The organism is Streptomyces sp. NPDC001100 (assembly GCF_053598575.1).
In genome coordinates, this window is record NZ_JBSFKO010000024.1 from 57,672 (window position 1) to 154,182 (window position 96,511).

At 70.3% G+C, this 96,511-nt stretch carries 93 protein-coding genes and 2 pseudogenes; 55 read left to right on the forward strand and 40 right to left on the reverse strand.

The features are described from left to right. Window positions 1-682: 682 nt before the first annotated feature. Window positions 683-1,585 (reverse strand): helix-turn-helix domain-containing protein, encoded by a 903-nt coding sequence (locus tag ACWDEW_RS30470; protein ID WP_450516850.1) that lies wholly within the window; start codon window positions 1,583-1,585, stop codon window positions 683-685. 212 nt (window positions 1,586-1,797) lie between these two features. Here ACWDEW_RS30470 and ACWDEW_RS30475 point away from each other — a divergent pair, with 212 nt between their 5' ends. Together ACWDEW_RS30475 and arr are read left to right on the forward strand one after the other, a co-directional pair. Beyond that, window positions 1,798-2,442: an NAD(P)-dependent oxidoreductase gene (locus ACWDEW_RS30475; RefSeq protein ID WP_450516852.1), complete on the forward strand. Its 645-nt coding sequence runs from the start codon at window positions 1,798-1,800 to the stop codon at window positions 2,440-2,442. Window positions 2,443-2,998: 556 nt separating this feature from the next. Beyond that, entirely contained in the window at window positions 2,999-3,409 is a 411-nt protein-coding gene (arr, locus tag ACWDEW_RS30480; protein WP_019071834.1) for an NAD(+)--rifampin ADP-ribosyltransferase, read from the forward strand. Window positions 3,410-3,470: 61 nt separating this feature from the next. On the opposite strand, the pseudogene ACWDEW_RS30485 reads toward arr, so the two are convergent. From ACWDEW_RS30485 to ACWDEW_RS30495, 3 genes and pseudogenes are all read right to left on the reverse strand, one after another. Then, window positions 3,471-3,616, reverse strand: a pseudogene (locus ACWDEW_RS30485) (glycosyl transferase); the annotation flags it as partial. A 503-nt stretch (window positions 3,617-4,119) separates the two neighbouring features. Beyond that, window positions 4,120-4,716, reverse strand: coding sequence for an NADPH-dependent F420 reductase (locus tag ACWDEW_RS30490; protein ID WP_450516854.1), 597 nt, complete (start codon window positions 4,714-4,716; stop codon window positions 4,120-4,122). A gap of 42 nt (window positions 4,717-4,758) precedes the next feature. Beyond that, a complete protein-coding gene (locus tag ACWDEW_RS30495) occupies window positions 4,759-5,580 on the reverse strand; it encodes an inositol monophosphatase family protein (RefSeq protein ID WP_450516856.1) in 822 nt (273 codons plus the stop codon). Between the two features lie 135 nt (window positions 5,581-5,715). Between ACWDEW_RS30495 and ACWDEW_RS30500 the strand changes: the two genes are divergently transcribed. Both ACWDEW_RS30500 and ACWDEW_RS30505 read left to right on the forward strand, forming a co-directional pair. Continuing rightward, window positions 5,716-6,639 carry a LysR family transcriptional regulator gene (locus tag ACWDEW_RS30500; RefSeq protein ID WP_450516858.1) on the forward strand — a complete coding sequence of 308 codons (924 nt, stop codon included), beginning with the start codon at window positions 5,716-5,718 and terminating at the stop codon, window positions 6,637-6,639. 357 nt (window positions 6,640-6,996) lie between these two features. Further along, window positions 6,997-7,674, forward strand: a complete 678-nt coding sequence (locus ACWDEW_RS30505) for a class I SAM-dependent methyltransferase (protein WP_450516860.1) — start codon at window positions 6,997-6,999, stop codon at window positions 7,672-7,674. Between the two features lie 60 nt (window positions 7,675-7,734). Here ACWDEW_RS30505 and ACWDEW_RS30510 read toward each other — a convergent pair whose 3' ends face one another. The 5 genes and pseudogenes from ACWDEW_RS30510 to ACWDEW_RS30530 form a co-directional block, all read right to left on the reverse strand. Next, window positions 7,735-8,046, reverse strand: a complete 312-nt coding sequence (locus tag ACWDEW_RS30510) for a type II toxin-antitoxin system PemK/MazF family toxin (protein ID WP_427917331.1) — start codon at window positions 8,044-8,046, stop codon at window positions 7,735-7,737. Continuing rightward, a complete protein-coding gene (locus ACWDEW_RS30515) occupies window positions 8,043-8,228 on the reverse strand; it encodes a hypothetical protein (protein ID WP_450516862.1) in 186 nt (61 codons plus the stop codon). The genes ACWDEW_RS30510 and ACWDEW_RS30515 overlap by 4 nt, the downstream gene beginning before the upstream one ends. A 152-nt stretch (window positions 8,229-8,380) precedes the next feature. Continuing rightward, window positions 8,381-9,457, reverse strand: coding sequence for a glycoside hydrolase family 19 protein (locus tag ACWDEW_RS30520; RefSeq protein ID WP_450517009.1), 1,077 nt, complete (start codon window positions 9,455-9,457; stop codon window positions 8,381-8,383). 136 nt (window positions 9,458-9,593) lie between these two features. Further along, window positions 9,594-9,869, reverse strand: a complete 276-nt coding sequence (locus ACWDEW_RS30525; protein WP_450517011.1) for a septal ring lytic transglycosylase RlpA family protein — start codon at window positions 9,867-9,869, stop codon at window positions 9,594-9,596. A 50-nt stretch (window positions 9,870-9,919) separates the two neighbouring features. Further along, a pseudogene (locus tag ACWDEW_RS30530) lies at window positions 9,920-10,412 on the reverse strand (lectin); the annotation flags it as partial. 346 nt (window positions 10,413-10,758) lie between these two features. Here ACWDEW_RS30530 and ACWDEW_RS30535 point away from each other — a divergent pair. After that, complete coding sequence (locus ACWDEW_RS30535; protein WP_450516864.1) at window positions 10,759-11,910, forward strand: acyl-CoA dehydrogenase family protein; 1,152 nt, start codon at window positions 10,759-10,761, stop codon at window positions 11,908-11,910. On the opposite strand, the gene ACWDEW_RS30540 is transcribed toward ACWDEW_RS30535, so the two are convergent. The 6 genes from ACWDEW_RS30540 to ACWDEW_RS30565 all read right to left on the reverse strand — a co-directional run bounded on the left by ACWDEW_RS30540 (window position 11,904) and on the right by ACWDEW_RS30565 (window position 18,885). Then, window positions 11,904-12,491 carry a PaaI family thioesterase gene (locus ACWDEW_RS30540; RefSeq protein ID WP_450516865.1) on the reverse strand — a complete coding sequence of 196 codons (588 nt, stop codon included), beginning with the start codon at window positions 12,489-12,491 and terminating at the stop codon, window positions 11,904-11,906. The genes ACWDEW_RS30535 and ACWDEW_RS30540 overlap by 7 nt on opposite strands. A 16-nt stretch (window positions 12,492-12,507) precedes the next feature. Then, on the reverse strand, window positions 12,508-13,482 hold the full coding sequence (locus tag ACWDEW_RS30545) for an LLM class flavin-dependent oxidoreductase (protein WP_450516867.1): 975 nt from the start codon (window positions 13,480-13,482) through the stop codon (window positions 12,508-12,510). After that, window positions 13,479-15,896 (reverse strand): bifunctional acetate--CoA ligase family protein/GNAT family N-acetyltransferase, encoded by a 2,418-nt coding sequence (locus tag ACWDEW_RS30550; RefSeq protein ID WP_450516869.1) that lies wholly within the window; start codon window positions 15,894-15,896, stop codon window positions 13,479-13,481. Before ACWDEW_RS30550 ends, ACWDEW_RS30545 begins: the two co-directional genes overlap by 4 nt. 14 nt (window positions 15,897-15,910) lie before the next feature. Then, window positions 15,911-16,990 carry an amidohydrolase family protein gene (locus ACWDEW_RS30555; RefSeq protein ID WP_450516871.1) on the reverse strand — a complete coding sequence of 360 codons (1,080 nt, stop codon included), beginning with the start codon at window positions 16,988-16,990 and terminating at the stop codon, window positions 15,911-15,913. A gap of 111 nt (window positions 16,991-17,101) precedes the next feature. Then, window positions 17,102-18,067: an electron transfer flavoprotein subunit alpha/FixB family protein gene (locus tag ACWDEW_RS30560; RefSeq protein ID WP_450516872.1), complete on the reverse strand. Its 966-nt coding sequence runs from the start codon at window positions 18,065-18,067 to the stop codon at window positions 17,102-17,104. Between the two features lie 56 nt (window positions 18,068-18,123). Beyond that, window positions 18,124-18,885: an electron transfer flavoprotein subunit beta/FixA family protein gene (locus tag ACWDEW_RS30565; protein ID WP_450516874.1), complete on the reverse strand. Its 762-nt coding sequence runs from the start codon at window positions 18,883-18,885 to the stop codon at window positions 18,124-18,126. Between the two features lie 163 nt (window positions 18,886-19,048). On the opposite strand from ACWDEW_RS30565, the gene ACWDEW_RS30570 reads away from it, so the two are divergent. The 7 genes from ACWDEW_RS30570 to ACWDEW_RS30600 are packed head-to-tail and all read left to right on the forward strand — an operon-like array spanning window position 19,049 to window position 25,955. After that, complete coding sequence (locus tag ACWDEW_RS30570; protein ID WP_450516876.1) at window positions 19,049-20,371, forward strand: phenylacetate--CoA ligase family protein; 1,323 nt, start codon at window positions 19,049-19,051, stop codon at window positions 20,369-20,371. Next, window positions 20,371-21,102 (forward strand): hypothetical protein, encoded by a 732-nt coding sequence (locus ACWDEW_RS30575; RefSeq protein WP_450516877.1) that lies wholly within the window; start codon window positions 20,371-20,373, stop codon window positions 21,100-21,102. Before ACWDEW_RS30570 ends, ACWDEW_RS30575 begins: the two co-directional genes overlap by 1 nt. A 2-nt stretch (window positions 21,103-21,104) precedes the next feature. Then, entirely contained in the window at window positions 21,105-22,016 is a 912-nt protein-coding gene (locus ACWDEW_RS30580) for an SDR family oxidoreductase (RefSeq protein ID WP_450516879.1), read from the forward strand. Between the two features lie 4 nt (window positions 22,017-22,020). Then, complete coding sequence (locus tag ACWDEW_RS30585; RefSeq protein ID WP_450516881.1) at window positions 22,021-22,464, forward strand: Zn-ribbon domain-containing OB-fold protein; 444 nt, start codon at window positions 22,021-22,023, stop codon at window positions 22,462-22,464. Continuing rightward, a complete protein-coding gene (locus ACWDEW_RS30590) occupies window positions 22,461-23,609 on the forward strand; it encodes a thiolase family protein (protein ID WP_450516883.1) in 1,149 nt (382 codons plus the stop codon). Before ACWDEW_RS30585 ends, ACWDEW_RS30590 begins: the two co-directional genes overlap by 4 nt. A 13-nt stretch (window positions 23,610-23,622) precedes the next feature. Further along, a complete protein-coding gene (locus ACWDEW_RS30595; protein WP_450516884.1) occupies window positions 23,623-24,843 on the forward strand; it encodes an acyl-CoA dehydrogenase family protein in 1,221 nt (406 codons plus the stop codon). Further along, the gene (locus ACWDEW_RS30600; RefSeq protein WP_450516886.1) at window positions 24,840-25,955 is read left to right on the forward strand and encodes an acyl-CoA dehydrogenase family protein; all 1,116 of its coding nucleotides are present in this window, start codon (window positions 24,840-24,842) and stop codon (window positions 25,953-25,955) included. Before ACWDEW_RS30595 ends, ACWDEW_RS30600 begins: the two co-directional genes overlap by 4 nt. A 58-nt stretch (window positions 25,956-26,013) precedes the next feature. On the opposite strand, the gene ACWDEW_RS30605 is transcribed toward ACWDEW_RS30600, so the two are convergent. From ACWDEW_RS30605 to ACWDEW_RS30630, 6 genes are read right to left on the reverse strand one after another with little or no spacing between them, the layout of a single operon-like run. Beyond that, window positions 26,014-27,171 carry an acyl-CoA dehydrogenase family protein gene (locus ACWDEW_RS30605; protein WP_450516888.1) on the reverse strand — a complete coding sequence of 386 codons (1,158 nt, stop codon included), beginning with the start codon at window positions 27,169-27,171 and terminating at the stop codon, window positions 26,014-26,016. A gap of 9 nt (window positions 27,172-27,180) precedes the next feature. Then, window positions 27,181-27,714: a DoxX family protein gene (locus tag ACWDEW_RS30610; RefSeq protein ID WP_381241046.1), complete on the reverse strand. Its 534-nt coding sequence runs from the start codon at window positions 27,712-27,714 to the stop codon at window positions 27,181-27,183. Then, a complete protein-coding gene (locus tag ACWDEW_RS30615; RefSeq protein WP_093631373.1) occupies window positions 27,711-28,622 on the reverse strand; it encodes an SDR family NAD(P)-dependent oxidoreductase in 912 nt (303 codons plus the stop codon). The genes ACWDEW_RS30610 and ACWDEW_RS30615 overlap by 4 nt, the downstream gene beginning before the upstream one ends. Window positions 28,623-28,625: 3 nt before the next feature. Further along, window positions 28,626-29,792: a CaiB/BaiF CoA transferase family protein gene (locus ACWDEW_RS30620; protein WP_450516891.1), complete on the reverse strand. Its 1,167-nt coding sequence runs from the start codon at window positions 29,790-29,792 to the stop codon at window positions 28,626-28,628. 30 nt (window positions 29,793-29,822) lie between these two features. Next, on the reverse strand, window positions 29,823-30,602 hold the full coding sequence (locus ACWDEW_RS30625) for an enoyl-CoA hydratase/isomerase family protein (RefSeq protein WP_450516892.1): 780 nt from the start codon (window positions 30,600-30,602) through the stop codon (window positions 29,823-29,825). 1 nt (window position 30,603) lies between these two features. After that, a complete protein-coding gene (locus ACWDEW_RS30630) occupies window positions 30,604-31,359 on the reverse strand; it encodes an SDR family NAD(P)-dependent oxidoreductase (RefSeq protein WP_450516894.1) in 756 nt (251 codons plus the stop codon). An 85-nt stretch (window positions 31,360-31,444) separates the two neighbouring features. On the opposite strand from ACWDEW_RS30630, the gene ACWDEW_RS30635 reads away from it, so the two are divergent. From ACWDEW_RS30635 to ACWDEW_RS30660, 6 genes are all read left to right on the forward strand, one after another. Then, a complete protein-coding gene (locus ACWDEW_RS30635) occupies window positions 31,445-32,587 on the forward strand; it encodes an acyl-CoA dehydrogenase family protein (RefSeq protein ID WP_450516896.1) in 1,143 nt (380 codons plus the stop codon). 91 nt (window positions 32,588-32,678) lie between these two features. Next, on the forward strand, window positions 32,679-34,169 hold the full coding sequence (locus tag ACWDEW_RS30640) for an aldehyde dehydrogenase family protein (RefSeq protein ID WP_450516898.1): 1,491 nt from the start codon (window positions 32,679-32,681) through the stop codon (window positions 34,167-34,169). 34 nt (window positions 34,170-34,203) lie between these two features. Further along, a complete protein-coding gene (locus tag ACWDEW_RS30645; RefSeq protein ID WP_450516900.1) occupies window positions 34,204-35,778 on the forward strand; it encodes an AMP-binding protein in 1,575 nt (524 codons plus the stop codon). A 4-nt stretch (window positions 35,779-35,782) separates the two neighbouring features. Next, on the forward strand, window positions 35,783-36,934 hold the full coding sequence (locus ACWDEW_RS30650) for a thiolase family protein (RefSeq protein WP_450516901.1): 1,152 nt from the start codon (window positions 35,783-35,785) through the stop codon (window positions 36,932-36,934). Continuing rightward, window positions 36,931-37,332 (forward strand): Zn-ribbon domain-containing OB-fold protein, encoded by a 402-nt coding sequence (locus tag ACWDEW_RS30655; protein WP_450516903.1) that lies wholly within the window; start codon window positions 36,931-36,933, stop codon window positions 37,330-37,332. The genes ACWDEW_RS30650 and ACWDEW_RS30655 overlap by 4 nt, the downstream gene beginning before the upstream one ends. Before the next feature lie 5 nt (window positions 37,333-37,337). Further along, on the forward strand, window positions 37,338-38,096 hold the full coding sequence (locus tag ACWDEW_RS30660; RefSeq protein WP_401728396.1) for a FadR/GntR family transcriptional regulator: 759 nt from the start codon (window positions 37,338-37,340) through the stop codon (window positions 38,094-38,096). A 7-nt stretch (window positions 38,097-38,103) separates the two neighbouring features. Here the strand turns inward: ACWDEW_RS30660 and ACWDEW_RS30665 are convergent, their stop codons facing one another. The 3 genes from ACWDEW_RS30665 to ACWDEW_RS30675 are packed head-to-tail and all read right to left on the reverse strand — an operon-like array spanning window position 38,104 to window position 41,071. Then, complete coding sequence (locus ACWDEW_RS30665; protein WP_450516905.1) at window positions 38,104-39,126, reverse strand: TIGR03617 family F420-dependent LLM class oxidoreductase; 1,023 nt, start codon at window positions 39,124-39,126, stop codon at window positions 38,104-38,106. Beyond that, window positions 39,123-40,265 carry an acyl-CoA dehydrogenase family protein gene (locus ACWDEW_RS30670; protein WP_450516907.1) on the reverse strand — a complete coding sequence of 381 codons (1,143 nt, stop codon included), beginning with the start codon at window positions 40,263-40,265 and terminating at the stop codon, window positions 39,123-39,125. The genes ACWDEW_RS30665 and ACWDEW_RS30670 overlap by 4 nt, the downstream gene beginning before the upstream one ends. Window positions 40,266-40,270: 5 nt before the next feature. After that, window positions 40,271-41,071: an enoyl-CoA hydratase/isomerase family protein gene (locus ACWDEW_RS30675; RefSeq protein WP_450516909.1), complete on the reverse strand. Its 801-nt coding sequence runs from the start codon at window positions 41,069-41,071 to the stop codon at window positions 40,271-40,273. Between the two features lie 88 nt (window positions 41,072-41,159). Here ACWDEW_RS30675 and ACWDEW_RS30680 point away from each other — a divergent pair, with 88 nt between their 5' ends. The 3 genes from ACWDEW_RS30680 to ACWDEW_RS30690 all read left to right on the forward strand — a co-directional run bounded on the left by ACWDEW_RS30680 (window position 41,160) and on the right by ACWDEW_RS30690 (window position 43,939). Further along, entirely contained in the window at window positions 41,160-42,026 is an 867-nt protein-coding gene (locus ACWDEW_RS30680) for a crotonase/enoyl-CoA hydratase family protein (RefSeq protein WP_450516911.1), read from the forward strand. 39 nt (window positions 42,027-42,065) lie between these two features. Beyond that, window positions 42,066-42,419, forward strand: a complete 354-nt coding sequence (locus tag ACWDEW_RS30685) for a GMC oxidoreductase (protein WP_450516913.1) — start codon at window positions 42,066-42,068, stop codon at window positions 42,417-42,419. Between the two features lie 110 nt (window positions 42,420-42,529). Continuing rightward, a complete protein-coding gene (locus ACWDEW_RS30690) occupies window positions 42,530-43,939 on the forward strand; it encodes a glycoside hydrolase family 1 protein (RefSeq protein ID WP_450516915.1) in 1,410 nt (469 codons plus the stop codon). Here ACWDEW_RS30690 and ACWDEW_RS30695 read toward each other — a convergent pair. Both ACWDEW_RS30695 and ACWDEW_RS30700 read right to left on the reverse strand, forming a co-directional pair. Further along, complete coding sequence (locus tag ACWDEW_RS30695; RefSeq protein WP_450516917.1) at window positions 43,918-44,418, reverse strand: MaoC/PaaZ C-terminal domain-containing protein; 501 nt, start codon at window positions 44,416-44,418, stop codon at window positions 43,918-43,920. The genes ACWDEW_RS30690 and ACWDEW_RS30695 overlap by 22 nt on opposite strands. A 32-nt stretch (window positions 44,419-44,450) precedes the next feature. After that, a complete protein-coding gene (locus ACWDEW_RS30700; protein WP_450516919.1) occupies window positions 44,451-45,272 on the reverse strand; it encodes an enoyl-CoA hydratase/isomerase family protein in 822 nt (273 codons plus the stop codon). A 107-nt stretch (window positions 45,273-45,379) separates the two neighbouring features. Here ACWDEW_RS30700 and ACWDEW_RS30705 point away from each other — a divergent pair, with 107 nt between their 5' ends. Genes ACWDEW_RS30705 through ACWDEW_RS30720 form a run of 4 tightly spaced genes read left to right on the forward strand, consistent with a single transcriptional unit; the run spans window position 45,380 to window position 48,962 of the window. Continuing rightward, window positions 45,380-46,501, forward strand: a complete 1,122-nt coding sequence (locus ACWDEW_RS30705; protein ID WP_450516921.1) for an acyl-CoA dehydrogenase family protein — start codon at window positions 45,380-45,382, stop codon at window positions 46,499-46,501. Window positions 46,502-46,519: 18 nt separating this feature from the next. After that, the gene (locus ACWDEW_RS30710; protein ID WP_450516922.1) at window positions 46,520-47,698 is read left to right on the forward strand and encodes an acyl-CoA dehydrogenase family protein; all 1,179 of its coding nucleotides are present in this window, start codon (window positions 46,520-46,522) and stop codon (window positions 47,696-47,698) included. Then, complete coding sequence (locus ACWDEW_RS30715; RefSeq protein ID WP_450516924.1) at window positions 47,695-48,207, forward strand: nuclear transport factor 2 family protein; 513 nt, start codon at window positions 47,695-47,697, stop codon at window positions 48,205-48,207. Before ACWDEW_RS30710 ends, ACWDEW_RS30715 begins: the two co-directional genes overlap by 4 nt. Beyond that, the gene (locus tag ACWDEW_RS30720; protein ID WP_450516926.1) at window positions 48,207-48,962 is read left to right on the forward strand and encodes an SDR family NAD(P)-dependent oxidoreductase; all 756 of its coding nucleotides are present in this window, start codon (window positions 48,207-48,209) and stop codon (window positions 48,960-48,962) included. Before ACWDEW_RS30715 ends, ACWDEW_RS30720 begins: the two co-directional genes overlap by 1 nt. A 5-nt stretch (window positions 48,963-48,967) precedes the next feature. Here the strand turns inward: ACWDEW_RS30720 and ACWDEW_RS30725 are convergent, their stop codons facing one another. Beyond that, window positions 48,968-50,164: a CaiB/BaiF CoA transferase family protein gene (locus tag ACWDEW_RS30725; RefSeq protein WP_450516928.1), complete on the reverse strand. Its 1,197-nt coding sequence runs from the start codon at window positions 50,162-50,164 to the stop codon at window positions 48,968-48,970. A 145-nt stretch (window positions 50,165-50,309) separates the two neighbouring features. Between ACWDEW_RS30725 and ACWDEW_RS30730 the strand changes: the two genes are divergently transcribed. From ACWDEW_RS30730 to ACWDEW_RS30755, 6 genes are read left to right on the forward strand one after another with little or no spacing between them, the layout of a single operon-like run. Then, window positions 50,310-50,828 (forward strand): PaaI family thioesterase, encoded by a 519-nt coding sequence (locus ACWDEW_RS30730; protein ID WP_450516930.1) that lies wholly within the window; start codon window positions 50,310-50,312, stop codon window positions 50,826-50,828. 4 nt (window positions 50,829-50,832) lie between these two features. Then, on the forward strand, window positions 50,833-51,678 hold the full coding sequence (locus ACWDEW_RS30735; protein WP_450516932.1) for an enoyl-CoA hydratase-related protein: 846 nt from the start codon (window positions 50,833-50,835) through the stop codon (window positions 51,676-51,678). A gap of 47 nt (window positions 51,679-51,725) precedes the next feature. After that, window positions 51,726-52,178 carry an FAS1-like dehydratase domain-containing protein gene (locus ACWDEW_RS30740; protein ID WP_450516934.1) on the forward strand — a complete coding sequence of 151 codons (453 nt, stop codon included), beginning with the start codon at window positions 51,726-51,728 and terminating at the stop codon, window positions 52,176-52,178. Further along, window positions 52,175-52,597 (forward strand): MaoC/PaaZ C-terminal domain-containing protein, encoded by a 423-nt coding sequence (locus ACWDEW_RS30745; protein WP_450516936.1) that lies wholly within the window; start codon window positions 52,175-52,177, stop codon window positions 52,595-52,597. The genes ACWDEW_RS30740 and ACWDEW_RS30745 overlap by 4 nt, the downstream gene beginning before the upstream one ends. 4 nt (window positions 52,598-52,601) lie before the next feature. Next, window positions 52,602-54,053: a class I adenylate-forming enzyme family protein gene (locus tag ACWDEW_RS30750; protein ID WP_450516938.1), complete on the forward strand. Its 1,452-nt coding sequence runs from the start codon at window positions 52,602-52,604 to the stop codon at window positions 54,051-54,053. Beyond that, on the forward strand, window positions 54,046-55,167 hold the full coding sequence (locus ACWDEW_RS30755) for a serine hydrolase domain-containing protein (RefSeq protein WP_450516940.1): 1,122 nt from the start codon (window positions 54,046-54,048) through the stop codon (window positions 55,165-55,167). The genes ACWDEW_RS30750 and ACWDEW_RS30755 overlap by 8 nt, the downstream gene beginning before the upstream one ends. Window positions 55,168-55,238: 71 nt before the next feature. Here the strand turns inward: ACWDEW_RS30755 and ACWDEW_RS30760 are convergent, their stop codons facing one another. Then, the gene (locus ACWDEW_RS30760; RefSeq protein ID WP_019071890.1) at window positions 55,239-56,420 is read right to left on the reverse strand and encodes an amidohydrolase family protein; all 1,182 of its coding nucleotides are present in this window, start codon (window positions 56,418-56,420) and stop codon (window positions 55,239-55,241) included. Window positions 56,421-56,557: 137 nt separating this feature from the next. After that, window positions 56,558-57,376 carry a FadR/GntR family transcriptional regulator gene (locus ACWDEW_RS30765; protein ID WP_450516942.1) on the reverse strand — a complete coding sequence of 273 codons (819 nt, stop codon included), beginning with the start codon at window positions 57,374-57,376 and terminating at the stop codon, window positions 56,558-56,560. A 155-nt stretch (window positions 57,377-57,531) separates the two neighbouring features. Here ACWDEW_RS30765 and ACWDEW_RS30770 point away from each other — a divergent pair, with 155 nt between their 5' ends. Together ACWDEW_RS30770 and ACWDEW_RS30775 are read left to right on the forward strand one after the other, a co-directional pair. Further along, a complete protein-coding gene (locus tag ACWDEW_RS30770; protein ID WP_450516944.1) occupies window positions 57,532-58,359 on the forward strand; it encodes an enoyl-CoA hydratase-related protein in 828 nt (275 codons plus the stop codon). Continuing rightward, window positions 58,356-58,931 carry a DUF2889 domain-containing protein gene (locus ACWDEW_RS30775; RefSeq protein WP_450516946.1) on the forward strand — a complete coding sequence of 192 codons (576 nt, stop codon included), beginning with the start codon at window positions 58,356-58,358 and terminating at the stop codon, window positions 58,929-58,931. Before ACWDEW_RS30770 ends, ACWDEW_RS30775 begins: the two co-directional genes overlap by 4 nt. A gap of 351 nt (window positions 58,932-59,282) precedes the next feature. Here the strand turns inward: ACWDEW_RS30775 and ACWDEW_RS30780 are convergent, their stop codons facing one another. After that, window positions 59,283-60,509, reverse strand: coding sequence for an acyl-CoA dehydrogenase family protein (locus ACWDEW_RS30780; protein ID WP_450516947.1), 1,227 nt, complete (start codon window positions 60,507-60,509; stop codon window positions 59,283-59,285). 112 nt (window positions 60,510-60,621) lie between these two features. Between ACWDEW_RS30780 and fabG the strand changes: the two genes are divergently transcribed. Genes fabG through ACWDEW_RS30805 form a run of 5 tightly spaced genes read left to right on the forward strand, consistent with a single transcriptional unit; the run spans window position 60,622 to window position 66,096 of the window. Further along, a complete protein-coding gene (gene fabG / locus ACWDEW_RS30785) occupies window positions 60,622-61,368 on the forward strand; it encodes a 3-oxoacyl-ACP reductase FabG (RefSeq protein ID WP_450516948.1) in 747 nt (248 codons plus the stop codon). Window positions 61,369-61,390: 22 nt separating this feature from the next. Then, entirely contained in the window at window positions 61,391-62,641 is a 1,251-nt protein-coding gene (locus ACWDEW_RS30790; RefSeq protein ID WP_450516950.1) for an acetyl-CoA C-acetyltransferase, read from the forward strand. Further along, the gene (locus ACWDEW_RS30795) at window positions 62,641-64,080 is read left to right on the forward strand and encodes an OB-fold domain-containing protein (protein WP_450516952.1); all 1,440 of its coding nucleotides are present in this window, start codon (window positions 62,641-62,643) and stop codon (window positions 64,078-64,080) included. The genes ACWDEW_RS30790 and ACWDEW_RS30795 overlap by 1 nt, the downstream gene beginning before the upstream one ends. Then, complete coding sequence (locus ACWDEW_RS30800) at window positions 64,077-65,285, forward strand: acetyl-CoA acetyltransferase (RefSeq protein WP_450516954.1); 1,209 nt, start codon at window positions 64,077-64,079, stop codon at window positions 65,283-65,285. The genes ACWDEW_RS30795 and ACWDEW_RS30800 overlap by 4 nt, the downstream gene beginning before the upstream one ends. Window positions 65,286-65,301: 16 nt before the next feature. Then, complete coding sequence (locus tag ACWDEW_RS30805) at window positions 65,302-66,096, forward strand: SDR family NAD(P)-dependent oxidoreductase (RefSeq protein WP_450516956.1); 795 nt, start codon at window positions 65,302-65,304, stop codon at window positions 66,094-66,096. 227 nt (window positions 66,097-66,323) lie between these two features. Here ACWDEW_RS30805 and ACWDEW_RS30810 read toward each other — a convergent pair whose 3' ends face one another. Next, window positions 66,324-69,020, reverse strand: a complete 2,697-nt coding sequence (locus tag ACWDEW_RS30810; RefSeq protein ID WP_450516958.1) for an ABC transporter permease subunit — start codon at window positions 69,018-69,020, stop codon at window positions 66,324-66,326. A 155-nt stretch (window positions 69,021-69,175) separates the two neighbouring features. Here ACWDEW_RS30810 and ACWDEW_RS30815 point away from each other — a divergent pair, with 155 nt between their 5' ends. The 4 genes from ACWDEW_RS30815 to ACWDEW_RS30830 all read left to right on the forward strand — a co-directional run bounded on the left by ACWDEW_RS30815 (window position 69,176) and on the right by ACWDEW_RS30830 (window position 73,935). Continuing rightward, window positions 69,176-70,411 carry an ABC transporter substrate-binding protein gene (locus ACWDEW_RS30815; protein ID WP_450516960.1) on the forward strand — a complete coding sequence of 412 codons (1,236 nt, stop codon included), beginning with the start codon at window positions 69,176-69,178 and terminating at the stop codon, window positions 70,409-70,411. A gap of 81 nt (window positions 70,412-70,492) precedes the next feature. Next, entirely contained in the window at window positions 70,493-71,197 is a 705-nt protein-coding gene (locus tag ACWDEW_RS30820) for an ABC transporter ATP-binding protein (protein WP_450516962.1), read from the forward strand. Between the two features lie 18 nt (window positions 71,198-71,215). After that, a complete protein-coding gene (locus ACWDEW_RS30825) occupies window positions 71,216-72,559 on the forward strand; it encodes a hypothetical protein (protein WP_450516964.1) in 1,344 nt (447 codons plus the stop codon). Then, on the forward strand, window positions 72,556-73,935 hold the full coding sequence (locus ACWDEW_RS30830; protein WP_450516965.1) for an acyl-CoA reductase: 1,380 nt from the start codon (window positions 72,556-72,558) through the stop codon (window positions 73,933-73,935). Before ACWDEW_RS30825 ends, ACWDEW_RS30830 begins: the two co-directional genes overlap by 4 nt. A gap of 461 nt (window positions 73,936-74,396) precedes the next feature. Here ACWDEW_RS30830 and ACWDEW_RS30835 read toward each other — a convergent pair whose 3' ends face one another. Further along, the gene (locus ACWDEW_RS30835; RefSeq protein WP_450516967.1) at window positions 74,397-74,843 is read right to left on the reverse strand and encodes an RICIN domain-containing protein; all 447 of its coding nucleotides are present in this window, start codon (window positions 74,841-74,843) and stop codon (window positions 74,397-74,399) included. Between the two features lie 83 nt (window positions 74,844-74,926). Next, window positions 74,927-75,697, reverse strand: coding sequence for a peptidoglycan DD-metalloendopeptidase family protein (locus ACWDEW_RS30840; protein ID WP_450516969.1), 771 nt, complete (start codon window positions 75,695-75,697; stop codon window positions 74,927-74,929). Window positions 75,698-75,860: 163 nt separating this feature from the next. Here ACWDEW_RS30840 and ACWDEW_RS30845 point away from each other — a divergent pair, with 163 nt between their 5' ends. Next, window positions 75,861-77,138 (forward strand): SH3 domain-containing protein, encoded by a 1,278-nt coding sequence (locus tag ACWDEW_RS30845; RefSeq protein ID WP_450516971.1) that lies wholly within the window; start codon window positions 75,861-75,863, stop codon window positions 77,136-77,138. A gap of 104 nt (window positions 77,139-77,242) precedes the next feature. Continuing rightward, entirely contained in the window at window positions 77,243-78,136 is an 894-nt protein-coding gene (locus ACWDEW_RS30850) for a M23 family metallopeptidase (protein WP_450516973.1), read from the forward strand. 26 nt (window positions 78,137-78,162) lie between these two features. Here the strand turns inward: ACWDEW_RS30850 and ACWDEW_RS30855 are convergent, their stop codons facing one another. After that, window positions 78,163-79,521 (reverse strand): serine/threonine-protein kinase, encoded by a 1,359-nt coding sequence (locus tag ACWDEW_RS30855; protein ID WP_450516974.1) that lies wholly within the window; start codon window positions 79,519-79,521, stop codon window positions 78,163-78,165. A gap of 56 nt (window positions 79,522-79,577) precedes the next feature. Then, window positions 79,578-80,363, reverse strand: coding sequence for a serine/threonine protein kinase (locus ACWDEW_RS30860; protein ID WP_450516976.1), 786 nt, complete (start codon window positions 80,361-80,363; stop codon window positions 79,578-79,580). A gap of 653 nt (window positions 80,364-81,016) precedes the next feature. Here ACWDEW_RS30860 and ACWDEW_RS30865 point away from each other — a divergent pair. The 3 genes from ACWDEW_RS30865 (at window position 81,017) to ACWDEW_RS30875 (ending at window position 82,220) form a co-directional block, all read left to right on the forward strand. After that, on the forward strand, window positions 81,017-81,157 hold the full coding sequence (locus ACWDEW_RS30865; RefSeq protein ID WP_450516978.1) for a hypothetical protein: 141 nt from the start codon (window positions 81,017-81,019) through the stop codon (window positions 81,155-81,157). A gap of 108 nt (window positions 81,158-81,265) precedes the next feature. Further along, complete coding sequence (locus ACWDEW_RS30870; RefSeq protein ID WP_450516979.1) at window positions 81,266-81,529, forward strand: hypothetical protein; 264 nt, start codon at window positions 81,266-81,268, stop codon at window positions 81,527-81,529. Between the two features lie 112 nt (window positions 81,530-81,641). After that, window positions 81,642-82,220, forward strand: a complete 579-nt coding sequence (locus tag ACWDEW_RS30875; RefSeq protein ID WP_450516981.1) for a transposase — start codon at window positions 81,642-81,644, stop codon at window positions 82,218-82,220. 554 nt (window positions 82,221-82,774) lie between these two features. Here the strand turns inward: ACWDEW_RS30875 and ACWDEW_RS30880 are convergent. Then, window positions 82,775-83,311, reverse strand: a complete 537-nt coding sequence (locus tag ACWDEW_RS30880) for a TetR/AcrR family transcriptional regulator (protein WP_450516983.1) — start codon at window positions 83,309-83,311, stop codon at window positions 82,775-82,777. 75 nt (window positions 83,312-83,386) lie between these two features. Here ACWDEW_RS30880 and ACWDEW_RS30885 point away from each other — a divergent pair, with 75 nt between their 5' ends. Together ACWDEW_RS30885 and ACWDEW_RS30890 are read left to right on the forward strand one after the other, a co-directional pair. Beyond that, window positions 83,387-84,436 carry an aldo/keto reductase gene (locus tag ACWDEW_RS30885; RefSeq protein ID WP_450516985.1) on the forward strand — a complete coding sequence of 350 codons (1,050 nt, stop codon included), beginning with the start codon at window positions 83,387-83,389 and terminating at the stop codon, window positions 84,434-84,436. A 96-nt stretch (window positions 84,437-84,532) separates the two neighbouring features. Next, window positions 84,533-85,567, forward strand: coding sequence for an NAD-dependent epimerase/dehydratase family protein (locus tag ACWDEW_RS30890; protein WP_450516986.1), 1,035 nt, complete (start codon window positions 84,533-84,535; stop codon window positions 85,565-85,567). Between the two features lie 152 nt (window positions 85,568-85,719). On the opposite strand, the gene ACWDEW_RS30895 is transcribed toward ACWDEW_RS30890, so the two are convergent. Further along, the gene (locus tag ACWDEW_RS30895; protein WP_450516987.1) at window positions 85,720-86,844 is read right to left on the reverse strand and encodes a fatty acid desaturase family protein; all 1,125 of its coding nucleotides are present in this window, start codon (window positions 86,842-86,844) and stop codon (window positions 85,720-85,722) included. A gap of 7 nt (window positions 86,845-86,851) precedes the next feature. Next, complete coding sequence (locus ACWDEW_RS30900) at window positions 86,852-87,907, reverse strand: ferredoxin reductase (protein ID WP_450516989.1); 1,056 nt, start codon at window positions 87,905-87,907, stop codon at window positions 86,852-86,854. 87 nt (window positions 87,908-87,994) lie between these two features. Between ACWDEW_RS30900 and ACWDEW_RS30905 the strand changes: the two genes are divergently transcribed. From ACWDEW_RS30905 to ACWDEW_RS30920, 4 genes are all read left to right on the forward strand, one after another. Beyond that, the gene (locus ACWDEW_RS30905) at window positions 87,995-89,134 is read left to right on the forward strand and encodes a PucR family transcriptional regulator (protein WP_450516991.1); all 1,140 of its coding nucleotides are present in this window, start codon (window positions 87,995-87,997) and stop codon (window positions 89,132-89,134) included. A 102-nt stretch (window positions 89,135-89,236) separates the two neighbouring features. After that, complete coding sequence (locus ACWDEW_RS30910; RefSeq protein WP_450516993.1) at window positions 89,237-89,575, forward strand: thioredoxin family protein; 339 nt, start codon at window positions 89,237-89,239, stop codon at window positions 89,573-89,575. 108 nt (window positions 89,576-89,683) lie between these two features. Further along, a complete protein-coding gene (locus tag ACWDEW_RS30915; protein WP_450516995.1) occupies window positions 89,684-91,093 on the forward strand; it encodes a diacylglycerol/lipid kinase family protein in 1,410 nt (469 codons plus the stop codon). Further along, window positions 91,086-91,712: a phosphatase PAP2 family protein gene (locus tag ACWDEW_RS30920; protein WP_450516997.1), complete on the forward strand. Its 627-nt coding sequence runs from the start codon at window positions 91,086-91,088 to the stop codon at window positions 91,710-91,712. Before ACWDEW_RS30915 ends, ACWDEW_RS30920 begins: the two co-directional genes overlap by 8 nt. A 108-nt stretch (window positions 91,713-91,820) precedes the next feature. Here the strand turns inward: ACWDEW_RS30920 and ACWDEW_RS30925 are convergent, their stop codons facing one another. Continuing rightward, on the reverse strand, window positions 91,821-92,198 hold the full coding sequence (locus tag ACWDEW_RS30925) for a hypothetical protein (RefSeq protein WP_450516999.1): 378 nt from the start codon (window positions 92,196-92,198) through the stop codon (window positions 91,821-91,823). A gap of 484 nt (window positions 92,199-92,682) precedes the next feature. On the opposite strand from ACWDEW_RS30925, the gene ACWDEW_RS30930 reads away from it, so the two are divergent. Together ACWDEW_RS30930 and ACWDEW_RS30935 are read left to right on the forward strand one after the other, a co-directional pair. Next, complete coding sequence (locus tag ACWDEW_RS30930; protein ID WP_450517001.1) at window positions 92,683-93,237, forward strand: GNAT family N-acetyltransferase; 555 nt, start codon at window positions 92,683-92,685, stop codon at window positions 93,235-93,237. A 682-nt stretch (window positions 93,238-93,919) separates the two neighbouring features. Next, a complete protein-coding gene (locus ACWDEW_RS30935; protein WP_450517003.1) occupies window positions 93,920-94,924 on the forward strand; it encodes a chitinase in 1,005 nt (334 codons plus the stop codon). A gap of 151 nt (window positions 94,925-95,075) precedes the next feature. Here the strand turns inward: ACWDEW_RS30935 and ACWDEW_RS30940 are convergent. Then, window positions 95,076-96,511, reverse strand: a 1,436-nt coding sequence (locus ACWDEW_RS30940) for a cellulose binding domain-containing protein (RefSeq protein WP_450517004.1), incomplete at its 5' end; no start/stop codon positions are given.

The window sequence follows — 96,511 nt, forward strand, 5'->3', positions numbered from 1 at the left end:
CCATGTGGTTCGAGGGGAGGATCGGCTCTCCGGGGGAGTGGTGCAGTGTCTGGGCCGACGAGGGGTACGTGCCTGCTGCCGGCGGGGAGGGGGAGCGGCGGTGACGGATGGCCTGATGGCCGTTCCCCGTGTTCTGCGGCATCCAGATATTGATCGAGTCATGACAAGCACCTCGTTCTGGCTGGTGCACTGCGATCGGGTGTGTACCGATGGGCTGCCTTGCCGGGCTCGCGCGGTGTGCGTGACTCCACCGACTGGTGGCATTCGTCATGTCGAACACTCATCGGGGGTTCGGACGTTGTGGATAGTAGATGGCCCATGAAGGGCGTCAATACCTCTCGCATCATTCGGTTCAGACGCAGAAAGTTTTCGAAGAGTCGATGGGGCCGCCCGGAGGCTCACCGACGCTTTGGGCGACGGGCTGTTGGCCTCTTCTCGCAGCTTGTTCGGCAGGTCTAGCGGGTCGGCGCGGTGCTCCGAAACTGGACCTACGCCTGCGAGCTACCTGGAAAGCCGCCGTGCCCAGGCGTGCTGTCCAGAAGTCGGCCATCGACCGACTCGAAACAATCGCTCAGCATCCCGACTGAATGGGCCGTGGTTGTGAAGGCCCGGCGGTCAGGGTTCATGACGGCAGTGAAGGCCCCAGGTTCGGGAAGCCCTGCACAGGCCCGGTAGCCCGGACTCACCGCGGGCTTCGTTGCGTACGGCGGAAATCGCCAGGGGTGGTGCCCGTATGGCGGACGAAGAACTTTCCGAAGTTGGTGGGTTCGGAGAAACCCAGCCGGCGGGCGATCCTCGCGACCGGTTCGTCGGTGTGGGAGAGCAGGCGTTGCGCCTCCAGGGCGACACGGGCGTCGATGACCTGCTTGACGGGCTGACCGGCCGCGGCCAGGCAGACGCGGGTGAGGGTCTTGACGCTGTACCCGAGGCGTCGGGCGTAGTCCTCGGCCTTGTGGGTGTCGGTGTAGGAGCGCTCCAGTTCGGCGCGGAACCGGGCGTAGATCTCGCCGCCCGCCTGCGAGCCTTCCCGCTCGCCATGGCGCGGCAGCCGGTCGATCTGCAACAGCAGTGTGGCGAGCTGGAGTTGGAGGATCTCCTGCGACACCGTGCCGTCGGGGCGGGTGAACTCGGTGCGGATCTGGTTCATCAGGGCGGACAGGACGGCGTAGTCCCGGCCGGTGGCCAGTTGCCGGCAGGTGGGTCCGGACCACTCGTCGAGCAGACGCTCGGCGCTCGTCACGTGCGGTGGGAATGCGGGCGTGAACAGGAGATGGGTGCCGTTCATGATGCCGCGGCGGCCGAAGCGCTGGACCTGGCCCGGGCGGATCCACAGCAGGGTGCCCGGGCGGCAGGGGTAGGTGACGAAGTCGACGGTGTGCTCGCCGCTGCCCTCGGTGATCAGCGTGAGGGTGTGGAAAGCGACCCGGTGCACGCGCTCCAAGCCGCCGTCAGGCATTCGGTCGTGCAGGGAGGCAAGGTCGGTGATCTCCATGCCGAGGACGGGAGCCGTCGGCGGATTGAAACCGAAGCCCGGGATCGGGTCGGCGTTCGTACGGTCCGGGACGGCAGCGTGCGCGGTCGGCACCTCGATCTCACTCCTGTCCGTTTTCGACCACAGGAGGTCCCCAGCTTATCTCGCTGGCCAAGGGGTGAGGGGAGAGAGTGGAGACGGGCGCGGGCTGTGACGAGTCGCCGTCCGACCATGGCAGCCGCCGTTGGACCGCATGATCGTCACCGGCCCCGCGCATCCGCCCGGTCCTGGGCCACACACGTTTGAGCAACAGGAAGAGGAGCCCCATGAGCAGGATCGTCGTGTTCGGAGCGGCCGGGAAGGCCGGCTCCCGAGTCGTGGCCGAGGCCGCCGCACGCGGTCACGAAGTCACCGCCGTCGCCCGGGACCTCTCCCGCGTCGGCCAACTCCCCACCGGTGTAAGGGCGGTGACCGGTGACGTGACCGACCCCGACTCCGTCGCCGGCCTCGCCGCGAACGCGGACGCGCTGGTGCTGACGGTGGGCGGACCGGAGGCCCGGCTGTACACCGACGCCGTGGCCACGGTCGCCGCTGCGGTCCGGGACCTGGGTGCCAAAGGACCGCGTGTCGTGCACATGGGTGGCGGCGCCGGCCTGCTCAACCAGGACGGCGTGCGCTTCTTCGACGCCCCCGGTTTTCCGGAGGAGTACAAGCCGTATGCCGTCGGCCAGATCCAGGCCCTCGACGCCTATCTCCGCCTCGGCGAGGAAGTGACCTGGACCTACCTCTCCCCGCCGCCGGTCCACTTCGCGCCCGGTGAGCGCACCGGCCGCTACCGCGCCGACCTCGACCACCCCGTCGTCGGGGACGACGGCCAGGCTCGCATCTCCTACGAGGACTACGCCGTCGCCCTCGTCGACGAGATCGAGAATCCCCGGTACCTCAACCGGCGTTTCACTGTGGGCAACTGAGCCTGCGGCGGTCGGTCCCACCGTCGGACTCACCCTCCCGGCGGCATGAGGGACACCGGCTGTTCCGTCGGACGACGCGGTTCCCATGTCGTGGTCGTTGGTTCCGGTGTCCAGGCCGGAGACGTCTGCGTCCGGCCATTCGATCAGTGCCGTCGCCCCGGTGGGCACCGTCGTGTGCACCGTGATGCCCGAGGCGTGCTGCTCCCAGCGGATGGCCACGCGGCCGTAGGGGACTCGTGGACGGCGACGGCCCAGGTGATGCCGCCACTCGGTCTGGAGCGGAAGACGATGTCGCCGTAACCGGGTGATGAGGTGGTCAGGCCGGCGACGGTGGTGTTGTGCAGCCACTGGCGATCGTGCCGAGGGCGTAGTGGTTGAAGGAAGTCATCTCGGCGGGGGCGCGTGCCGGAGGCTGAGGAGGCGGGGGCGGCGCTGACGGAGAGTGGTAGCCGTGACCATGCCGTCGAGGTCACGTGCTGGTGGCCGGCGTGATGTGGCGGCTGAGCCGTCCTGGATGACTCGCCGTCACGAGAGCTTGGGTTGATAGCCTGGCGCGATGGACGAGGTGTTGGACGAGGGGCCCTTTTTCCACGGCACGAAGGCGGAGCTGGAGGTCGGAGATCACCTCACCGCCGGCTTCCGTTCCAACTATCGGCCCGAAGTCGTGATGAATCACGTCTACTTCACCGCGTTGCGTGACGGCGCGGGACTTGCCGCCGAACTCGCCGCCGGTGACGGGGTTCCGCGCGTGTATGCCGTCGAACCGACCGGGGAGTTCGAGAACGACCCGAACGTCACCGACAAGAAGTTCCCCGGCAATCCCACCCGCTCCTATCGCAGCAGGGAACCCCTTCGGATCGTCGGCGAGGTCACCGACTGGACGCGACTGACGCCCGAGGCTCTCCAGATGTGGCGGGACCGGCTGGCCGCGATCCGTGTGGATGATCGCGCCGAAATCATCAACTGAAGGGTGTCACGCAAGACCGTGAGGCTTTTCCAGCCCGACGTCGAGCAGGCGGCTCCGGCTACCGGTCGGCGTTCGTGAACTGCTCGGCTCCCCGCAGTGCGGGTTCATCGCCACCCCGGCGAGAACCCCGTCGCCGCACCCGCCCGTGTCGGCGTGGGTGACGAAGGCGTCGGTCTGTTCGAGGATCGCCCGCTGCGGGACCCAGGTGACGCTCAGAGGGAGGGTGCGGCAGATGTCGGTGGGGACAAACCGCTGGGCGGCGGCTACCCGGTGATGTCGAGGTGACGGCGCCGGGCTTCGGTCAAGGAGTGTCACCGTTCGCGGGTGGCGTGATCGCTGTCCAGCCACTGCTGTGCGGTGTGCTGTACCGCGACCTCATCCGTACCGGCTACGAGAACGTCGCCATCGTCCCCGCCGACCCGATCCCCGACTACATCAAGCGGGGCCAGTACGAGATCGGCGGCATCGTCAGGACCAGGCCCGGGACCGATGAACGGACACGCGGCATCCGGAATGCCGCGCCCCTGCGGCTCGACGGTACCCGGGGCCAATGGGGCGAGATCGAGGAACTCTGGCTCGCCGGTGAACCCACCGACGGACGGGAGTTCCCCGGAGCCTCGTACTCCGTTGAGCGGCGGAAGTTTCCACTGATCGCCACGTACGCGGAGATGGCCGCGAACGCCGGCTGTGCGGTATCTGCCCGTTCTGCGTCAGCGGGCGATGGAGAGCGCGAAGGGTGTGAATCCGCTGGACCGGATCACGTGGGGTACGAACAGGATCGCGGCCTCCGTTGCGCGGGCGGTCCGGATTCCGCCGAGATCGGTGATCCACTCCATGCGCCACCCCAGGTCGGTGAGAAGTTCGCGCACGGTCTGCTTGGCCTGTTGGTCCTCGCCGGAGAGGAAGGCGCTGGGCGCCTGGGTGAGTGCGGCGGGCGCGGTCATCACCGTGAAGAGCATGGTGTTGAGTGTTTTGACGACTCGGGTCTCGGGGAGCGACTCCTGGAGTTGTTCGGCGAGGCTTGAGCCGGGATAGAGCAGGTCGGCGGGGAGTCCGTCCGGTCCGTCGACGGTGGCGTTGGAGACATCGACGAGGATCTTGCCCCGCAGTTCCTCGCGCAGTGCGACGAGCCGGTCCAGGGAGGTGTCGCCCGGCGTGGCGTTGATGACGACCCGCGCGGTCCGGGCGGCGTTCGCGGCGGCACCCGGCGAGCGGTCCGCCACGGTCACGTCGTGCCCGGCCCGGGTGAGTGCTGTGGCCAGGCTGCCGCCGACGCGGCCGTTTCCGAGAACTGCGATCGTGGTCATGATGTTCTGGTCCTTTCCGTGCTTGCGGGGCGGGTTGTGCGATCAGCGCGAGAGCGTGGCGGCGGCCCCGGCGTGCACGCCGGGCGCGGCTGCCAGGAAGCTCTCGCTCGCCGGAGTCCAGGGGCGGCCCTCGACGTCGGTGATCCGTCCTCCGGCCTCGGTGACCAGCAGCGCCCCGGGAAGCAGGTCCGCGCGGGCTCCGGCGAACTGCCAGAAGGCGTCGATCCGGCCGGCCGCCACGTTCAGCAGATGCAGGGTGGCGGGTACGGCGGACCGCACCACGAGCGCGTCGAGGAGCATCTCGGTGATCGAGGAGCCGACGCGCCGTACGACCTTCTCGTCCTCGTCCGGCCGGGCCTGACTCGTGGCCACGATGCCGAGACCGAGGTCGACGGTGTCGGAGACGTGCAGGGGCCGGCCGTCGAGGTGAGCGCCGGCGCCCGCGAGCGCGGTGTACGTCTCGCCGGTCAGCGGCAGATGGACGACGGTGAGGACCGGCAGGTTGTCGCGCACGAGGGTGGCGGTCACCGCCCACTCCGGCAGCCCGTGCAGGTGGTTGACGTTCCCTTCGGCAGGGTCCACCACCCACCATTCGCCCGCCGGGAGGGGGCCGCCCGCCAATTCCTCCTCCACCCAACCGGCGCCTGGGCGCAGGACGGTGAGGCGGGGACGCAGGACATCGAGAACCGCGTCGTCGTTGACGGCGAGCGCGTGCATCAGCTCGTCGAGGGTCCGGTAGGGCACCACGTCACCGAAGAGCTGATGCAGAGCCGCGCCGGCCGTGCGTACGGCGAGTGCGGTCTGCGCGAGCAGGTCGGCGTCGGAGGTGACGGCCGGGTCGGGGATCGGCATGGATTCGGGCATGGCAGTGCTCCCATCTGAGCAGCGGGGATCGGGATCGACCGGGCGAGAACCTGTTGTGTCGGCGCCCGTGCTTCGAAGGTAGGAGAGGGCATGATTAACATCAAGTGCATGTAAAGCACGGCTAGCATGACTCCCATGCAATTGGATCTGAATCTGCTCGCCGCGCTCGACGCCCTCCTGGAGGAGGGCAGCGTGGCCGGTGCCGCCGACCGCCTGCACGTCACGGCCCCCGCGATGAGCCGCAGCCTCGGCCGGATCCGGCGTTCGACAGGGGATCAGATCCTGGTGCGCACGGGGCGCACGATGACCCCGACGCCGTACGCGATCGCCGTACGGGAACAGGTGCACGACCTGCTGCAACAGGTCCGGGGGGTGTTGGCGCCGAGCCGTGAGCTTGATCTCGCGACCCTGGAACGCACCTTCACGCTCCGCTGGCACGACGCGCTCGTCGCCCTCGGTGGGCCCACGCTGCTGGCCGCCGTGCGCGAGCAGGCGCCTGGAGTGCGGCTGCGCTTCATCGCGGAATCGAGCGTCGACACACCGGAGTTGCGGCGCGGCGAAGTCGACCTCGCCGCGAACGCCGACGGCTCGACCGCACCGGAGATCCGTGCCGATCGGGTGGCCGAGACCCGGCAGACCCTCGTCGTACGGCGGGGGCACCCGTTCACCCGCCTCAAGACTGTCACCGCCGCGCGGTACGCCGCGGCGGAGCACATCACCGTCTCGCGGCGCGGCCGGCTCGGAAACATCCTCGACGACGCTCTCGCGCGACTGGACCTCACCCGGCGCGTGGTGGCGACCGCGCCCACGGAAAGGGCCGCTTTCGAGTTCGTGCGGGGCTCCGATCTCGTTGTCACCGCCCCCGAATCAACGGCGCGTCCGGCCGCCGCGGATCTCGGCCTGGTCCTGCTCCCGCTCCCCCTCGACCTTCCGCCGGCCCCGGTGTACCTGTCATGGCACCAGCGCTACGACACCGACCCCGCGCACATCTGGCTACGGGACCTGGCCCGGACCGCGCTGGCCGGCGCGATGAACGGGCAGGACCCGATGGCACCGTGACACCTGGCGAAGCCGTCGAAGGGCAGGGCTCCGTACTCGCCGCACAGCCGCGAACGAACCCCTGCCCCGCGCCGATGTCGACCTCGCGAACCTCGACGACTTCACCGACGGCGTGACCCCTTCCGGCTCGTCAACCTCGAAGAGGTCGACGACGACCAGATCAAGAAGCGCGCCTCCGGACTTCCTGTGTGGAGAGCGGGACTTCGAGCACTACGTCCTGCTCCCGGTCGTCGCCGGCAACGGGACCACCCGGCACACCATCACCTGGAGGTGACGCTCGCGTGAGACGGGGCCGACGTTTTGCCGGAGCAGCAACAAGACTGGCGTGAGCAGGACTTCGTGGGTGACCGTGGGCGGGTGACAGACAACATCGCAGAATCGTCCGCGCCCGACACCTCCTTGCCTGCCGACGGATACGTCGGAGACCCCGAGGTCCGGGCGGAGTGGGACACCCGATACGCCGACCGCCGACAACTGTGGAGCGGCCGGCCCAACGGCGCGCTCGTGGCCGAGGTCGCAGGGCTCACGCCCGGACGAGTGCTCGACGTCGGCTGCGGCGAGGGCGCGGATGCCGTGTGGCTCGCGCGCGGCGGCTGGGACGTGACCGCGCTCGAAGTCTCGGGCGTAGCGCTGGAGCGGGCCGCGGAGCATGCACAGGACGCCGGTGTCACCGTCCGCTGGGTGCACGCCGGACTGGCGGAAGCGGCGCTTCCCCCGGCCTCCTTCGACCTGGTCTCCGCGCAGTATCCGGCCTTGCTGCGGACACCCGATGCCGCAGCCGAGCGAGCGCTGCTCGCGGCCGTCGCGCCCGGAGGCGTGCTGCTGCTCGTGCACCACGCGGGGATGGACACCCGGCACGAACACGACGGCGGGTTCGACCCGGCCGACTATGTCTGGCCCTCCATGGTCGCCGCGCTGCTCGGCGACGACTGGACGGTGGAGGTGGACGAGCAGCGGCCACGGGTGTCACCCGACGGCGGCGCCGGTGCGCACCACACCGATGACGTGGTGCTGCGGGCGCGTCGACTGCGCTGACGGCCCGCTGAAAGCAGGAGCCCTCGCCGTACGCCGGCTGCTGTCCCGGTCGAGTAGGGCTTACAGGTCGAGGACCGCGCGGAGGGCGTTGTCGACGAGTTCCTGCTGTTCGGGGCCGATGTTCCCGTGCGGGGTGCCGGTCTCGAAGCGGAGCGTGGAGAGCTGGAGGAGATTGACGGCGACGACGGAGGCGTCCACCGGGGTGGTCAGGTGCACGCTCATCGCTGTGTCGGGGTGCTGGGCCGGGGCGTGCAGGACCAGGACGACGACCGCGCCGTAGGCGTCGGCGAGTCCGTCGAGGCTGACGACAAGGACGGTGCGGGTGCCTTTGCCGGTGTCGACGTCCCAGACGTCGCCCTTGCGGATGGTCACAGGGTGTCGCCTTCGCCCGTCAGGTCGAGGGGGGCGGCGGAGGCGAGTTTGCGCGCGGCGTCGAGGGTCATCTGACGTCGTACGGCTCGCACGATGTAGTCGTTCAGGGACGAGGCGCCCGCGGCGGCGTCGCGGAGTTGTTTGTCCATGGCGTCGGGGATGCGCAGGGTGATGGCAGTCATGACACCAATTCTAGTGGCAAGGGTGCCGTCATGGGTGCTGTTGGGATTTTCCGGGGCGGGCGCCGCCGAACGGGCCGCTGGTTGCAGGTGTGGTGCGAGGGCCGGTTCACGGATGAACCGGCCCTCGCGTCAAGCGGGCCCGAGGGCGAGCGTCAGCAGTAGAGGTTGCTGCCGGGGCTGACCCCGAGGATGGAGGTGAAGCGGTTGTAGGCGTCGACGCGGCTCTGGACCTGCGCGGGGTTGCGCCCGTCGCATTCCAGGGAGCCGTTGATGGAACGGATGGTCTGGCCGAAACCGGCGCCGTTGACCATCGCGTTGTGCGGGGTCATCGTGCCCGGGCCGGACTGCGTGTTCCAGTACCACAGGCCGGTCTTCCAGGCGACGGCCGAGTCGTTCTGCACCAGCCAGGGGTTGTTGAGGAGGTCGATGCCCAACGCGTCGCCCGCGGCCTTGTAGTTGAAGTTCCAGGACAGCTGGATGGGACCGCGGCCGTAGTAGGCGGCCTGACCGGCCGGGCAGCCGTAGGACTGGCTCCAGTCGCAGTACGTCGGGTAGTTGGCGGTGTTCTGCTCGACGACGTAGACCAGTCCGCCGGTCTCGTGACTGACGTTGGCGAGGAAGGCGGCGGCCTCCTGCTTCTTGACCGTGTCGGATCCGGTGTTGGCGAAGCCGGGGTAGGCGGACAGGGCGGCGGTGAGACCGCTGTACGTGTAGAAGTCGTTCCGGCTCGGGAACATCTGGTTGAACTGGGCCTCACTGACGACGAAGCCGGACGGGGTGGTGCCGCCGCCGCTCGCGGGGGCGTTCCACTTCTGGTTGGCGCCGCCGGAGCAGGTCCAGATCTGGAGCCGGGTGCCGTTGGCCGAGTTGTTGCCGGTGACGTCCAGGCACTTGTTGGCCTGTGGGTTGACGATGTCGTTCGCCGAGCTGACGGCCCACTTCTGGGCGGCGCTGCCGTTGCAGTCGTAGAGCTGGACCGTCGTGCCGTCCGCCGTGCCGCCGGAGGTCACGTCGAGACACTTGCCGAGCGCGCGCAGGGTGCCGTCACCGGGGTTGGACCAGGTCTGGGCGCTGGTGCCGTTGCAGTCGTAGAGCTGTACGGCGGTCCCGTTGGCGGTGTTCGCCCCGGCGACGTCGACGCACTTGCCGGCCAGACCGGTGATCCGGCCGTCCGCCGCGCGGGCGGGGGAGACGGTGAACAGGGCGGACAGGGCCGCGGCGAGCAGCATGACGAGCGTCAGTCTGCTCAGAACCGTGAGTCTGCGGAGACTTGGTACGGAGTGGGGGGTGGCCATGGGGCTTTACTCCTGTGGTTGAGAGGTGCCGAGGGCGATGGGTTCGTGTCGGCCGGGCGTGCCGCGGCCGTCAGCCCAGAACCGTCTGGGTGACGACGATGTGTCCGGCGTCCGGGTCGAGGACGCCGCCGAGGCGGCTGAAGGCGCCGTCCGTCAGATCGAGGCACTTCGGTTCCTGCGGGGTCTGGGCGAACGTCCCGCGGTCGTTGATCCGTACGGTCAGGGAACGGCCGTTGGCGACATTGGTGACCTGGACCCGTGTACCGAAAGGCAGTTGGGGCTGGCGCGAGAGCGACGTGGCCGCCGTGTCCGCGTTGTTGTCTAAGACCTCGCCGCTGGCCGTCAGCGCGCCGGCGGGCTGGGGTCCGTAGTGCGTGGCCCAGCACTGCTCTCCCGACTGCTGCGCGGGAGCGTTCCACTTCTGGTTGGCGCCTCCCGTGCAGGTCCAGATCTGGACGCGCGCCCCGTTGGCGGAGGAGTTGTCGGAGACGTCGAGGCACTTGTTCGCGGCCGGGTCGACGATGTCGTTCGCGGCGGTGACCGTCCAGCGCTGGTTCGCGCCGCCGGTGCAGGTCCACAGCTGGACCTTGGCGCCGTCGGCAGTCGAACCGCCGGTGACGTCAAGGCACTTGCCCAGCGCGCGGACGGTGTTGTCCGTACCGACCGTCCACTGTTGGGCGGCGGTGCCGTTGCAGTCGTAGAGCTGGACCGGTGTGCCGTCGGCGGAGGCGGCTCCGGCGACGTCGAGGCACTTGCCGGCGAGACCGGTGATCGCCCCGGTTGCCGCAGTTGGCGGCGCCGCGGTGAGGAGGCCGATCAGGAGGGCCAGCAGGGCCAGGGCGGGGGAGCCGCGTAACGCGATGCGAGGGAGGGAGGAGCGAGTGGTCATGGGGGTGTCGGGGCCCTTTCGAGCGGGTCGGCGCACGCGGAAGAGGGCGCACGTCTCAACTGGGCGTGAGCCGAAGGCAGTTGACCACTTGAAAGTAAAAGTCTAGACCAATTTGGTCAAGGTGTGTGCATGACATCGTTTGGCGGTGCTGTGCCTGTGGTGCCGCATGGCCTTTGTGGCACGAGCTGTGTGTCCACGCACTGAACCAATCCCCCACCCGTGCGGGCCGAGCCGAGTCGCTGATGTCGAACCGGGAGAGGGTGAGGTGCATTCCGGCTGGGCCGTCCTATCCGCTAACATAGAATAATTAGCTAGATGAATAGCCTAGTGTGGGCGAGGAGTGGCCGTGGACTTCGGGCTGACCGACGAGCAGGACCTGTTGCGCGCGACGGCACGGCAGTTCGTCGCCGATGTGTGCCCCGCCGAGAGAGCCAAGCGGTGGGACGAGGAGGGCGTCGTGCCGCCCGAGCTGTTCCGCGGCATGGCCGATCTGGGGTGGTTCTCCCTCCCGTTCAGCGAGGAGGAGGGCGGCGACGGCGGCAGTCCGCTCGAACTCATCCTGATCGCGGAGGAGTTGGGGCGGGCCAGCTTCGACGTCGCCATGTGCTACATCGGCGTGCTCATCCCGGGGATCACCGTGTTCCGGTGGGGCAACGAGGCGCAGCGCGACTTCATCCGCCGGCAGGTGATGACGGGGCGCCACCGGCTCGCCGTCGGCCTCAGCGAACCCGACAGCGGGTCCGACGCCGCTGCCTTGCGCACCACCGCCGAGGACTACGGCGACCAGTTCCTCGTCCGCGGGCAGAAGGCGTGGTGCACGGGCGGCGGTCTGCCCGACACGACCATCGCGACCTACGTGCGGACCGGGCCCCGCGAGCCCAAGCACGGCGGGATCAGCCTGCTGCTCGTCGACCCCGCGACGGAAGGCGTCGAGGTGCGCCGGACGCCGACGCTGGCCCGGCACATCCTCGGCACCAACGAGGTCTTCTTCAACGACGCCCTCGTCCCGAAGGAGAACCTCGTCGGACCGCGCGACGAGGGCTGGAAGGTCATGCTCTCCAACATCGAACTGGAGAAGGTGATCATCACCGGGGGGTATCTCGGCGCCGCGCAGGCCACATTGGACGAGATGCTGGAGTACTCCCGCACGCGGCACGCCTTCGGCCGTCCGATCGGGAACTTCCAGGCCCTCGCCCACGACATGGCCGACCTCCAGACCGAGATCGACTCCGCTCGGCTGCTCGCGTACCGCGCCGCCTGGCTGCTCGCCCAGGGCAAGCCCTGCACCCGGGAGGGCTCGATGGCCAAGCTGAAGGGGTCGGAGACGTATGTGGCGGCCGCCCGGCTCGGGATGCAGGTCTGTGCCGGGCACGGCTTCTCGACCGAGAGCGTGATGAGCTTCCGTTACCGGGAGTCGATCGTGGCGACGATCTCCGGGGGCACCAGCCAGATCCAGCGCAACGGGATCGCCCGGAGCATGGGGCTGCGGTCCTACTGACCCTCGCCGTTGCCGTTGCCCGCACTGTCGCTCTTGGCCTCCTGGGCGGCCAGCCACTCCTCGTGCCGCGCGAAGTGGCCCCGGTCGCGGGACACCCAGATCCCGGAGGCCCGGGCCACCACGGCGCGGGTCGGCAGCAGCACCATCTCGCCCGCGATGTACCAGCGCCGGCCCTCGCGCCGCTCGACCCAGGCCCGGACCTCCAGCGGCCGTTCCACCGGCACCGGCTTCACGAAGCTCACGCTCAACTCCGCCGTCACGCTCAATACCCGGTGCAGCAGCGGGAGATGACCGAGGCAGTCATCCAGCACGGCCGCCGTCCAACCGCCGTGCGCGACATTCGGGCCACCCTCCTGGTCGCGGGGACAGGTGAGCTCGAAGACCGCCACGCCGTCGCCGTCGAGCCGTTCACCTTCGACACCCAGACGGCAGGAACCGGCGGCACGGCACGCGCCGCACAGCGCCACGCCGTCGGCGGTCCGGGGCGGCTCCTGGAAGTCCGCGCCCGCCCAGAGCCCGGTCGGCGTCGCGGCTCCACCAGCTTCACCAACTCCACGAACTCCACCGGTCGTTCTCGTCACGCCGCTTCTCCTCGGGTCAGACATCGGCAAGCAGCGGGCGCAACTTCCCGGCGATCAACTGGACTTGGCGTGCCACCATCTCCTCGGGCATCCCCGCCAGCGAGGCCCACAGGAACACCCCTTCCACCGGCAACCCCGCCACGTACGCCTTGACGGCGTCGGCGATGTCCTGCGGGGTGCCGTACAGGAACTGGCCGACACCGGTCGCTTGCAGCCCCGTCGCCCGCCACTTCTCGGGGTCGATGGGGCGGGGGGCCGGCTGGTCGGTCCCCTCGACCATGTACCGGCGATAGCTGTCCCACTGGTACGCCAGGTGTTTGCGCACCACCGGCCAGTCGCCGTCGGGGTCCTCGGTGACGAACGTCGTGAACGAACCCTGCATCCGCGCCGCCGACACGTCGTACCCGCTCTCGGCGAGCCCGTCCCGGTACGGCGCCAGCAGGGCCGGGTTGAGGGACAGCAGCCCGGCGCCCAGCCGTCCGGTCCGGCGCGCACCCTGCGGTCCCTGGTAGCCGAGCCAGATCGGCAGCGGGTCCTGGACCGGACCCGGGGTGACCAGGGACTCGGACCACAGGCCGCGGATCTCCCGCACCCGCTGGTCCGTCGTGGAGTAGCGCCGGGCGAGATCGGCGCCGTAGAGCCGGTACTCGGGTACGCGGTAGCCGGTGCCGAGTCCGAGGTCCAGGCGGCCCTCGCTGATGATGTCGACGATCGCGGCCTGTTCGGCGAGCTCCGGGGCCGCGTGCAGGGGTGCGGGGATGACCGCGGTGCCCAGCCGGATCCTGCTCGTGCGGGCGGCGACCGCGGCGGCCATGGTGAGCGGCTGCGGGAGGTATCCGTCCTCGAAGCCGTGGTGTTCGGAGAACCAGACGGAATCGAGGCCGAGCCGCTCCGCCTCCTCGCACATCTCCAGGGCGAATCCGTAGACGCGTGACCAACTCTGTTGCCAGGGCGGGGGGTTGCGCATGTCGAAGTAGATGCCGACCTTCATGAGGGGCCACCTCTCCTTGTGTTGTCGGCGAGTTGGATCGTGGCGCGGGCGACGGCGATGCCGTCCCCGGGCGGCAGCAGCCGTACCGGACGCAGTTCCATCGACTCGATCTCGGGCAGGTCCTCGACCATCGCGGAGATCCGCAGCACGGCTTCTTCGAGGGCTGTCAGGTCCACACCCGGGCCGCCCATCCGGCCGTCCAGCAGTGGGGCGGCCCGCAGCGAGCGGATCATCTCGCGGGCGTCGCGATCGCTGAGCGGGGTGATCCGGTGGGCGACGTCGGACATGAGGTCGGCGTAGTCCCCGGTCAGGCCGAACGCGATCACGGGGCCGAAGACCGGGTCCGCGCGCACGGAGAGGAACGCGTCCGGGCCCGGCGAGTGCGTGTCCCGGACCGAGATGCCGTACGCGTCCAGCAACTCGGCGGCGACCTGCGGCGGTACGGCTCCCGGAGCGCACCCGGCGATCAGCGAGCGGGCCTGGTCCGTGTCGACCCCCGGAAGGTCCGGGATGACCCCGGCAGGTGTGCTGCGCCACGCCTGATACGCCGCCGCGTGGCCGAGCGAGATCGCCGCGGACTCGGGGAACGCGTAGGTCGGTACGACGAGTTCGCCCCGGTGCAGGAGATCGGCGACGCCCGCGCCGCCCAGGAAGCTCGCCACCACCGGCTTGCCGGGTGCGGCCTCGGCCGCGTCGAGGATCGCCGCCGCGACCTCGTCGGGCTTGTCCGCGAGTGGGGGCATGAAGAGGACCACGGCCGCGTCGATGTCGTCGTCGGCCAGGACGGCGTCCAGCGCCTGCCGGTAGTGGGCGGCGGTGGCCATGGGCGTGAGGTCGATCGGGTTGGCGGCGTCCGCGCGGGGCGAGAGCGCCGTACGGAGGGAGTGTCGTAGACGCTCATTCAGTGCGGGCACCCGCAGGCCGCTCGCCTCGCACGCGCCGACGGTCAGCGCGGCGGGGCCGCCCGCGTTGGTGATCACGGCGACCCGGTTGCCCGGCGGGGGCGGCTGGTGCGCCAACAGGAGCGCTACGTCGAAGAGTTCCTGGAGACTGCGGGTACGGATGACGCCCGACTGGGCGAAGAGCGAGTCGACCGCCGCGTCCGCGTGCCCCGGGTGCACCGCGACGATCGGTTTGCGCGGCGCGACCCGGCGCGCGACGCGGGCGAACCGGCGTGGATTGCCGAAGGTCTCGACGTGCAGCAGGACCACCGAGGTCTCGGGGTCCTCCTCCCACCACTGGAGCAGGTCGTTGGTGGAGACGTCCACGGCGTGGCCCACCGACACGAACCCGGAGAAGCCGAGCCGCAGCCGCCGCGCGAAGTCGAGCACCGCGAGCCCGAGCGGCCCGGACTGGCTGGACATCGCCACCCGGCCCGGCGTCGGCAGCGCGGGGGAGAAGGTCGCGGCCAGTCGGGCCGCGGGTGTCGTGTTGACCACGCCCATGCAGTTCGGGCCCACCAGCCGCATCCCGGAGGCGCGGGCGAAGCGGGCCAGCTCCAGCTCGGTCGCCCGACCTTCGACTCCCGTCTCCCCGAAGCCCGTCGATACGACGACCACCGCTTTGACGCCGGCCGTCGCACACTCTCGTACGACATCGGGCACCGCCTCGGCCCGTACGGCGACCAGCGCCAGGTCCGGCACCTCCGGAAGCTCCTGGACGTTCGGATACGCCCGTGCCCCCGCGATCTGCTCGGCCTGGGGGTTGACCGGGAACACGGGACCGCGGAAACCGCCCCGCAGCAGGTTGGCCACGATCTCGTGCCCGATGGTCAGGGGGCTGCGGTTCGCGCCGATCACCGCGACCGAGCGGGGTTCGAGCAGCGGGCGCAGGGAGCGCCGTACAGCCGTGTGCTCGCGGCGTTCGGCCCGGGCGACGGCCTGGGCCTGCGGGTCGACGGCGATCTCGAAGTGGACGATCTGACCGGGTGGCCCGAACTCGACCCGGAAGCCCGAGCCGAGGAACACGTTGATCATGCGGGTGTTGTCGGCGAGGACGTCGGCCTCCAGGACCCGGATGCCCCGGGTGCGCGCGGCGGCGGCGATGTGCTCCAGGAGCAGCCTGCCGAACCCCTCGCTCTGGTGGTCGTCGCGGATGGTGAAGGTGACCTCCGCGTGTTCCGGTTCCTCGGGATCGCGGACGTAGCGCACCAGGCCCGCGATCTCGTCGCCGGCCAGGGCGACGAGCGCCAGTTCGTTCAGGTAGTCCACGTGGGCGCCACGTCGGATGACGTCGTCGCGGGCGCGGACCACCGGGCCGAGCGAGCGGTAGGCCAGGGTCGCCCGGGACAGTCCGCCGACGAACGCGACCAGGCGGTCGGCGTCTTCCGGCCGGACGGGCCGGACGAAGGTCGACCGGCCGGTGCGCACGAGGCCCGGTCGTTCCAGATCCTCGGGATACGGCGGACTGCTCATCGGGGTGTCGCCGCTCAGACGGCCGCCTCCTGGGGAGTCTGCTCGGGCAGATTGAACAGTTCGTCGAAGGTGCCGCGGGTGACCCGCTCGCGGATGTCCGCGGGCACGCCGTCGAACAGCTCGTGCAGCGTTGACTGGGTGTGGCCGTAAGTGCCTTCCAGGTGGGGGTAGTCGTCGCCCCACATCACGTTGCGGTACCCCGTCGACTCGACGATCTCCACCGAGCTCTTGTCGTGCTGGAAGGAGGCGTACACCTGCTGCCTGATGATCTCGCTGGGCAGCCGGCTGAGCTTCGGCCGGACGAACATGCCGTGCTGTCGGTAGGCCTCGTCCATCCGGTCGCCGATGGCCGGCACCCAGCCCGCGCCGCCCTCCGCGATCAGGATCTTCAGATCGGGGTGCCGGTCCAGAGCGCCGCCCGCGACCATGTGGGACACGACCCGCATGCCCGGGTAGGTCGTCTCCATGTAGTTGACGACCGCGCCGCCGGGCCCGCGGAAGACGACGTTCTCGCCGCCGGTGCCGATGTGGAAACCCAGCACCAGACCGGCCCGCTCGGCCGCCGTCCACAGCGGTTCCCACCGGTCGAGGGCGTACTCCTCGCCGGGCCGGGTCTGGCACGGCAGGAACACCGACTGGAAGCCCATCTCCGCCACCCGCTCCACCTCGGCGACCGCGTCCTCGACGTCGGCGGTCGACACACAGGCGGGAGTGATGATGCGCTTCTGCTTCCCGAGGACCTCGGAGTGCGCCCAGTCGTTCCAGGCCCGTACGGTCTCCCGGGCCAGCTCCCGCTCGGTGATCGACACCAGCCAGAACCCCATGGAGGGGAAGGCCAGTTGACCCCAGACGCCCTCCTGGTCCAGGTCCTTCAGCCGTACGTCGAGGTCCCGGGCGCCCGGCGGCCGCATGGCGTCCATGAAGTCGTTGAGCTGGCGGTCGATGCGCTCGCCGTCGATGTAGAGCACCTCGTACTTGTCGCCGCGCTCACTGCGCGGCGCCCGGTCGGCGAGGCGCGGCGGCAGCGCCCGGATCCACAGGTCGTCGGGCTCCATCACATGGGAGTCCCCGGAGTTGACCCAGATCTTGGTCATGGCGCTCCTTCGGGTCAATGGATGTAATCAGTTAGCGATTTTAATCGTATCGGCCGCCAGGTGGAAGGCCGGGTGGAAGTTCGGGGGAGCGGAGATCGGGAGAGGCGGAGATCAGCTCCGTCGCCGCTCGATCTCCTCCACCAGCTGCGGGAGCACCTGGAAGAGATCCCCTACGACGCCGTAGTCGGCGAGTTCGAAGATCGGGGCGTCCGCGTCCTTGTTGACGGCGACGATGGTCTTGGAGGTCTGCATGCCCGCCCGGTGCTGGATCGCCCCGGAGATGCCGGCCGCGAGATAGAGCTGCGGGGAGACCTGCGTGCCGGTCTGGCCCACCTGGTGGCTGTGCGGGTACCAGCCCGCGTCGACGGCCGCGCGGGACGCGCCGACGGCCGCGCCCAGGGCGTCGGCGACGCGCTCGATCACGGCGAAGTTCTCGGCGCCGTTCACGCCCCGGCCGCCGGAGACGACGATGTCCGCCTCGCTCAGTTCGGGCCGGTCACCGCGCTCGCGGGGCGTGCGGGACAGGATCTGCACGGCGCCGGAGGCCGGGCCGAAAGCGACGTCCCACTTCTCCAACTCGGCTGTGACGGGGGCCGGTTCGGGTGCGGTCGCGTTCGGCTTCACCGTGATCACCGGAATGCCGTGGCTGACGTGCGCCGTCACCTGGTACGTCGCCGCGAACGCGGACTGCTCGGTGACCGGGCGGCCGTCGGCGCCCGCCGTGATGTCGACGGCGTCCGTGATCAGCCCCGACCCCAGCCGGAGCGCGACCCGGGCGGCGGTCTCCTTGCCGTCCGGGCCCGACGGCAGCAGGATCGCCGCCGGGTCGGTGCTCTCCGCGATCTGTACGAGGGCGTCAACGACCGGAGTGACCAGGAACTCCTCGACCTCGGGTGCGTCCACGACGTAGACCTTGTGCGCGCCGTACCGGCCGAGGGTCTCGGCCGCGGAGTCCGCACCGGGGCCGAGGAAGACGGCCGACGGTTCGCCCAACCGGCGTGCCAGGGTGAGGAGTTCGAGGGTCGGCTTGCGGACGACGCCGTCCAGGTGATCGACGAGTACGAGTATCTCGGCCACGGTGACGGGCTCCTTGGGTCGGTCAGGCGAACTTGTCGCACAGGCGAACCTGTCGGTCAGACGAACTTCTTGGCGGTGAGGAACGCGGCCAGCCCGATGCCGCCCGTCCCGTCGTCGGAGACGAGTTCTCCCTTGGTGCGCGGCGGACGCCTGGTCGCGGTGTCCACCGCCGACCGCGCCGCCGTACGGCCGACCTGCCCGGCGTCGATCCCGAGATCGGCGAGGCCGAGGGCCTCCAAGGGCTTCTTCTTCGCGGCCATGATTCCTTTGAAGGAGGGATAACGGGCGTCGCCGGAACGGTCGGTCACCGACACGACGGCCGGCAGCCCGCTCCGGACCCGCACGGTCGCGGTGTCGCCCTCGCGCCGACCGGTCACCGCCCCGTCCGCGACGGTCAGTTCCTCGATGTGGGTGACGGCCGGGACGCCGAGCCGTTCCGCGAGTAGCGCCGGTATGACGCCCCCGCCGCCGTCCGTCGAGGCCATCCCGCACAGCACGAGATCGAAGCCGTGTCGTTGGATCGCCCCGGCCAGGACGAGCGAGGTGGCGAACACGTCGCTGCCCTCGATGTCCTCGTCGGCCACGTGTACCGCCGAGTCGCCGCCCATGGCGAGCGCCTTGCGCAGGGCGTCCTTCGCGTCGTCCGGACCGACGGTGAGGTAGCAGATCTCGACGTCCGGGCCCGACTCCGCGATGCGGAGGGCCTGTTCGACGGCGTACTCGTCGAGTTCGGACAGCAGTGAGTCGACCGACGCGCGGTCGGTGGTGCCGTCCTCGGTGAAGGTGCGGTCCGCCGTGGCGTCGGGCACGTGCTTCACGCAGACAACGATCTTCACATCGCTCTCCCGAGGCTCTAATGAGTGCTAATAGTTAACTATATGGATCGAGTGAGCGCGAGAGTTCCCCGGGATTCAGTCAAATTAGTTGACTGATTGCGCTGATGGCTGGAAGATCTGGGCAGCTGAGCCGCGAGGAGGCGTCATGGCCGGGGACAGGGACACCGCTGACAGGTACTTCGAGCCACAGGTGGAGACCATGGCCCGGGACCAGTTGCGGGCACGCCAGGAAGAACGGGTGGTGGAACTCGTCGAGTACGCCTACGCCAACTCCGCCTTCTACCGCGCACTTTGGGACGAGCACGGGGTGCACCCGCGTGACATCCGCACCCTCGATGACTTCCGGGCACGCATCCCGTTCATCACCAAGGACATGGTGCGCGCCCACCGGTCCCGCACCGGCGACCCCTTCGGCGGGCTGCTCTGTGTCCCGACCGAGGAACTGACCTCCGTCTCCTCCAGCTCGGGCACCACCGGCGACCCGGAGTTCTTCGCCGAGATCTGGGAGGACGCGCCGCCCCTGGTCACCGCACAGGTGCGTGACCTCTGGGAACTCGGTCTCAGGCCCGGTGACCGGGTGCTGAGCCCGCCCGGCACCTTCCGCAACCTCATGGACCCCGGCTACCAGGCGCTCGGCGCGGTCGTCATCGAGGTGGACACCTGGCTCGGGAAGATGGACGAGGTCGTCGAGGCCCTGCGCACCTACCGCCCGGCCTACCTCCAGATGATGTATCCGCAGATGGTGGAGCTGGAGCACCTGGCCGGCCGGACCGACCTCAAGGAGGCGTTCTCCTCCCTCAAGGGCGCCTCCTGCGCCGGACAGCCCCTCAGTCGGAAGATGCGTGAGCGGATCCGCGAGGACTGGGGCATCGACGTCTACGAGTACACCAGCGCCGCCGACACCGGCACCGCCTGGGAGTGCCGCGAACACGATGGCTTCCACCTCTGGGAGGACACCGTCTTCGCGGAGTGCGTCGAGGTGGACGAGCACGGCTGGCGCGACGCGGCGGAGGGCGACCTCGGCGAACTGGTCGCCACCGACCTCGACAACCGGGCCGCGCCGCTGATCCGTTACCGCAGCGAGGACCTCGTCCGCCTCTCCCGCGACCGCTGTGGCTGCGGGCGCACCCACGCTCGGATGTGGGTGGCCGGCAGGCGCGGCGACGAGACCCTGGTCCAGGGGCGCTCCGTGGTCCTGCGGGACATCTGGCAGGCCGTCGAGGATCAGCCCGAGACCGTGGCCGGCGTCTTCCAGATCGTCCGCGCCGGACGCGAGGTCGACGAACTGCGCCTGCGCGTCGGCTACGACCCCCGTCTCACCGGCGATGTCGACGCCCTGGCCGGACGCCTGGGCGAGGCCGTGCGGGAGCGGACCGGCGTCAAGCCGGTGCTCGACATGCGCACCGAGGAGGACCTGTTGAAGACCATGACCAGCGTCGCCAAGTTCCCCCGGGTGGTGAAGAGTTGATGGCCCGCGCCGACACTCTGGCCAGGGCCCGTACCCTCGACCGGCCCGAACTCGCCTACCTCGTACGCTTCCCCACTTCCGACGGCATCCGGGACATGGAACTGACCTGGGCCGAACTCGCCCGCGACACCGAGTGGGTGACCGCCCGCCTCCGGGACCACGGACTGACCGCAGGACAGCGGGCGTTGCTGACCACCTCCGGCTTCGAGGGCTTCTGGGGCCATGCGGTGATCGGCGCCCTGCGCGCGCTGAAGGTGCCGTACGGCATCGCCGAGGCGATGGGCTGGGACCACCGCAGGACGGCGGTCTTCCACCGCGAACTGGACCCGCACGCGGTCATCGGCCTGTCGGCCGAGACCCTTGAGGGGCTGGCCGGTGCGGCCGACGTCGGTGAGATGTTCCGGACGACGCCGGTCGTACTGGCCCGGCCCGCCGCCGTACCGGTGCTGCGCGGGGTGGGCGTGTCCGCCGCCGTGATCGCGACCGCGGGACCTGCTCTCGCCCTGGAGTGCCCTGAGCGGGGCGGAGCGCACGTCAACGCGGCCGAGTGGCGGATCGGCGCGCGGGACGGACAGCTGTCCGTGGCGGCGGGGGAGGAGCGCACCTCACTGCTTCCCGAGACCACGCTCGGCATCGCCGGACACGTGCTCACCGGCCGCTGCGCCTGTGGCAGCGAGGACCCACGGGTCGTCTTCGCCGAGGCCAACCAGCCCACATCATCAAGGAGTTGAGGATGTCCGAAGGAGTGGTCGACGGCCGGGTCGTGGTCGTCACCGGCGCCGGCAACGGGATCGGCCGGGCACACGCCCTGGCGTTCGCCGCGCACGGCGCGAAGGTCGTGGTCAACGACCTGGGCGGCGCGCGCGACGGCGGAGGCGCCTCGGCCGGACCCGCCCAGACCGTGGTCGACGAGATCGTCGCGGCCGGCGGCGAGGCGGTGGCCAACACGGACGACATCTCCGCCTGGGACGGCGCCGGCCGGCTCGTCCGACAGGCCGTCGACACCTACGGCGGCCTGGACGTGCTGGTCAACAACGCCGGCATCCTGCGGGACCGGATGATCGTGTCGATGACCGAGCGGGACTGGGACAGCGTGATCGCCGTCCACCTCAAGGGCAGCTTCGCCACCCTGCACCACGCCGCCGCGTACTGGCGCGAGCGCGCCAAGTCCGGTCACGACAACGACGCCCGGGTCATCAACACGACCTCCCCGTCCGGCATCTTCGGCAACCCCGGCCAGTCGAACTACGGCTCGGCCAAGGCCGGCATCGCGAGTCTCACCGTCATCGCCGCGGCCGAACTCGCCCGCTACGGCGTGACGGTGAACGCCATCGCGCCCACCGCGCTGACCCGGCTCACCGAGGACATCGAGATGATGAGACAGGCCGCCGAGGCCCAGGACCTCACCCCCGAAGCCATCTCCCCGCTCGTCGTCTGGCTCGGCTCGGCCGCCTCCCGCGAGGTCACCGGCCGGGTCTTCGGTGTCGTCGGCAATCGGATCACGGTGCTGGAGGGCTGGGTCAACGGCCCTGGCGCCAGCGCGGAGTCGCGCTGGACACCGGAGGAACTGACCTCGGTCGTCCCGAACCTGGTGGCCAAGGCGGCTCCCAACGCCGACGCCTTGGGCAACCGGAACGGGGCATGAAGACATGACGACCAATCAAAAACCCGTCGCTGCAGGCCTGTTCACCTGGCCACCCGACGAGGGCACACCCCTTCGTCTCATCGGCTCCGAGTGCACGGACTGCGGACTGGTGAGCTTCCCCGCCGCCTCGGACTGCGTCCGGTGTGCGAGCACGGAGTCCAAGGAACGGCTCCTGGCGGAGCGCGGGACGCTCTGGACGTACACCACCCAGGACTTCCGGCCGCCGTCCCCGCCGTACGACGGCCCCGAGGCCTTCGAGCCGTACGCGGTCGGGTACATCGAACTCCCCGGCGAACTGCTGGTCGAGGCCCGCCTCACCGAACCCGACACGGACAAGCTGCGGATCGGGCAGGAGATGCGGCTGACGCTCGTGCCGTACCGCGTGCAGGACGACGGCACCGAGGTCATGACGTTCGCGTTCGCCCCGGCCGAGGAGGAGACACCGTGACCGAGGCCGTCATCATCGGCGTGGGACTCCACCCCTTCGGCCGCTTCCCCGGGAAGCCGACACTGGACATGGGCGCGGACGCGGTACGCCTCGCGCTCGCCGACGCGGGCGTCAACTGGCCGCAGATCCAGGGAGGGTACATCGGCAGCTACGAGGTCGCCAACCCGGACGCGATCGTCGCCCGGCTCGGCCTGACCGGCGTACCGCTGCGCGGGGTGTTCAACGGCTGCGCCACGGCCGGTACTTCGGTGGCGCTGGCCGCCCGCGCCATCGAGACCGGCGAGCACGACCTGACCATCGCGATCGGCCTGGACAAGCACCCGCGCGGCGCGTTCGCCGCCGACCCGTCCGTGGCGGGCATCCCCTCCTGGTACGGGCAGACCGGCCTCTTCCTCACCACGCACTTCTTCGGCATGAAGATCAACCGCTATATGCACGACCACGGCATCTCCCACGAGACCCTCGCGCGGGTGGCGGCCAAGAACTTCGGCAACGCGGCCCGCAACGAGAAGGCCTGGCGCCGAACTCCCTTGTCGGTGGAGGAGATTCTGGCCTCGCCCGTGCTCAACTACCCCCTCCGCCAGTACATGTACTGCGGCCCTGACGAAGGTGCGGCGGCCCTCGTGCTGTGCCGGGCCGACCAGGCCCACAAGTACACCGGGAAGCCGGTACGGATCCGGTCAACAGCCCTGCGCAGTCGTCGGCTCGGCGCCTTCGAGGTGCAGAGCCCGTCGTTCCCGGTCGGGGAGGTCGTCGCGAGCCCGACCGTGGACGCCTCGCGGGAAGCCTACGAACGCGCGGGCATCGGCCCCGAGGACGTCGACATCGCACAACTCCAGGACACCGACGCCGGATCGGAGGTCATCCACATGGCCGAGAACGGCCTCTGCAAGGACGGTGAGCAGGAACGCCTCATCGTCGAGGGCGCCACCGAGATCGGCGGCAGACTCCCGGTCAACACCGATGGCGGACTCCTCGGCAACGGCGAACCGATCGGCGCTTCCGGACTGCGGCAGATCCACGAGATCGTCCTCCAACTGCGCGGCACGGCGGGCGACCGACAGATCCCCGGCACACCACACGTCGGCTACACCCACCTGTACGGCGCGCCGGGCGTCTCGGCGGTCACCATCCTGAGCACCTGAGGGCAGAGCGGACATGGCAGACGACATGCAGGACTTCGCGGCCGAGGCACGCGCCTTCCTAGACGCCCACGCGCCGAAGGCCCCCGACCGCACCGCCCCCACCTGGGGCGAGGGCGACGACTCGATGGCGTACTTCAGCAGCCTCCCGCCCGAGGCGGAACGCGAGCACGTACAGCGGGCGCGCGACTGGCAGCGCGTCCGCCACGAGCACGGCTTCGGCTGGATCACCGGCCCGGTCGAGTACGGCGGCCGGGGCCTGACCCCCGTCCACGACCTGCTCTACGACGCCGTCGAATCTGAGTACGACGTCGCCGACACCGGAGTGCTCAGCGTGATCGGCCTCGGCATGATCGGACCGACGATCCTCGCCCACGCCCAACCGCACATCAAGGAACGGTGGTTGCCCGCGATGTACCGCGGGGACGCCATCGCCTGCCAGCTGTTCAGCGAACCCGGCGCCGGCTCCGACCTGGCGAGCGTGACCACCCGCGCGGTCCGGGAGAGCGACCACTGGGTGCTGAACGGCCAGAAAGTGTGGACCTCGGTCGCCCAGCACAGCCAGATCGGCCTCGCCCTCACCCGCACGAACCCGGACGCCCCCAAACACCGAGGGATCACGGCCTTCCTGGTCCCCATGGACGCCCCCGGCGTAGAGGTGAGGCCGCTGCGGCAGATGACCGGCGGCGCGGACTTCAACGAGGTCTTCCTCACCGACGTCCGCATCCCCGACGACCACCGGCTCGGCGAGGTCGACGGCGGCTGGACGGTCGCCCTGACCACCCTGATGAACGAACGCGCGACCGTCGGCAGCGAAGGCGTGGGCCCAGTGGCCGCCGCGCTGTCCCCGGACCACCTCTCGGCGTTGATGCGCGCCACCTGGACCTGGGACGACCGCGCCCTGCGCGCCCGGCTGGCAGAACTCCTCGTGGACACCCTCGCCACCCGGCACCTCAACACCCGCGCCCTGCGCACCCTGCGCGCCGGCGGCACACCGGGCCCCGAGATGTCCGTCTCGAAGCTGATGTACGGCCAGAACCTCACCCGCGCTGCCCACTTCGTGTCCGACGTTCTCGGACCCCGGATCATCGCCGACACCGGGCAGTGGGGTACCTACGCCTGGTCCGAACTCCTTCTCGCCACCCCGGCGTTGCGCATCCTCGGCGGCACTGAGGAGATCATGAAGAACATCCTCGCGGAACGTGTCCTCGGACTGCCCAAGGAGGTGCGGTCATGACCGCCGACGAGAGTGAATTGCGCGAACTACGGTTCTCCGTACGGGAGTTCCTTGAAGCCAAGTCGCCCGAGGAAGCCGTCCGCAAGCTCATGGAGAGCGAGCCGCGCTTCGACCCGGCGGTGTGGGCGCAGGCGGCCGACCAACTGCGGCTGCCGGGCCTGGTGATCCCGGAGGAGTACGGCGGTGACGGCTTCGGCCTCGTCGAACTCGGCGTCGTACTGGAGGAGATGGGCCGCGCTCTGCTGTGCGCCCCTTTCTTCGCGACGGTCGTGCTCGCTACCCAGGCACTGCTCGCCTCGGGTGACCGGGAGGCCTGCGCACGTCACCTCCCCGGCATCGCGGCCGGCCGGACGACGGCCGCCCTGGCGGTATCTGAGGACAGCGGGTCCTGGGATCCCGCCCTGATCTCTGCGCGCGCTGTGCCGGACGGGCAGGGCGGCTGGAAGCTGAGCGGACGTAAGTCATTCGTCATTGACGGTACGACCGCGGATCTGCTCCTTGTTGTCGCCCGCACCGTGGCTGGCCCCTCGCTCTTCGCCGTGGACCGGGAAGCCCTGGGACTGGCGGCCGTTCCGATGGAGACTCTAGACGCCACCCGGGCGATGGCCCGGCTGACGTTCGACGCGGTGCCCGCGACGCTCGTCGGCGCGGACGGGGCGGCGGGGCGCACGATGGCCAAGGTGCTGGACGTTGCGTCGGTCGCCCTCGCCGCCGAGCAGTCGGGCGGGGCACGGAGATGCCTGGAGGCGAGCGCCGAATACGCCCGTACCCGGCACCAGTTCGGCCGGCCGATCGGCTCCTTCCAGGCGGTCAAGCACAAGTGCGCGGACATGCTCGTCCAGGTGGAGCTGGCCGAGGCCGCCTCTAGGGAGGCGGCGCGACTGGCCGACGAGGGCTCTGCGGAGTTTTCCGTCGCCGCCGCCGTGGCGCACGCGTGCTGCTCACGGGCGTACATGTTCGCGGCCATGGAGAACATCCAGGTCCACGGCGGCATCGGCTTCACCTGGGAGCATCCGGCGCATCTGTATTTCCGGCGCGCCAAGTCCTCGCAGCTGCTGTTCGGCGGGCCTGCCGTTTACCACGAGCGGTTGCTGGACCGGCTCGGGATCTGAGCAGCGTATGACGACGAAGGCCCCGGGGCGCCCCGGGGCCTTCGCTCGTCGGTGCCGGTCAGCCCCGAGCGGCCTCGCCCAGCAGCGCCTTCGCGATGATGACCTGCTGGATCTGGCTCGTCCCCTCGTAGATGCGGAACAGCCGGGCATCGCGGTAGAAGCGCTCGACGGCGACCCCGCGCATATAGCCCGCCCCACCGTGGACCTGGACCGCGCGGTCGGCGACCCGCCACACCATCTCGCTGGCGAAGTACTTCGTGCAGGACGGGCCGATCTTGGTGTCCGTACCGGCGTCGAACGCGCGGGCGGCCTCCAGGACCGTGGCGCGGCCGGCGTAGTAGTCGGTCATGGAGTCGGCGATCAGACCCTGTACGAGCTGGAAGGAGCTGATGAGCTTCCCGGACTGGCGGCGGGTGCGGGCGTACTCGACGGACTCGTCGACCAGCCGCTCCGCCATGCCAACGCACAGGGACGAGATGTGCACCCGACCGTGCGCGATGCAGCCCATCGCCGTGCCGAAGCCCCGGTTCAGCCCGGCCTCGCCGCCGACGAGCGCGGACGCCGGTACGCGGACGTCGTCGAAGTACACGTCCGCGGTCCAGGCGCCGAACTGGCCCATCTTGTGGTCCTTGGGGGCCACGGAGAGGCCCGGGGTGCCGGCCGGGACCAGGAAGGTGGAGATGCCCCGGGTGCGCGGGGCATCGGGGTCGGTGCGGGCGAAGACCATGAAGACGTCGGCGAGCGGGGCGTTGGTGATGTACCGCTTGGCACCGTTGATCACCCACTCGTCGCCGTCCAGGTGCGCCCGCGTGGTCAGGGTCGAGGGGTCGGAACCCGCCTCCGCCTCGGTGAGCGCGAACGACGCCAGGACATCACCCGAGGCGATCCTCGGCAGCCAGTCCGCCTTCTGCTCCTCGGTGCCGCCGACCATCAGGACGTGCCCGGCGATGCCGTTGTTGGTCCCGAACATCGAGCGCAGAGACGGGGTGGTGTACCCCAGCTCGAACATCAACTGGGCCTCCTCGTACATCGACAGCCCCAGCCCGCCGTACTCCTCGGGCAGCGCGAAGCCGAACAGGCCCATCTTCTTGGCCGCCTCGCGGATCTCCGCGGGCATCTCGTCCTTCTCGTCGATCTCCGCTTCGAGCGGCACGACGCGTTCGCGCACGAAGCGCCGGACCTCGGACAGCACCGCGCTGAAGTCAGCCGCGTCCATGTCGACTCCCTATTGCTCTTGGCTATCTGTTTGTGTCTCGTCCGGCTTCGGCTCCGGCCGGTAGCACACGGCCAGCAGCGCGGCGGCGCTCGCTGTTCCGACCCCCAGGGCCAGCAACGCGGGCCCCGTGCCCGTGCGTTGGCGGCGCAGCACCCCGTCCAGCGAGTACCTGCCGGGGCCCAGCGCGGCCAGCGCGACGGCCGCGCCGCCCACGACACCGACGTACTCCCAGCCGCCCTTGAAGACGAAGAAGCCCTTGCCCCGATGGTCGGTTCGGGCCGCCACGGTCATCAGACCGACGGCTGCCGCCGCCGGGAGGGGATTGGCCGCGCCCAGCGCGATCCCCACGCCGGCCGCCATCTCCGTCCCGGCCGCCATGCGCGCGTGGACCTCTGCGGGCCGCAGACCGAGCGCCTCGAACCAGCCTGTCGTGCCCTTGAGCCCGCCCGGCCCGGCGACCTTGTTCCAGCCGTGCGCGAAGAGCATCGGGCCGAGCGTCGCCCGTAGGACGAGCGCGGCGACGTCATGGCCCCGTGCTCTCACTGGCCTACTCCGGTGGCCCGGCCCGCGGGAGCGACACCGTACAACTGCGGTACGGCGTCCACGAGTTCGTCGTAGGTGAGCGCCTGTCCCGACGCGCTGGGGTGGACGCCGGCGACTGTCCAGCCCTGGAGCCGGTTCAACCGGTTGCCCTCGATGCGCAGGACCTGGCCGGTCAGCCAGGCCGCGCTGTCGGAGGCGAGGTAGACGACGACGCCCGAGGCGTTGGCGGGGTCGCGCGGGTCGAAGCCGTCGACGGCCCGCAGCGATTCACCGACGGACAAGCCGTCCGTCATCCGTGTGGCCGCGATCGGCGAGATGGCGTTCGCGGTGACACCGTACTTGCGCATCTCCAGCGCGGTGAGGACGGTGAGCCCGGCTATCCCGGCCTTCGCGGCACCGTAGTTGGACTGCCCCTGGTTGCCGAACAGGCCGGTCCCGGACGTCGTGTTGATGACGCGGCCGGTGACGCGCTCACCTCGCTTCGACGCCTCGCGCCAGTACGCGCACGCGTGCCGGGTCAGTGCGAAAGTACCCTTGAGATGAACCGCGATCACGGCATCGAACTCCGCCTCGGTCATCGAGAACAGCATGCGGTCGCGAACGATCCCCGCGTTGTTCACGACGATATCCAGGCGCCCGAACTCCGCGACCGTGTCCGCGACCAGGGTCTCGGTCGCCGCCCAGTCCGTCACCGACGCGTGGTTGGCGACCGCCTGCCCGCCCAACTTGGTTATCTCGGCTACGACTTCGTCGGCGGGGGAGTCGCCGGTGCTCTCGCCGTGCACGCCGGAGCCGAGGTCGTTCACCACCACGGTCGCGCCGGCCTCGGCCAGCGCAAGGCAATGCGCCCGGCCCAGACCCCGGCCGCCGCCGGTCACGACGGCGACCTTGTCGTCGAGGATGCCCACCTGCTACCTCCCGGTTGTGTCGAGTTCGCGGAGTACGTCGTCGGTGTGCTCGCCGAGCGTCGGGGCACCGCTGCGTGGTTTGTCGTCAACACCCCAGAAGCTGACGGGTGTTGCCACGGTCCGCAGCGGAGGTGCGTCACCCATGCCGGGCTGCTCGACGAACGCCCCCACGGCTTCGGCCTGGGGATCGGCCGCGACCTCCGCGAGCGTCTGCACCGGCGCCCACCACACGCCCTCGGCGTCGAACCGCGCCGCCCATTCGTCCAGTGGTCGCCGAGCGAACTCCTCGTCGAACTCGGCGATCAGCTCGCGTACATGGCCACGCCGTGCCTTACCGGTCGCGAACCGCTCGTCCGTCTCCAGGTCGGGGCGGCCGAGCGCCTTGACGACACCGGGCCAGTGCCGGTTGCCCTCCAGGCCGACCAGCCAGAACCAGCGGTCGTCGGCGGCCCGGTAGGAGTTGTAGAGCGGGGACTCGTGCTCGGTGCGGTGCCGGGTGCGGCCGCGCCTGCCGAAGAAGTTCTGGAGTGCCAGGTCGTTTCCGTTGGCGTAGGTGCCGGACCGTAGCAGCGACACGTCCACCACACCGCCCTCGCCGGCGCGTTCGCGGCGCAGCAGCGCGGCCAGCACGCCGGCCACCAGGTTCGCCGCGGCCGTACGGTCGCCAAGTCCCGGGCGGATGCCGGGCGGTGGTTCGCCCGCCGGGTTGAGCATGGCGGCGATGCCGGGTCGCGCCCAGAAGGCGGAGACGTCGTAGCCGGCACGGTCGCGCTCCGCGCCCGTCCAGCCGTAGCCCGTCAACGTGCCGACGACCAGGCGGGGATGGCGGGCGCGCAGTTCGTCCGGGGCCAGGCCCAGGCGTTCCAGCGCGCCGGGGCGGAGGTTGGTGACGAAGACGTCGGCACGCTCCAACAGCCGTTCCAGTACGTCCTTGCCGTCCTCCGAGCGCAGGTCGAGGACGATCCCGCGCTTCCCGCGGTTGTCGGTCTCGAACGGGGGCGCGCTGTCGATGTCCTGGCCGACGTGCCGGAGCGTGTAGCGGTTGGGGTCGCCGGTCGGCGCCTCCACCTTCACCACGTCCGCGCCCCAGTCCGCGAGCATGGTGGCCGCGGCCGGAGCCGCCACCCACATGCCCAGTTCGACGACCGAAATGCCCTCAAGTGGCCGCACAACCCACCTCCCTGTCTGTCGGTCCGCCCGCTATTTGCCCTGGAAGTCGCCGGGTCGGCGCTCCCGGAAGGCCTTCAGTCCCTCGACCCGGTCCTTGGTGGAGAACAGGACCGAGACGGTCTCGCGCTCGTAGGAGATCGCCGCCTCCAGATCCATCCCGAGTCCGTAGTCGATCAGCCTTTTGCCCGCAGCGAGGGCCAGCGGTGCGCCGGCCGTCAGCGCGGCGGCGAGTGCCTCGGCGACGCCCAACACCTCTCCGGGGTCGGCGAGTTCGTTGACCAGTCCGAGCGCGTGGGCCCGTTCCGCGTCGATCGGTTCGCCGGTGAGGATCATCTGCTTGGCGATCGCGGGCGGGATCAGGCGCGGCAGCCGCTGTGTGCCGCCCGCGCCCGGCAGGACGCCGAGCTTCATCTCGGGCAGGCCCAGCCGCGCGCCCCGCTCCGCGACCCGCAGGTCACAGGCGAGCGCGAGTTCGAGGCCGCCGCCGAAGGCGAAGCCGTGGACGGACGCGACCGAGGGCTTGGGGAAGTCCTCCAGCAGCGCGTACGCGTCGGTGAGTTGCTGGACGAACGAATGGAACTGCCGGGGTGCCGTGAACGACTCGATCTCATCGATGTCGGCCCCGGCCGAGAAGGCCCGGCCCGCCCCGGCCACGACCAGGGCGCGTACGTCGTCGTTGTCGCGCAGCTCGTCCAGCGCCCGCGTGAGGCGGTCGACGGTCTCGGAGCCGATCGCGTTGAGCCGCTCCGGCCGGTCGAGGGTCAACACGGCGATTCTGTCCCGGAGTTCGACACGCAGCACGGTGCTCACCTCAGACCATCGTGAGGCCGCCGCTGACCGAGAGCGTCTGCCCGGTCATGTAGGCGGCGTCGTCGGACGAGAGGAAGGCCACCACACCGGCGATGTCGGAGGGCTGGGCGACGCGGCGCAGCGGGATCGCCCGCAGGGTCGCGTCGTACATCTTCTGGCTGTACTCGGCGACCTGCCCGAGCAGCGCGGTGTCGGTGGGACCCGGGCAGACGCTGTTCACGGTGATGCCGTGCCGGGCGACCTCGCGGGCGAGGGCCTTGCCGAAGGCGATGACACCGCCCTTCGTCGCGGAGTACACGACCTCGCCGGAGGAGCCGACCCGGCCGGCGTCCGAGGCGATGTGGACGATCCGGCCGCCGCCCCGCTCGATCATCGGGTCGAGGACGGCCCGGGTCATCGTGATCGTCCCGCGCAGATTGACGGCGATGATCCGGTCCCAGGTCTCCTCGGCGCTGTCGACGAAGCGGCCGATGACGTCGACGGCCGCGTTGTTCACCAGGACGTCCACAGGGCCGAGTTCGGCGGTCACGCGGTCCAGGGCCGTGCGGACGGCCGCGCTGTCGGAGATGTCCGCGCCGACTCCCGTGGCCCGCACGCCGTACCGCTCCGCGAGCAGGGCCGCGACCTTGCCGGCGGCCTCTGCGTCTAGGTCGCAGACGGCGATGGCGGCTCCCTGGGCGGCGAGTCGGTCGGCGATCGCCTCGCCGATGCCGCGGCCCGCTCCGGTGACGAGTGCCACCTTGTCCCGTACGCTCACGCGCCCTCCCTCGCCCGGCTCTCGATACAGCGCTATCGTATAACTACTTCAGCTAAATAAGCGAGATGCCTGAACGGAGTCCAGCATGCGCCGAACGATCTTCACCGAGGAGCACGAGCTGTTCCGGGAGACCGCCCGCTCCTACTACCTGCGGGAATGCGCTCCGTACGCCGAGCAGTGGGAGCGGGACGGACAGGTGAGCCGGGCCGCGTGGGCGGCGGCGGGCAAGGCCGGGCTCATCGGCTGGCAGTTCCCGGAGGAGTACGGCGGCCAGGGGATCTGGGACTTCCGCTACAACGCCATCATGGCGGAGGAGATGGCGGCCACCAGCTCGGTCGGGATCGGGCTCGGGCTGCAGAACGACGTCATCCCGCCCTATCTGACGAACCTCACCACCCCTGAGCAGAAGGCCCGTTGGCTGCCCGGAGTGACCAGCGGCGAGACGATCTGCGCGCTCGCCCTGTCCGAGCCGGCCGCCGGATCCGACCTCAAGGCCATCCGCACCACCGCCCGCCGCGACGGCGACGAGTGGGTGATCGACGGCTCCAAGACCTTCATCACCAACGGCATCCTGGCGGACCTGGTGGTCGTCGCCTGCAAGACAGACCCCGACGCCGGGCACAAGGGCATCAGCCTGATCGTCGTCGAGCGGGACACGGAGGGCTTCGAGCGCGGACGCAAGCTGGACAAGGTCGGGATGAAGGCGCAGGACACCGCCGAACTCTTCTTCCATGAGGTCCACGTCCCCGCCGAGAACCTCATCGGGCAGGAGAACCGCGGTTTCTACCACATGATGGGCAACCTCCCGACCGAGCGCCTCGCCATCGCCGTCTCCTCGCTGGCGGCCGCCGAGCGGGCGTACGAACTGGCGCTGGACTACGCCAAGACCCGCACGGCGTTCGGGCGGCCGATCGGCGAGTTCCAGGCCAACCGGTTCGCCCTCGCCGACATCAAGGCCAAGCTGGGCGCGGCTCGCGTCTACGTGGACGGCTGCATCATGGCCCTGTTCCAGGGCGAGTTGACGCCCGAGGAGGCCGCTGCGGCCAAGTACTGGACCTCGGAGACCGGCTGGCAGGTCATCGACCGCTGCATGCAGCTGTTCGGCGGCTACGGCTACGTCAACGAGTACGAGATCGCCCGGATCTGGCGCGACAGCCGGGTGCAGCGGGTGTTCGGCGGCACCTCGGAGATCATGCAGGAGATCATCGGACGCTCGCTCGGGCTCTGACACCGGCCGGACTCATTGACTGGCTTGGATAAATAGGTTAGCTATTTAAGCGAGATGCGCGAGATGTGGGATGCGGCTCAAGGAGGCAACCGTGGTCACGGTCGACGTGAAGCTGCACCAGGACAGAGCGAAGCACGACCTGCCGCGCCCCCGACTGGTCATCGGCGGCAAGGACGTCACCGACACCAGCGGCGGCCGGTACGAGCACCGCAACCCGGCGACCGGCCTCGTCCAGGCGCATATCCCGCTCGCGGGCCCCGCCGAGGTGGACCGGGCCGTCGCCGCCGCCCGCCAGGCCTTCGAGGTGTGGGGCACCATGCGCCCCGCCGAGCGCCGCCGACTGCTCACCCGCTTCGCGCAGCTCCTCCGCGACCACATCCCCGACTTCGCGGCGATCTGCCCGCTGGAGAACGGCATCTGCGTCGGCGGCTGGGCTTCGAACGTCGGACCGCATGTCGCCGAGTGGACCGAGTACTACGCCGGCTGGGCCGACAAGATCGAGGGCATGGTCGGCGCGGCCTACAGCCCGCACGAGAACGTCGAGTACACCATCGCCGAGCCCTACGGCGTCATCGGCCACATCATCACCTGGAACTCACCCGCACTGTCCCTGGCGATGAAGGTCCCGCCGTCGCTGGCCGCAGGCAACACCGTCGTCATCAAACCGGCCGAGTCCACGCCGTTCTCCGCGCTGCTCTTCGCCGACCTGGCCCGCGAGGCGGGCATCCCCGAGGGGGTGGTCAACGTCGTCACCGGACTCGGCGACGCGGGATCGGCCCTGGTCACCCACCCCGGTGTGGACAAGATCTCCTTCACCGGGGGCCCCGCCACCGCACGCCGCATCATGGCCGACGCGGCACTGACCCTCAAACCCGTCCTGTTCGAACTCGGCGGCAAGTCCGCCAACCTCCTCTTCGCTGACACCGACCTCGACACCGTGGTGCCGTACTGCGCGGCCTTCGCCATGAGCAACACCGGCCAGGGCTGCGCACTGCCGACCCGGCTGCTGGTCGAGCGGTCGGTCTACGACGAGGTCGTCGCACGCGTCGCCGGTGTGGTCGCGCACCTGCCCGTCGGCGACCCGCTCGACCCGACGACGTACATCGGACCGCTCATCGACGAAGCCGCCCGGGACCGTGTTCAGGGAATGATCGACAAGGCGGTCGAAGGCGGTGCGGGGCGGCTCGTGTACGGCGGTGAACGCATCGACGCCGACGGCTACTTCGTCTCCCCGACCGTCTTCGCCGACGTCGACAACCGCAGCGACCTCGCCCAGCAGGAGATCTTCGGCCCGGTCCTGGCCGTCACCCCCTTCGACACGGAGGACGAGGCCGTCGCCCTCGCCAACGACACCGAGTACGGCTTGTCCGCCTACATCCAGTCCCGTGACATCGGGCGCGTGAACCGTCTGGCGCCCCGTCTGAAAGCCGGGACGGTCTACGTCAACCCGGGCCCGAACCCGATCAGTTCGCCCACCACGCCGTTCGGCGGCGTCGGGACGAGCGGGTTCGGCCGGGAGGGCGGCAAGGCGGGTCTCGACGAGTTCGTCCACGTCAAGGGTGTCGGTATCAGCCGCGTCTGACACCCGCCTTCCGAAAGCCCTGGGAGCCAAGAGCATGTATTCCGCCCGCCGCCTGACGTTCGGCGACATCATCCGTGAGCACCGAAGGTCCTTCCCCGAGGGCATCGCCCTCGTCGACGGCGAAGTCCGGCTGACCTGGCCGCAGTTGGACGAGCGCACCAACCGCCTCGCCAACGCCCTCAGGGACGCAGGGGTCGGCTCCGGCGACCGCGTCCTCTGGCTGGGACAGAACTCCTTCCGCATCTGGGAACTGCTCGGCGCCGCCGCGAAGATCGGCGCGATGGTCTGTCCCGGCTACTGGCGCTGGGCCGCCCCCGAAATGGCGTTCGCGGTCGAGGACTTCGACCCCCGGGTGGTGATCTGGCAGGACGAGGAGATCGGCGACACGGTCGCCAAGGCACGGGCCGAACTCGGCAGCGACCACCGGGCGTTGTGGCTGCGGCACGACTCCGAGGGCCCCGGCTCCTACGAGTCCTTCCTGTCCTCCGGCGCGGCCGAGGACCCGGCCGTCGACGTCGACCCGGACTCCGCACTCCTGGTCATCTACACCGCGGCGATTTCCGGACGCCAGTCCGGCTCGATGCTCTCGCACCGCAACCTCCTTGCCATGGGCGCGAGTTCCGCCTGGATGGGAGACATCGGCACCGAGGCCGCCTTCCTCGGCGCCGGACCGATGTTCCACATCGGCAACTACCAGTTCTGGGGCGTCCCGGCCTTCGTGCACGGCGGCAAGAACGTCGTCGTCCGCCGGGTCGTCGCCGAGGAACTGCTCCCGCTGCTGGCGGCAGAGCGGTGCACGCACGCCTACCTGATGCCCCCGACGATTGCCCGACTCGTCGCCCTCAACAGGGAAGCGGGCCACGACCTCTCACACTTGCGCGCCAGCGTCGCCGCCCCCCTCTGGCAGGGCACGGTCCCCACCGACACCAGCCGCTTCACCCGCAACGGCGGCGGCGAGGGCCGCGGCTACGGCCAGACCGAGGTGACCGGCTTCGCCGTGACCGGCGCCTACGGCGGCACGGGCACCGGCAACGCCGGACGCCCCGGCCCCTTCACCGCCGTACGCATCCTGGACGGCACCGGCAAGGAGTGCGAGGTCGGCCAGGTCGGCGAGATCTGCGTGCGCGGCGACCTTGTGCACCTCGGCTATTGGAACCGGCCCGAGATCAACGAGGAGCGTTTCCGCTTCGGTTGGTGGCACACCACCGACCTCGGCCGGCGTGAGAGCGACGGCACGATCAGCTTCCTCGGCACCACGACCCGCATGCTCAAGTCGGCGGCCGAGAACATCTTCCCGGCCGAGGTGGAGAACTGCATCGAGTCGCACCCGGCGGTGAAGGAGGCCGCCGTGATCGGCGTCCCGAACGAGCGCTGGGCGCAGGACGTCAAAGCGGTCGTCGTCCTTCACCCCGACGCCGAACCGGTCACGGCCGCGGACGTCATCGAGCACTGCCGGGCGCGGATCGCCTCGTACAAGAAGCCGAAGACGGTGGAGTTCGTCGAGGCGCTGCCGCGCACCAAGGACTATGGCAAGGACTACGAGGCGCTCGACGAGCGCTTCGGCGGGGGTGGCTATCCCGGCGGCGACACGCTCGGCGCGGGACGGTGACGCCGTGAGCGACCGCCAACCCGTCGTCGTCGGCGTACACGCCACAGAGCAGGCGCTGTCCCTCCCGCACCGCGACGCGATGGGCCTCGCCCTCGAAGCGGTGCGCGGCGCGATCGAGGACGCCGGACTGACCCAGGCGGACGTCGACGGCGCCCAGGTCGACTGGCCCGGCCCGGGCGGTGTGCCCGGCGAGGGCAGCTCCTGGGCGCGGATGCTCGGCCGGGACCTGCGCTGGACCAGTGACTCGATGCTCGACAACGCGGGCTCGCGGGGCCTGCTGAAGGCGGCGGCGGCCGTACGGGCGGGGTTCGCCGACACCGTCGTGGTCGGCGGCTGCAAGCTGGTCTCGCGCGGTGCGGGCCCCGTCGGCGCCGGAGTCCCGCTGGAGTTCGCCGACGTCTGGGGCAGCTACGTCGTCGCCCAGTTCGCGCTGGTCGCGGCACGGCACATGCACCAGTACGGGACGACCGCCCACCAGCTCGCGGAGGTCGCCGCCACCGTCCGCAACAACGGCACCACCAACCCGGAGGCGATGATGTACGGCCGCGGCCCGTACACCGCCGACGACGTGCTCGCCTCCCGCATGGTGGCCACACCGTTCCACCTGCTGGACTGCTGCATCGTCGGCGAGGGTGGCGCCGCCCTCGTGGTGACCACCGCCGAACGGGCCCGGGACCTGCCCCACCCGCCCGTCGCCGTGCTCGGCGGCGGCATGGAGTACCACCAGGCCGCGTACGCCAACCCCGCGCTGTACCGGGAGGTCGGCCAACTCGGCCGGGACGCGGCCACCCGCGCCTACGCCATGGCGGGCATCGGCCCGCAGGACGTGGACGTCTTCTCCCTCTACGACCCCAACTCTTTCGAGATCATCAGGCAGTTGGAGATCCTTGGGCTGTGCGGCGAGGGCGAGGGCGGCCCGCTGGCCGCCAGCGGTGCCATCGCCGTCGGCGGCAAGCACCCCGTCAATCCCGATGGCGGCTGCCTGGCGTACGCGTGGAACGGAACCCAGCAGATGACCCTCAAAGTCGTCGAGGCCGTACGGCAGTTGCGCGGCACCGCCGTCCACCAGGTCGAGGGCGCGGAGCTGGCGGTCGTCGGCAACGCGGGCTCCGGCGCGCAGCACTACGAGATGAGCGTGCTGGGGAGGGCACGATGAGCCGCCCGGTGCCCGAGCCCACTCCGCTGTCACGGCCGTTCTGGGAGGCGGCCCGGCGCGGTGACCTGGTCGTCCCGCACTGTCCGGCCTGCGGGCTGCGCTTCCTCGTGCCCGAACCCGCCTGCCCCGGCTGCATGTCGGCGGACTGGCGGTACGTGCCCAGCGCCGGCCGGGGCACCGTCTACTCGGTGACCGTGGTCCACCGCGCCCCCGGCCCCGGCTTCGAGACACCGTTCGCGCTGGCCGTGATCGACCTGGACGAGGGCGGCACCCTGCTGACCCACGTCGACGCGGGCGACCCGGACAACGTCGTCATCGGCATGCGGGTGCGCGTGGACTTCCGGCCCCTCACCGACGAGATCACCCTGCCGTACTTCGTGCCGGTCCCAGGCGACTGAAGGAGATGGATGCCGTGGCGAACACGCCGGTGCGGGTCCCCAAGATGGCCGAGCTGGTGGCGGCACAGCTGCGCCGCAAGATCGTGCGCGGGGAACTGGCCGAGGGAGAGGCGCTGCCCGCCGAGACGGCCCTGATGGCGGAGTTCGCCGTCTCCCGGCCGACACTGCGCGAGGCGTTCCGGGTACTGGAGTCGGAGTCGCTGATCAGCGTGCGCCGGGGCGCCCGGGGCGGGGCACGGGTACAGGTCCCGGAGGGCACGGTCGCCGCACGCTACGCGGGAGTCGTCCTCGAATACCGCGGCACGACTCTCAAGGACGTCTACGACGCCCGTACGGTCATCGAGGCGCCGTGCGCCGGACTGCTGGCCCAGCGCCGCACGGACCGGGACCTGGAGCGGCTGCGGGCCTCCGTCGCCGAGGCCGAGGGGCTCATGGACGACCCCTCGGCCTTCATCCGGGCCCACATGGAGTTCCATGCCCTCGTCGTCGAACTCGCGGGCAACGAGACGCTGAGCGTCCTCAACGGCATGGTCCGGCACATCATCGACCAGGCGAACTGGTCCCACGTCGACCTCGACGCCGGCAGCCCCGAGAACATCCGGGCCAACCGCCGGGGCTTCCGTGCCCATGGCGCCCTCGTCGAACTGGTCGCCGGGCGTCGGACCGAGGCCGCCGAGGAGCTGTGGCGCCTCCATCTCCAGGAGGCCGAGGACTACCTGCTGCAGAGCAGGTCCATGACGACGGTCCTGGACCTGCTCGGCTGACGCACCATCAGCTCCCGTGCAGCTCCTGGACGATGGGCTCCCACACCTCGGCGTCGATCTCGTACGCGGTGTAGAAGGAAACCCGGTCGACCAGACTCCCGTACCGGCGCCTGATCTCGCCCGCGACCCGGTCCGGCTCCGCGACGACCGCGAAGGTGTGCAGGACGTCGTCGTCGACGAGCCCGCCCATCGCCTCCCACTTGTCCTCCCGGGACGACTTCGACAGCGCGTTCAGCTCGTCGCCGAGTTCGCCCCAGCCGTGCAGTTCCAGGACGCCGCGATACGCCGGTGTGCTGCCGTAGAAGGCGATCTGGCGGCGGGTGCCGTCGATCGCGCGGGCCAGTTCCTCCTCGGTGCGGCCGGTCGCGGTGAGGAGGAGATGGGAGACGGAGAAGTGGCCACGCGTGCGGCCGGAACGTTCCAGGCCGGCCTCGACGGTCGGGAGGGTCACTTCCCGCAGATACCGCTCGGTGGTGAAGCCGTGCGCCAGCAACCCGTCGGCGACCTCGCCCGCGACCCGCGTCATCGCTTCGCCGACCGCCGCCACGAAGACCTTCGGGGCGCCGCCGGGAGCGGGTGGGGGAGAGAAGAACGGGGACATGAGCGTGTGGGTGTAGAAGTCGCCGCGGAAGTCGAGCTTCTCGCCCTCGTTCCAGGCCGCCCAGATCGCGCGCAGCGCGCTCACGTACTCCCGCATACGGGCGGCGGGGCGGCTCCATGGCATGGCGAAGCGCCGCTCGATGTGCGGTTTGATCTGACTGCCCAGGCCGAGCGAGAAGCGCCCGCCGGCGTATGCCTGCAAGTCGTGGGCGGTGTAGGCGAGTTGCATGGGGGAGCGGGCGAACGCAACTGCGATCGCCGTGCCCACCTCCAGCCGTTCGGTGTGCTCGGCCGCGAGCAGCAGCGGCAGGAACGGGTCGTGCTTCGACTCCGAGGCCCACAGGCCGTCGTAGCCCGCCTTCTCGTGGTGCAGGGCGTCCGCTACGACCTCGGCGGTACCCCACACGCTGAGCTTTCCGTCGACCTTCATGCCGCTCCGTCCACTGTGACCGCGTCCAACCCGATGCGCCGCGCGAGCAGTTCGCGGTGGTACGCCGGGTCTCCGAACAGGAGTTGAGATGTCTTGGCCCGCTTCAGATACAGGTGGGCCGGGTGTTCCCAGGTGAAGCCGATGCCGCCGTGGACCTGGATGTTCTCCGCTGTCGCCTGCAGACACGCGTCCGAGCAGAACGCCTTGGCGAGACTCGCCACCGCGGGCAGGTCCGGGTCCTCGTTCGCTGCCGCGAGCAGCGCGTAGTGCGCGGCGGCACGCGCCGACTCCACTTCGAGGAGGACGTCGGCGAGCAGGTGTTTCACGGCCTGGAAGGAGCCGATGGGCCGCCCGAACTGATGCCGTACCTTGGCGTACTCCACCGCCATGTCCAGCGCGCGGGAGGCCACCCCGACCTGCTCGGCGGCGAGCGCCACCGCGGCCCGGTCGAGCACCTGCGAGACGAGGTCCCAGCCGTCTCCGTGCGTACGCAGCCGGGTCGCCGGTACGTCGTCGTAGTCGAGGCGGGCCTGTCGGCGGGTCGGGTCCATTGTGGGGAGGGAAGCGCGGGTCAGTCCGGCCGCGTCGCCATCGACCGAGAAGACGCCGATGCCGTCGTCGGTCCGGGCGACGGTGAGGACGAAGTCCGCGCTGGCGCCGTCGAGGACGAACATCTTGTGTCCGGTCAACAGCCAACTGCCGTCGGACTCGCGGGCACTGAGCGCGACTCCGGCCGCGTCCCAGCGGCCCGAGTCCTCGGTCAGGGCCAGTGTCCCGACCAGTTCGCCGGAGGCGAGCCCCGGCAGCAGACGCTTGCGGGTGTCCTCGTCGTCGCAGCGCAGCAGGGTGGTTGTCGCCAGCACGGCCGAGGAGAGGAAGGGCGCGCACACCAGCGCCCGGCCCGACTCCTCCATGACGGCGCCCACTTCGACCGGTCCGCACCCGGCACCGCCGTACTCCTCGGGGACGGCCAGGCCCTGGAGGCCGAGTTCCGTCCCCATCCGGCGCCACAGCGCCCGGTCGAAGCCCTCCGGTGTCTCCATCAGCCGTCGTGTCTCGGTCTCGGGCGAGGTGTCCGCGAGGAACGCCCGTACCGTGCGCCGCAGTTCCTCCTGCTCGTCGCTGAACGCGAAGTCCATGCCGCTCAGCCCTCCGCACCGGTTCGGCGGCGCCCGCGCGAGGCGATGATCTGTTCCACCGCGGCGATGTGGTCCGGGTCGTGCATGCTGTCCCGCTCGGCGAGCAGTGCCGGCTCCAGTACGGTGGCCATGGCCTGCTCCAGATGAAGGTTCACCGCCCGCTTGGTGCCGCGCAACGCCTGCGCGGGCAGGGCGGCCAGCCGTCCGGCCAGGTCCATGGCCTCGTCCAGGAGCTTGTCTTTCGGCACGACGCGATTGGCGATGCCGAGCCGGACCGCCTCCTCGGCGCTCACCCGCTCGCCCAGGAAGAGGAGTTCCTTCGCCCGGGGCAGGCCGACGAGCAGGGGCAGGACGAGCGCGCCGCCGTCGCCTGCGACGAGACCGACCTGGACGTGCGGGTCGGCCACGTACGCGTCGTCCGCGATCAGCACCAGGTCGCTCAGCAGGGCCAGGCTGCAACCAAGGCCGACAGCAGGCCCGTTGACCGCCGCGATCACCGGCAACGGGCAGCGGACCAGGCCGGTGATGATCCGCCGGGCCTCGTCGACGTTCTGCTGCCGGAAGGCGGGGTCGCTCTGAACCCGGGTCATGATGTCGAAGTTGCCGCCCGCGCTGAACGCCCTTCCCCGGCCGGTGAGTACGACCACTCGTGCCTCGGGGTCGTCGGCGACCGTGTCCCAGACCGACGCGAGGCCCGAGTGCAGCTCCTCGCTCATCGCGTTGAGCTGGTCCGGCCGGTTCAGCTCGATCAGCCGGACCGGCCCGAGGGCCGTCACCACCAGATCCGTCATCTCCACCGCCACCATCCAGGAACAGTTCAGTAGAGTTGAATGCTATAACTAATTGAGCTTTATGAGAACCAGGTCGCGGAGTGACGAGCCCGACGGAGGACGCATGCCGGAGCAGGAGTACGAGACCGTGCGGGCCGAGGTGGCGGACCGGATCCTCACCGTCACGCTCAACCGGCCCGAGAAGCTGAACGCCTTCAACTCGCAGATGATGGGCGACCTCCTCGACGTCTTCGACGCGGCCGACGCCGACGACGACGTAAGGGTGATCGTGGTGACCGGAGCCGGGCGCGGTTTCTGCGCGGGCGCCGACGTCAGTTCCGGCGGGTCGTCGTTCGACCACCGAAGGGCGGGCGCCTGGCATCGGGACACCGGCGGCCGGGTCGCGCTGCGGATCTTCTCCAGCACCAAGCCGGTCATCGCTGCGGTCAACGGCCCCGCGGTCGGCGTCGGGGCCAGCATGACCCTGCCCATGGACATCCGGCTGGCCTCGACCTCGGCGAAGTTCGGCTTCGTCTTCGCGCGCCGGGGCATCGTGCCGGAGTCCGCGGCCAGCTGGTTCCTGCCACGGGCCGTGGGGATGCAACGGGCCATGGAATGGGTGGCGAGCGGGCGCGTCTTCGGCCCCGAGGAGGCGTTGTCGGCCGGGCTGGTCCGCTCCGTCCATCCGCCGGAGGAACTCCTGCCGGCGGCGTACGAACTCGCCCGCGAGATCGCCGACAACACCTCGGCGATCTCGGTCGCCCTCTCCCGGCAGATGATGTGGCGGATGCTCGGCGAGCCCCACCCGATGGCCGCGCACCGCCTCGACTCGCGGATCATGAGCCAGATCGGCGGCGGTCCGGACCCGGTGGAGGGCGTCGAGTCCTTCCTCGCCAAGCGGCCGCCCGCGTTCCCGGGCCGGGTCAGCAAGGACATGCCGGCCGTCTATCCCTGGTGGGGGGAGGAAGAGTTCAGGCCCTTGGGGGAGTAGGCGTCACCGGAGTGGGGCGAGGTTGCGGGTCAGGTGTGGATGGGCCGCTGTACCGCCTGGCGCGCCCTCACGCGCCGTAGGACTCAGGTCTTCGGGACCGTTCCGATCATGGCCGAAACGTCCCCCGATCCAACCGTGCGCGACGAGCAGGAGATCATCGCGGCGGCCCTCGATCACGTCCGCCGCGGCCGCCACGCAGCCGGAACCCGCCCGGCATGTCCGGCCGGCGACGACCTTGTGGACATCCGGCCGCGCGTGCGCGGTATCGCCGGCCTGCGGATCGTCGATAGCTCGGCCCTGCTCTCCCGCAACCTCGACCGGCGATCATGGCCATGGCCCGGCGCCCCTCCGGCCCCGCTCCGGATACGGGCCGACCTCGCCCCGACACTTTGACGAACCGATGAGATCTGTCCGAAACATTGTCGTCGTATCCCCGAAGTGTTAGCGTCCGGACGGCGGGCATTCAGTTGAATGCGTTAGCTATTCCGCCCGGGACGGTGACCATGAGCGATGGTTTCCTGCACGATTCTTTCCACGGTGTCGACTGGGGAGTCGCCACCGCGGACGCCATCGCGGCCCCGCCGCCCCCTCCGCCGGAACGCGCGGGGCACTTCCGGCAGTGGACCGACGACATCCGGCAGCTGGTCGGCGTCACGCCCGACACCCACCGGATGGTCGCCGGATGGCCGCTGCTCCAGCCCGACGGCCCCGGCAGCTGGGACCACGCGGCCCTGGACCGCTGCGACCGCGAACTCGACTCCCTGCTCGCACTCGGCCTGCGCCCTTGTCTGACTCTCTTCGACCGGTCACTGCCGTGCTGGCTGGAGGAGCGCGGGGGATGGCTGGAGCGCGACACCGCCGAGCACTTCGCCGCCTACGCCGCCGAGCTGGGCCGTCGCTACGGCGACCGCGTCACCCGCTGGATCACCTCCACCGACTTGGCCGGACCCACTCTCGCCGACCATGTGGCCGGGATGTACACCCCGGGCCGGGGCATCGGCCGCGCCGGCCTGCCCGCGGTCCACCACATCCTGCTCGCCAACGGACTCGCGACCCGCGCGCTCCGCGCCGCCGGCGTGAGCGGCCGGATCGGTACCACGGTCACTCTCGTCGGCGGCTACGCGGCCACCGAGGACCCCTTCGACCGGCTCGCCCTGGACCGCCTGCTGAGCTGGACCAACCGTCTCTTCCTCGACCCCCTGCTGCTCGGCGAGCACATGGTGACCGAGGACGACGTCGTACCGATCGAGGACACCGGCTGTGTGCGCCCCGGAGACCTGGACGTCATCGCCACCCCGCAGGACCTGCTCGGTCTGTCCTGGCACACCCCGTTCCGCGTCACCGCACCGGAGAACCTCGCCCGCGCCCTGCCGGCCGACAAGTGCCAGAGCAGGCTCAACGAGGTCAACCGCCTGCTGGTGGGCCTGGGCTTCGCGGTCGTCCCGTTCGACGACGTGGAGACGACGGCGTACGGCTGGCCCATCCTCCCCGAGGGCCTGGCCGACGCCGTCGCGGACCTCCACGATCTCTACGGCGACCTGCTGCCGCCGCTGTCCGTCGTGGACAACGGCATGGGCGACCTGGACCTCGTCGACGAGACCGGCCACAGCGACGACGCCCGCCGCCGGTCCCTGCTGCGCGCCCGGCTGTCCTGGCTGGGCCGGGTCATCGAGCGCGGTGTGGACGTCTGCGGCTACGAGTACTGGTCGGTGCTCGACAACCTGGAGGCGAAGTTCCGCTACACCCGCCTCTACGCGATGGCCGTCCCCGACCACGAGCCGCCGCCGCGCCCGCCGATGCCCTCGGACTGGCTGCGGGCCGGAGCCTTCGCCGGTCCCGAGGCGCCGGATACGGCGGCCGGGCTGACGCTGGTGCCGCCCAGCCCGCGGGATCAGCGTGTCGGAGCCTCGTAGTCCCGGCCCCGGATCAGCCGTACCGGCGTGTAGACGAGCACGTCCTCGTCCCGCTGGTTGCGTACGGTGATGCGGCTGGTCACCACGCCCCGGCCGGGCTTGCCGGACGGCCGGGAGCCGGTGGTCTCCACGACGGCGTACAGCGTGTCGCCGACGTAGACCGGTCCCCGCACGGTCAGTTCCATGTGCAGGAAGGCCAGGCCCGTGCCGTGCAGCACGTTCGTCTGCAGGACGAGTCCCTCGGCGATGCAGTACGTCAGCGCGCCCGGGACCAGCCGTCCGGTGTAGCCGCCGTCGGCCGCGTGCGAGGCGTCCCAGAAGAGCGGCTCGTTGAAGCCGCCCCAGGTGACGAAGTTGACGAGGTCGGTCTCGGTGACCGTGCGGCGGGCGGTGCGGAAGACCTGCCCGACCGGCATCTCCTCGAAGGTCAACCCCTTCACCAGCGGGGGGATTTCGGTGCGGGTGTGCTTTGCCGTCATCGCGCGCTCCTCGTGCCTCGTGCGTCCGTGGGTCACAGGTCGATCGGGTGCTTGCCGCCCACGCCCTCGAAGTCCGGGGCGCGCTTCTCGCGGTGGGCGGCGAGTCCCTCGACGACCTCGTGCCCGCCGAATCCGAAGAACTCCAGCCCCAGCGAGGCCTCGAAGAGCGGCTGAGCCGTGCGGTACCAGTGGTTGAGGGACCGCTTGGTCCAGCTCAGCGCGCTGGCGGGCCCGGCGGCCAGGAGGGTCGCCACCCGCAGCCCCTCGGCGTGCACGTCCTCGTCGTCCACGCACTTCGACACCAGGCCGATCCGCTCGGCCTCCTCGCCGGTCAGCGCCTCGCAGGTCAGCAGGTAGTACTTGGCCTTGGCCATCCCGCACAGCAGCGGCCAGCAGATCGCCGCGTGGTCACCGGCCGCCACCCCGAGCCGCGTGTGCCCGTCGACGATCTTCGCTTTGCGTCCGGCGATCGAGATGTCCGCCAGCATGCCGATGACCAGCCCCGCCCCGACCGCCGGGCCGTGGATCGCGGAGACCACCGGCTTCGAGCAGTTGATCACCCCGTAGACCATGTCCCGCGCCTCCCGCATCGTCCGGGCGCGCACGGCGTAGTCCTGGGTCATGGCCTCGATGGAGTCGAAGGTCCCGCCGGCCGAGAAGGCCCTGCCGGCCCCCTGGACCAGTACCGTGCGGGTCTCCTCGTCCCGGTCGACGACCGGCCAGATGTCGGCCAGCTCGCCGTGCATGCGCGGATCGACGGCGTTGAGGTTCGGCGCGTCGAGCACGATGCGCAGCACACCGGGCGCGGGCCGTTCGAAGGTCAGGCTCGTGAACGGGGCGTAGGGATCGGTCACGTCGCGCTCCTGGTGTATTCAGTGCGGATACTATAATTATCTAACTGTATCGAGAGGTGTGCGGCAAGCGTCCGGCACACGGGCGCACCGAGGACGGGAAGCTCGGCATGGATCTCACCTTCAGCGAGGAACAGGACGAACTGCGCACGGTTGTACGGTCGTTCCTCACCCGGCACGCCACCGAGGCCGACGTGCGCCGCCTGGCCGCCGACCCGCGCGGACACGACCCGTGGATCTGGCGACGGATGGCCACGGAGATCGGACTCCAGGGGCTCGCCGTACCGGAGGAGTACGGCGGCTCCGGCTTCGGCTACGTCGACCTCGGCGTCGTCTTCGAGGAGACGGGCCGCGCCCTGCTGTGCGCCCCGTACTTCGCCACCGTCGCACTGGCCGCCGAGGCGCTGCTGCGCTGCGACGACGAGGCCGCCCGCGCCGAACTGCTCCCGGGCATCGCCGCCGGCGAGACGGTGGCCACGCTCGCCCTCACCGAGGACGACGGGCGCTGGGACGAGCCGGGCATCCACCTCAACGCCCGCGAGGAAGCGGGCAGTTGGCGGCTCACGGGCGCGAAGACCTACGTCCCCGACGGGCACCTCGCCGACCTGCTCCTGGTCGCCGCCCGCACCCCCGTCGGCGTCAGCTTCTTCGCGGTCGAGACCGCCGACGCACCGGGCCTCACCCGCACCCCCCTCCCCACCCTCGACCAGACCCGCAAACAGGCCCGCATCACCTTCACGGACACCCCCGCCCGCCTGCTGGGCACCGACGGCACGGCCTGGCCCGCGCTCGAACGCACCCTTGCCACGGCCGCCGTCCTTCTGGCAGCCGAACAGGCCGGGGGAGCGGCGGCGGCGCTGGACGCGGCGGTCGCGTACGCCAAGATCCGCGAGCAGTACGGCCGTCCCATCGGCTCGTTCCAGGGCGTCAAGCACAAGTGCGCCGACATGCTCGTCGAGATCGAGTCCGCCCGCTCGGCCGCGTACGCCGGACTGTGGGCCCTTGACGCCGGCGACGAGACGGAGATCGCCGTCGCGGCGGCCCTCGCCCAGGCCTTCTGCTCGGAGGCCTTCACCAAGGTCGCCGGCGACAGCATCCAGGTGCACGGCGGCATCGGCTTCACCTGGGAGCACCCCGCGCACCTCTACCTGAAGCGGGCGAAGAGCTCCGAAGTACTGCTCGGCACACCCGCGTACCACCGGGAACTGCTCGCCGCCCGGCTCGGCATCTGACACCCAGGAGAAGCAGACATGGAAGTGGACTTCGGGCCCGCCGTACGCGACTTCCGCGACGAACTGCGGGACTGGTTCGCGGACCACCTCGTGGGGGAGTTCGCCGAGCACCGGGGCGTGGGCGGCCCCACCGACGGCGCGGCCTGGGACGTACGCCTGGCCTGGGACCGCGAGCTGTCGGCCGGGAACTGGCTGGGCGTGGCCTGGCCGAAGGAGTACGGCGGACGCGGCCTCGGACTGATCGAGGAGATCGTCTTCGAGTACGAGTACGCCCGCGCGAACGCCCCCTACCGCGCCACCGTCAATGCCCTCGACCTGCTCGGCCCGATGCTCCTCGCGATGGGCGACGAGGCCCAGAAGAAGCGCTTCCTGCCCCCGATCCTCGCCGTCGAGGAACTGTGGGGACAGGGCTTCAGCGAACCCGGCGCGGGCTCAGACCTGGCCTCCGTCCGCACCCGCGCCGAGCGCGACGGCGACCAGTGGGTGGTCAACGGACAGAAGGTGTGGACCTCGTTCGGCATCCACGCCGACTGGCTCTACGTCCTCACCCGCACCGACGCCGACTCCAGGCGCCACAAAGGCCTGACCCTGCTGCTCCTCCCGACCGATCAACCCGGCGTGGAGATCCGCCCCATCCGCAACCTCGCCGGCCAGGACGAGTTCGCCGAGGTCTTCCTCTCCGACGCGCGCACCGGCGCGGACATGGCCGTGGGCGAGGTCGGCCAGGGCTGGCGCACCGCGATGGCCACCCTCGGCATCGAACGCGGCACCACCCTGCTGCCCCAGCAACTCGGCTTCGAGCGGGAGGCCGAGGCTCTGATCGAACTGGCCCGCGCGCGCAGCGCCCTCGACGACCCCATGCTGCGCCGCCGGATCCTGGACGCCTGGATCTCCGTACGCATCATGCGCACCACCAACCTGCGCACCCTCGCGGAACTGACCGCGGGCCGCACACCCGGCGCCCAGGCCACCACCGCGAAGCTCTACGCCTCGACACGCCACCAGCAACTCGGCCACCTGGCCATGGAGTTGGCCGGACCCGCCGGGCAGATCGTCGGCGAGGACTACGCACTCGACACGCGGCAGCGCTCGTTCCTGCTCTCCCTGGCGGAGACGATCTACGGCGGTTCGAGCGAGATCCAGCGCAACATCATCGGGGAGCAGCTCCTCGGTCTGCCCAAGGAGCCGCGGCCATGACGTCGGTTGAGGACCGCCTCGACCGTGTCGAGTCCCACCAGGCCATCCAGCAACTGCCCATCCGCTACGCCCTGGCCGTCGATTCCCGCGACCTGGATGCCTGGGTCGACTGCTTCCGCCCCGACGTCGACATGGGGCGCCATGGCAGGGGACGGCAGGTCCTGCGGCAGCACATCGAGCCCCTCGTGCGCGGCTTCCACCGTTCGGTGCATCAAATCTGCGGCCACCGCATCGAGTTCACCGGCCGCGACGCCGCGACCGGCGCGGTCTACTGCCGCGCCGAGCACGAGGTGGGGGACCGGTGGATCGTGATGTCGATCTGCTACTTCGACGACTACGCGCGCGTGGACGGCGACTGGTACTTCTCCCGGCGCCGCGAACAGCACTGGTACGCGGCCGACGTGACCGACCGCCCGCAGGCGGTCGGCTTCAACGGTTGGGAAGGCGCGGGAGAACCGGCGCTGCCCGAGGCCTTCCCCACGTGGACGGCCTTCTGGAAGGAGACGTGATGGCACGGTTGTCAGGCAGGACGGCTTTGATCACCGGCGGAGGTCAGGGCGTGGGCCGAGGTATCGCCCTGGCGCTCGCGGTCGAGGGCGCGGCCGTGGTCATCACCGGCCGCACCGAGAGCAAGCTGAAGGACACCGCCGGGGAGATCGCCGAGCGCGGCGGGCGGGCGTACACCGTGGTCGGGGACGTGGGGGAGCGCGACGACGTCGACCGGATGGTGGCCGAGACGGTACGGGAGTTCGGCGGCCTCGACGTGCTCGTCAACAACGCCCAGTCCTCGGTGCAGCGCCGGCTGGAGAAGACGTCGTACGACGATGTCGAACTCACCTACCGCAGTGGGCCGTTGGCCGTGTTCCACGCAATGCAGGCGGCCCTGCCCCACCTGAGAGAGAGCCGGGGCAGTGTCGTCAACCTAGGTTCCTCTGCAGCCGTTCAGGGCGAGGCGACCTTCGCTGCGTACGCCATGGCCAAGGAGGCGATCCGTGGGCTGAGCCGGGTCGCCGCGCGGGAATGGGGGCCGTACGGGATTCGCGTGAACGTCGTCTGCCCGGCCGCGCTCAGCCCGGCGGCGGAGGACTATCTGGCCGCGCATCCGGGAAAGGCGGAGGAGCTGGCCAGGGAGATCCCGTTGGGCCGACTCGGCGCGCCGGAGGCGGACATCGGCAGGGCGGTGGCCGCGCTGGTGAGCGACGACATGGCCTATCTGACGGGTGCGACGCTGATGTTGGAGGGCGGCCGGACCCTCATCGGGTGACGTCGCTAGACGACACCTCGCGCGCGCAGTCCTCCGAGCTGATCCTCCGTCACCCCGGCGAGCCCGCACAGGACTTCGGCGGTGTGTTCGCCCAGCGTGGGCGGTGGGGCGTAGCCCCCGACCGGGGTCGCCGTGAGCCGTATCGGATTGGCGAGCAGGGGCAGTCGGCCCGACACCGGATCGTCGACCTCGACCAGCATCCCCCGGTGCTGGATCTGGGGGTCGGAGAAGACCTCGGGCATCTCGTTGAACGGGCCCGCCGGCACGTCGTGTTCGTCCAGCAGGGTCAGCCAGTCGTCCCGGGTCCGGGTGCGCATGATGGCTTCGAGTACCGGCAGGATCTCCTCCCGGTGGGTGATCCGGGCAGAGGTGGTGGCGAACCGGGGGTCCTGGAGCAGGTCGGTGCGGTCGGCCGCCGCGCAGAACGCGGCGAACTGCTTGTCGTTGCCCGCGACGAGGAAGAGCGGCTTGTCCGCGCAGTGGAAGGCCTGGGAGGGGATTCCGCCGTAGCCGCCGTTGCCGCGCCGGCGTGGAACCTCCCCGGAGACCAGGTAGTTCATCGCGAAGTGCGACAGCGAGGCCAGCCCGCAGTCCAGCAGGGAGAGGTCGACGAACTGGCCCTCGCCGGTGGCGTCCCGGTGCCGCAGCGCCGCCAGGACGGCCGTCGAGGCGTACAGGCCGGTGAGGATGTCGACCATGCTGACGCCGACCTTCATCGGCTCGTCGGGGTGTCCGGAGACGCTCATCATCCCGGACATGGCCTGGAAGATGCCGTCGTAGCCGGGGCGCCCGGCATAGGGACCGGTCTGACCGAAGCCGGTGACGGACAGGTAGACCAGGCGCGGGTTGAGCGTCAGCAGGCTCTCGTGGTCGAGGCCGTACTTCGCCAGCGTTCCCGCGCGGAAGTTCTCCACCAGGACGTCCGAGCGGGCGGCGAGCGAGCGGATCAACTCCTGTCCCTCGGCGGTGGCGTGATTGACCGTCACGGATCGCTTGTTGCGGTTGCAGGAGAGGTAGAAGGCCGCGGTGTCCGTTCCGGGGGCGAACGGCGGACCGTACGTCCGTGAGTCGTCGCCGGTGCCCGGCCGCTCGACCTTGATGACCTCCGCGCCGAGGTCGGCCAGCATCTGGGTGGCCAGTGGTGCGGCCAGGATGCGGGACAGGTCGAGGACGCGGATCCCGGCCAGGGCGGTCGACGGCATCGTGGGCTCCCTCTGTTCACAGGCATCGAATGAGTTATATAAATAATACATCTGGCGCCCCGGCTGCGCCTCGGGTGATTGCTTCAACTATCCAATTCATGTAACTATATGGATCGGCTACCGGCCGAGACCGGAGGGCGTGCGGATGACCGTCGCGGCGAGGACCCTCACCGACCAGGAACAGCGCGCACGCCGCGAGTGGTTCCGGTCCCGCTGGGAGCGCGGCGTCGCGTTCAACCGCCTCTGTCGTCTGCGCATGGTCCGCTGGGACCCCGACGGCGTGGAGGTCGTCCTTCCCTACGTCGAGGCCCTTTCCGCCCACGAAGGCGTCTTCCACGGAGGAGTGATCTCCGCGCTCATCGACACCGCTGGCGCGGGAGCCGTGATCGCCGGGCACGACTTCCAGAAGGGGAGCCTGCTCAGCACCGTCTCGATGTCGGTGCAGTACCTCGCGCCCGCCCGGGGCCCGGAGGCCGTCGCCTACGCGCGCTGCGTCCGCCGGGGCCGCAGGCTGCACTTCGCCGACGTCGACGTGATGACCGACGGGATTGTCTGCGCCCGGGGGCAGGTGGTGGTGACGATCTCCGGGGAGCGCCCGGGCATCGGCGAACCCATCCACCCCATCCAGCCCATCGACGCCATCGAACCGCTGACCGAGGAGTGACGCGATGCCCGACGAATCCGACCGGGACCTGGTGCTCTACGAGGTCGACGAGGACGGTGTCGCCACCGTCACCCTCAACCGGCCCGAGCGCAAGAACGCGTGGAGCCTCCCCATGGAGAACCGCTTCTTCGCCCTCCTGGACGAGGCAGCCGCCGACCCCGCCGTCCGCGTCGTGATCATCACGGGCGCCGGCCGGGCGTTCTGCCCCGGCATGGACGTCCAGCGGCTGGAACAGAACGCGCAGCCGGGCCAGTCCCTCAACCTCCAGGCCCGCGTGCCCATGTACAGCAGGCGGAACATGCCCAAGCCGCTCATCGCGGCCGTCAACGGCGCCTGCGCGGGCATCGGCCTGGTCCAGGCCCTGATCTGCGACGTACGCTTCGCCGCCCGAGGCGCCCGCTTCACCACCGCCTTCACCCGCCGCGGCCTCGCCGGCGAGTACAACCTCCCCTACGTGCTGCCGCGCGTCATCGGCCTGGAGAACGCCCTCGACCTCCTTCTGTCCGGCCGCGTCTTCGACGCCGACGAGGCGAAGCAACTCGGCCTCGTCAGCCGGGTGGTGGAGCCGGAGGACCTGCTCGACGCGGCCCGCGCCTACGCCCGCGACATCGCCCGCAACTGCTCACCGCGCGCCATGGCCGTCGTACGCCATCAGGTCTACGGCGACCTCGACCGGCCCTTCACTGAAGCGCTCGCCCGCTCCTACTCCGCCATGGAGTTCTTCGCGGGCTCGCCGGACTTCCGCGAAGGCGTGGCCAGCTTCGTGGAGAAACGGGAGCCCAAGTTCGAGGGACTGCCCCCGGACTTCGACCCGGACGAGGCCACCCGCGACGCGTTCCTGCCGTACTGACCGAGGAGAAAGACCGCTTCTGTGTGCACTGACCGAGGAGAAGGAAGATGACAGGGCAGCCCTTCCCGGTCGAGGCCGGGCACATCCTGATGTTCGCCCGGGCCATCGGCGACGAGAACCCGGCCTACGTCGGCGAGAGCGCGCTCGCGCCGCCCACCTTCACCATGGCGAGCGCCCACCACGATCCTGACTACCGGCTGCGGCCCAAGCCGGGGGAGGAGTGGTTCGGGTCCGGCGCCGAGCCCGGTGTGATGCCGGAGGGCGGTGGCGGGCTGCACGCCGAGCAGCACTTCACGTACCACAGGCCGGTGCGCGCGGGGGAGACCCTGTACGCCACCACTGTCACCGGCCGCAGCTGGGAGAAGCAGGGCCGCACCGGACTGCTGCTGTTCAGCGAACGCATCACCGAGTACCGCGACGCCGACGGCGAACCGGTCGTCAGCGCCCTCACCGTGGCCGTCGTACCCGAAGGTCCCGCAACCCGGAAGGACGCCCGATGACCCTGAGCGTCGATGACGTCAAGGTCGGCGAGACCCGCGAGAGCGTGCTGGTCGACGACCTCAAGCGCACCCGGATCGTCCAATACGCGGGCGCGTCCGGCGACTTCAACCCGCTGCACACCGACGAGATGTTCGCCACCGAGGTCGCGGGCTACCCCGGTGTCTTCGCCCACGGCATGCTCACGATGGGCATGACGGGACGCGTCCTGACCGACTGGGTCGGCGTCGAGGCGCTGCTGACCTTCGGGGTGCGCTTCAAGGCCCAGGTGTGGCCCGGCGACACCCTGACCGCCACGGCGACCGTCGAGTCGGTCGAGGACACGCCGGACGGCCCGGTCGCCCACTTCTCACTGCGAACCGTCACCCAGGACGGCGCCGAGGTGGTCACCGGCACCGCTTCGGCCCTACTGGAGCCCTGACCCGGTGGGTGGCGAGGCGGAGTTCACCTGGACGGCGACCGTGCTCGCCGCCTACGACCACTCCCGTCCCGCCGTCCGGTTCGGGGACCTCACCTGGACCGGACACGAACTCCTCGACCGGGCGGCCGGCGCCGCCGACTGGCTGGACACCCTCGGCCTCGACCCCGGCGCCCCGGTACCCGCCCTGGCCGCCACCTCTGCCGACGCCCTTGCGCTGGTCATCGGCGGCGCCGGGTCCGGCCACCCGCTCGCCCCGCTCGGCGTCCGCATGACGCCGTACGAGATCGTGGCCGTGGTCGAGGCGTCGGGGGCTCAACTCCTTCTCGCACAGCCCGAGTTCGCCGAACTCGGCGAACAGGTCGCCAAGCTGTCCGGCCGCCGCTCCGTCGTCGTCCCCGAACTCCGCCCGAGTACAAGGCCGTTGACCGCCGAGCCGGACGACCTCGCCGTCGTCCTGCACACCTCCGGCACGACAGGCCTCCCCAAACCCGTCCCCATGACCCAACGGCGCCTGGCCGCCCGCGCCCGCGTCAACGGCCGCCTCTGCGCGCTCGATCCGGACAGTTTCTACGGGGGCAGCGCCCCCTTCCACCACATCGCCGGCCTCGGCAACATCGCCGTCGCCCTGGCCGCGGGCGCGCTGATCACCGGCCTGCCCCGCTTCACCGTCGAGGGCTGGGCCCTGCTGCGCACACTCGGTGTCACTCACACCAGCATGGTCCCGGCGATGCTGGAGACCCTGCTGACGGCAGGCCAGGCACACCACGAGACGCTGCGGGTCCTGCAGTACGGCGGCGCGCCGGTCCGCCCCGGCACCCTGCGGCGGACGTACGAGGCGATGCCCGGCGTCCGCATGCTCAACATGTTCGGGCAGACCGAGGGTTCACCCATCAGCGTGCTCACCCCCGAGGACCACCGGGAGGCAGTCGCCGGCCGCACCGAACTGCTGCGGTCCGTGGGACGGCCCGCCCCCGGCGTCGAGCTGCGGGTGCGGGACACCGGGCTGGACGGCGTCGGCGAGATCCACGCCCGCGCCGACCATTTCTTCCGGATCGACGCCGAAGGCTGGCTGCACAGCGGCGACTTGGGCCGAGTGGGCGAGGACGGCTACCTCTATCTGTACGGCCGCGGCACCGACATGATCATCAGGGGTGGCGAGAACGTCCACCCGCTGGAGGTCGAGACCGTCCTGGCCGCACACCCCGGCGTCGCGGACGTCGCTGTCACGGGCGCCCCCGACGAACGGCTCGGCCAGACCGTCGTCGCCTTCGTCGTGCCGGCCGACCCCGATTCCCCGCCCGAGACCACCTCGCTCAGGGCACACGCCCGCACCCGGCTGTCCGGATTCAAGGTCCCCGTCCGCTGGTGGTTCGTGGACCACCTGCCACGCAACGCCAACGGCAAGGTCGTACGGCAGCGGCTGCGCGAGCCCGGCCAAGGAGAAACACGTGACTGACCACTCCGTCGTCGCCCCTGAGAGCGTTGGGGTGGACCCGTACCGGCTGGACGTCCTGCTGCGCCGCATCCGTCTGGAGGTCGAGCACGGACCGTTGCCGTCGGCGCAGGTCGCCGTCGCGCGGGGCGGTCGCCTGGTGGCGCTCCAGACCTGGGGAGACGCCGGCCCGGACACTCGGTACGTCCTGCAGTCCGTCGGGCGGTCGATCGTCGCCGGTGTCGTGTGGAAGCTGCTCGGTGAGGGACTCCTGCACCTGGACGAGCAAGTCGCCGCGATCATCCCGGAGTTCGCGCCGAACGGTAAGGAGACGGTGACCGTCGAGCAGGTGCTCACGCACACCGCAGGCTTCCCCTTCGCCCCCCTCGGCTACCCGAAGATGCTGGACCGCGAGCAGCGGCTCGCCGCCTTCGGGCGCTGGCGGCTAGACACCCCGCCGGGCACCCGCTTCCAGTTCCATCTCACCGCCGCCGCCTGGCTGATCGCCGAGATCGTCGAGCGGCGCACAGGACTGCCCTTCGCCGACTACCTCCACGAGCGGATCGCCCGGCCGCTGGGCCTCACCTCGATCGAACTCGGCGTCCCGGTCGACAAACAGCCCGGCACCGTCGCCCCGATGATCGCCACCGACCGCACGGACGACACCCAGGAACCCGACCCCTGGGGACCGTGGTACCTCGCCGACCCCCGTGTCCTGGCGGCCGGCGAGCCCAGCCACGCCCTGGTGGCCACCGCCGCCGATGTCGCCCTGTATTTCCAGGCACTGGAGCACTCGGGCCTGTGGAAGCCGGAGGCGGTGGCTGAGGGCACCCGGATCCGGCTGACCCGACTCCCTTGCGGGGAGCAGAATTACGGGGGCGGCGGCAGTCGACGTACCAGCATGGGTCTGTTCGTGACGGTGGCTGGTCCGGACGCAGGTAGCCAACTCCCGTCCACCGGCTCGCCGTCGCTCTTCGGCAGCGCGGGCGCCGCCTACCAACTCGGCTTCATGGACCCGGAGTCCGGCCTGTCCTTCGCCTGTCTGAGCAACGGCTACCCGCTCGCCGGCTACGACCACTCCCGGAGCGGCACGGCGCTGCTCACCAACATCGCGAACCTGGCGGCGGACCTGGTCTGAGTCACGGCGAAACGGGAACGGGCCCGGTACCGAAATCGGTACCGGGCCCGCCCTGTTGGAGCGTCACGCGCTCAACGGCTGATCAGCTGCTGCGCGTTGTTGTACATGATGTCGTCCTGGACCGACTCGTCCAGCTCCGCAAGGAGCTTGCGGTAGTCGGCCGGGTTGGCGATGCCCTCCGCGTGCGGGAAGTCCGAGCCCATCACGATCGACTCGTGGTAGCCGAGCCGCTTGACCAGGCTCGGGATGTCGTCCTCCGGGTAGGGCACCACACGGATGTGCTTGCGGAACACCTGGCTGGGCCGCTCCGCCAACTGCCCGCCGATCCAGGGGCCGTTGCGGCCCATGCCGCGGCTCTTGTCCATGTGCCGGACGAAGTGGGGCACCCACTCGGCGCCGAACTCGGAGACCAGGACGTTGATGTCGGGGAAGCGCCCGAAGAGGTTGTCGAAGATCAGCGCGGACAGCGTCTCCTCGATCGGGCGCTGGCCGTAGGTGTTCATCCACTGCCAGGCCGACATCCGGAAGTGGATCGGGCTCGCGTCGTGGCCCCAGGCGGGGGCGACGTGCGAGTTGTAGTAGAACTCGCTGATGTGGTAACACACGCTGGCCTTGGCCTCGTTGACCAGTTTCCAGAACGGGTCGAAGTACGGGTCGCCCGGTGAGCGCCCGTACTGCGGCCCGGTCGGCAGCATGATGAACCGGGCGCCCTTGTCCAGGACGTACTCCAGCTCCTTGACCGCGTGGTCGAGGTCGCGCAGCGACAGCAGCGCGGGGGAGTAGATGCGGTCCTGGTGGTTGAAGCCCCACACCTCGTTCATGTAGCGGTTGAACGAGTGGTAGTTGGCGTAGAGCGGCTCGACGCCCTGTACGTACTCCTCGGCGACCAGTGCCCAGCCGCCCGGGTAGATGATCGTCTGGTCCAGGCCCTGCTCGTCCATGACGCGCAGCCGGGCCTCGCGGTTCTGGTACGACTCGTGCATCGGCTCGAACTGGTACGTCTCGTCGGGGTTGCCCGAGGCCATCGCCTTGAGCATCTCCTTGAGCGAGCCGGGCCGGTAGACCTGCCCGAACTCCGGCTCCAGACAGACCACGATCCGGTCCCCGGCGAGGATGACCTCGCGGCCGTCCGGGAGCGTCACCGGGGCCACCGCCTGGCCGAGGAACTCCTTCGGGAGGTAGCGGGTGAAGGAGTCCCGTTCCTCGTACATGTGCTGGTCGCAGTCGAAGATTCGCTTGCGCTGTTCGGCCATGGCCGTCGCCTCCGGACCCCAGATCTATTCAGTACGTCTACTATAATTATCTAACTGTTTCGCGGACGCAAGGGGTGAGAGTGGGAACGGCTCGGTGATCCTCGATACGCCCGGTCGGGCGATGAGGGTCCGCCCGGTCAGTCGATGAGTTCGAGCACCGTCTTGGGGCCAGCTCCGTTCACCACGTCGTCGGCGCCGCTGATGTGGCGCTGCCACAGCTTCTCGGCCTCGTCGGCCTTGCCGGACTCGATCAGGCCGACCAGGCGCACATGAGCCCGGTGTCCCTTCAGGGCCTGCGCCTTCTGGGTCTCGGCGTCGGTGGCCGCCGCGGTGTAGGAGGCGTTGGCCCGGTCGATGATGTTGCGGAGCATGCCGCACAGGAGGATCAGCGTCTGGTTGCCGGTCAGTTCGACCAGCAGGGCGTGGAAGGTGTCCTGGGCCTCGACCAGGCCCAGCGGGTCGTCCAGGACGGTCTTCTCGGCCGCCACCGCGTCGCGCAGTCGCTTGATGTCGTCCGCCGTGTGCTTGGCGGCCAGTTGGCGCACGCAGGGCGGCTCGATGACGGCCGCCGCGCGGTAGACGTCGCCCAGCGTGGCGCCGCGGTATTCGAGGATCAGGCCGGCGAAGCGGGCCGCGACATCGGAGTCCGGCGCACTCACCCGGGCGCCGCCGTGTGCGCCGCGCCGCACGGTGATCAGCGACTCCGATTCCAAGACGCGGAACGCCTCGCGCAGCGTCGGCCGTGAGATGCCGAACTGCTCCATCAGTCCCGACTCCGGCGGCAGCGCGTCGCCGGGCTTCAGCTCCCCCCGTACGATCTGGCGGCGCATCTCCGCGGCGACCAGTTCGGCGGTCTTCGGGACGCGCACCTGACGTCCGACGCGGCCACGCGCGGGGACGGGCACGGTGGGCGTTTCTGCGCGGGCTGCCTCGGCCACGGCGGGCTCCTCCGTCATATAGCAAAATGAATCGTCTTAGTTCATCGAGGGTACCAGGTCAAGGTCTGGATGATCTTTCCTCGGCGGAACCCGATCTGGTGCCCGGACCATGGTTGGGTATATAGATGATTCATCTAGCTATAAGGCCAAGGCGGGCTCTGGGAGTGACCTCGATGAACGAGCATGCGGCCCCGGTGATCCTCAGCGAGCTGACCAGCGACGGAGTCATGCTGCTCACCCTGAACCGGCCCGAGCGGCACAACGCCTGGACGCTGGAGATGGAGCTGCTCTACAACGAGTTGTTCGACCGCGCCGAGGCGGATCCGGCGGTACGGGCCGTCGTCCTCACCGGCGCGGGACGGAGCTTCTGCCCAGGCATGGACATGAGCGTGCTGGACGGGGCGTCCTCGGGCGCACGCCCGTGGCCGACCGACCGGCTGCCGCCGCGCACCCGGCCCATGTCGTTCCCCAAGCCCCTGGTGGCCGCCGTCAACGGCGCCTGCGCCGGTATCGGCTTCAACCAGGCGCTCATGTGCGACGTACGGTTCGCCGTGCCCGGCGCCAAGTTCGCCGCCGCGTTCAGCGCGCGCGGCCTGGTGGCCGAGGACGGCGTCTCGTGGCTCCTGCCCCGGCTAGTCGGCTACGGCAACGCGAGCGACCTGCTGCTGTCCTCGCGCCGCGTCACCGGCACGGAGGCGGAGGCGATGGGCCTGGTCAACCGTCTCGTCGAGCCGGAGGAACTGCTCCCGGCGGCCCTCGTGTACGCCACGGAACTCGCGCGCTCGGCCAGCCCGTACGCGATGTCCCTCATCAAGCGGCAGCTCGCCGACGACCAGGCGAGAAGCTTCACCGAGAGCCGCGACACCGCCGCCGCACTGCTGGCCACGGCGAAACGCGCCCCGGACTACCGCGAGGGCGTGCGCAGCTTCATCGAACGCCGGCCACCGGAGTTCGCCGGGCTGGGCGAGAGTGCGCCCGAGCCGGCGGAGGCCTCGTCGTGAGCCGCGCCGAACTCCCGCTGCACCGCCGTACCATCACCGTCACCGCCCACCAGGAGCCCGGCGGCGACGAGATCTCGGTCGAGGCGGAGCTGCGGGACGAGCGGCCGTGGGCCGAGCCCGAGGCCGCCGACATCCACCGGATGGTGCTGGCGGTGCGGGTCCGCCTCGCGGACATGACCATCGTGGCCGCCGACGCGGACATGCTGACGTTTCCGCACGCCGAGTGCCCGTTCATCACCCCGGTCTTCGACAGCCTGATCGGCCTGGGCGTCGCCGCCGGATACAACCGGGCGATCCAGGAGCGGTTCCGCGGTGTCCTGGGCTGCTCCCACCTCTACGAACTGGCCCGGGTGCTGGGCCCTGCCGTGGTCCAGGCGGCCATGTCGGCCAACGCGCGCCGCCGTGACGCCGGCGAGCCCGCGAACGGCCCGCGCGCCACTGCCGGGGTGCTGAACAGCTGCCACATCTGGGCACCGGACGGCGTGGGCCTGCGCAAGCTGGACGCGGGCTGGCGTCCGGGGACCGGGCCGCGTCCGGTTCCGGGACTTGGGACGTTCGAGGCGCGCGAGTGAGGCCGCGGGGCTGAGGGGCGGCTGCCTGAAGGCGGGGCGGGGTGGTCGCGGCCGACCGCGCGGATGCGGAATCGGCCCTGGGCCGGGCCTACTTGGTGCCGACCTGCCGACCTGCCGACCTGCCGGCACGGCGGCAGCCGCTGACTGATCGCACCCTGGGGTGCCGCCGAACCGGCTTCGACCGGCCGTTGCGGAACTTGCCGTGACCAGCCGTCCCTGAGCCGTTCTTGACCGGCCGTCGTGGAACTCGCCGTGACCAGCGGTTCTGAACCGCCCTTGACCGGCCGCCGCCGAACCTGCCGCAACGAGCCGTCCCTGAGTCGGCCGCTGCCTGCCGTCACCGACCCCGCCTCAACCAGCCGTCGCCCTCGGCTCGCGCGGCAGCCCCAGCACCTTCTCCGCGAGGATGTTCCGCTGCACCTGCGAGGTGCCCGCGTAGATCGTGCCGGAGCGGGCGATCAGGTACGTGGTCGACCAGGACGCCGAGGAGTTCGCGGCGCCGGGGTCGTCGGTGCGGTAGGTGCGCAACGGCGGGCGGCCGACCGGCACTTGGGCGTGCAGGCCCATGATGTCCATCGCGAGATCGGTGACCTTCGTGTGGTACTCGCTCCAGTACAGCTTGGCGATCGACGACTCGGGGCCCGGCTCCGCGCCCTTGAGCCAGCCGGTGAGAATTCGGTAGCCGAGATAGCGCATGATCTCGACCTTGGACCAGCACCAGGCGATCCGCTGCCGGATGACCGGGTCCTGGTCCTTCCCATACAGGCGGGCCAGTTCCACCAGGCGTTGCACCTCGGCCCGGAACAGGATCGGGTTGGTGGCCGCCTCCTCCCCGCGCTCCACGCCCAACAGGCTCTGGGCGACCGTCCAGCCGTTGTCGACGCCGCCCACGACGAGGTCGACGCGGGTGCGGGCGCCGTTGAAGAAGACCTCGTTGAAGTGGAGTTGGCCGCTCATCATGCGGAACGGCCTTACCTCGACGCCGGGTTGGTCCAGCGGAACGAGGAGGAAGGATATGCCGCGGTGCCTGGGCGCGTCGCGGTCCGTGCGGGCCAGGACGAAGATCCAGTCGCTGTGGTGGGCGCCGGACGTCCACACCTTCTGGCCGTCGATCACCCACTCGTCGCCGTCACGGACCGCACGTGTCGTCAACGAGGCCAGGTCCGAACCCGCGTCCGGCTCCGAGTATCCCTGGCACCAGGTGTCCTCGCCGTTGAGGATGCGCGGCAGGAACCGGCTCCGCTGCTCGTCCGTCCCCCAGCGCAGCAGCGTGTTCGCCAGCATCTTCACGCCGAAGGTGTCCTGCGGCAGCCCGAACGGCACACCGGCCAGGGCCAGTTCCTCCATGAGGACCACCTGGTGGAGCTTGGACAGGCCACGGCCGCCGTAGCGCTCGGGCCAGGTGAGGGAGAGGTAGCGGCGCTCGGCGAGCAGGCGCCGCCAGTCACGGGCGAAGGACCAGGCGGCCTCCTCGTCGAGGGCGCCGATGCCCTGCCAGTCCGGCGGCAGCGACTCGGCGAGGAACCCTTTGACCTCGGTGCGGAACGTCTCGGTCTCCGCGGGATAGCTGATGTCCACCCGTGTGCTCTCCTCGCCCGGCCAGCCGATCGCTGTATTGATTGTTTCAGCATAATAGGTTATCTATTTAGAAGGAATAGCGGAGGCGGCGTCGAGCCAAGGACGGGCTGACATGGGACTGCTGGACGGCCGCAACGCGGTGATCACCGGCGGCGCACAGGGCATCGGTTTCGAGATCGCCGGTGTGCTCGGCGCCGCAGGGGCGTCCGTCGTCCTCGGCGACATCAACGAGGAGGCCGCGGCGGAAGCCGCCGAGCGCCTCGCCAAGAACGGCGTCGCCGCCACCTCGCTGCGCTGCGACGTCACCGACGAGGACGAGGTCGCCGCCTTGGTCGCTCACTGCTCCGACAGCTTCGGCCCGGTCGGCGTCATGGTCAACAACGCCGGCATCACCCGCGACGCGACCCTGCGCAAGATGGCTCTGTCCGACTTCCGCGCGGTCGTCGACGTCCATCTGACCGGCGCCTGGAACGGCACCCGGTACGCCGCCGAGGCGATGCGCGCGCACGGACGCGGCGGCAGCATCGTCAACATCTCCTCGATCGCCGGCAAGGTCGGCAACTTCGGCCAGACGAACTACAGCGCCGCCAAGGCCGGACTCGTCGGCCTCACCAAGGCCTCCGCCAAGGAACTCGCCAAGGCGGGCATCCGCGTCAACGCCGTACAGCCGGGCCTGATCCGCACCGCCATGACCGAGGCGATGCCGCCGGCCGCCTGGGACGCGAAGCTCGCCGAGATCCCCCTGGGCCGCGCGGGCGAACCCGCCGAGGTCGCCCAGGCCGTCCTCTTCCTCGCCTCCGACATGGCGAGCTACGTCACCGGAGCCGTGGTCGAGGTGACCGGCGGCCGGTACATGTGACCCCTCATGAAAGGCATGGCCGATGCCCGCCCTCTTGCGTGACGCGGTGATCTGCGAACCCGTGCGTACCCCCGTCGGCGGCTACGGAGGCGTCTTCCGCGACGTGCCCGCGACCGAACTCGCCGCAGCGGTCGTACGTGCCGTACTGGACCGCACCGGTATCCCGCCCGCCGCTGTCGACGACGTGCTGCTGGGCCAGTGCTACCCCAACGGCGAGGCCCCGGCGATCGGTCGCGTGGCCGCCCTCGACGCCGGTCTGCCGGTCGAGGTGCCGGGACTGCAGATCGACCGCCGCTGCGGCTCGGGACTGCAGGCCATCATCATAGCGGCGATGCAGGTGCAGACCGGCGCGAGCGACCTCGTGCTGGCCGGGGGAGTGGAGTCCATGAGCCAGGCGGAGTTCTACACCACCGGCGTCCGCTTCGGCGTACGCGGCGCGGGCACCACCCTGCACGACCGGTTGGCTCGCGGCCGGGTCACCTCGGGAGGCGTCAACCACCCTGTCCCCGGCGGGATGTTGGAGACCGCCGAGAACCTGCGGCGCGAGTACGCGATCCCCCGCGAGGAGCAGGATCAACTCGCCCTGCGCTCCCACGAGAAGGCGGTCGCCGCCCAGCGCGAGGGCCGCTTCACCGACGAGATCGTCCCGGTCACCGTACGCACGAGGAAGGGCGAGACGGTCGTCGACACCGACGAACACCCGCGCCCCGACTCGACGTTGGAGAAACTCGCGAGCCTGCGCCCCGTACTCGGACGGCAGGACTCCGAGGCGACCGTCACCGCAGGCAACGCCAGCGGACAGAACGACGGCGCGGCCCTGTGCGTCGTCACCCATCCCGAGCGCGCCGCCGAACTCGGCCTGCGCCCCCTGGCCCGCCTGGTCTCCTGGGCCGTCGTCGGCGTGCCGCCGGAGACGATGGGTATCGGCCCGGTACCCGCGACGGCCAAGGCACTTGACCGTGCGAGGCTGAAACTCGCCGACATCGACCTGATCGAACTCAACGAGGCCTTCGCCGCCCAGGTGCTCGCCTGCACCCGCGAATGGGCCCTGACCGAGGCCGACTTCGAGCGGTTCAACGTCAACGGCTCCGGCATCTCCCTGGGCCACCCCGTCGGCGCCACCGGCGGCCGCATCCTCGCCACCCTGCTGCGCGAACTCGACCGCCGTCAGGCCCGCTACGGCCTGGAGACCATGTGCCTCGGCGGCGGACAGGGCCTGGCCGCGGTCTTTGAACGGCCCACACACACCATCTACGCCAATGGAGGACGCTGATGCCCGGACTGATCGCATACGGCGCCTACGTGCCGTACCACCGCCTCGCTCGGGCCGACATAGCTGCCGCCGTCGGGACGGCCCCGTCCCGGGGCACACGCGCGGTCGCGGGCTACGACGAGGACACCACATCGATGGCCGTCGAGGCAGCCCGGTCCGCCCTGGCCAGGGACGGACTGCGCACCCGCATCGGCCAGATCTTCCTCGCCACCGCCGCGCCCGCCTACCTCGACAAGACGAACGCGACCGCCGTCCACGCGGCGCTCGGCCTCGACCCGCACGTCCTCGCCGTCGACATGGCGGGCTCCGTCCGCTCCGGCCTCGGCGCGCTGGTCACCGCGGCCCGTTCCCCGGTGCCGACCCTGACGGTCCTGTCCGACCTGCGCACCGGGCTGCCCGGCGGCGCGGAGGAGAGCGCGGGCGGCGACGGCGCGGCGGCGTTCGCCTTCGGCGGCCACCGCAACGGAGCCCCCGTGATCGCCGAACTGCTTGCCCACGACACGGTCAGCGACGAGATCCTCGACCGCTGGCGCCTGCCCGGCGCCCCCGCCTCCCGTGTCTGGGAGGAGCGCTTCGCCGAGGAGATCTACGTGTCCCTCGCGGACAAGGCGTTGAGCGCCGCCCTCGACCAGGCGGGCCTGGACCGCGACGCCATCGACCACCTCGTCGTCTCGGGCCTGCACGCGCGCGCGTGCGCGACGGTGCGTCGTACCGCAGGCGTACGTCCCGAAGCGGCGACCGCCGACCTCACCGCGGAGATCGGCAACGCCGGTACCGCCCAGCCCGGTCTGCTCCTCGCCGACGTCCTCGACCGGGCCGAACCAGGCCGGATCATCGCGCTCGTCGTCCTCGGCGACGGCGCCGGAGTCCTGCTTCTCCGCACCACCGACGCCCTCCCCGCACACCGCGCCGCCCGCCCGGTCGCCGCGCAGATCGCCGCGGGCGGCGCGCCCATGTCGTACGCCACCTACCTCTCCTGGCGCGGCTTCCTCGACCGAGAGCCGCCCCGCCGCCCGGACCCCGAGCCGCCCTACGCCCCGCCCGCGCACCGCCGCAACAGCTGGAAGTACGGCTTCGTCGCGTCCCGTTGCGAGAAGTGCGGGACCCGGCATCTGCCGCCGGACCGGGTGTGCGTGTCCTGCCGGAGTGTCGACGCCATGACCGACGAGCCGATGGAGCACGTGCCCGGCACGGTCGCCACGTTCACCGTTGACCGGCTGGCTCACACCCCGAGCCCGCCGATGCTCGTTGTGGTCGTCGACTACGACGGCGGTGGCCGATTCCGCTGCCAGCTCACCGACGCCACCGAGGCCGACGCCGTCATCGGCGCCCGGGTCGAGATGACCTTCCGGCGCACGGTCACCGCCGCCGGAGTCCACAACTACTTCTGGAAGGCCCGGCCGGTACGCACCGGCGAGACCGAGGGGACAGGCGCATGAGCTCGCACGGAATCCGGGACCGGGTCGCGATCGTCGGCATGGGCTGCACGCCCTTCGGCGAACACTGGACCCGCTCGGCGGACGACCTGCTGGTCGACGCCGTGGGCGAGGCGGTCACCTCGGCCGGCATCACGCTCGACGACATCGACGCGTTCTGGCTCGGCACCCAAGCCTCCGGAGTCTCCGGACTGACCCTCAGCCGCCCGCTGCACCTGCCGTACAAGCCGGTAACCCGCCTGGAGAACATGTGCGCGACGGGCTCCGAGGCGCTGCGCAACGCCTGTTACGCGGTCGCCTCGGGCGCCTACGACGTGGCGATGGCGGTCGGCGTGGAGAAGCTCAAGGACTCCGGCATGTCCGGACTCTCGGGCACCACGATGCCCGGCGCGGGCGACGACAGCCGCGGTGAGATCACCGCCCCGGCGAACTTCTCCCTCCTCGCCCCCGCCTACGCGGCCAAGTACGGCCTGGGGGAAGAGGAGTTGAAGGATGTCATCACCCGCATCGCCTGGAAGAACCACGCCAACGGCGCCCGCAACCCCCGCGCCCAGTTCCGCAAGGAGGTGCCCCTGGAGCGCATCCGGTCGGCACCGATCATCGCGGGCATGCTCGGCGTCTTCGACTGCTCGGGAGTCTCCGACGGATCGGCGGCGGCGATCGTCGTACGCGCCGAAGACGCCTACCGCTACACCGACAAGCCGATCTTCGTGAAGGCACTGTCCTTCGTCGCCGGACCCGCGGACGGACTCCTCGACCCCGACTACGACTTCACCACCTTCCCCGAGGTAGTCGTCTCGGCCCAGGAGGCCTACCGGCAGGCGGGCATCACCGACCCGCGCGCCGAACTCGCCCTCGCAGAGGTCCACGACTGCTTCACACCAACGGAGTTGGTGCTGATGGAGGACCTGGGCTTCTCCGCGCGCGGACAGGCCTGGAAGGACGTCACCAGCGGCGCCTTCGACCTGGACGGCTCACTGCCGGTCAACCCGGACGGCGGCCTGAAGGCCTTCGGCCACCCCATCGGCGCTTCCGGGCTGCGCATGATGTTCGAGGCCTGGCTCCAACTGCGCGGCGAGGCACCGCCCGAGCGGACGGTCGCGTCCGTGGCCGAGGGCCGCACTCTCGCCCTCACCCACAACCTGGGCGGCGGCCCCGGCGAATGTGTCTCCTTCGTCTCCGTCGTCGGCAGCGAACTCACCGACTGAGAAAGGTGGTTGAGTCATGGGACGACTCGACGACAGGATCGCGATCGTGACCGGGGCTGCGTCCGGCATCGGTGCCGCCACCGCTCGCCGCCTCGCGGTCGAGGGCGCCCACACGGTCGTAGCGGATCTGAACCTCGACGGCGCCAAGGCGGTCACGGAGGAGATCCGTGCCGCCGGCGGATCAGCCACCGCGGTTCCGGTCGACCTGGGCGACATCGAGTCCGTACGGGCCATGGTGGGCACGGCAGTTGACACGTACGGCGGCCTCGACGTGCTGCACAACAACGCGGCGGCCACTCACCTGGCCGCCCGTCAGGACCTCGCCGTCCTGGAGGCCGACCCGGCGGTGTGGGACGACACGATGCGGATCAACCTGCGCGGCACCATGGTTGCGATCCAGGCCGCCGTCCCGCACATGATCGCGCGCGGCGCCGGCTCGATCATCAACACTTCCTCCGGTGCCGGACTCGCGGGCGACCTGCGCAATCCCGCGTACGGCGCCTCGAAGGCCGCTCTCATCAACCTCACGCAGTACGTCGCCACCCAGTACGGCAAGCAGGGTGTGCGCTGCAACGCCATCGCCCCGGGGTTCATCGTCACACCGGCGAGCGCGGGTTCGGCGCACGGGGCGATCGGGGAGAAGATGCTGCGCCATCACCTCACCCCGCGCCTCGGCAGGCCGGAGGACGTCGCGTCGGCGGTCGTGTTCCTCGCCTCCGACGAATCCGCCTTCGTCACCGGGCACACCCTGCGTGTCGACGGCGGACTGCTGTCCCACGCGCCTTACGTGGCGGATCTCCGCGAGGCGTGACGTAGGCCCGCCGGAGGGGGCCTTCGAGAATCGGTGTGCGCGTGTTCCGTCAACCGGGGCGTCGGAGTCGGACAGTTCGGCGACCGGATCGCCCTCGGCCGGCCCGCGGCCCGAGACGTCGCGGGCCGGCCGCGTCGTGCCGCCGGACTGTCCGGCCCCGCGTGGCCGGGGACGGCAGGCACCGGCCGAGGCGGATGTCATCGCCTCGGCCCAGGCGCCGTCCGCTCTCAGGCCGTCGTCTCCGGATCCAGGTCGCCCAGGTAGGCCGCCCGGACCGCCGGATCGCGGCGTACCTCGTCCGGGGTGCCGGCGCAGATCCGGCGGCCGAAGTCGAGGACCACGACCTGGTCGCAGACGCTCATCACCATGTCGACGTCGTGCTCGACGAGCAGCACCCCCATGCCCCAGTCCTCGGCCAGCCGCCGCACGAGCTGGGCCAACTCCCGCGTCTCGTCGTCCGACAGCCCCGCCGCCGGTTCGTCCAGCAGCAGCACCGACGGCGAGGTCGCCACCGCCCGCGCGATCGCCAGCAACCGCCGCTCGCCGTACGACAGATCGCCCACCGGCCGGTCCAGACTGTCCTGGAGCCCGAACTCCCGTACGGCGACGAGTACTTGGGCGGGCAACGGGCGACTGCCCGGACGGACCAGGTCGGTGAGCCAGGTCCACCGACCCGGTCGCTCGCAGGCGGCGTAGAGGTTGTCCAGGACCGTCATGTCCTCGAACAGCTCCAGCGACTGGAAGGACCGGCTCAGGCCGGACTCGGCCCGCCGGTGGACCGGCACCCGGGTCACGTCCCGCTCGCCGAGGCGGACACTGCCCGACGCGGCCCGGGTGAAGCCTGTGACGGCGTCGATGGCAGAGGTCTTGCCGGCGCCGTTGGGGCCGATGAGCCCCACCACCCGGCCCGGTTCGACGTCCAGCGAGAGTCCGTCGACGGCGACCACACCGCCGTAGCGGACGGTGAGGTCGTGGACGTGCAGGGGGAGCGGTGCGGCGCGGGGTACGTCCGGAAGGGGAGCCGTGTTCTTCTCGGCTGCGACGGCAGCGCGCTGTGGGCGCAGCTTTCGCTCAAGTCTCCTTGTCTGCTTGCCGAGTTCCTTCCCGATGCCGTCCTGGTTGCCCACCAGGGTCAGCACCAGGACGATCCCGCCGATCAGCGGCATCCACTCGCTCAGCCCGGGCAGCACCAGGTCTCCGAACCGGGCGCCGACCGTGCCCGCGGCGAACGTGGCGCCGAACAGCGGGCCGACGAGGAAGCCGACACCGCCGATGACGGCGAGCCCGAGCGCGGTGACGGAGTCGAAGCTCGCGAAGTCGGAGAACACCACCGATGTCGAGCGGAAGCCGGTCAGTACTCCGGCGAGCGCGGCGATGGCCGAGGACAGGCCGAAGGCGTAGAGCTTGGCCGAGCGGACGTCGATGCCGAGGGCGGCGGCGGCCCGCTCGTTGGCCCGTACGGCGATGAGACGGCGGCCGGTGCGGCTGCGCCGGACGTTGGCGACCACGAGCGTGGCGGCGACGAACAGGACCAGCACCACGGCGGCGTAGCGCTGCGGATGATCGACGCCGGAGATGCTGATGCCGAAGAGCGTCTGGTTGCCGACCGCGATGCCGTCGCTGCCGGGTGTCGTCGACAGGTCGGTGTTCTGGAAGACCATCGCCTCCAGGGTGGTGCCGAGCCCGAGCGTGATGATCGCGAGGTTGACCCCGCGCGTACGCACCGCCGGCAGCGCGAACAGCAGGCCGATCGGTACGGTGCCCAACACGCCTGCCAGCAGGGCGAGTTCGAAGGGCCAGCCCCAGTCCGCCGCCGCGTGCCCGGCGATGAAGGCGCCGGTCCCGGCGAGGGCGTAGGCCGCGAGGGAGACCTGGCCCGCGTAACCGGTGACCACGATGATCGACAGGATGATGAGGGAGAGCACGAGGGTGCTGGTGATCGCGTCGGCCCACAGCGGCGTCGACAGGCTGACCAGCACCAGCCCGATCACCACGGCCAACGCGAGCGGGACGGGGCGCACCCGGCCGGTGCCCAGCGCCGGGAGGCGGTCGAGGAAGGTGCCGCGCAGCGGCAGTGCCCGGCCGCGCGCGACCAGTACCAGGGCGATGAAGAGGAACGGCACCGACGAGGCGAGGCCGGTGACACCCGAGCCGAAGCGCGTCAGTTCGGACTGCGCGACCCCGATGACCAGACCGCCCGCCAGCGTGATCGGGAACGACGAGAACCTGCCGACCAGGGCCGCGGCGAGCGCGCTCAGTAGCAGTGTGGTCAGCCCGGTCACCGACAGGCCGATCACGGGCACGATCAGGATGGCGGTGAGGCCCGCGAGCGCGGAGCCCAGTGCCCAGTTGCCGGCGGCGATCAGGTCCGGGGACCAGCCGAGCGAGGCGGCGATGCCCTCGTTCTCGGCGACCGCGGTGGTGCCCAGGCCGAACAGCGTGCGCTTGTAGAGGAGATGGAGCACGGCCGTCACGGCGAGCGCGATGCCGAGCAGGCAGACGCGGTCCTCGGAGACCGTAGCCCCGGCGATCGTCAGCAGCCGGGTGGGCAGCTTGCCCGGCACCAACTGCAGGCTGTCGCCGTAGCGTTTGACGGCGATCGCGGTGAGCACGATGAACACCGCGAGGGTGCCGACCAGTCGGGCCAGGGTGGACGCCCTGCGTAGCGGACGGATCACCAACAGGTGGGTGAGCACGCCCAGTACGGCGGAGGTGAGGACGCCGCACGCGGTGGCGGGCCAGTACGGCACGCCATGGTTCGTGGCGAGTTCCCACTGTACGTAGGCGCCGGCCATTCCGATCGCGCCGTGCGCGAAGTTGAGAACACCGGAGCCTCGGTAGACCAGCACGATGCCGTGCGCCGTGAGCGCGTAGAGGGCGCCGAGCCCCAGGCCGAGCAGGGCGAAACGCAGGACGTCGTCCATCCGAGGAACCTCCCAGACGCGGGCCAGACACAGGACGAGACAGTACATTCATTTAAATAATTGTGCCGAGAGTACTTCACTAACCCAAAAATGCACCCCATGCTGTTCGGCATCTCGACGTCGCCCACTTTGGGCGCGAGCCCCGCGGAGGGACCATGAACGACTCACGCCGACGCAGAAGCGTCGCGACCGGCTGTCTCGCGATGACCGGAGCCCTGCTCGTGGCAGGGTGCGGGGGAGAGGCGGCAAGCAGTTCGGCCGAGACCTCGTCGCTGAAGGGCACCCCGGTGAAGGTGATGGTCTGGGCACCGGAGAACACCCAGGGCAGCGCCCAGCCAGGTATCCACCTCACCGCCACGGCCTACGAGAAGTGGATCAACGCCAACGGCGGGATCAAGGGCGGACCTCTCAAGGTCGAGTTCTGCAACGAGAAGGGCGACCCGGACGAGGCCGAGAAGTGCGCTCAGCAGGCGGTCGCCGACAAGGTGGCCGCGGTCGTGGGCTCGTACAGCCTCGCAGGGGACCGCTACATGCCCGTCCTCCAGAAGGCCGGCATCCCCTACATCGGCGGCACCGGCGTCTCGGCCGCGGAGTTCTCCAACCCGCTGTCCTTCCCGGTCAACGGCGGCACCCCGGTGGTCTTCGCCGCCCACGGCCGCCAACTGGTCGAGCAGGGCTGCAAGAAGATCACCGGCGTACGGTACGACGTGGCCGCCGCGGCCGTGGTCTCGCAGTTCCTCACCCTCGGCGTGACCTCCGCCGGAGGAGCGCCGCCCAAGGATCTCAAGGTGCCGCTCACCGCCACCGACCTCGCCCCGCAGGTCGCCGCGACCAAGGGCAGCGACTGCGTGAGCGTCATCATGGGCACCGCCTCCGGTCTGTTCGTGAAGTCGTACGTCCAGTCCGGCGACAAGACCAAGCTCGCCAGCGTGGTCGGCAACCTCACCCCGCAGCTGGCCGCGAGCACCGGCGGCAGCAGCAGCCCGCTGGAGGGCGCCGCGATCACCGGCTACTACCCGCCGACCTCCGACGCCGTCTGGAAGGACTTCGTCGCGGCGGCCAAGGGCAAGGACATCGACACCACCAACGGCGCCAACGCCACGACCTGGGTGGCCTTCAAGGTCTTCACCGAGGCCGCCAAGAACCTGCCGACCATCTCGGCCCAGGCGCTGGTGAAGGAGCTGAACACCACCTCCGGCATCGACACCGGAGGCCTGACCGCACCCCTGAACTGGAAGGCGTCGACGGCCCTGCCGATCAAGGGACTTGACCGCATCCACAACACGACAGCCACCGAACTCACCATCCGCGACGGGAAGATCGAGTGGGCCAAGGCCGGGTCGACCTTCGTCGACGTCCGCAAGGTGCTGACGGCCGCGTCGCACGGCTGAGCCCGTTTCGGCGCGGCCAAGTCCCTGTCGGTCCGCCTGACTCCGCCTGGCCCCGGCCGACTCCGGTTGAGGAGAGACCTCGTGCACGACACAGATGTGCCCTTGATAGCGACCCGCGCCCTGTCCGCCGGATACGGCACCCGACCCGTCGTGAGCGACCTCGACCTGGAGGTCCGGCCGGGCGAGGTCGTCGCCCTGCTCGGCCCCAACGGCGCGGGCAAGACCACCACCCTCAGGGCGCTGGCCGGCGACCTGACCCCGATAAGCGGCGAGGTCCGCTGGCTGGGCACCCCCGGCCACGCACCCCTGCACCGCCGCGCCCGCGAGGGCCTCGCCTACGTCGGTGAACGCGCGGTCTTCACCCGCCTCGACACCACCGACAACCTACGGGTCGGACGCGTGCCGCCCGACCGAGCCGTCGCCCTCTTCCCCGAACTGGAGAAACGCCTGAAGACCGGCGCGGGCATGCTGTCCGGCGGCGAGCAGCAGATGCTGTCGCTGGCGCGCGCCCTGTGCCGTACCCCCCGGCTCCTCCTGGCCGACGAACTCTCCCTGGGCCTCGCCCCGCTGGTCGTCGACCGTCTCCTGCGCGCGGTCCGCGAGGCGGCCGACCAGGGCCTGGGCGCACTGCTGGTCGAACAGCACGTGCGCAAGGTGCTCGACATCGCCGACCGCGTCTACGTCCTGCGGCGCGGCCGGGTCGTGATGACCGGTACCCCGAAGGAACTGCGCGGAGACCTCGACGCCATCGAGTCCTCCTATCTCGCGAACAACCCGACGTCATGACTGATGGAGGTGGTTGCCGTGCCCAGCGCACGTGAGCAGATCCGGACCCTCGTCCGGTCCGGTGACACATTCGACCAACCCGCCCGGGAACTAAGGGAGTTGCAGCTCGAAGCGGCCCGCGAGGCCTTCGCCGCGCACCGTGAGCGCATCCCGCTGCTGCGCACCCGGGCGGCGGAGAGCGACGTCCACGGGATCGAGAGCCCCGACGACCTTGTCCCCCTGCTGTTCTCCCACACCAGCTACAAGTCGTACCCCCTCTCCCTCATCACCGGCGGCCGATGGGACCGGCTCCTGCGCTGGTACACGACGGTGTCTGTGGTGGAGCCGGGCGATGTCGACGTCGAGGGCGTGACCGACATCGACGAATGGGCGGACCGCGTCACCGCCGCCGGCCACCGCCCGTACATCACGAGCGGTACCTCGGGGAAGGTCTCCTTCCTCAACTGCGACGCCAGCGACCTGAGTTTCCTGCACGACATCCTGGAGAACCTCACCTGCTGGCCCGACCCGCTGCCGCCCGAGCGGACCCGCCGCGGCTATCTCCTGGCACCGGCGAGCGGCCCGATGCGCTCCATCGACGGCTACCGGTGGCACGCGGACGTCTTCGCACGGCCCGGAGAGACACGGTTGCTCACCGAGGACCCCATGCGGGTCTCGGAGTTGATGAGCAGCGCCCTGCTGCGCCGCCGGATGGCGGAGGGCACCGCGACCCCACAGGAGATCAGCTCCTTCGAGGCCGCGTCCGGGGCCCGCGAGGCCGAACTCGGCGCGGCTGTCGCACAGATCGTCGACGACATCGCCGCCCACCGGACCGAGCCTCTCCTGATCGCCGGCATGAACAACCAGCAGTTCACCCTGATCCAGGCCCTGCGGGCCCGCGGCGTACCCGACGGGAGCCTCCACCCCGACACGCTGGTCCTCAGCGGCGGCGGCAACAAGGGCGGGGTCCTGCCCGACGACTACCAGCAGCAGTTCGCCGCCTTCTACGACGGCGTGAGGCGGGTGCGCAGCTACGGCATGACGGAACTTCAGGGATCCTGCCTGGCCTGCGAGTCGGGCAACTACCACGTACCGCCGTGGGTGATCCCGCTGGTCCTGGACGAGCCGGGCGAGAAGCTGCTCAACACCGAACAGGGCGTGGTAGAGGGCCGGTTCGCCTTCCTGGACGTATCACTGGAGGGAAGGTGGGGCGGCCTGATCAGTGGAGACCGGGTCCTCGTCGACTTCTCGCCCTGCGCCTGCGGCCGGCCGGGACCGGCCGTCCTGCCGGACATCCGCCGCTACGGCGACCTGGGCGGCGAGGACAAGATCACCTGTGCCGCGACGCTCGACTCCTATGTGCGGGGGATGATCCACGGATGAGCACCACGACCGACACCGAGGTCGTACACGTGGTGCGTGGTCAGGTCGACCACGGCTCACCCGTCGCGTACGGCCGCGCCGACTCGGCATTCACCGCACCGGCACTCGACCTGGACCGCCTCGTGTGGCCGCGCACCGAACCCGGCCCCGCCTTCCACGTGCCCGTCGCGGAGATCGTCGACCTGCTGGTGGAGACCGGCGAGGCACTCAAGGCGGACCGTGAGGGCCTGCTCGCCGAGGCCCTCGACCGCATGGTCGGGGTCAGCCCGCTGCCCGCGGAGGTCCTCGAACGCGCCTACGCCGTGCTGTGGCGCAGCTTCCAACGGCCGGGCCTCTACGCCCAGATCGACCACGAACTCGGTGGATCGGACGTGCTCGACGGCTGGCGCGAGGTACGCCTGCCCGACAACCGGACTGCGGCCATCCGCGCGTTCCCGCCGCGCCTGGTGCACGTCATCGCCGGCAACGCCCCGGGCGTCGCCGCGATGTCCGTCGTGCGCGGTGCCCTCACGAAGGGCGTCAACCTGCTGAAATTGCCCTCGAACGACCTGTTCACCGCGACCGCTATCCTGCGCACGATGGCGGCGCTGGCCCCCGGCCACCCCGTGGTCCGCTCGTTCTCCGCGGTGTACTGGCGCGGCGGCGACGAGACGGTGGAGAGCGTGCTGTTCCGCCCCCAGTTCTTCGACAAACTGGTCGCCTGGGGCGGCGAAGCCACGATTCGCGGGGCACTGCGGTATGTCGGCCCGGGCTTCGAACTCGTCTCCTTCGACCCCAAGACCTCCATCTCACTCGTCGGCCGCGAGGCGTTCGAGTCCGCCGAGACTCTTTCCCTAGCCGCCGACGCGGGCGCCGCCGACGCCACCTTCTTCAACCAACAGGCCTGCGTGGCCAGCCGTTTCCAGTTCGTCGAGGGCTCCTGGGAGGATGCCGACCGCTACGCCGCTCTGCTGTGCGAACGCCTGGGTGTGGCAAGGGAGTTCAGCTCGGCCGACGGCCCACGGGTCGCCGCGGAACTCCGCGAGGAGATCGACGTCCTGCGTTCCCTGGCACCCGACTACCGGGTGTGGGGCGGTTACGACGGCCGGGGTCTGGTCATCCGCTCGCCCGAACCGGTCGACTTCCACCCCGACGGAAAGATCGTCGACGTCGTCCCCGTCGGCGCGCTGACGGAAGCCGTCGCACACGCCGGAGTCGCCACACAGACGGTCGGCGTGTACCCGGACACCCGCAAGGCGGAACTGCGCGACGCCCTCGCCTGCGCCGGAGTCCAGCGCGTGGTCTCCCTAGGCAGGGCGGGCGGAATGCCGCCGGGCCTCTCCCACGACGGCTTCTACCCGCTGCAACGGCTCATGCGATGGGTGAACGACGAGTGAGAGGGTTCTGTCCGCAGGTGGCAAACGGGGCGGGGTCCGAACCGGAGAGGAATGTGCGCGGCCCGGCCCGCAGGTGCCCGGCGGCTCGGCCTGCTGTTGCCGATCCTTGTGTCTGTGACGTTGGCCGGTGTGCCGGTGGCCACCCGTGTGGGAGAGAGGCTGGAACGGCACGTCGGGGGTGACCATTGGTGCGTGCGCCGAACTCGGCGACTGCCTGCTTCCGTGGGCTCTCGGTCTCTTCGTCTTCCCGGCCGCCGTGTCGATGGCCTCGCCGTCCTCCGGGCATTGCGCAGCCCTCGGCGTCGCGACTTCGCGGACCCCGAGGCCCTCTACCAGCTCGGACAGGACCTGCCCGTGGACGGCCGACGTCGTCATCACCTCATCGGCGCGCTCCGGTGTCACCGTCGTCCGACGGTGGCACCGGAGCGTGAGGTGAGGGACGGGGACGGGTGGGGCAGGTGTCAGAACCAGCTCTGGTTCTGACCGGAGTTGCACGCCCAGGTGCGGAAGCCGGCGCTGCTGTCGTCGATGCAGCGGTTGGTCGCCTGGTTCCGGAGCTCGATGGTGTTGTCGCCCCACTTGTGCACGAGCCAGCTCTGGTTGGTGCTGGAGTCACAGTTCGCGGTCTTGAACCCCTGGTCGCTGTCGTACATGCAGCGGTTGGTGAAGGCGTTCTTCAACTGCACGGTGCCGTCGGCCCACTTGTGGACGATCCAGTTCTGCGGGGTGGAGCCGTTGCAGTCCCAGGTGCGGAATCCGGCGTCGGTGTCGTCGATGCAGCGGTTGGTCGCCTGGTTCCTGAACGTGTTCACGGCGTCGGCCGCCGAGGCCGTCGCGGCCGGCAGCAGCGCGATGGCCGCGGCGGAGACGCCGAGCGCGGCGACGCGGGTCAGGACGGAGACGGACATGGATGTTCCCTTCGGTGGGGTGGTGGTGCCCCGCAGCCGAGTGCGGCGGGGAGTCTGGTGCGGGCGCTCGGACCGGGGAGCGGTCAGCCGCACTGGCGGCTGACGTTGCCCGTGTCGTCGCCCTTGAGGTAGATCGCGCTGACGTAGCCGACACCGCCCGCGTTCAGGGGCAGTTCGATCCACTTGTCGTTGCTGTAGCCCTCGGCCGTGACGAGCTGGCCCATCTTCCAGCAGTTCGCCGGGTAGCTCTCGTTGGGGTACACCGTGCTGACGACAGCGCACGAAGTGGCCGCGCAGGAACGGACGTTGGCCTGCGCCCAGGCGGTCACCGTGGCGCCCTGCCCGCCGCCACCGCCGCCCGGCGTGCAGGGCAGGTTCACCCCGCGGTCGCGCAGATACGGCACCGGGTCGATCCCGCGCACCGTGGTGGACGTGCCGATCCTGACCCGCAGGTGCAGGTGCGGCCCCGTCGCCTCGCCCTCGCTGCCCATCAGGGCGATGCGCTGACCGGCCTGGACGTGCTGACCGACGACGACGTCCCGCTGGTACATGTGTCCGTACTCGGTCACCGTGCCGTCGTCGTGCAGGATACGGATCCACTGCCCGTAACCGCTGGCGGGACCCGAGTTGATGACCTCGCCGGCACCCACGGCGTAGATGGGCGTGCCCTGGGCGTTGGCGATGTCGACGCCGTCGTGGCTGTCGCTGTACCCCTGGGTGATGACCCCGGCGGTCGGGCACGAGGCGGCGAACGCGGCCGGGGCGGCCGGTGCCGCGGCAGCGGGCAGGGCCGCCGTCAGCGGCAGCAGGACGGCGGCGGCCGTGACGAGTCCGGCGTAGGGGAACAGACGCACGAGGCTTCCTCTCCGGTGACTTCTGGTGGACGCCACGGAAGCTATCCGCGCCCCCTCGGCCGGCGGCATCCGGAACGTTCCGGAATGACGCGGCGGCGCGCGGGCGGATAGGGCTGTGGATCGTCAACAGCACCGTTTTCCCGACCAGTTGGAGAGATGCGTCATGCGATCCACCACCAGACGACTGATACGGGGCCTGTGCGCCCTGCTGGTTCTGGGCGGGCTGCCACCGGTCGCCGCCGCTGCCGCCGACGGCCCCGGCCACGAACGCCCCGCCGCCCGCCCGGCGACCGACTGGCGCATCGACCTCGCCGCCGCCTCGGCCGACCAGCACAACATCGGCCACCGCAGCAACGGCGCGCTGACCATCGGCGACCGCCGCGCCCGCACCACCTCCGCTCCCGGCCGGGCGTTCGCCGTGTACACCGCGCCGGCCCGCGGCCTCGGACGGCAGGCCGACGCGTTCACGATCCGCCCACAGGCCCAAGTACCGTCTGGAACGCAGGTGGTGACCGAGATGCGGGGAAGCGACCACCCCGGACGGTGGACGCAGTGGACCACGCCCGACCGCGCCGGTCGGCTACGGCTGGCCCAGGCCGTCTCCGTCGTTCAGGTACGGCTGACCCTGCTCGGCACCCACACCGCCGCCCCCACGGTCTCGGCCGTCTCGGTACACTCCGACCTCGCCCAGCCCGCCCCCCGGGCACCCCGCGCGCTGATCGCGGCCTCCCCGACGTACCGGATCTTCGCCACCCGGGAGGGCCTCGCCGGACAGACCACCGCCAACGGCCATGTCATCCAGCAGCGCGACCACTTCGTCGCGCTGCCGTCCCGGCGGATGCTCGCCTCCAACGGCGGCCACGAGTACCAGGTCCGGCTCTGCTACCAGCGCACGGGACGCTGCGAAACCGCACCGGTCTGGGACGTCGGCCCCTGGAACACCCAGGACGACTACTGGAACCCGACCGCGCAACGGCAGATGTGGCGCGATCTGCCGCAGGGCACCCCCGAGGCACAGGCGGCCTACCAGTCCGGCTACAACGGCGGCCTCGACGAGTTCGGGCGCAGGGTCGCCAACCCGGCCGGCATCGACGTCGCCGACGGCACCTTCTGGGACGGCCTGGGCATGACGGACAACGACTGGGTGGACGTGACCTTCCAGCCGTCCGGCGACACCGGCGGCCAGACGAACGTCACGGCGTGGATGCAGGCCAACGTCCGCTCCTGCGCGGCCACTTCGTGCGACGTGGTCAGCACGGTGTACCCGAACCAGAGCTACCCGGCGAACTGCTGGAAGACCGGCCAGGTCATCACCGACGAGGGCTACACCAGCGACAAGTGGATCGAACTGCCCCTGAACGCGGGCGGTGTCGGTTACGTCAGCGGCATCTACCTCAAGGGCGACGCGACCGGCGGAGTGACCCGCCAGTGCGGTACCTGAGGCGCCCCGCGCAGGCCGTCACCCCGTAACGTGCCGGAGTCCCTTCGAAGCCTTGGTACGGCACCGTCGTTGCCGCACATCGAGGCGAGGAGAGGACGAGGACCATGAGGTTGAGGCCGACGGGAAGAGCGGGCTGGGCGGCGACACTGACGGCGCTGCTGACTATGGCGGGACTGTGCGCGAGTACACCGGCCGCGTCGGCGGCGCCCACCGCCCGCCCCGACTTCCGGCTGCCGTTCCCCTGCGGACAGACCTGGCAGCTGCAGACGTATCTGGGCCACGATCCCGACGACAAGAAACTCGACATGTACCACGTCGACGGCCCGACCCTGGGCGCCACCGTCACTGCGTCCGCCGCCGGCACGGTCACGGAGTTCTTCGAACCCGGCGGCATCGAGGTCAACCACAGCGGGGGCTGGTTCAGCGTCTACCTCCACATGGACCGCATCGACGTCCACCTGGGCCAGCAGGTCGCGTCGGGGGACCCGGTCGGGCGGCTGGGACTGGTCGGCACGGAGGAGGCGCATCTGCACTACGAACAACTGTACGACACCAACGGCGACAATGACGGCGAGACGGACGAGATGGTCAACCCGGTGCTCCAGGGCACCGAGTACCGGCTCACGCCCGACGGCCCCTTCCCCCGAGTCACCAGCACGAGCGCCTGCGACGGCGGGGGAGGGCAGCCGGCCCGGTACTGGGTCGACACCATGGCCGACGCCACCGGCTATCCCGACGCCGACTGCACGCACGACGGCACACCGCGGTGCGCCGCACAGGGCACCCTGCGCAAGGGCACCAATTACGTCCTGTGCAGGAAGTGGGGCGACGAGGTGCGGGTCGGCGTGGCCTACAACCACTGGTGGCTGCTGACCGACCTCGACGAGGTGACACCGGGCGGCCGGGGACGGGCGTACGTCTCCGCCTACTACCTCGACCGATGGGGCAACGACGAGGCGAAGGACAACGACGGCCGGGACATCCCCGTGTGTACCTGATCCGGCCGGACCGGGTGCACACGGCCTCATCGGCAGGTGGGCAGGGCGGGCCGGTCCTTCGTGCGCACGGCGGGGAACCACGCGGTGGCATCGGTCGCGCCGCCCGGCAACCGGACGCGGTACCACTCGGTGGAACGGGTGCCGAACTCGTCGGTCACCGGCAGCCCTTGAGGCAACCGGCACTGCGCCGTGAGGACGTCCCCGTGCCACACGCGAGTGGCCACCACGTTGGCGACGGTGTAGGGCGCCAGCGGGTCGATCGCCAGACCGAGACTGCACTGCTGATCACGGTCAGCCGCGTGGGCCCGGCAGGTCGGCTCCACGTTGTACACCGTGATGGCGGCGGGGCCGGCGGTGTCGGAGACGTTCGTGACATGGACCGAGCCGTCCTGCTTCGCACCGCTGTCGTCCGCGACGTACACCCATCCGGCGACCGTCGCCGCGCACAGGGCGGTGGCCGCCGCCGCGCCGAGAACGAGCCGTCGTCGGCGCCGACCCCCGTCGGTACGTGCCGCACCTGTACCGCGGCCATGGGCTTCCGCACGGATGCGAGCCAGCAGGGTTCCCGCGGTCCAGGCGGCTCGTGCCTCATGGGTGGGGGCGAGGCAGTCGGTGGCCAGCTCGCGCCAGAACGGCGGTACGGCGGGATCCAGCCGCAGGGGCGCCCGTCCGCCGGCGTACTCCTGCGCCACGGCTCCCCGCGCGGCCGGGGTCGCGCCGGGGAAGGGCGAGGTGCCGCCGGTGAACATCTGGTGGACCATGATGCCGAGCGCCCAGATGTCGGCGCTCGGCCGCGCCTGCACACCGCGTTCGCCCAGCGGGGCCTTCCAGCGCTCCGGCGGCAGATAGTCGGGAGTGCCCAGGGGCGGCATCCACGCATGCGTTCCGTGAGTACCGTCGAGCTCCGAGGCCAGCCCGAAATCCGACAGACGAACCGAACCGTCCGCCATCAGGAGAACGTTGTCGGGCTTGAGATCGCCGTGCACCCAGCCCAGCTCGTGCAGATGGGCCAGCCCCTCGCAGATCTCCGTCAGGATCCGGTCGGCCTGCCCGTCCGCCAACCCCTGCTCACCCGCGAGGAGTTGACGCAGACTGCGCTCGGCACGCTCCATCACCAGCACGATCGCGCCGTCGAGTTCGGGACGGTCCGGTTCGTTCAGTACGAGAGAGTCGAGCACCCGGATCAGCCGGGGATGCCGCGTCCTGCGCCCGAACTCGCGCTCGCGGTGTGCGCATTCCAGTAGCCCGCGCGCCTGCTGAGGGGCGAGTCCGGACGTCGGCAGAAACTTCAACGCGACGACGGCCGGGTGGTCGTCGTCCGACCCGCGCACACTCCGGCCCTCGTAGACCCATCCCCAACCCCCGTCCGCGATGGGTTCCCCCACCTCCCAGCCCCCGACCCGGAAACCGGCCGGAACACGCTGGGCCTCGGCCCCACGGTTCACCGGCCCACCGCCTGCGCCTGGACGCTGTTGCAGGAGGCCGCCGAGCGGGACGGAAGCAGCGCCAGATGGGACTCGCCGACCACCCCGAACCGCAGGGCGATTCCGACCAGCGCCTCGCGCTTGCCGTTGCGGCGGGCGCCCCGGCCCACCTCACGCGACTCCGGCAGGACGATCCGCAGCTTCTCCTCGGCGAGGTAGTCGATGTGAGCACTCACCCCGCGGGCGGTGAGGCGCGCGCACTGCGGCAGCTGCCGCAGACGTTCGACGATCTCGGGCGTGGTGGGAACGGCCAGCGCGGACTCGTCGCGCAGCCGCGGCTCGCACAGGGCGACCAGAACCAGAAAGTACGTCGCTGTCTCGTCGAGCGAGTAGGCGGTCAGGGTCTGGGTGCCCAGACGGCCGCCGACCGCCCCCTGCGGGTCCAGGTAGACGTGGTCGGGGGCGAAGACCTGAAAGCTCACCGGGTTGTCCCGTGTGGGCAGGACCACGCGCGCGAACTCGAAGGGAATGGGCGCCCTGAGGCGGCGCGGCGGCACCCGCAGGTACTCGCCCGCGCCCTCCGGGTTCTCCACCAGGTAGCTCTGCGTGGCGCTGAGGTTGCTCAGCAGCCAGTGGTCCTCGCTCACCCGGATCTCCCCGGCCAGCCGCGACACCGCCGGATCGTCGAGCCGCAACTCCACGGCGACGGTGTCCGAGCCCCGGCCGAAGCGGGCGACCTCACCCGCGCCGAGCCGTAGCGTCAGCGGCAGGTCCTGTGGCACATGGATCAGTACGCCGCTCATCGTCCCCCCATTCCGACAGAGTGTGTCTTTCGGGTTGTTTCTCTTCCGCACAAGGCAGGCACACGAGCGCTGGTCAACGCGCACACCCCGTTTTACCTCGATTCTTTCCGCTCTCTCGCACGCAGGCCGAAGGAGCATGAGTCCCATTCGTCAACACCGGCGACGCGGCGCGGCGGTTGCATGCGCGAGGACTCTGACACAAAGCTCTTCGAGCTGAGTGCCGGAGGCTCGGGCTTTGGCCGATATCCGCTCCTGTCCCGCCCGGTTCCAGCACTGGCTGCACGGGTACGGTGGCGCGCTCGGCGCTTGCAGCTGGCGGGATGTCGATGGCGGCCCGAGAGCCATCCGGGTAGGTAGACGATCTTCGGACGGCGGAAGCTCCCGGAGTCCCTGAATGCGAATGCCATGACGAACCCCGACCTCCCCCCGTACGACCTCGCCTCGCAGCCGCGCTCGACGGCCTGGCAGGCGCCTTCGGCGGGACGACGGCCCACCCCGACGAGCACAACTGCGAGTGTCACTGGGGCAGCGCCGGAGAACTCGCGCAACTCAAGGTCGCGGACACGGAGCTGGACCTCGACCTCCTGCACCGCACCTGGCGGGCCCCCGACTGGAGCGACCACGCATCCGTACTGCGCCGGATCCTCCCCCAGTTGGCCGCGGCCCTCGTCAAAGGCACCGTCGAGCCGCACGACGGGTTCGAGGAAGTCGGCCGCTCGTTCGCTCGCGGTCATTGGCGGCAGTGGCCCACCGCGCAAGCCGAAGCGGTCCGGGAATTCCTGCACGCCTTGTGAGCCGACACACTCTCGGACCCGGATCCCGTGGTACCCGCGTACGAGGTCCTGGCATTGATCACCGAGGCATCCGCCACGCTCACCCCGTGGCTCACCACATGGGAAACGGTGAGTGACCGTCCGGACGACTCCCACCTCGCCGAGGCGGCGGCACTGTGGGAGTACGACCTGCTGGGAGACCAACTCCCCTGGGACTCCTGGGAGAGCGAGGAAGAGAAACGCACCGAGTGGACCGCCTGGCTGGTCCGTAATACCCCTGCCCGGCTCCGCGCCCACGGCGTATCAGAGGAACTGCTCCACCGAATACGTCTGCTCGGCCTCACCGGCGACGATCGCTGGGAGGGCCCTCATCGGCCCGGCCACCGCTACTGACCCACCGAACCGTGCTGGGCCTCCCGTCCCCGCATTTTGCGAGCCTGTCGACACCGGAAGCGGGACGACCGCACTGTCGCGATCGCCCCGCACTCGCACACTCGCCACCCGAGTGACTCGGCGGTGGGACATCCCTCTGCTCGGTCCGGTCCGCGCCGACCCGCAGGCCGCCCAGCGGCCCGGTTTCACGAAGGGGGACTTCGACATCGACTGGGCGGCCCGCACCCTGGCCTGCCCACACGGGATCACCAGCCCGCCCTGGAAACCCACCCTGGGCGACGGATACCCCCGGCTGTCCGTCCTCTTTCCCCGCAAGGCATGCCGGGAATGCGACGACCGACTGAAATGCACCGGCAACATCGACGGTAAGAGGCGCCACATCTTCCTCCCCCCCGAGCCCCAGCAGAAGATCCAGACGCAGGTGAGAAAAGACCAGAAGACCAGCAACTGGCAGCGGCGCTATGTCATCCGCGCGGGCTGCGAGGCCACCGTCTCCGAAACGGTCCACGCGCACGGCCTGCGGCACTGCCGCTACCGCGGCCTGGCGAAAACACACGTCCGGCACGTGCTCACCGTTGCCGGGGCCGACATCATTCGCCTCAGCGAATACTTCCCACCAGGCTCTACACCGACATCGCCGCCGCGACCACCCAGCCACTTCCAGCAGCTCTGCCGAAGGCTCCCCGCTTAGAAATCACCAACACCATCCGGAACTGCGGCCAGAGCCGATTTCAGAGATCCCCACCAGACTCCCGTTTTCAGCTCTGGCCGGCAGTGTTCTCGTCGTACGGCGGACAGATGACGATCACGTCGGCCTGGAGCGCAGACATCCGCGCCCAGGTGCGGGACTTCGGCCGGATTCGCTGCTCGCCGACATCGGCCGTCGGCCGTTCGCTTTCGGGATCACCCCATGGCCGGTTCTGGAATCCCCTCGGTCATACCCCCGCAAGGTCCACGGAATCGTGCTCCTCGCCGCAGCGGAGCAGCCGGGCCCCGTACGTGGGCCAGAGCCGAGTCCCGGGTGCTTCGCGCGGTTCTACCTGTGTACGGTCCGCCGGTGCGCACCCGTCAACGGCTGGGCCCCCGGCCAATGTCGATGTGATCTCGGCTCAATACGTCTGGGCCAGAAGCCGTGTGATGCCTGCCGGGCTGAAGGCGAGGTCGTCGCGCAGTTCGCTGAGGGAGCCGGTCAGGGCGGCGGTGTGCGGGGGTGAACATGCTGGCGAGTCTTGTCGCGCGCGTCGTCTATCGGTGCGTGCGGAGTCCGTCGAGGATGAGCGCGAGCATGTGGGGTGCCCGGTCCTCGGGGCTGGTCGGGGCGCGCCACAGGGCGCCGGTGAGCTGGAGGAAGTCTCCTGGGTCGGCGTCCGCGCGGATGGTTTTGTCCTTCTTGCCGGCGTCGAGGAGTTGGGTGATCGCGGCGATGACCGGGCCGTAGCTCTGCTCGCTGATCGCCTGGTGTGCGCCGGGGCCCAGGGCGTCGCCGAGGCCGTGTTTCCTGCGCATGGCCTGGACGAGGTCGGTCGTCCAGTGGCGGAGTGCTTCCAGTGGCGGCATCCGGTCCAGCAGGTCCGGGACGGTGTCGACGATGCGTGCGACTTCGTCCTGGTAGACGGCCAGGACCAGCGCTTCGCGGGTGGGGAAGTTGCGGTACAGGGTGCCCGCGCCGACTCCCGCGCGCTGGGAGATCTGGTTCATCGACGTGCTGCCGTCCGCCGCGAGCGCTTCGCGGGCGACGGCGAGGATGCGTGCCCTGTTCTCACGGGCGTCCGAGCGGACCACGAGACCTCACCTTGCTGAGCGGAGAGTTCTCCACTACGTTATGTGGAGAGTTCTCCACCTACTCTAAGGATCGTCATGCATTACATCAAGCTCGGCACGACCGGCCTCGACGTGTCCCCGATCGCCATCGGCGCGATGACCTACGGCGAACCCGACCGCGGGCACCCCGTCTGGTCCAAGGGCGAAGAAGACGCACGCCCGCTCATCCAGCACGCGCTGGAGACGGGAATCAACTTCTTCGACACCGCGAACCTGTACTCCAACGGCTCCAGCGAGGAGATCCTCGGCCGCGCGCTCAAGGACTTCGCCGACCGCGACGCCGTGGTGATCGCCACGAAACTGCGCCATCCGATGCGGCTGGGCCCCAACGGACGGGGACTGTCACGCAAGGCGATCATGACCGAGGTCGACCACTCGCTGCGCCGCCTCGGCACCGACTACATCGACCTCTACCAGATCCACCGCAACGACCACTCCACCCCCTGGGAGGAGACCCTCGAAGCACTCGGCGACCTCGTCAAGGCCGGCAAGGTCCGCTACCTCGGCGCCTCCTCCATGCACGCCTGGGAGTTCGCCAAGGCGCTGCGCCTGCAGAAGGAGAACGGCTGGGCACGGTTCGTGTCGATGCAGGACCACTACAACCTCCTCGCCCGCGAGGAGGAGCGCGAGATGATCCCGCTGTGCCTGGACGAAGGCGTCGGCACGATCATCTGGTCACCGCTGGCCCGGGGCCGCCTCACCCGCGCGTGGGACGACGCCCGCTCGACGGTGCGCTCCGAGACGGACGGCGCCTACGCGGACCTGCTCTACTCGCCGGCCGAGGAGGCGTCCAACCGCGCGATCGTCGACGCGGTCGGACAGGTCGCCGCCGCGCACGGCGTCAGCCGCGCCCAGGTCGCGCTCGCCTGGCTGCGACACCAGCCGGTCGTCACCGCACCCCTGGTCGGCGCCGGCTCGACCCGGCAGATCGACGAGGCGGTGGCCTCTCTCGACCTCGAACTCACCGACGACGACGTGCGCGCCCTGGAGGCCCCGTACACACCCCGGTACGACTGGCAGGGCGTCTCGGACGAAGCCGAGCTGGAGGCCATCCGCAAGCGCGTCCCCGGCATGGCCCTCGCATGAACACCATCGTCCGCTCCGGCGCCGCCACCCAGCGGCATCGCGCGACGCACCCGCCGGCACCCCTTATGGCACGAGTCGAGAGCTGAGCAGAGACAGATGACACGAGTACTGGTCACCGGCGGAACAGGATTCATCGGGAGCTGGTGCGTGACGGCACTGCTCGACGCCGGGCACACGGTCCGCACGACAGTTCGCGACCTGCGGCGCGAACCGGCACTGCGCTCCTGGCTGCACACGGCCACACCATTCGACGACGACCGCCTCACGATCGTACGCGCCGACCTCGAACAGCCCGACGGCTGGGACGCCGCCGTCGCCGACTGCGACTACGTTCTCCACGTCGCCTCGCCGACACTGCGTCATACGCCCGCGAACGACGACGACCTGGTCGTCCCGGCACGCGAGGGCGTCCTGCGGGTACTGCGCGCGGCCCGTGACGCCCGCGTGCGCCGGGTCGTCCTGACCAGCGCCTTCGGCGCCATCGGGATCGGGCACCCTCCGCGCTCGACCCCGTTCACCGAGGAGGACTGGACCGACGTCGACAGCGACATCCCGCCCTACCAGCGCTCCAAGACCCTCGCCGAACGCGCCGCCTGGCAGTTCGTCCAGGACGAAGGCGGCGGTCTGGAACTGGCGGCGGTTCATCCCGTGGGAGTCCTCGGCCCCCTCCTCGGCCCGGACGACCCGCCGTCCCTGCGGCTGGTCCGCAGAATGCTCGAAGGACGGGTTCCCGCCTGCCCGCCCTTCGGGATGGGCTTCGTCGACGTCCGCGACGTCGCGGACCTGCACCTGCGCGCGATGACCGATCCGGCAGCCGCCGGCGAACGCTTCCTGGCAGTCGCCGGACACAGCCTGCGCGTCATCGACATCGCACGCATCCTCCACGACCGCCTCGGCGACCGGGCCGCGAAGGCCCCGACCCGCGAACTGCCCCTGTGGCTCGCCCGCACACTGGGCACCGTGAACCCCGAACTACGGCTGCTCAGACACCAGCTCGGCCGGGACCTCGACGCCACAAGCGCCAAGGCGGAGAAACTTCTCGACTGGCGAGCACGTCCCATCGAGGACACCATCGAGGACACCGCCGAGAGCCTCCTGGCCCATGGCATCGGGACAAAGAACGGCTCGTAACCGACGGACGCGGCAGCCGTGGCGTTCGCGGCGGCTGCCAACGGCCCCACCGCTGGCCCGGGCGGCCCCCGGCCGCCCACCGCCCGCAACCCATCTCACCGAACCCGGCGGTGCGGCCGGTACGGCCGAAAGATCTGACCCCGTACCGCGATTCAGGCCGCGACGAGCTCCTGCTCGCGCTCCGGCGTCGTGGCCTTTACCGCGGGCTTCTTGTTCGGCAGCGAGAGCCGGAAGACCTTGTGCCATGCGGAGAACACCTGCTTGGGCAGCGGCCCGGTGACGTACTCCAGCTCGTACTTCTCGAACAGCGCGCGCACCTTCACCGCGACCTCGGCGTACCGGTTGCTCGGCAGGTCCGGGAAGAGATGGTGCTCGATCTGGTGGGAGAGGTTGCCCGTCATGAAGTGCATGGCCTTGCTGCCGCTGATGTTCGCCGAGCCCATCATCTGGCGCAGGTACCACTGGCCGCGCGTCTCACCCTGGATCGACCGGCGCTCGAAGACCTGCACGCCCTCGGGGAAGTGCCCGCACATGATCACCGAGTGGGTCCAGATGTTGCGGACCAGGTTCGCGGTGAACGTGGCGCCGAGCGTGGTGAGGAACGACGGGCCCGACAGCAGCGGGTGGATCACGTAGTCCTTGAGCACCTGCTTGCGGATCTTGCGGCCCACGGCCCTGGCCCGCTCGCGGAACTCCGGGTTCTTGCGGCGGCGCTTCTGCAGGTTCTTGCCGAGCTCCAGGTCGTACGCCGCGATGCCGTACTCGAAGAAGCAGGCGTTGAGGAAGTTCCACAGCGGCTGCCCGAGGTGGAAGGGGTGCCACTTCTGGTCCTCGTCGACGCGCATGATGCCGTAGCCGAGGTCGTTGTCCTTGCCGATCACGTTGGTGTACGTGTGGTGCAGCTCGTTGTGCGAGTGCTTCCACTGCTCGGACGGCGAGACGTGATCCCACTCCCAGGTGGTGGAGTGGATCTTCGGGTCCCGCATCCAGTCCCACTGGCCGTGCAGGATGTTGTGCCCGATCTCCATGTTGTCCATGATCTTCGCCACGGACAGACCGGCGGTGCCGATCACCCACGCGGGCGGGAAGAGCGAGAACAACAGCACGCCCCTGCTGACCAGTTCGAGCTTGCGCTGCGCCGAGATGACCTTGCGGATGTACGCGGCGTCCTTCTCGCCGCGACTCGCGATCACCTCGTCGCGGATCGCGTCCAGCTCGCGGCCGAGCTCCTCGATCTGCTCCGCGGTCAGGTGGGCGGTGGGGTCGATGGCGGTCAAAGTGCTCCTACCGTTCGATGTCACAGGGGCCCGCGGCGGCGGACACGCAGGTCTGGATGAGGACGCCCGGCTCGGCCTCGGTGATCTCGCCGGTGCGCAGGTCGCGGACGGCGCCCGCCTTGAGCGGCGTGACGCAGCCGAAGCAGATGCCCATGCGGCACCCGGAGGGCATGAGCACGCCGGCCTCCTCGCCGACGTCCAGCAACGGCGTGGCGCCGTCCGCGTCGACGGTCCTGCCGGTGGTGCTGAACGTGACCTCCCCGCCGTCGCCGGTGACGACGATGCGGGGGCGGAAGCGTTCGGTGTGCAGGCGCTCCGGTACGCCGTGCTCGCTCCAGTGCTTCTCGGCGGAGTCGAGCAGGCCCGCGGGCCCACACGCCCAGGTCTCGCGCTCGGCCCAGTCGGGCACGAGTTCGTCGAGACGGGCGATGTCGAGCTTGCCGTCCGTGTCGGTGTGCACCTCGGTGAGCCGCAGCTTCTTGTCCGCGACCAGGTCGTGCAGTTCGCTGCGGAAGATCACGTCCTGCGGCCGGGGCGCGCAGTGGACCATGACGACGTCGTCGAACTCGGTGTCGCGCAGCATGCCCATCACGGGCGTGATGCCACTGCCGGCCGTCAGGTACAGCACCTTGGCGGGCCTGGCCCGCGGCAGCACGAAGTCACCGGTCGGCTGGTCGAGTTGGATCAGCGTGCCCGGTCTGGCCCTGCGCACCAGGTGGTTGCTGACCTTGCCGTCCGGGATCGCCTTCACGGTGATCGTGAAGCGGCCGTCAGGGCGGTCGGTCGGCGAGGTGAGGGAGTAGGCACGCCACAGGCGCACCCCGTCGACGTCGACCCCGATCCGCACGTACTGACCGGCCGTGTGGCCGCGCCAGCCCCGGCCCGGTCTGATCACAATGGTCGCGGCGTCACCCGTCTCGGGGTGCACGGCCTCGATGCGCCCTCGCAGGTCGGCGCCGGCACGCAGCGGGCTGACCAGGTCGAGGTAGTCCGACGGCAGCAGGGGCGTCGTGACCATCTCCAGCAGCTTCCACGCCCTGCTGCGCAGGGCTGTACTCGTCATGACTCCAGCCTGCTGCGCCCGAAGGCGTAAAGTCCTGTCCGTAAGGCGTGAATCTGATCCGCTGAATTGTTCGCAGGGAACAAAAACGTGAGCCATGCAATCCAGAGGGCCGGCGAACTGGCCCTGGACGAGACGACGGTCACAGCACTCCGGGCCGCGCTGGCGAGCACCGCCGACGAGGTCGTCCAGGCGATCATCGACGAGGTCCCTCCCTACGCCAACGCCCTTTCGGGCCCCATGGGCGGCACCATCCGACGAGCCGTCCGCACCGCCCTGGGGCACTACCTGGACCTCGCGAGCGGCACCGCCACGGGCGGCGACGGCGGTGACGCGGCCTACGACCTGGGCCGCGGCGAGGTGCGCGACGGCCGTTCGATGGACGCCCTGCTCAGCGCCTACCGCGTCGGCGCCCGCGTGGCCTGGAGAGGCCTGGCGGCGGGCGCCGTTCCCGCGGGCCTGCCCGCCGCCGAGGTCGCCAAGTTCGCCGAACTGACCTTCGCGTACATCGACGAGCTCTCCGCCGCGAGCGCCGCGGGCCACGCCGACGAACTGGCCGCCCGGGGCAGGGCCCACGAGCGCCATCTGGAACACCTGGCCCGCGATCTCCTCGCCGGCGCGAGCCCGGACGTCCTGCTGGCCTCTGCTCAGCGGGCCGGGTGGCAGCCTCCGGTCACCCTGACCGCGGTCCTGCTGCCCGCGGCCCAGGCCCGGCCCGCCTACCGCACGCTCGACCCGAGCACCCTCGTTCTCGACGATCTGCCGGACACCACCGGTGTGCTGCTCGTCCCCGACGCCGACCGCCCCCATATCCTGCGGCAGTTGACCGACCGGACCGCCGTGGTCGGGCCGGCCCGGCCGTGGACCCGAGCGTCCGCCTCGTACGCACGAGCCGTACGCGCCCGCTCCCTCTCCTCCGACATCCGCGACACCGACGACCATCTGCCCGAGCTGGTGCTGAGTGCCGACGCGGACGCGTACGCGGACCTGCGGGCCCGAGCCCTCGCACCACTGCGGACCCTGCCTGCCGCGACCGCACGGCGGCTGGAGGAGACGTTGCGGGCGTGGCTGCTCCACCAGGGCAGACGGGACGAGGTGGCGGCGGCGTTGTTCGTCCATCCCCAGACGGTCCGGTACCGGATGTCGCAGCTGCGGGAACTGTTCCCGGACCTCGCATCGCCGCACCGGGTCCTTGAGCTGACGCTGGCGGTCGGTCTTCGGGTCGGTTGACGCGTAGGGGCGCTGTCAGTGAGCAGTAGGACAGGGCAGGCCTGCCGCAACGTGCGCGGGATGATGGGGACGGCATGACGGAACGTGAGGTCAGGAGCTTCCATGGCGAAGAGGGTTCACCGACCCCGTGAGGACGCGGAGTTCGACTTCATCCTCGGGATGAGCGGAGTTCCGGTCCTCGCGTACTTCACCGGGACATGGCCCAAGGCAATCGAGCCCTGCCGGGTGATGGACCTCGTCGTGGACGGCATCGCCGACGACTACACAGGCCGCCTTACGGCCGTTCGCGCCGACATCACACGGTGTCCGGCTGCGACCGTGCGATACGGGATCACCGGAGCCCCGTCCTACGTCCTGCTGAAGGAGGGGGAGGCGGTGGCGCACGGCACGGGGCCGATGACCGTCGCCGAGGTACGGACGTTCCTGGACGGCCACCTCTGAGTGAGTGCCCGGGGGCGGCGGGACCCGGCCTGTAGTCTTGATCCACTCTGCGATGCATGTCGTCGAGGCTCGGTCGATCACCGATGGGGCCATGACCGGGAAGTGACATTGAACGAGACCGGAACGACGCGTGAGACGGAGCGCCACGGACCCGAGACGGGTCTCGGCTCGGCGCGAGCCCTGGCCCGCCTCGCCCTGCTGTGCATTGCGGGAGCAGTGGCGGCAGTGGTGGCCGGCACCGGCCATTGGTTCATCCTGCTGCTGGGTCTGGCGGGCCTCGCACTGGCCGGCGCGGGCCTGTGGTGGGCGTTGGCGCACCGCGGATTCGCCCGGCTCCTCGGTGCCCTGCTGGCGATCGGCGCACCCGTCGGCGTCCTGGTGCTGTACGCCGTGTCGGGCCTGTGGGTGGTCGCGGTCGTCGCCCTCGCGGCGTGGACGGCCGCGCTCGGCTGTGCGCGGAGTGCCCTGCGCCGTCTGCGCAAGCCGCACGGCATGCACACCCGAACGGTCCGCCCGCCCCGCCGGGCCGTGCTGATCATGAATCCGAAGTCGGGTGGCGGGAAGGTCGGGCGGTACGGACTCGTCGAGCGGGCCGAGGCACTGGGCGCGCGGGTGATCCTGCTCGACCTCGACACGGATCCGGATCCGGTGGAGCTGGCCCGGCAGGCTGTCGCCGAGGGAGCGGACCTGCTCGGCGTGGCCGGCGGCGACGGTACCCAGGCCCAGGTGGCGGGAGTGGCCGCCGAACACGGTCTGCCGTTCATGGTCGTGACGGCCGGCACCCGCAACCACTTCGCCATGGACCTCGGTCTGGACCGGGACGATCCGGTGAGCAGCCTGGAGGCGCTCTCGGACGGTGTGGAACTCCGCGTCGACCTCGGAGACATCTCCGGGCGGCCGTTCGTCAACACCGCCTCGTTCGGTACGTACGCGCACATCGTGCAGAACCCCGACTACCGCGACGCCAAAGCGGTCACCGCCCTCGACCAGTTGCCGGACCTGCTGGCGGGCGACGCGGGCGCCGAACTCAGTGCCCGGACCGACGAGGAGCGGTTGGAGGCCCCACAGGCGGTGCTGGTCAGCAACAACCCCTACGTACGGGCCGACCCCCTGACCGGTGGCCGCAGAGAACGGCTCGACACGGGCACGCTCGGCGTGATCGCGGTCAGGGTCGGGGGTGCGGTGCAGGCCGCCGAACTGGCGCTGCTGGGGGAGCGGGCCAGCGGCATCACGACCCTGACGTCCCGCAGCGTCGTCGTGGAGTCCGACGAGGAGACCATCCCGGTGGCCGTGGACGGCGAGGCACTCGTCCTGCCTCCGCCCGTCGTGTGCACCATACGACCCGGCGCACTGCGGGTCCGCGTGCCACGGGAACGTCCCGGGGCGCCGTACGTCGCACCGACCGTCGACTGGTACCGCATCCTGCGCCTTGCCCTCGACCGGTCGCCCCAGGAACACGAGAGCCACGACCGAACAGTCCCCCCACGCGACAAGAACCAGGAGCAGAGCGATGATTGAGACTCGCCGTCGGCAACAGCGAGTACCGCAGGGCCTGTTGCGCGATCTTGCCACCCTAGACCAGGCGCTCTACGAAGCGGTGACGGTCACCAGCACACCGGCACTGGACTCGGCGCTGCGCCGACTGTCCGCGGCGGCCGACCACTCGAAGATCTCTCTCCTGATCGCCGCCACCCTGGCTCTGCGCCCCGGCCGCTCCCGCCGCGCCGCGGTACTCGGCGTAGCGGCGATCGGCGTCGCCTCCACCACGGCCAATCTGCTCGGCAAGCGTCTTGTACGGCGGCCACGTCCACACCGTGCCGTCGACTCGCCGTTCCCCGGCCGGCACGTCCCCATGCCGGCATCCGCCTCGTTCCCCTCCGGCCACACCGCCTCCGCCGTGGCCTTCGCGGCGGCGGTCGGGCCCGCGTTGCCGGCCGTCACGATCCCTCTCGGCCTGCTGGCCTGTGCCGTGGGCTATTCGCGTGTCCACACCGGGGTGCACTACCCGGGCGACGTCGTTGCCGGCGCCGTACTCGGAACGAGCGCGGCCGCCGCAGTCCTGGCGGCGGCCGCGCACTGGGACGGCCCGGTCGGCGGCAGCGCCGGGCGGCTGACCTGTGGCTTTTCGGCCCGGTGACGGCCCGTGGTCCGAACGGCAGGTACCTTTCGAGGTCCGGACCTCCCCACCCCGTGAACACCACCTCGGCACAGTCGCGGACCTCTGCCCCACAGATGTCAGCTGTCGTCACTCGATCCAACGGGCAGCGGCCTCGTAGGTGGTGTCCGGGGCGCTGTTGAACGCGATGGCCGCAGCGGGTGCGTGCCGCCGAATCAGGTTGATGACGAGCTCAAGGAGTTCGACTTGGCCGTCCGAGTGCCGCAGGCCACCGCCGACGGTGACGCACTCCCACGGATGAGCTCCCAGCGCACTCCCGACGACCGCTGCAACGTCGTCACTTCCATCAGGGCCGATCAGGCAGGTCTCCACGCCCACACCGTGTTCGGCGAACTTGGCCAGCCCCGACTCGATCGCCCTGGCGACCGGCTCGGGATCCCACGGCCCGGGCACCCGATACGGATCAAGTCCGATGACGAGGACGCGCGGTGAGGCGGTGGTGTCCATGTTCGGACGATACGCGTCGAACGACGCGCGCATCAGGAAGCGATGCCCTTCCGGATGCCGCAGCCGTCCACAGGTCTTGACGATTCCGCGCTCGCGGTTGGCTTCGCCGAGGAGCGGTGGCCCCACCCCCGCAACACCTGGGTGATCACCGTGGCCGGCAGCCCGTGCCGTGTCTGGGCGCTGCCGACGAAATCCTCGTGCAGGAGGGAGGTCTCCAGGCGGGGTCCAGCTGAGAGTGCGACGCATGCGCATGCCGCCGGATGGCCGTTGAGGCCATGACGTGCTGCCATTGCTGGACTCGACGGCAGCTGGGAGCAGTTGGAGCGCTGCAGCCTCCCTCCACGCCCCCGAGCTCATCCCCGATGGCACTGCGCCGCCCCTTTGCCGACATGGTCAAGGCGGGCTTCACCGCCCCCTGAACCACTCGTCGACGAGGCCGGATATCCGTTTGCCGCAGGCCGTCCCGCTCGGATAGGAATCTCGCATGCTGAAGGGTGACAAGGTCGGGCTCAGGGCCCGTCACGAGGACGACATCCCGATCCTGCACTCGGAGCTCTACGACGACGTGGCCACCCAGGCGCGGGCCAACGGTCGGCCGTGGCGGCCGATCTCGCCCGGCTCGAAGAACTCGCAGTTCGTGGTGGACGACAAGGAGCGGGCGCATGAACCCTTCTCCGTGGTGGAGTTGGACTCCGGCACCCTGATCGGCAGCGCGGTGCTGTGGGGCATCGACGACCACAACCGGACCGCGCACATCGGCCTCGGCCTGCTGCCCTCGGCCCGTGGCAAGGGCTACAGCACCGACGTGGTCGCGGTGCTGTGCCACTACGGCTTTGTCGTCCGCGGCCTGCACCGGCTGCAGATCGAGACGCTGACGGACAACAATGCGATGCTGCGCTCCGCCGAGCGCAACGGCTTCGTCCGCGAGGGGGTGCTGCGTTCGGCGGCCTGGGTGATGGGGGAGTTCGTCGACGAGGTGCTCCTCGGGCTGCTGGCCGAGGAATGGAAGCCGGACCCGAAGAACAGGTCCGGTATGTGACCGCGAGCGTGCCCGACCCCGACTCGTGTCCGGGCGTTCGGGCGAGCCGGATGTCCGCGCCTTCGTCCTGACGGCGCCGGCGCCCGTTCGCGGGCGCGGGTACGGCACGGCCGGCGGAAGCGGATCGTTCCCGGCGAGGGCGGGGCGGGGGTGACGGCAGTGCGGGGGTCGTTCCGCCACCACGGAGGGCCCTCTCCCCACGCCTGCTTCGGCGGGATTCTCGCGCCGCATCGTCGCCGACGGGGCCCCGTCCTACCGATCGGGAATGCACGGTGGGGCGGTGTGGTTGGAAGGGCCGTGGGAGTGGAGGGGACAGTGTCCCCGGGCCTCACCTATTGCCTGCGGGGACGATCGTTTGGCTGAAGCCCCGCAGAGCACATCGCCGCGTAGGCGACCGCCCTCCATTCCCGCAACGCGCAGACGCGGCCCCGAGTGCTTCGATCGCCTCGGGGCCGCGGTATGTCCTCTCCCCTTCCGTGACCGGCCGACGTCTCCAACTGGCCGTGGGCACAAGGGCCGTAGCGAACGCCTGTTGCTGCCGCGGGGGTTGACGGATCTATTGGTCTAGGCCTTAATGGCTTCAGTCTGTTCATGTGCACAGAAAATGTTCATTGATGTGAACAGGTGTGGTTTCCTCTACCCCCCCACCAGCGCACTGGGTGTGCTGTGTCCTGGAGGACTCATGCGTCGAAAGAGCAGCTTCACACTGGCCGTTGCCGTGACCGCCGGTGCGGCGGTGGCAGCCGTCGTCGCCCCCTCGGCATCCGCCGCCCCGACAGCGGCGAACCCGGGGCCCGGCTTCCCCGCCCGGTACTCGGCACCGTACGCCGAGACGTGGAACTCCCCGTCCGCCCTGGCCAACGCACGCAGTGCCACCGGCCAGAAGTACTTCACCCTCGCCTTCGTCATCGCCGGAAACGGCTGCAACGCGACCTTCAACGGCGACACGTCCATCACCGACTCCTCCTGGACCGCCGCCATCAACTCCACGAGGGCGGCTGGCGGCGACGTCATCGCCTCCTTCGGTGGCGCCTCGGGCACCGAACTGGGCGTCGCCTGTACGTCGGTGTCATCCCTCAAGGCCCAGTACAAGCGGGTCATCGACAGCCTCAACCTCACCCGCGTCGACCTCGACATCGAGGGCTCGACCCTCAACAACACGGCTGCCAACGACCGGCGCAACAAGGCTTTGGCACAGTTGCAGAGCGAGTACGCGACAGCGGGGCACCGGCTCGACGTCCAGTACACCCTCCCGGTCGATCCGACCGGCCTGGAGCAGAACTCGATCAACCTGCTGAACAACGCCAAGAGCAACGCCCTGACCGTCAATCTGGTCAACATCATGACCATGGACTACGGCCCCGCCATGGACATGGGCAAGGCGGCCACCGACGCGGCGACCGCCCTGCACGGCCAACTGGGCCGGATCTGGACGACCAAGAGTTCCGCGCAGCTGTGGGCCATGGAGGGGAACACCCCCATGATCGGCGTGAACGACACCACGGCCGAGGTGTTCACCACCGCCAACGCCACCACACTCGCCAACTTCGCAGCCAGTAAGGGTATTCAGGAGCTCTCCTTCTGGTCGCTGGGCCGGGACAAGGCCTGCGCCACCAATGGTCAGCTGTCCGACACCTGCAGCGGCACGTCGCAGAGCGCGTACCAGTTCACCCGCACGCTCCGCTGACCCGACCCGGGCGATCCCTGGGGCCGGCGGAGTGCGGCGCACATGGTCACAGCGCGATGCCAAGTCCCCTCGCCCCCGTGGACGTGCCGAACAGGCGGGTGGTGACGCGCCTGTTCGGCACGTCCTACGGGGTGCGGGAGACTTCGGGGGCTCAGCCCGCGTAGGTCGCGAACAGTTTGGAGAACTGGTACGGGGTCTGCGGGATGTTCGTGCACTGGCTCAGGGCACCGGTGCAGGCGTTCCCGTCGCGTGTGACGTCCCAGAAGCCCAGCTCGCCGAGGTGGTTCTGCTTGGCGAAGGTGAGCACCTGCTGCGCGTCGGCGGCCGTGAAGACCTCGCTGGCGGTGTCGTTCTGACCGAGCATCGGGGTGAGGCCGACCGTCGCCCAGGTCTGGGCGGTGGTGAGGTTCGGCCACACCGAGGCGATCTGGGCGCGGGTCGAGGTCGCGGCCTGGATCGCGTACGTACCCATCTTCCCGGACGGACCGGGTGCGGCGCTGTCGCCGTAGTCCATGGCCATCAGGTTGACGGTGTCGACGTTCAGGTTGTGCGACTTGGCGGAGTTGAGGATGTAGACGCCGTCGGCGGTGAGACCGCTGGGCAGGACCGGGAGGGTGAGCGTGACCTTGAGGTCGCGGCCCTTGGAGCGCTGCGCGGCCTGGACCGCGGCCACGGCCGTCGAGCGCCGGTCGATCGAGGCGTGGTCGACCGCCGCGGCGCCTTCGATGTCGAAGTCCACGCGGTCCAGGGCGTAGGCGTCCACGACCTTCTGGTACTGCGCCTGGAGCGCGGTCGTGCTGGTGCAGGCGAGGGCCAGTTCGGTGCCCGACGCGCCGCCGAAGGACGGCCGTACGTCACCGCCCATCGCACGCAGTGAGTCGAAGTCCGCCCGGTCCCAAGCGGCGCCCGGGTCATAGGAGTTGAACCAGCTCGCGGAGCAACCGGTCGAGCCGGCGGTGATGAAGCCGAGCGAGAACTGCCGCAGCCCGGTGTTCGTGGCGATCTGCGTGAGGTTCGGCGTCGGGTAGGCGCCGAGGTCGACAAAGGGGGCCGCCACGCCGGGAGTTGAGCCGCTGCCCGCGGTCGCGGTGAGCGTCGCGGAGTGCGCCGACTGGTTGTCGGAGTCGTCGAGCGCGGTCACCGAGAAGCTGTGGCTGCTGCCGGGGAGCAGGCCGATCACCGTGAACGTGGTGCCGGAGGCGGCGGCGATGACGTTGCTGCCCTCGTAGACCCGGTAGCCGACCACGCCGACGTTGTCGGTCGAGGCGTTCCAGCCCAGTGTCACGGTGCCGGGGCCGGTGGCCCGGACGGCGAGGCCGGTGGGGGGCGAGGGCGCCACGGTGTCGGCGGGGACGCCGGCGCAGGGGCCGTTGTTGATCTGGCAGGCGCTCGGTTGGACGACCGAGCCGGTGTAGCTGAAGTCCATGCCGGCGACGGGCGCGGAGTCACCGGGGGCGAGCGGGGCCTCCCAGGAGGGGGAGGTGATCGTGTACTGCGTCCCGCTGTGGGTGACCGTGCCGTTCCATGAACTGTTGACATCCTCCCCCAGCTGAAGCTGGGGGATTCCTGGCTCAGGCTGCCTTCGGG

Coding starts and splice junctions, on each gene's coding strand:
- ACWDEW_RS30475 (WP_450516852.1), top strand. CDS start 1,798: ATGAGCAGGATCGTCGTGTTCGGAGCGGCCGGGAAGGCCGGCTCCCGA.
- arr (WP_019071834.1), top strand. CDS start 2,999: ATGGACGAGGTGTTGGACGAGGGGCCCTTTTTCCACGGCACGAAGGCG.
- ACWDEW_RS30490 (WP_450516854.1), bottom strand. CDS start 4,716: ATGACCACGATCGCAGTTCTCGGAAACGGCCGCGTCGGCGGCAGCCTG.
- ACWDEW_RS30495 (WP_450516856.1), bottom strand. CDS start 5,580: ATGCCCGAATCCATGCCGATCCCCGACCCGGCCGTCACCTCCGACGCC.
- ACWDEW_RS30500 (WP_450516858.1), top strand. CDS start 5,716: ATGCAATTGGATCTGAATCTGCTCGCCGCGCTCGACGCCCTCCTGGAG.
- ACWDEW_RS30515 (WP_450516862.1), bottom strand. CDS start 8,228: ATGACTGCCATCACCCTGCGCATCCCCGACGCCATGGACAAACAACTC.
- ACWDEW_RS30520 (WP_450517009.1), bottom strand. CDS start 9,457: ATGCTGCTCGCCGCGGCCCTGTCCGCCCTGTTCACCGTCTCCCCCGCC.
- ACWDEW_RS30545 (WP_450516867.1), bottom strand. CDS start 13,482: ATGAAGGTCGGCATCTACTTCGACATGCGCAACCCCCCGCCCTGGCAA.
- ACWDEW_RS30550 (WP_450516869.1), bottom strand. CDS start 15,896: ATGAGCAGTCCGCCGTATCCCGAGGATCTGGAACGACCGGGCCTCGTG.
- ACWDEW_RS30555 (WP_450516871.1), bottom strand. CDS start 16,990: ATGACCAAGATCTGGGTCAACTCCGGGGACTCCCATGTGATGGAGCCC.
- ACWDEW_RS30570 (WP_450516876.1), top strand. CDS start 19,049: ATGGCCGGGGACAGGGACACCGCTGACAGGTACTTCGAGCCACAGGTG.
- ACWDEW_RS30575 (WP_450516877.1), top strand. CDS start 20,371: ATGGCCCGCGCCGACACTCTGGCCAGGGCCCGTACCCTCGACCGGCCC.
- ACWDEW_RS30580 (WP_450516879.1), top strand. CDS start 21,105: ATGTCCGAAGGAGTGGTCGACGGCCGGGTCGTGGTCGTCACCGGCGCC.
- ACWDEW_RS30585 (WP_450516881.1), top strand. CDS start 22,021: ATGACGACCAATCAAAAACCCGTCGCTGCAGGCCTGTTCACCTGGCCA.
- ACWDEW_RS30595 (WP_450516884.1), top strand. CDS start 23,623: ATGGCAGACGACATGCAGGACTTCGCGGCCGAGGCACGCGCCTTCCTA.
- ACWDEW_RS30600 (WP_450516886.1), top strand. CDS start 24,840: ATGACCGCCGACGAGAGTGAATTGCGCGAACTACGGTTCTCCGTACGG.
- ACWDEW_RS30605 (WP_450516888.1), bottom strand. CDS start 27,171: ATGGACGCGGCTGACTTCAGCGCGGTGCTGTCCGAGGTCCGGCGCTTC.
- ACWDEW_RS30635 (WP_450516896.1), top strand. CDS start 31,445: ATGCGCCGAACGATCTTCACCGAGGAGCACGAGCTGTTCCGGGAGACC.
- ACWDEW_RS30645 (WP_450516900.1), top strand. CDS start 34,204: ATGTATTCCGCCCGCCGCCTGACGTTCGGCGACATCATCCGTGAGCAC.
- ACWDEW_RS30655 (WP_450516903.1), top strand. CDS start 36,931: ATGAGCCGCCCGGTGCCCGAGCCCACTCCGCTGTCACGGCCGTTCTGG.
- ACWDEW_RS30660 (WP_401728396.1), top strand. CDS start 37,338: ATGGATGCCGTGGCGAACACGCCGGTGCGGGTCCCCAAGATGGCCGAG.
- ACWDEW_RS30665 (WP_450516905.1), bottom strand. CDS start 39,126: ATGAAGGTCGACGGAAAGCTCAGCGTGTGGGGTACCGCCGAGGTCGTA.
- ACWDEW_RS30670 (WP_450516907.1), bottom strand. CDS start 40,265: ATGGACTTCGCGTTCAGCGACGAGCAGGAGGAACTGCGGCGCACGGTA.
- ACWDEW_RS30675 (WP_450516909.1), bottom strand. CDS start 41,071: ATGGTGGCGGTGGAGATGACGGATCTGGTGGTGACGGCCCTCGGGCCG.
- ACWDEW_RS30680 (WP_450516911.1), top strand. CDS start 41,160: ATGCCGGAGCAGGAGTACGAGACCGTGCGGGCCGAGGTGGCGGACCGG.
- ACWDEW_RS30685 (WP_450516913.1), top strand. CDS start 42,066: ATGGGCCGCTGTACCGCCTGGCGCGCCCTCACGCGCCGTAGGACTCAG.
- ACWDEW_RS30690 (WP_450516915.1), top strand. CDS start 42,530: ATGAGCGATGGTTTCCTGCACGATTCTTTCCACGGTGTCGACTGGGGA.
- ACWDEW_RS30695 (WP_450516917.1), bottom strand. CDS start 44,418: ATGACGGCAAAGCACACCCGCACCGAAATCCCCCCGCTGGTGAAGGGG.
- ACWDEW_RS30705 (WP_450516921.1), top strand. CDS start 45,380: ATGGATCTCACCTTCAGCGAGGAACAGGACGAACTGCGCACGGTTGTA.
- ACWDEW_RS30710 (WP_450516922.1), top strand. CDS start 46,520: ATGGAAGTGGACTTCGGGCCCGCCGTACGCGACTTCCGCGACGAACTG.
- ACWDEW_RS30715 (WP_450516924.1), top strand. CDS start 47,695: ATGACGTCGGTTGAGGACCGCCTCGACCGTGTCGAGTCCCACCAGGCC.
- ACWDEW_RS30720 (WP_450516926.1), top strand. CDS start 48,207: ATGGCACGGTTGTCAGGCAGGACGGCTTTGATCACCGGCGGAGGTCAG.
- ACWDEW_RS30725 (WP_450516928.1), bottom strand. CDS start 50,164: ATGCCGTCGACCGCCCTGGCCGGGATCCGCGTCCTCGACCTGTCCCGC.
- ACWDEW_RS30730 (WP_450516930.1), top strand. CDS start 50,310: ATGACCGTCGCGGCGAGGACCCTCACCGACCAGGAACAGCGCGCACGC.
- ACWDEW_RS30735 (WP_450516932.1), top strand. CDS start 50,833: ATGCCCGACGAATCCGACCGGGACCTGGTGCTCTACGAGGTCGACGAG.
- ACWDEW_RS30740 (WP_450516934.1), top strand. CDS start 51,726: ATGACAGGGCAGCCCTTCCCGGTCGAGGCCGGGCACATCCTGATGTTC.
- ACWDEW_RS30745 (WP_450516936.1), top strand. CDS start 52,175: ATGACCCTGAGCGTCGATGACGTCAAGGTCGGCGAGACCCGCGAGAGC.
- ACWDEW_RS30760 (WP_019071890.1), bottom strand. CDS start 56,420: ATGGCCGAACAGCGCAAGCGAATCTTCGACTGCGACCAGCACATGTAC.
- ACWDEW_RS30765 (WP_450516942.1), bottom strand. CDS start 57,376: ATGACGGAGGAGCCCGCCGTGGCCGAGGCAGCCCGCGCAGAAACGCCC.
- ACWDEW_RS30770 (WP_450516944.1), top strand. CDS start 57,532: ATGAACGAGCATGCGGCCCCGGTGATCCTCAGCGAGCTGACCAGCGAC.
- fabG (WP_450516948.1), top strand. CDS start 60,622: ATGGGACTGCTGGACGGCCGCAACGCGGTGATCACCGGCGGCGCACAG.
- ACWDEW_RS30790 (WP_450516950.1), top strand. CDS start 61,391: ATGCCCGCCCTCTTGCGTGACGCGGTGATCTGCGAACCCGTGCGTACC.
- ACWDEW_RS30795 (WP_450516952.1), top strand. CDS start 62,641: ATGCCCGGACTGATCGCATACGGCGCCTACGTGCCGTACCACCGCCTC.
- ACWDEW_RS30800 (WP_450516954.1), top strand. CDS start 64,077: ATGAGCTCGCACGGAATCCGGGACCGGGTCGCGATCGTCGGCATGGGC.
- ACWDEW_RS30805 (WP_450516956.1), top strand. CDS start 65,302: ATGGGACGACTCGACGACAGGATCGCGATCGTGACCGGGGCTGCGTCC.
- ACWDEW_RS30810 (WP_450516958.1), bottom strand. CDS start 69,020: ATGGACGACGTCCTGCGTTTCGCCCTGCTCGGCCTGGGGCTCGGCGCC.
- ACWDEW_RS30815 (WP_450516960.1), top strand. CDS start 69,176: ATGAACGACTCACGCCGACGCAGAAGCGTCGCGACCGGCTGTCTCGCG.
- ACWDEW_RS30830 (WP_450516965.1), top strand. CDS start 72,556: ATGAGCACCACGACCGACACCGAGGTCGTACACGTGGTGCGTGGTCAG.
- ACWDEW_RS30835 (WP_450516967.1), bottom strand. CDS start 74,843: ATGTCCGTCTCCGTCCTGACCCGCGTCGCCGCGCTCGGCGTCTCCGCC.
- ACWDEW_RS30845 (WP_450516971.1), top strand. CDS start 75,861: ATGCGATCCACCACCAGACGACTGATACGGGGCCTGTGCGCCCTGCTG.
- ACWDEW_RS30850 (WP_450516973.1), top strand. CDS start 77,243: ATGAGGTTGAGGCCGACGGGAAGAGCGGGCTGGGCGGCGACACTGACG.
- ACWDEW_RS30860 (WP_450516976.1), bottom strand. CDS start 80,363: ATGAGCGGCGTACTGATCCATGTGCCACAGGACCTGCCGCTGACGCTA.
- ACWDEW_RS30885 (WP_450516985.1), top strand. CDS start 83,387: ATGCATTACATCAAGCTCGGCACGACCGGCCTCGACGTGTCCCCGATC.
- ACWDEW_RS30890 (WP_450516986.1), top strand. CDS start 84,533: ATGACACGAGTACTGGTCACCGGCGGAACAGGATTCATCGGGAGCTGG.
- ACWDEW_RS30900 (WP_450516989.1), bottom strand. CDS start 87,907: ATGACGAGTACAGCCCTGCGCAGCAGGGCGTGGAAGCTGCTGGAGATG.
- ACWDEW_RS30910 (WP_450516993.1), top strand. CDS start 89,237: ATGGCGAAGAGGGTTCACCGACCCCGTGAGGACGCGGAGTTCGACTTC.
- ACWDEW_RS30920 (WP_450516997.1), top strand. CDS start 91,086: ATGATTGAGACTCGCCGTCGGCAACAGCGAGTACCGCAGGGCCTGTTG.
- ACWDEW_RS30925 (WP_450516999.1), bottom strand. CDS start 92,198: ATGGACACCACCGCCTCACCGCGCGTCCTCGTCATCGGACTTGATCCG.
- ACWDEW_RS30930 (WP_450517001.1), top strand. CDS start 92,683: ATGCTGAAGGGTGACAAGGTCGGGCTCAGGGCCCGTCACGAGGACGAC.
- ACWDEW_RS30935 (WP_450517003.1), top strand. CDS start 93,920: ATGCGTCGAAAGAGCAGCTTCACACTGGCCGTTGCCGTGACCGCCGGT.